At 63.8% G+C, this 115343-nt stretch carries 85 protein-coding genes and 2 pseudogenes (1 of these 87 running past the window's edge); 40 read left to right on the top strand and 47 right to left on the bottom strand.

From position 1 onward, the window contains the following. Positions 1 to 3608: AAA domain-containing protein (locus tag APH34_RS14530; RefSeq protein ID WP_156358084.1), on the top strand; the 3608-nt coding region annotated here is incomplete at its 5' end. Positions 3609 to 3754: 146 nt separating this feature from the next. Here APH34_RS14530 and APH34_RS14535 read toward each other — a convergent pair. The 7 genes from APH34_RS14535 to APH34_RS14565 all read right to left on the bottom strand — a co-directional run bounded on the left by APH34_RS14535 (position 3755) and on the right by APH34_RS14565 (position 12934). Continuing rightward, positions 3755 to 6166, bottom strand: a complete 2412-nt coding sequence (locus tag APH34_RS14535) for a DUF262 domain-containing protein (protein ID WP_054901730.1) — start codon at positions 6164 to 6166, stop codon at positions 3755 to 3757. Next, positions 6163 to 7950, bottom strand: a complete 1788-nt coding sequence (locus tag APH34_RS14540) for a DUF262 domain-containing protein (RefSeq protein ID WP_054901731.1) — start codon at positions 7948 to 7950, stop codon at positions 6163 to 6165. Before APH34_RS14540 ends, APH34_RS14535 begins: the two co-directional genes overlap by 4 nt. Positions 7951 to 8060: 110 nt before the next feature. Beyond that, positions 8061 to 8366: a YkgJ family cysteine cluster protein gene (locus tag APH34_RS14545; protein WP_177337030.1), complete on the bottom strand. Its 306-nt coding sequence runs from the start codon at positions 8364 to 8366 to the stop codon at positions 8061 to 8063. A gap of 2 nt (positions 8367 to 8368) precedes the next feature. Next, entirely contained in the window at positions 8369 to 9991 is a 1623-nt protein-coding gene (locus tag APH34_RS14550; RefSeq protein WP_054901733.1) for a hypothetical protein, read from the bottom strand. 61 nt (positions 9992 to 10052) lie between these two features. Next, positions 10053 to 11153, bottom strand: a complete 1101-nt coding sequence (locus APH34_RS14555) for a hypothetical protein (protein WP_054901734.1) — start codon at positions 11151 to 11153, stop codon at positions 10053 to 10055. 101 nt (positions 11154 to 11254) lie between these two features. After that, positions 11255 to 12274 carry a YafY family protein gene (locus tag APH34_RS14560; protein WP_054901735.1) on the bottom strand — a complete coding sequence of 340 codons (1020 nt, stop codon included), beginning with the start codon at positions 12272 to 12274 and terminating at the stop codon, positions 11255 to 11257. A 414-nt stretch (positions 12275 to 12688) separates the two neighbouring features. After that, positions 12689 to 12934 (bottom strand): hypothetical protein, encoded by a 246-nt coding sequence (locus APH34_RS14565; protein ID WP_054901736.1) that lies wholly within the window; start codon positions 12932 to 12934, stop codon positions 12689 to 12691. Positions 12935 to 13274: 340 nt separating this feature from the next. Here APH34_RS14565 and APH34_RS14570 point away from each other — a divergent pair, with 340 nt between their 5' ends. From APH34_RS14570 to APH34_RS14595, 6 genes are all read left to right on the top strand, one after another. Beyond that, entirely contained in the window at positions 13275 to 14153 is an 879-nt protein-coding gene (locus APH34_RS14570) for a YafY family protein (RefSeq protein WP_054901737.1), read from the top strand. Positions 14154 to 14618: 465 nt separating this feature from the next. After that, on the top strand, positions 14619 to 16175 hold the full coding sequence (locus APH34_RS14575; RefSeq protein WP_054901738.1) for an ABC transporter substrate-binding protein: 1557 nt from the start codon (positions 14619 to 14621) through the stop codon (positions 16173 to 16175). Positions 16176 to 16191: 16 nt separating this feature from the next. Next, entirely contained in the window at positions 16192 to 17133 is a 942-nt protein-coding gene (locus tag APH34_RS14580) for an ABC transporter permease (protein ID WP_054901739.1), read from the top strand. After that, complete coding sequence (locus tag APH34_RS14585; protein WP_054901740.1) at positions 17130 to 18005, top strand: ABC transporter permease; 876 nt, start codon at positions 17130 to 17132, stop codon at positions 18003 to 18005. The genes APH34_RS14580 and APH34_RS14585 overlap by 4 nt, the downstream gene beginning before the upstream one ends. A 2-nt stretch (positions 18006 to 18007) precedes the next feature. Continuing rightward, entirely contained in the window at positions 18008 to 19636 is a 1629-nt protein-coding gene (locus APH34_RS14590) for an ABC transporter ATP-binding protein (RefSeq protein ID WP_054901741.1), read from the top strand. Positions 19637 to 19747: 111 nt separating this feature from the next. After that, on the top strand, positions 19748 to 21016 hold the full coding sequence (locus APH34_RS14595; protein WP_054901742.1) for an OprD family porin: 1269 nt from the start codon (positions 19748 to 19750) through the stop codon (positions 21014 to 21016). Positions 21017 to 21021: 5 nt separating this feature from the next. On the opposite strand, the gene APH34_RS14600 is transcribed toward APH34_RS14595, so the two are convergent. Beyond that, complete coding sequence (locus tag APH34_RS14600; protein ID WP_054901743.1) at positions 21022 to 21897, bottom strand: GntR family transcriptional regulator; 876 nt, start codon at positions 21895 to 21897, stop codon at positions 21022 to 21024. A 185-nt stretch (positions 21898 to 22082) separates the two neighbouring features. Here APH34_RS14600 and APH34_RS14605 point away from each other — a divergent pair, with 185 nt between their 5' ends. The 4 genes from APH34_RS14605 to APH34_RS14620 all read left to right on the top strand — a co-directional run bounded on the left by APH34_RS14605 (position 22083) and on the right by APH34_RS14620 (position 28203). Further along, a complete protein-coding gene (locus APH34_RS14605) occupies positions 22083 to 23582 on the top strand; it encodes a serine hydrolase (RefSeq protein ID WP_054901744.1) in 1500 nt (499 codons plus the stop codon). 24 nt (positions 23583 to 23606) lie between these two features. After that, the gene (locus APH34_RS14610) at positions 23607 to 24911 is read left to right on the top strand and encodes an aminotransferase class III-fold pyridoxal phosphate-dependent enzyme (protein WP_054901745.1); all 1305 of its coding nucleotides are present in this window, start codon (positions 23607 to 23609) and stop codon (positions 24909 to 24911) included. Then, complete coding sequence (locus tag APH34_RS14615; protein WP_054901746.1) at positions 24908 to 26332, top strand: aldehyde dehydrogenase family protein; 1425 nt, start codon at positions 24908 to 24910, stop codon at positions 26330 to 26332. Before APH34_RS14610 ends, APH34_RS14615 begins: the two co-directional genes overlap by 4 nt. Positions 26333 to 26811: 479 nt before the next feature. Further along, positions 26812 to 28203, top strand: coding sequence for an NAD(P)-binding domain-containing protein (locus APH34_RS14620; protein ID WP_054901747.1), 1392 nt, complete (start codon positions 26812 to 26814; stop codon positions 28201 to 28203). Here APH34_RS14620 and APH34_RS14625 read toward each other — a convergent pair. From APH34_RS14625 to APH34_RS14660, 8 genes are all read right to left on the bottom strand, one after another. Next, positions 28194 to 28799, bottom strand: coding sequence for an HAD family phosphatase (locus APH34_RS14625; RefSeq protein ID WP_054901748.1), 606 nt, complete (start codon positions 28797 to 28799; stop codon positions 28194 to 28196). The two genes, APH34_RS14620 and APH34_RS14625, sit on opposite strands and share 10 nt — an antisense overlap. After that, positions 28796 to 29584, bottom strand: coding sequence for a GntR family transcriptional regulator (locus APH34_RS14630; protein ID WP_082422811.1), 789 nt, complete (start codon positions 29582 to 29584; stop codon positions 28796 to 28798). The genes APH34_RS14625 and APH34_RS14630 overlap by 4 nt, the downstream gene beginning before the upstream one ends. After that, on the bottom strand, positions 29581 to 30177 hold the full coding sequence (pnuC, locus tag APH34_RS14635) for a nicotinamide riboside transporter PnuC (protein ID WP_054901749.1): 597 nt from the start codon (positions 30175 to 30177) through the stop codon (positions 29581 to 29583). The genes APH34_RS14630 and pnuC overlap by 4 nt, the downstream gene beginning before the upstream one ends. A 19-nt stretch (positions 30178 to 30196) precedes the next feature. After that, positions 30197 to 31030 carry a 5'-nucleotidase, lipoprotein e(P4) family gene (locus APH34_RS14640; protein WP_054901750.1) on the bottom strand — a complete coding sequence of 278 codons (834 nt, stop codon included), beginning with the start codon at positions 31028 to 31030 and terminating at the stop codon, positions 30197 to 30199. Positions 31031 to 31039: 9 nt separating this feature from the next. After that, positions 31040 to 33205: a TonB-dependent siderophore receptor gene (locus APH34_RS14645; RefSeq protein WP_054901751.1), complete on the bottom strand. Its 2166-nt coding sequence runs from the start codon at positions 33203 to 33205 to the stop codon at positions 31040 to 31042. Positions 33206 to 33325: 120 nt separating this feature from the next. Continuing rightward, the gene (locus APH34_RS14650) at positions 33326 to 34204 is read right to left on the bottom strand and encodes a sulfurtransferase (protein WP_054901752.1); all 879 of its coding nucleotides are present in this window, start codon (positions 34202 to 34204) and stop codon (positions 33326 to 33328) included. An 11-nt stretch (positions 34205 to 34215) separates the two neighbouring features. Continuing rightward, positions 34216 to 35364 carry a phosphotransferase enzyme family protein gene (locus APH34_RS14655; protein WP_082422813.1) on the bottom strand — a complete coding sequence of 383 codons (1149 nt, stop codon included), beginning with the start codon at positions 35362 to 35364 and terminating at the stop codon, positions 34216 to 34218. Continuing rightward, positions 35361 to 36281, bottom strand: a complete 921-nt coding sequence (locus tag APH34_RS14660) for an ABC transporter substrate-binding protein (RefSeq protein ID WP_054901753.1) — start codon at positions 36279 to 36281, stop codon at positions 35361 to 35363. Before APH34_RS14660 ends, APH34_RS14655 begins: the two co-directional genes overlap by 4 nt. A gap of 342 nt (positions 36282 to 36623) precedes the next feature. Here APH34_RS14660 and APH34_RS14665 point away from each other — a divergent pair, with 342 nt between their 5' ends. Further along, on the top strand, positions 36624 to 37697 hold the full coding sequence (locus tag APH34_RS14665) for an aldo/keto reductase (protein ID WP_054901754.1): 1074 nt from the start codon (positions 36624 to 36626) through the stop codon (positions 37695 to 37697). Between the two features lie 46 nt (positions 37698 to 37743). Here the strand turns inward: APH34_RS14665 and APH34_RS14670 are convergent, their stop codons facing one another. The 9 genes from APH34_RS14670 to APH34_RS14710 all read right to left on the bottom strand — a co-directional run bounded on the left by APH34_RS14670 (position 37744) and on the right by APH34_RS14710 (position 48189). Then, the gene (locus APH34_RS14670; RefSeq protein WP_054901755.1) at positions 37744 to 38688 is read right to left on the bottom strand and encodes a carbohydrate kinase; all 945 of its coding nucleotides are present in this window, start codon (positions 38686 to 38688) and stop codon (positions 37744 to 37746) included. Positions 38689 to 38724: 36 nt separating this feature from the next. Beyond that, on the bottom strand, positions 38725 to 40215 hold the full coding sequence (gene xylB / locus APH34_RS14675) for a xylulokinase (protein WP_054901756.1): 1491 nt from the start codon (positions 40213 to 40215) through the stop codon (positions 38725 to 38727). 16 nt (positions 40216 to 40231) lie between these two features. Then, entirely contained in the window at positions 40232 to 41707 is a 1476-nt protein-coding gene (locus APH34_RS14680) for a mannitol dehydrogenase family protein (RefSeq protein ID WP_054901757.1), read from the bottom strand. 24 nt (positions 41708 to 41731) lie between these two features. Further along, positions 41732 to 42844, bottom strand: a complete 1113-nt coding sequence (locus APH34_RS14685; protein WP_054901758.1) for an ABC transporter ATP-binding protein — start codon at positions 42842 to 42844, stop codon at positions 41732 to 41734. 135 nt (positions 42845 to 42979) lie between these two features. Further along, on the bottom strand, positions 42980 to 43813 hold the full coding sequence (locus tag APH34_RS14690; protein ID WP_054901759.1) for a carbohydrate ABC transporter permease: 834 nt from the start codon (positions 43811 to 43813) through the stop codon (positions 42980 to 42982). 10 nt (positions 43814 to 43823) lie between these two features. Next, a complete protein-coding gene (locus APH34_RS14695; protein WP_054901760.1) occupies positions 43824 to 44747 on the bottom strand; it encodes a carbohydrate ABC transporter permease in 924 nt (307 codons plus the stop codon). An 82-nt stretch (positions 44748 to 44829) separates the two neighbouring features. After that, positions 44830 to 46140: a sugar ABC transporter substrate-binding protein gene (locus tag APH34_RS14700; protein WP_054901761.1), complete on the bottom strand. Its 1311-nt coding sequence runs from the start codon at positions 46138 to 46140 to the stop codon at positions 44830 to 44832. A 143-nt stretch (positions 46141 to 46283) separates the two neighbouring features. After that, positions 46284 to 47189, bottom strand: a complete 906-nt coding sequence (locus APH34_RS14705; RefSeq protein WP_054901762.1) for an AraC family transcriptional regulator — start codon at positions 47187 to 47189, stop codon at positions 46284 to 46286. Between the two features lie 7 nt (positions 47190 to 47196). Further along, the gene (locus tag APH34_RS14710; RefSeq protein ID WP_054901763.1) at positions 47197 to 48189 is read right to left on the bottom strand and encodes a 5'-nucleotidase; all 993 of its coding nucleotides are present in this window, start codon (positions 48187 to 48189) and stop codon (positions 47197 to 47199) included. 160 nt (positions 48190 to 48349) lie between these two features. On the opposite strand from APH34_RS14710, the gene APH34_RS14715 reads away from it, so the two are divergent. Next, positions 48350 to 49837: a DASS family sodium-coupled anion symporter gene (locus tag APH34_RS14715; RefSeq protein ID WP_156358085.1), complete on the top strand. Its 1488-nt coding sequence runs from the start codon at positions 48350 to 48352 to the stop codon at positions 49835 to 49837. A 109-nt stretch (positions 49838 to 49946) separates the two neighbouring features. Continuing rightward, the gene (adhP, locus tag APH34_RS14720; RefSeq protein WP_054901764.1) at positions 49947 to 50957 is read left to right on the top strand and encodes an alcohol dehydrogenase AdhP; all 1011 of its coding nucleotides are present in this window, start codon (positions 49947 to 49949) and stop codon (positions 50955 to 50957) included. 71 nt (positions 50958 to 51028) lie between these two features. Here the strand turns inward: adhP and APH34_RS14725 are convergent, their stop codons facing one another. Further along, positions 51029 to 51457, bottom strand: coding sequence for an Rrf2 family transcriptional regulator (locus tag APH34_RS14725; protein ID WP_054901765.1), 429 nt, complete (start codon positions 51455 to 51457; stop codon positions 51029 to 51031). 145 nt (positions 51458 to 51602) lie between these two features. Between APH34_RS14725 and APH34_RS14730 the strand changes: the two genes are divergently transcribed. Next, positions 51603 to 52487: an NAD(P)/FAD-dependent oxidoreductase gene (locus APH34_RS14730; protein WP_054901766.1), complete on the top strand. Its 885-nt coding sequence runs from the start codon at positions 51603 to 51605 to the stop codon at positions 52485 to 52487. Between the two features lie 105 nt (positions 52488 to 52592). Here APH34_RS14730 and APH34_RS14735 read toward each other — a convergent pair whose 3' ends face one another. Further along, complete coding sequence (locus tag APH34_RS14735; protein ID WP_054901767.1) at positions 52593 to 53285, bottom strand: type 1 glutamine amidotransferase domain-containing protein; 693 nt, start codon at positions 53283 to 53285, stop codon at positions 52593 to 52595. 98 nt (positions 53286 to 53383) lie between these two features. Beyond that, complete coding sequence (locus APH34_RS14740) at positions 53384 to 54295, bottom strand: LysR family transcriptional regulator (protein WP_054901768.1); 912 nt, start codon at positions 54293 to 54295, stop codon at positions 53384 to 53386. Between the two features lie 95 nt (positions 54296 to 54390). Between APH34_RS14740 and APH34_RS14745 the strand changes: the two genes are divergently transcribed. Further along, positions 54391 to 55557 carry an MFS transporter gene (locus APH34_RS14745; RefSeq protein ID WP_054901769.1) on the top strand — a complete coding sequence of 389 codons (1167 nt, stop codon included), beginning with the start codon at positions 54391 to 54393 and terminating at the stop codon, positions 55555 to 55557. 135 nt (positions 55558 to 55692) lie between these two features. Here APH34_RS14745 and APH34_RS14750 read toward each other — a convergent pair whose 3' ends face one another. Next, on the bottom strand, positions 55693 to 56316 hold the full coding sequence (locus APH34_RS14750) for a glutathione S-transferase family protein (RefSeq protein ID WP_054901770.1): 624 nt from the start codon (positions 56314 to 56316) through the stop codon (positions 55693 to 55695). A 75-nt stretch (positions 56317 to 56391) separates the two neighbouring features. Then, on the bottom strand, positions 56392 to 58503 hold the full coding sequence (locus tag APH34_RS14755; RefSeq protein WP_054901771.1) for a TonB-dependent receptor domain-containing protein: 2112 nt from the start codon (positions 58501 to 58503) through the stop codon (positions 56392 to 56394). Between the two features lie 432 nt (positions 58504 to 58935). Between APH34_RS14755 and APH34_RS14760 the strand changes: the two genes are divergently transcribed. The 15 genes from APH34_RS14760 (at position 58936) to APH34_RS14830 (ending at position 80022) form a co-directional block, all read left to right on the top strand. Then, positions 58936 to 61035 (top strand): TonB-dependent receptor domain-containing protein, encoded by a 2100-nt coding sequence (locus APH34_RS14760; protein ID WP_054901772.1) that lies wholly within the window; start codon positions 58936 to 58938, stop codon positions 61033 to 61035. Positions 61036 to 61046: 11 nt separating this feature from the next. Further along, positions 61047 to 62759, top strand: a complete 1713-nt coding sequence (locus APH34_RS14765; protein ID WP_054901831.1) for an ABC transporter substrate-binding protein — start codon at positions 61047 to 61049, stop codon at positions 62757 to 62759. Beyond that, complete coding sequence (locus tag APH34_RS14770; RefSeq protein WP_054901773.1) at positions 62756 to 63688, top strand: ABC transporter permease; 933 nt, start codon at positions 62756 to 62758, stop codon at positions 63686 to 63688. Before APH34_RS14765 ends, APH34_RS14770 begins: the two co-directional genes overlap by 4 nt. A 20-nt stretch (positions 63689 to 63708) precedes the next feature. Next, the gene (locus APH34_RS14775) at positions 63709 to 64953 is read left to right on the top strand and encodes an acyl-CoA dehydrogenase family protein (protein WP_054901774.1); all 1245 of its coding nucleotides are present in this window, start codon (positions 63709 to 63711) and stop codon (positions 64951 to 64953) included. 14 nt (positions 64954 to 64967) lie between these two features. Beyond that, positions 64968 to 66362: an LLM class flavin-dependent oxidoreductase gene (locus tag APH34_RS14780; RefSeq protein WP_054901775.1), complete on the top strand. Its 1395-nt coding sequence runs from the start codon at positions 64968 to 64970 to the stop codon at positions 66360 to 66362. Positions 66363 to 66438: 76 nt separating this feature from the next. Then, positions 66439 to 67494 (top strand): NADP(H)-dependent aldo-keto reductase, encoded by a 1056-nt coding sequence (locus APH34_RS14785; protein WP_054901776.1) that lies wholly within the window; start codon positions 66439 to 66441, stop codon positions 67492 to 67494. A gap of 79 nt (positions 67495 to 67573) precedes the next feature. Beyond that, positions 67574 to 68428, top strand: coding sequence for an ABC transporter permease (locus APH34_RS14790; RefSeq protein WP_054901777.1), 855 nt, complete (start codon positions 67574 to 67576; stop codon positions 68426 to 68428). Next, a complete protein-coding gene (locus APH34_RS14795; RefSeq protein WP_054901778.1) occupies positions 68425 to 70071 on the top strand; it encodes an ABC transporter ATP-binding protein in 1647 nt (548 codons plus the stop codon). Before APH34_RS14790 ends, APH34_RS14795 begins: the two co-directional genes overlap by 4 nt. A 130-nt stretch (positions 70072 to 70201) precedes the next feature. Next, positions 70202 to 71929 carry an ABC transporter ATP-binding protein gene (locus APH34_RS14800; protein ID WP_156358087.1) on the top strand — a complete coding sequence of 576 codons (1728 nt, stop codon included), beginning with the start codon at positions 70202 to 70204 and terminating at the stop codon, positions 71927 to 71929. A 262-nt stretch (positions 71930 to 72191) separates the two neighbouring features. Further along, positions 72192 to 73784 carry an ABC transporter substrate-binding protein gene (locus tag APH34_RS14805; RefSeq protein WP_371263307.1) on the top strand — a complete coding sequence of 531 codons (1593 nt, stop codon included), beginning with the start codon at positions 72192 to 72194 and terminating at the stop codon, positions 73782 to 73784. Then, positions 73781 to 74767 carry an ABC transporter permease gene (locus APH34_RS14810; RefSeq protein ID WP_177337031.1) on the top strand — a complete coding sequence of 329 codons (987 nt, stop codon included), beginning with the start codon at positions 73781 to 73783 and terminating at the stop codon, positions 74765 to 74767. Before APH34_RS14805 ends, APH34_RS14810 begins: the two co-directional genes overlap by 4 nt. Continuing rightward, complete coding sequence (locus APH34_RS14815; protein ID WP_054901781.1) at positions 74764 to 75627, top strand: ABC transporter permease; 864 nt, start codon at positions 74764 to 74766, stop codon at positions 75625 to 75627. Before APH34_RS14810 ends, APH34_RS14815 begins: the two co-directional genes overlap by 4 nt. Further along, positions 75624 to 77336, top strand: coding sequence for an ABC transporter ATP-binding protein (locus tag APH34_RS14820; protein WP_054901782.1), 1713 nt, complete (start codon positions 75624 to 75626; stop codon positions 77334 to 77336). The genes APH34_RS14815 and APH34_RS14820 overlap by 4 nt, the downstream gene beginning before the upstream one ends. Before the next feature lie 95 nt (positions 77337 to 77431). Continuing rightward, on the top strand, positions 77432 to 78643 hold the full coding sequence (locus tag APH34_RS14825) for an acyl-CoA dehydrogenase family protein (protein ID WP_054901783.1): 1212 nt from the start codon (positions 77432 to 77434) through the stop codon (positions 78641 to 78643). Continuing rightward, a complete protein-coding gene (locus APH34_RS14830) occupies positions 78640 to 80022 on the top strand; it encodes an MFS transporter (RefSeq protein WP_054901784.1) in 1383 nt (460 codons plus the stop codon). The genes APH34_RS14825 and APH34_RS14830 overlap by 4 nt, the downstream gene beginning before the upstream one ends. 85 nt (positions 80023 to 80107) lie before the next feature. Here the strand turns inward: APH34_RS14830 and sfnR are convergent, their stop codons facing one another. From sfnR to APH34_RS14870, 8 genes and pseudogenes are all read right to left on the bottom strand, one after another. After that, entirely contained in the window at positions 80108 to 81208 is a 1101-nt protein-coding gene (gene sfnR, locus APH34_RS14835; protein WP_054901785.1) for a sigma54-dependent transcriptional activator SfnR, read from the bottom strand. A 9-nt stretch (positions 81209 to 81217) separates the two neighbouring features. Next, the gene (locus APH34_RS14840; RefSeq protein WP_054901786.1) at positions 81218 to 82405 is read right to left on the bottom strand and encodes an acyl-CoA dehydrogenase family protein; all 1188 of its coding nucleotides are present in this window, start codon (positions 82403 to 82405) and stop codon (positions 81218 to 81220) included. A gap of 9 nt (positions 82406 to 82414) precedes the next feature. Then, complete coding sequence (msuE, locus tag APH34_RS14845) at positions 82415 to 82975, bottom strand: FMN reductase (RefSeq protein ID WP_054901787.1); 561 nt, start codon at positions 82973 to 82975, stop codon at positions 82415 to 82417. Between the two features lie 346 nt (positions 82976 to 83321). Then, the gene (locus APH34_RS29750) at positions 83322 to 83840 is read right to left on the bottom strand and encodes a cytochrome c (protein WP_054901788.1); all 519 of its coding nucleotides are present in this window, start codon (positions 83838 to 83840) and stop codon (positions 83322 to 83324) included. A gap of 4 nt (positions 83841 to 83844) precedes the next feature. Further along, positions 83845 to 84365 (bottom strand): annotated as a pseudogene (locus tag APH34_RS29755) (methylamine dehydrogenase light chain). A 14-nt stretch (positions 84366 to 84379) separates the two neighbouring features. Next, the gene (gene mauD / locus APH34_RS14860; protein WP_054901789.1) at positions 84380 to 85003 is read right to left on the bottom strand and encodes a methylamine dehydrogenase accessory protein MauD; all 624 of its coding nucleotides are present in this window, start codon (positions 85001 to 85003) and stop codon (positions 84380 to 84382) included. Positions 85004 to 85006: 3 nt separating this feature from the next. Next, positions 85007 to 85543, bottom strand: a complete 537-nt coding sequence (locus APH34_RS14865) for a MauE/DoxX family redox-associated membrane protein (RefSeq protein ID WP_054901790.1) — start codon at positions 85541 to 85543, stop codon at positions 85007 to 85009. A gap of 15 nt (positions 85544 to 85558) precedes the next feature. Then, complete coding sequence (locus tag APH34_RS14870; RefSeq protein WP_054901791.1) at positions 85559 to 86707, bottom strand: amine dehydrogenase large subunit; 1149 nt, start codon at positions 86705 to 86707, stop codon at positions 85559 to 85561. Positions 86708 to 86898: 191 nt separating this feature from the next. Between APH34_RS14870 and APH34_RS14875 the strand changes: the two genes are divergently transcribed. Beyond that, positions 86899 to 88386, top strand: a complete 1488-nt coding sequence (locus APH34_RS14875) for an aldehyde dehydrogenase family protein (protein ID WP_054901792.1) — start codon at positions 86899 to 86901, stop codon at positions 88384 to 88386. Positions 88387 to 88445: 59 nt separating this feature from the next. Here APH34_RS14875 and APH34_RS14880 read toward each other — a convergent pair whose 3' ends face one another. The 3 genes and pseudogenes from APH34_RS14880 to APH34_RS30360 all read right to left on the bottom strand — a co-directional run. Further along, positions 88446 to 89462, bottom strand: a complete 1017-nt coding sequence (locus tag APH34_RS14880; RefSeq protein ID WP_054901793.1) for an ABC transporter substrate-binding protein — start codon at positions 89460 to 89462, stop codon at positions 88446 to 88448. Positions 89463 to 89539: 77 nt separating this feature from the next. Then, positions 89540 to 90295, bottom strand: coding sequence for a methyl-accepting chemotaxis protein (locus tag APH34_RS30355; protein WP_371263308.1), 756 nt, complete (start codon positions 90293 to 90295; stop codon positions 89540 to 89542). Positions 90296 to 90397: 102 nt separating this feature from the next. Further along, a pseudogene (locus tag APH34_RS30360) lies at positions 90398 to 91684 on the bottom strand (HAMP domain-containing protein); the annotation flags it as partial. A 216-nt stretch (positions 91685 to 91900) separates the two neighbouring features. On the opposite strand from APH34_RS30360, the gene APH34_RS14890 reads away from it, so the two are divergent. Continuing rightward, positions 91901 to 93220, top strand: coding sequence for a Na+/H+ antiporter family protein (locus APH34_RS14890; RefSeq protein ID WP_054901795.1), 1320 nt, complete (start codon positions 91901 to 91903; stop codon positions 93218 to 93220). Between the two features lie 4 nt (positions 93221 to 93224). Here APH34_RS14890 and APH34_RS14895 read toward each other — a convergent pair whose 3' ends face one another. Beyond that, a complete protein-coding gene (locus APH34_RS14895; protein WP_054901796.1) occupies positions 93225 to 94229 on the bottom strand; it encodes a FecR family protein in 1005 nt (334 codons plus the stop codon). Positions 94230 to 94510: 281 nt separating this feature from the next. Here APH34_RS14895 and APH34_RS14900 point away from each other — a divergent pair, with 281 nt between their 5' ends. Further along, the gene (locus APH34_RS14900; protein WP_054901797.1) at positions 94511 to 99013 is read left to right on the top strand and encodes an NEL-type E3 ubiquitin ligase domain-containing protein; all 4503 of its coding nucleotides are present in this window, start codon (positions 94511 to 94513) and stop codon (positions 99011 to 99013) included. A 68-nt stretch (positions 99014 to 99081) separates the two neighbouring features. On the opposite strand, the gene APH34_RS14905 is transcribed toward APH34_RS14900, so the two are convergent. The 3 genes from APH34_RS14905 to APH34_RS14915 form a co-directional block, all read right to left on the bottom strand. Then, positions 99082 to 102861 (bottom strand): dermonecrotic toxin domain-containing protein, encoded by a 3780-nt coding sequence (locus APH34_RS14905; RefSeq protein ID WP_054901798.1) that lies wholly within the window; start codon positions 102859 to 102861, stop codon positions 99082 to 99084. Between the two features lie 72 nt (positions 102862 to 102933). Next, positions 102934 to 104703 (bottom strand): acyl-CoA dehydrogenase C-terminal domain-containing protein, encoded by a 1770-nt coding sequence (locus tag APH34_RS14910; RefSeq protein WP_054901799.1) that lies wholly within the window; start codon positions 104701 to 104703, stop codon positions 102934 to 102936. A gap of 57 nt (positions 104704 to 104760) precedes the next feature. Continuing rightward, on the bottom strand, positions 104761 to 106383 hold the full coding sequence (locus APH34_RS14915; RefSeq protein WP_054901800.1) for an acyl-CoA synthetase: 1623 nt from the start codon (positions 106381 to 106383) through the stop codon (positions 104761 to 104763). A 192-nt stretch (positions 106384 to 106575) separates the two neighbouring features. Between APH34_RS14915 and APH34_RS14920 the strand changes: the two genes are divergently transcribed. The 6 genes from APH34_RS14920 to APH34_RS14945 all read left to right on the top strand — a co-directional run bounded on the left by APH34_RS14920 (position 106576) and on the right by APH34_RS14945 (position 112846). After that, positions 106576 to 107982: a sensor histidine kinase gene (locus tag APH34_RS14920; protein WP_054901801.1), complete on the top strand. Its 1407-nt coding sequence runs from the start codon at positions 106576 to 106578 to the stop codon at positions 107980 to 107982. Between the two features lie 12 nt (positions 107983 to 107994). After that, positions 107995 to 108633: a response regulator transcription factor gene (locus APH34_RS14925; protein WP_082422815.1), complete on the top strand. Its 639-nt coding sequence runs from the start codon at positions 107995 to 107997 to the stop codon at positions 108631 to 108633. Between the two features lie 136 nt (positions 108634 to 108769). Next, on the top strand, positions 108770 to 109243 hold the full coding sequence (locus APH34_RS14930) for a MarR family winged helix-turn-helix transcriptional regulator (protein WP_054901802.1): 474 nt from the start codon (positions 108770 to 108772) through the stop codon (positions 109241 to 109243). A gap of 31 nt (positions 109244 to 109274) precedes the next feature. Beyond that, positions 109275 to 110468 (top strand): HlyD family efflux transporter periplasmic adaptor subunit, encoded by a 1194-nt coding sequence (locus APH34_RS14935; protein ID WP_054901803.1) that lies wholly within the window; start codon positions 109275 to 109277, stop codon positions 110466 to 110468. Beyond that, the gene (locus tag APH34_RS14940) at positions 110465 to 112000 is read left to right on the top strand and encodes a DHA2 family efflux MFS transporter permease subunit (protein ID WP_054901804.1); all 1536 of its coding nucleotides are present in this window, start codon (positions 110465 to 110467) and stop codon (positions 111998 to 112000) included. Before APH34_RS14935 ends, APH34_RS14940 begins: the two co-directional genes overlap by 4 nt. 99 nt (positions 112001 to 112099) lie before the next feature. Continuing rightward, entirely contained in the window at positions 112100 to 112846 is a 747-nt protein-coding gene (locus APH34_RS14945; protein ID WP_054901805.1) for an SDR family oxidoreductase, read from the top strand. 10 nt (positions 112847 to 112856) lie between these two features. On the opposite strand, the gene APH34_RS14950 is transcribed toward APH34_RS14945, so the two are convergent. Both APH34_RS14950 and mapR read right to left on the bottom strand, forming a co-directional pair. After that, positions 112857 to 114929 (bottom strand): PAS domain-containing protein, encoded by a 2073-nt coding sequence (locus APH34_RS14950; protein WP_054901806.1) that lies wholly within the window; start codon positions 114927 to 114929, stop codon positions 112857 to 112859. A 63-nt stretch (positions 114930 to 114992) separates the two neighbouring features. Further along, a protein-coding gene (gene mapR, locus APH34_RS14955) for a GntR family transcriptional regulator MpaR (RefSeq protein ID WP_054901807.1) crosses the window boundary here: on the bottom strand, positions 114993 to 115343 show its 3' portion. 1059 nt of this gene lie beyond the right edge of the window; only the last 351 of its 1410 coding nucleotides appear in the window; its start codon lies off the right edge, out of view; it ends in the stop codon at positions 114993 to 114995.

Raw genomic sequence — 115343 nt, forward strand, 5'->3', positions numbered from 1 at the left:
CTTACGACCATCCTGACCAAGGCGCTCTCCGTCAACGCACAGCGCCATCCCATCCGTTTCCGAGCGCAACAATGAGTGCCGGTCATTATCAGATCAGGACGATGAACGAATACGCCCTAAAACTCGCCAATTACTGGCGCAACTCCCTGGCCGACGCTGAGAATGGCAATGGCGCGCTCAACACCAAACAAGCCGAAGCGCTCACCCCCGTCGGGATGGAGCATGTGCAGAAAGGGTGTTTGCCAGCAGAGCTTGCCGCCAAGCTGTTTGCCGATGATCCAGCAGACGCCGCGACCGTAAAAGTCACGCTGCGCCCATGGGTTTACCTGTCGCAGCGTGAGCACGGCAAGGTTCGTGCGGGCATGCCTGCAGCTGTCACACCGCTGATCTGTACCGTTTTGGTGTCCCGCGATGGGCGTCTTTACCCGACCACACAAGCTTTAGTCCCGCGTGACATTCTTGAGCCGTTGGACAAGGACACCTTCTTTATTGGTGCACAATCTGCGCTGGATGACTTCTTGTCTACCGAAGAGGTGCCCACTTTCTTACCTCCGGGTGAAGGGGAGATGCTCGACGCTCAGCAGCATCTGGAACAGTGGCGCAAGTTCTATGAGTTCTGCCTGCGGATGGCCCGTGAGGTCGGAAAGGGGTGGGATGCTGCCGAAGACGGCATGAAACCGGCCAAGTACAGCTTGCTGTTCAAGGAAGACAAACCTGACGGCTTCAGCAAGAACATCATCGACCTCTACGACTATCTGCGTCAGTACAAGCCTGATGCTCCGCTGTTCGAGCGCTTCGCCCAACGTGACCCAAGCCCGGACGAGCCTTGCTTGCCCCCTGGCAGCTTGTTCGCCGCACGATTGGGCCACGCTGGCGACGAATATGCACTGGCTTGTGGCCAGCGTGATGCCTTGGCCCATTTGATGGCGGGCAAGGTGGGCGATGTACTGGCAGTCAACGGCCCACCTGGCACGGGCAAGACCACGTTGGTGCTGTCGGTGGTCGCTTCGCTGTGGGCGAAAGCTGCTGTGGCAGGTGGCGAGCCCCCGGTAATTGTCGCCAGCTCTACCAACAATCAGGCGGTCACCAATATCATCGCGGCTTTCGGCAAAGACTTTGCCGAGGGGACCGGGCCGTTGGCGGGGCGTTGGTTGCCAGATATCAGAAGCTTTGGCGCCTACTTCCCAAGGGCCTCCGCCGAAGCGGAGCTTTCACGGGTCTACCAGACCAAGAGCTTTTTTCAGGAACTGGAGTCTAGCGCCTATCTGGACAAGGCCGAGCATACCTTTCTGTCAAAGGCGGCAGCAGCTTTCTCGGGTGTTCAGGGCCTTGATGTTGAGCGCACGGTCGAGCTGTTGCAACAGCAGATCAAGGTGCGTCAGCATCAGCTTGCCGAGATCGAGCAGGCGTGGGCGTCGCTCGTCCAAGCTCGTGATGCGCGTCGAGTTGTATTAGGCGATGACCCACAGGCTGCCCTGCAGGCCCGGCAAGCTGCCCAGGTCAATCAGCTGCAGCAACTGGACATTGCGCAGAAGCGACTCAACGACTTCAAGTATTACCTGGCTCATGAGTCGCTGTTCTACAGCCTGTTCAGCTGGATCCGACCCGTTGCCGCCAAACGGCTTCGGCTGGCCAAATTGCAGCTCGATGGCACCGATGCCGAGCTGGAGAATGCCGGGACCTTGGGCGAAATAGAAACGCGACTGGGCGCGGTGCAGGCTCATGCACGCGATGAATATCAGCGCCTCACCCAACGACTTCAAACCGCTCAGCAACTGCTCGAAGCCGAAGATCACCGGCTGCACGATTGGCATAGTGCGATTAGTTCGCTGGCCGATGCGGCCGGAAAGCCTGCTGCCCAGGCCACTCTTGAAGACTGCGACGGCTGGGCTGATACGTCGCTGCGTTTCGAAATATTCTTGCTGACCACCCACTATTGGGAAGGGCGTTGGCTGCTGGACGTGCGCGAGGAGCTGCAAGAGATACTCGACAGCCGCAACAAGACCGGCGCCAAAACGCTGATCAAGAACTGGCGGCGTTGGATGAAGCTCACCCCTTGTGTGGTCTCGACCTTTTTCAGGCTGCCGAAAGAGCTGTCGTGCAAGCGCTATGAGGACGGCGATTACATCGACGACTACCTGGTCGATTTCATCGATCTGTTGATCGTCGACGAAGCCGGGCAGGTATTGCCGGAGGTGGCCGCGCCTTCGTTTGCCCTTGCCCGGCAGGCGCTGGTTATCGGTGACACCCAGCAGATCGAGCCCATCTGGTCGATCCCGGCTAAGGTGGATATCGGCAATCTTACGAGTGCTGGGCTGGTGTCGTACAACCAGTCGCAGGAGGACTACGAGGTCTTCTGCAAGGGCGGGCGCAGTGCCGCAAGTGGTAGCGTGATGGCTATCGCCCAATCCACCAGCCGGTATCACTATGACCCCGACCTTGCCCGGGGTATGTATCTGTACGAGCACCGCCGCTGCTATGACTCGATCATCGCCTTCTGCAACGTCCTTTGCTACAAGGGCAAACTACTGCCCCGCCGGGGCCATGCAGCAAGCGAGGGCTTGCCGGGCCTTGGCTACCTGCACATTGATGGCTTATGTGACCAGAACAGCCATGGCAGCCGCCGGAACCTGCTCGAGGCACGGACCATTGCTGCATGGCTTCACGCTCATTGCGATGAGTTGAAGCAGCGCTACAAGAACAAGGCGCTTCACGAGATTGTGGGCGTGATAACACCTTTCGGTGCGCAAAGCCGCGCCATTACCGAGGCATGCCAGGTATTGGGTCTCAACGCTGGCAAAGGTGCAGACCAGATCACCGTTGGCACGGTGCATTCGTTCCAGGGCGCGGAGCGGCCCGTGGTGATTTTCTCGGCGGTTTATTCCAAGCATGCCGATGGCGGCTTCATCGACCGTCGTGACAGCATGCTCAATGTGGCGGTATCCCGGGCCAAGGATAGTTTTCTGGTGTTTGGCGACATGGACCTGATGGGCCAGGTGCCTTTCAGCAAGCCGCGCGGGCTATTGGCGAAGTACCTGCTGGCGGACCCGGCCAGCGAGTTGCGGTTCGAGTATCAGCCCAGGCAAGACCTGCACACCGCGAGCACGGGTTTGAGTCATTTGCATGATTGGTGGCAGCATGACCAGTTCTTGAAAGCAACACTGCAATCGGCCAGCCACCAGGTGCAGATCATCACGCCGTGGGTCAAGTGGGAATGCCTGTTCACTACAGGGGCGCTTGAGCAAATGCGCGCGGCTGTGGATCGCGGCGTCAAGGTCGAAGTGTTTACCGATCTGCAGTTCAATACCGAAATTTCACCGCGAAAGCCCCAGGGTGAGCCACAAAAGGTTGCGGCATTCAATGCCACCTTGGCTGAGTTGAAAACGCAGGGTATCCCCGTTCGAATAGTCAACAAAGTACACAGCAAGATCGTCATGGCAGATCAGGAGCTTTTGTGTGTCGGTTCCTTCAACTGGCTGAGTGCTCAGCGCGAGGGAGATTACGTCCGTCACGAAACTTCAATGGTTTATCGAGGCGTGGACGTGAATGATGAGATCGAACTGAACCGCAAGAGTCTGGCGGCTAGAGCGGCGTCGTATTCCGGTTGAATGGTACGTGTGTCGTTAAGGGCGCACGGGAAACGCTGAAGATTGGGTTGGCATGGTGGGCTCCGGCCATGCCAACCGCCGCTTTGAAACGTGCGGAGTGCTTGCAAAACTGACGTCAGTATCGCCCTCCCATTGCCCATTGGAGGTCAGGACGTTTCAGCCCTCTTCGCATCCAGCGCCTTGGTTGCTCGAGCCAGCGCACGCAGCGTTTTGTGAATGCCATCGCGTGCAACACGTATCTGTAAGAACTCCTTGTATGCTTCAAACTTGAGCACGTTGACAAACATATTCTCTAGTTCAGGACGTGATTTTAAGGGCTTTTTCAGTGTGTAAACAATGAAAAAGCCGTGCTCAGAGAATACCGAAACATTAAAAGTGTGGCGCTGGTATGAGAGCGTCATGACCGCTTTGGGCTCGTACTCGGAGCCGCTCACTGATTGGTATTCAACATACTCCAATGGCAAGAGAGTTTGCTTCATCTGCTCCGATTCTAACTGAAGGGACAAGTGGTAACTGAATAGTTCAGCATGCATCCCGCTCATGCGGCTTCTTTTGAGAAGGTACACCTCATGCTCATCGAACCGAAGCGCATGCTCTGTGCAATATTGGAACACTTCAGGGGTGTGCACCATTATCTGTTGCCAGGCTTCATGACCTTCAGCCCTATCAATAACCTCGTCCAATTGAGTTTCAACTGGCGCACTGAGGTCGAGATTTTCCAACAGTCGGTGGAGAAGCGTTCGAGCATCCTTTTCATTATAGCCAGCACCGCCTCTCAACAGCCGCTTCCAACTGGCTTGCTCGGAGGTAGAATTCACCAGGAACGAATAATTTGAGCTGCTGTATAACAGATAATCGCCCAGCGAAAGCAGCGCTCGCTCCCAACGGAAGTCAGGAAGACTGTTCAAACCTCGGGCATTGAACATGAACTCCGCCTTTTTCAAGTATTCAGCGAAGCGCCGTTGAAGCAGGCCGTGATCGTTGGCTTTCCACTGATCCAGACTGAGCGTTTGTCGCTTGGCCAAAGCTCCACTGAACTCCAGCAGAAATTCGATCTGGCCCTTGAAGTAGCCGTGTATCTCTGCCTGTTCAATCAGTTCACGCCAACCCTCATGCGCGAGCAACAATTCGGCCTTGAACTGTTCCTCATTGACCTGCTGCTGGTAAAAGCCCGCCGTCGGCTTCTCATGACTGGCAAAGTGGTGAAGGATTTCGTCCGCGTGGGGTATTAGGCTCTGCACCGCCAAAAGGCTGCGTTGCATATCAGCCGGACGTTCATAGCTGCTATTGATCGACAGGTTGTAGATAACCCGCATCCAGTCCAGGAGTGCCTGCGGCTCAGGCGTGGTATCTGATGCACGCAGAAATGCAACGTACGCGTACAGTTGCACCAGGTCTGTATAGGCCAAGGTAGCAGGGTCGCTGACCAAACGTTGGAAGGTTGCGTCTTCGTCGAAGTACGGGTTCTCGCCTAGCAGCGCTGTGAACCGGTTGCCCTCATTGCTCCAAGTTTCTAGCAACAACATGAGGGTGTCGGAGAACTCCCGCTCCAGCCATTTCCCGTCGTGGTAGAGTGCGTAATGAGATTTCAGCGGTTTGCCTCGGAAGGTGGCGACGTCCTCCAGATAACCGGGGGCCCCGGGATCGCGGCAGATGAACGCGATGGCATGGAAGAAGTTCATGATCGCATCGTCAAACAGGTGGGTTTCCTTGTCGCGATACGCCCAGAAAAAGTCAGCCCAACGGGTGTCCATGCGGCGCGCAAAGTAGTCGGCGACAGGAAACGCCTGGTCACTGATATCGCGCGTTTCGTCGTCATATTGACCCTTCAACTCATGCTCGTAGCGGGCCTTGAATGTTTCGAAAGCTGTCAGCGGTTTACCGCGGGCGTTCATCTTGATGTACAGGTCATCGGACAGCCCGAAATGCTCAAGGTCAAGCAACTGGAACGTGATTACCGGCTGGTTTTCATCTGTCAGCCGTTCATAACCCCCTTGTACGTCGCTGAAGCGCTCGTGAATCGCTTTCAGCATCGCCAGGCAGGATTGAATGGTCGGGTCCAGGCGCCAGTAACGGAAGTACCAGGCCTGGTTCTTGATCAGTTGGTCCAGCGAAACGCAGTCGGCAGCTTCACGTGGCGGCCAGAAGTTCACTAGCTTATCGAAGAACTCGCTGCTGCTGGGGCGAACACTGTAGGTAAAGCGTGAGCGATTGCCCTCGCAGAATAACTGGCGGAACTGTGCTTCACTGTCATCGCGCCAGGCGAGGTACCAGTGCAGAAGAAACAGCGTAGTCAGGCGCTGCTGCCCATCCAGCGGCAAGAACTTGGTACGGCCGTCGGCGTCCACGCTGCCGTAGATGAAGTCCAGGTTCAGGGGCAGGGCTGGGTCGTTTGGTATCAGGCTAAATGCCTGCTTCAGGGTGCCGAGAAATTCCTTGCGCACCTCTACGGCAGCCTGCCGGCCCTGGGCGTAGTCGCGTTGGATCATCGGTATCTGAATACGCTGGTGGCGGTTCAGCAATTGCTGGAGAGTGATCTGGATGCCGTTCTCGCTCATTGGGTAGTTTCCTGGGCTGCGCTGAAGAAGCCCACCAGGGCTCGGTTGATTTCGCCCAGATAGGCCTCACGGTCGTCTTGGCTCCAGAACATGACGTTATTGGCTTGCGGGCTGTAGCATTTGAGGAAGACATTGCGGGTGCACAGTGGGACGAAGATGCCCGACTGGTCCAGCGCCAGCAGTGCCTTGCGCTTTACTGCGAATACGGCGTTCTTGTAGCTGCGGTTGGTGCTCTTATCCAGCAACGTCAGGTTAGCGATGCCATGCTCTGTAGGCGCATCGTCTTTCTCTTTGAAGAAGGCCAGCAGCTTGAGGTAGAGCGTTTCGAAAGCATCGTCCGACTGATTCTTTTTCGGTTTTTTGATAAACGCTTGAATGCCATTCAAGAGCTGGCGTTCTTGGTCGCCGGTGTTCTGGGCTTCGAGATAGCCCGCGCACAAATTCAGCCAGTTGAGTTGGTCATGTAAGCGCAGCGGGCGGCTGGAGGCGATTGAGCGCACATGCTCGATGTCCCACTCGCCATTCTTGAAACTGTCGAACTGGAAGCGCATGTTGGAGCTAGGGTTGCCCAGCAAGGTGGCCAGATTGAACAGCAACAGCAGGGAACGGATGTCTGCCGAATGGCGCCCGTACTCCAATTCTTCAAGACGTTCGCTGACGCACAACTGCAATTCTTCGGGTATCAGTTCATCAACGTCCTCGTCGCCGATTGCGAGCGCAAAAACCTCTTTACGCAGTTCGCGCTCGAATTCGCTCTTCGTAGCTTCTTGCGACAGCTCGCAAAGGCGGGCCACATCCATGCCCTGATGAATCAGGAAGCCGACAATGTGGTAGAGGGTGCGATCTTCGAACCACTCTTCTAGCATCATGTAGGTCTGCTTGATACGCAGCCACTCTTCCGAGGCAGTGTTAGGCCTTTTGAGTTTTCTGCTGTAGGCATGGAAGATACTGTGCTCGTCCTGCTGTGTTCCGGCGCCAAGGCCGTCGACTTTGGTCACCAGCTCGAACAGGAAACCAATGCGGTTCTGCGGCCTGCTCTGTTGGTTGCTCAAGAAGTACCAGAAATCGTCAGCCTGCAAGGCCTTCTCCAACTGGTCCCACTCATGCGCGATCTTGAGTTGCTGGGCGGCTTCATCGGTGTCGTTTGCATCACCCCGTTTGAGGAACAGCGCGCGGATCAGCTCGTCGTCGGTCAGGGGAATCTTGCCTACGTTCAAGCGTGTGAACGCATCGACTGCGTTGTCCTGTGCTGCCAGTTCGAACCAGATGACCCGTGTCTTGTTCAGCAATGCAGACTTGATGTCGTCCACTTCGTGGGCACGGCTGCTGAACCAGTCCTCGATGGTGTTGATTGCATTGAACAGGTAGAAGTAATCAACGTTGCTGTCGGCATCCGCTTCACTTGGGTTGTCCAGAAACGCCAACAGCTGCGGCCGGGTTTCGTAGGCGAGGGTATAGAGCTTCTGCCGGTATTTCTCTGCCAGTCGTTCGTTGAAATGGCGCAGAATCAACAAGAGCGTGGTCAGCCGTTGCTGCCCATCGACCACCTCGAGCGTGCCATGTTCGTTGGCCTTGATGACCAGCGGTTGCAAGCAGTAGAAGTCATCCGGCTGAGGGTTGCGGCGCTGGCTGAACTCCCGAATGTCTTCCAGTAACTGGGTAACTTGGAGCGGCTTCCAGCGATACCCGCGCTGATAGGCCGGGATCCAGAACTGCGTCGGGTTGCCCGCATCGTCGGTGAGGAGTTCATATATCGGTTTGAGGCAGAGATCGGAATGCTTCATTCGAGTCCTTTCTGGGCGTTACCTTTGGGTCGCTGCCAGTTTGATTGAGCGTGGATATAACTGACCTGGAGCGATGCGGCGCCCTGTCAGTGTACAAATGGATAGCGCGATCAAGACGCAGCGGCGATGTGCAGAACATTAATCGTGCTGGCTGTGCGGGCCTGCTCTTGTAGCGCCTCACACACCTGTACATTGAGTTTCACAAACTCGTCCCAGCCATAGGTGCTGGCGTAGTTCAGTTCATACTGCCGATCCACGCGGCAGATCGCTGGCCTGTCGGCGTAAACCGTACAGCGCCTGCTGCCCACGTCATGATGCCGACACGTGCCGTCGCCCCGGTCGAGGAAGCGCGTTTCCTCGGCCAGGTGAACGTTGCGGCAGCACAGGCCGCAATGGTTACATGGGAAGGGCTGCATCCTCACACCAACGAGGCCAGCCATTTACGGGTGCTCGCACTGTTGCCCATTTCGAAGGGCAACGAGATGTTGCGCTTGGCCACTTCCGCCCTCAGCACCATACTGCGCTGCAGTTCGTCGTTGCACGCCATCAGGGTCAGGGAGAATTCCTCAAGCTCATCGGCATCGAGGTTGAACTCGAGCTGGCTGAGTTCGGTGAGGTAACGGTCCAGCTCTGCGTTAACCGACTCGAAGTGCTTGACCACTCCCGCGTGCGGCATGATCGACTCGATGAAGCTCCAGAGCTTGTGCGCCACGGGGCTGTGCAGCAGGAAGAAGTTAAGGCCCAAGGTAACTACACCGGTCACCAGTGCGCTGACGAAAGCCACAAGTTCACCACCGAACGGGAAGTTGCACAGTGGCAGAAGCTGGGCGTGCACCATGGTGCCTACTACAGTCGCGGCGCCAACGGACATCACACTGGTGACTGCCTTGCAGAGTTCGACGAAACTCAGGCTTTCTGGGTTGAAGATCATCAGTTTGATGGCCTTTACCAACTGGCCCCACACCTCACGGATGATCTTGATCGCCAGAATCTTGGTTGTCGCGAACACATTGAAGAGGGTAGTGGTGGCAGTGGCCATGACCCCTGCGAAAACACCATCCTTGAATGCGATGAGAAAATCCGAGAAGCGTTTTTGCACGCGTTCCCAGATGCCTTTCAATGTGGCGTTGACACTGTCGATGAATGCTTCGAAGTCAAACTTGTGCTTGATCTTTTCGAGCAGTACCGGCACTTGGGTACGCATTTCGAACCACACTTCGGCCAACACCAGGCCAAGCATTTGCCGGGTGCCCATCTTCAGGCCGGCGTCCAGCGAAGCGGACGCGCTCTGCTTCCAGAACTTGCTGTTGGTGTAGTAAGCGCGATTGATCTGCTCGTTGTACGGCGCGCGGGCAGCTTCGTCCCTTTTGCGCATTTCATCGGGGTCTATGGCCTTCAACGTTTCAATCTTGTTTTCATCTTTGCGAATCTGGTCTTCCAGTACGCGTGCGTTATGCTGCTGTTCAGGCGTATCGCGCGGCAGGGTTGCCAGGCGCGCCCGATCTTTCGCCAGTTTGGTTTCGCTTCTGCCGATCAGGTTGGGCAGCTCGCGCAGGTAATCGTTGATAGGCGTCTGGCCTTTCGACTTGTTGATGCTCTCGTGGGTGGTCTGCAGGTTACTGCTTTGGTTGGCCAGTTCGACGCCATCCAGGCCGGCCAGAACACGACCTGCATCGCCATCGATTTCCTTGGCACTGATGATGTGATCAAGATTCCGCTTTTGCGCTGGGCTCAGCGTGGCGTTGCGGTATGGGTCATGAAGGTTGCCTGCCTGGTGTGTGGCTTTGTCCCTGCGCCCTGTCTCGATGTAGTTGTCATGCTGATGGTACGGATCCGGATTGTACTTGCCACGCGTTTCAAAGCGCTGCTGCTCTTGTTTCGTTGCCCACACCCCGTTGCGGACATTGTGGATCGTGTCCACCTTGCCGCCGTCTTTATCTTGAAACAATAGGAAGTCCAAGCCAAAGCTGGTGACCAGGCTGTTGACTACGGTTTTCTCGAGCTCTTCGGCCCATGGATAGTCTCGCGCTGCGGCGTGCATGTTCGGATCCATCAAAATCAGGTAAGTGGTAAAGGGGGAGGCGCGCCTTCCCCTTGAGGCATCAGGCTGCTTCGACCTTGCTGGCCTCGGCGCCAGCATTGACCATCACTTTGTCGAGTTCGGTCTCGTTGAGAATCATCGAACCATCGTTATCCAGTTCCATGGTCGGGACGCCTTCTTTGTTCTTGGCGACCTCACCGTTGATCTTCTTGAGCTTGAAAATCGGCGTGGTAATCACGTTGACAAGGATGCCGGCCAGGGCGTACCCGTTTTCGATTGTGCGCATAATCGAGTCGTTGAACTTCGACAGCTCGGCTTCTTTGTCGACATTGCGTCCATTGAGGTCCTGCAGGAAGTTGTCGATGTCCTTGAGGTTATCGAAGTACTGGTTGAACTGTGCGTAGATCGCCATCAGCGAGCGACGGATCTTGCGCACGTAGTGTTCGGTCTCACCGAGCATTTCGGTAGCGCGGGTGAGCTTGCCGATGGCTGCTGTTACTTCTTGGTCGGCCTTGTGGGCATTTCTCAGTGCTTCTTCGCCGTGGCTGTTGTATGCCCAGCCAGCGATTGCCAGGACCGGTGCGGCAACGGCAGCGCCGAGGATGGCGGTGCCGCCGGCCATGCCCAGGCCACCGGTGGCCAGCGAGCCGCCGCCGATGGCAGCCAGGGTTGCGTTGGTGGCGGCCACGCCTGCCAGCGACGAGATTGCCGTGCCGGTGGAGGCTGCACCCAACGCCATTACACCGCCATAGACGGCGAAGCCAGCGGCAGCGCCCGCAGTCCCTGCACTGGCAACGGTGCCCAGCACACCTACCGCCGTAAAGCTGTAGCTATCGACCTTTTGCAGATTGTGCTTGGGAATGTTGACTTCCAGCTTGTGCTGGCGGCCCTTGTTCATTTGCTCCATCAATTTGTCGGCCAACACCTTGAACTCGGCGAAGCTTTGGCCGATCTCAAGTTCCTTTTTTCCCAGGTTGTCGAGCGCGGAAGTGGTCTTGGTTTCCTGCTCGTCAAACACATCCTTCGTCGTTTCATAACGATTCTGGGCGTCTTTGACGATTTCATCGGCTTCCGAGTGGCGCTGGTAACCGTCGTAGCCTTTCTTGGCGCCATAAGCGGCTGTAACCAGGGCGGCGGCGCCGAGAATAAGGGGAAGCGGCATGTCAATATCCTTTAGGTGGTGGTCGTTATGTATCGATGTGTGCGCCCCCCCCCGGCACTCCGTGAGCGAGGGCAGCGAATAAGCGCGATTCTCTCAAGGGTTCAGGCTGAGCAGGCTTCCTGGTAGAACGCTTGCATCGAGCGCAAACGCTCGCGGATTTCGTCCACCCAGGCTTGTGGGGCATACACGCGGATGTTGTCGTTGAGTCCGAAGATCCACCACAGCGTTTCTCCGTCCAGCGGTACCTTGGCGCGCAGTCGCTTCCAATCCTGGGAGGGAAGGTCGGTCAATGCCTGGTCGAGACTCAAGGGCGTTTCGCGCAGCAGGGTGGCAATTTGTGGATGCACATCAGCGACCAGCTCTACCTGAGTATCGGCCTGGCGCAGATTGAATGCGCCGCTGGCGATGTAGTCGTCGACATCGAAGACGCAGTGCATCTTCGCGGGCTCATCGAGCGCCACGATCTGCTGGATTCGATGCAGTGCGAACTGACGCAAGTCGCGGTAGTCGCCCACCGTGGCAATCAAGTAGCTCATTGCATGCCGGGAAACCAGGCCTACCGGGTGCAGATGAAACTGCTTCATGGCATTTTTACTGCGGCTTTGATAGCTCACCTGCAGTTGCCGACGTTCCAGCAGCGCGCTGGAGACGATTGCCCAGACTTCAGGTGTTACGGCAGCAGGGATCAGCGTTTTGCCATTAGGAATGGCGCGTACACGGCGGGCCCAATCGGCGAGTCCGTTTGTACTTGCCCCTTGAAGATAATTACGCGCACGGCGGAACTGTGGGCCTAGTTGGTCCATAACAGTTTGTGGCAACAAGGCGTTCAGGTGGTTTTCCGACAAGTAGAGCGCCAGTGCTGTAGGGGCGTCCATGTCTTGCAACTGCAACGGTGCGTTACGGGTGAAGCTCCAGCGAAATGGCATCTCGCTGTCGTCGCACATAAGGGAAAAGGGGATGGACAGACGGTTCAAGTCACGTTGAATGGAGCGCAGTGTTACCGAAAAGCCGCGGTCACGCAGTTTGTCCAGCAATGTGGGTGTGGCAATACCCTGGGGGGCTGTCGGAATAAGACGCAGCAAAGCAAAAAGTCTCAGCAGCGTGTCCTTCGCTTGTGACATGAAAAACGACCTTGTTCTTTATCACCGGTGGTCCGGTACGTCCTCTGGCTGAGTGGATCGTACCGATGATGATGGCTATATGCTAGTGATTGATAGCGTTTTGATGGCTATTGTGGCGTCAATTTCTAGGCAGTTGTGTTTCACAGGCGGCATGAGCTCACTGACGCTTTTCTTTTTCGCGCTTGAGCTCGCTGTATTCGCGATACCACTCGTAGCTCTTCTTCAGCACCACGGCAAAGCCGATGATTGCGAACAGGTTTTTCATTGCGTGCTCCTTTTGGCGTGGTGTGCTTAGCATTGGTCAATAGGACGACAAACCGTGTCGCCTCAGTCGAAAGTCCCGCGGATGGGTTAGCGCATAGGTAGCCTCCCTGACGCCCTGGCAAATGCGATAACGACTGGCCCGGCCCCGCCTCAGGCTTCAGGAATAAGCCCCATCAGCAGGTGCACCTGGCGCTGCAGCTGACTCACATGTTCACGTTCGGCGCGAAGCGCGGAGCGCAGCTCGGTGTTCTCCTGCTCATGGATGCGCGCGGTGCGCTCCAGGTCGCGATCACGTTTCAGCAAGTTCCAGATATCGCCCATACGTGCATGCTGCAGGCCCTGCACCAGCAGCATGGTGCCGGTTACGCCCAGCAGAGTGATTTCGAGAGCTTCCATCGTAAGGCTTCCTTGAATAGTGGCTTTGTGCCGGTAAGCAGGAAGATATGTCTATTGAAATTACATGTCGATAATGGTGACTTGTACAGGTAAATGAATGGTACAGGTTCGGTGCGGATCTTACCGGTGGCGGGCGAGGCATTCTGATAGTGCGATAGGTGGTGCAGCCGCCGAATGCCGTGGCGTGTACACGTTCAAGGTGCTGGCGCTCATGTACGTCAATGCGGCGGTACATGTGTCTGTTTAGTTTACATATGCGCCATTCCTTGCTCCGCCTGTTGCCTGACACGTAAGATTGAACGACACGCCAAACAGCTTGGCAGTCCTTGCAGGATCCTGGATGAAACGCACACAACGAATGGAACAGACGCGCTGGGACCTGGCCTTGCGTTACCGCCTGATTGAAACGGTGGTCTGGTGGGAGGGGCGACTGACGACCAACCACTTGATGCAGAGTTTTGGTATCAGCCGCCAGCAGGCATCCAAAGACATCAACACCTACATCACCGATTACGCGTCGAAGAACCTGGTCTATGACAAGCAGATAAAAGGCTACGTGCCCACCCGGCAGTTCAAGCCGCTGTTCATCGATGACAGCGCCAGTGCCTACCTGGACCTGCTCAACCAGAACAACGAGCGTGCGCCGCATATCGAGGGCCTGGCATTGGCCTATGGTCACACTGAAGTGCTCAGGGTCCCGGACCGTTCGGTCAAGCCAGAAGTGCTGCGGCCGCTGCTCAAGGCCTGCAGGGAGAAGCGGCGTCTGGACATCGACTACGTGTCCTTCAACAGTCCGGCACTGGAAGGCCGCACCATCGCGCCACATACCCTGGTCTACACCGGCATGCGCTGGCATGTGCGGGCGTATTGCGAGAAGAACGGCAAGTATCGCGACTTTGTCCTCAGCCGTTTCCGTGGTGTGCCCGAGTTGCGTGATGATGAAACCGAGAACGGCATAGACGGCGATGTGGAGTGGAACACGCCGATCGAAGTTATCTTCAAGCCGGATGAGCGGCTGACCGACGCGCAGCAGGCCATCATCGAAGTGGACTACGGCATGGTCGAGGGGCGCTTGGTGGTGCCGAGCTCCTTGGCGCTGGCCAAGTATGTGGTGCGGCGCTTCCATGTAAACCCGAGTGTTCATGACGCAAGGCCCGAGGCCCAGCAACTGGTACTGGCCAACCGGGCAGAACTCAAGCCCTGGCTGAGCCTGGACTGAGAGGTCGCTGTTTCACCGGAAGCGACCGCTTCGCCTCTAGCCATGGTGGCGCACTAAAAAGGCCGTGAAATGGCCTACCTTGGAGTTCCCTGCCACCTGGGTTGCCTCCGGGTACCCCAGGCATATGCGCCTGCGCGGCTATTTACGCATCTCACGCACCGTTCGACGCAGTTCCCATTCCCGCACCGACATTTCCTCTGAGCCCAACCCGTGTATTCCAACGCCTGCCACGGCGAGCCCGCTTGATTAGCATGGTGTGTATTTTTATCAATAAAAAAACATTTACATTCCAATCGAACGCTGTGAATATGTCCCTGCAAGCCAAAAAAAACAAGATCGCTTCCGGCGCTGATCCCCGTCAGGCCATAACAAGAACGATACGATCAGAACCTTGAGACCGGGCCTGCCTCGCCGGTCCTTCAGCGAAGGAGAACCTCTCCCGTGCATCGCTTCCGTAATCCCGCAATGGGTCGTACCTTGCAGGCGCTGGGCCTCGCGACCCTGACCACCCTGGCACCTCACGCGCTGGCTGAAACCACGCTGCGTGTCGGCCTGGGTGCCGACATCCGCAGCACCGAGCCGGGCGTCAACCGCGACGAAAACACCGACACCGTCATCCTCCATGTGGTCGAAGGGCTGGTAGCCCACCGTGAGGATGCCTCGGTCGGGCCGTTGCTGGCGCAAGCGGTGCAGGTCTCCGACGACGGGCTCACGTACACCTTCACCTTGCGTGACGGGGTGCATTTCCATAACGGCGCAACGCTGAGTTCGGCCGATGTGAAATGGACCTGGCAACGCTACCTCGACCCGAAGACCCAGTGGCGCTGCCTACCTGAGTTCGATGGCCGGGGCGGCGCGAAGATCGTCGATATCGCGACGCCTGATGCGCAAACCGTGGTGTTCACCCTCGACCAGCCCAATGGGTTGTTCCTTGCCTCGATGGCGCGCCCTGACTGCGGTGGCGCGGGCATCTTCCACCCGGACTCGCTGGCCGCCGATGGCCGCTGGAAGGCACCCGTGGGCACCGGGCCGTTCACGTTCAGTGAATGGAAGCCCGGCCAATACGTGCTGCTCGAGCGCTTCCAGCACTACAGCGCGCGCAATGAAGCCGGCCCCGATGGCTTCACCGGCAACAAGCAGGCGCTGGTCGATAGCGTGCGCTTCATGATCATCCCCGACCCCTCGTCGGCCAAGGCTGCGCTGCTGTCGCGCAATGTCGACCTGCTGCCGGACGTCACCGCCAGCGATGCCCAGGAGCTCAAGGCGCTGCCGGGCATACAGGTGTCGGCAAGCCCGATCATGGCCATCTGCGGCCTGCTGTTCCAGACCAACGACCCGTTGCTCAAGGACCTGCGCATTCGCCAGGCCATCGCCCACTCCCTGGACTACGCACAGATCGTCAATGCCCTGTCCAACGGCCTCTCGCAGCCCAACAACTCGGCGATCCCGAGCACCAGTGCGTTCCACGACGAGGTGGCCAAGCAGGGTTACAACTACGACCCTGCGCAGGCCCAGCGCCTGCTCAAGGACGCCGGCTACAAGGGCCAGCCGATCAAGATGCTGGTCAACAAGCGCTACCAGCAGATGTTCGACATGGGCGTGTTGGCCCAGGCGATGGCGCAGGCCAGCGGGTTGAACATCCAGATGGAAACCCTCGAGTGGGGCACCCAGCTGGAGCGCTACCAGAGTGGCAACTACCAGATGATGTCGTTCTCCTACTCCTCGCGGCTGGATCCTGCCCTGGGCTTCGACTCGCTGATGGGCGACAAGAGCAAGGAGCCGCGCAAGGTCTGGGACAACCCGCAAGCTCAGGCACTGCTGCGCCAGGCGACGCGTGAAAGCGACACGGCCAAACGCCAGGCGCTGTTCGATCAGTTGCACGGGATGATGATCCACGACACGCCGATGGTGATCATCTACAACGGCACGGTGACCGGTGCGCTGCGCGACAGCGTGCAGGGCTATCACTCCTGGCCGGTGGCCAAACCACGGTTGTGGGGCGTCAGCCTCGCGGCGAAGTAGGGTAGGGGCCTGAACGATGTTGCGCTTTATCCTGCAAAAGCTGGGCATGGCCGTGCCGACCTTGCTGCTGATCTCGGTGATGGTGTTCGCCCTGATCCGCTTGATACCCGGCGACCCGGCACTGTTGATGCTCGGTGACATGGCCGACCCGCAAAGCCTGGCCGACATGCGCCAGACCCTGGGCCTGGATCACTCAGTGGTGACCCAGTTCCTGATCTGGTTCAAGGCGGTGCTCAGCGGTGACCTGGGCTGGTCCATCAGCACCCGTGAGGCGGTGTTGCCGCTGATTTTCGAGCGCTTCGCGGTCAGCGCCAGCATTGTCCTGATTGCCGTGTTGCTGGCGACCCTGATCGCCGTGCCATTGGGCGTGCTGGCGGCCTGGAAGCAGAACAGCGCGCTGGACCTGGGGCTGGTGATGAGCGCCACGCTGTTGCTGTCGATCCCCAGCTTCTGGCTCGGCCTGCTGCTGCTCTATGCCTTCGGCATCAAGCTCGGCTGGCTGCCGGTGGTGGGCTATGTCAGCTTCGGCGAAGCGCCGTGGCAGGCGCTCAGCTACCTGGTGCTGCCGATCGTCACCCTGACCCTGGTCGAAGTCGGTGCCATCGCCCGTATGCCCCGGGCCAGCACCATCGAGGTATTACGCCTGGAGTACATCGCCCACGCCCGCGCCAAGGGCCTGTCGGAGCGTGCCGTGCTGTGGCGCCACGCCTTGCGCAATGCCTTTGCGCCGACCTGGACGCTGGTCGGGCTGATCCTCGGCAACCTGCTCGGCGGCATCGCCGTGCTCGAAACCGTGTTCACCCTGCCGGGCATCGGGCGGCTGATGGTCGATGCGATCTTCGCCCGCGACTACCCCGTGCTGCAGGGCTGTTTGCTGCTGATCACCTTCGTCTATGTGCTGGTCAACTTGTTCGTCGATCTGCTCTACCCACTGTTCGATCCAAGGGTGAAGTTATGAGTTCGAAACCCTCCTGCGTGCCCTTGGCGACGCTGGACGTGCCCGTGCGCAAGGCACCGCGGGCCTGGCCGCCGGCCAACGCGCTGATGGGTGCTGCGCTGCTGCTGGTGCTGGTGCTGTTGGCCCTGCTGGGCGTGTTCTGGACCCCGTACGACCCGCTGCGCATTGACCTGCTGGCGCGTTTCCAGGCGCCTTGCGCCACGCATTGGCTGGGCACCGACGAGTTTGGCCGTGACGTGTTCAGCCGGTTGTTGATTGGCGCGCGTACCAGCCTGTGGATCAGCCTGCTGTCGGTCAGTTTCGCGGTTCTTGCCGGAACCTTGATCGGCATGCTGGCGGGCTACCTGCGTGGCTGGACCGACCGCGTGCTGATGATGTTCAACGACGCACTGCTGGCGTTCCCGGGCATTCTCATGGCCCTAGGCATCATGGCGGTCATCGGTGCCAGCCAGTACGGCATCGTCCTGGCCCTGGGCATCGCCTACACCCCTTCGGTGGTCCGTGTGGTGCGGGGCAGCGTGATGTCGTTGCGCGAGCTGGAGTTCATCGAGGCGTCGCGGGTCATCGGCAATTCCGAGCTGTACACCATGCTGCGCCATATCGCGCCCAACTGCCTGGCTCCCCTGTGTGTGCTGGCCACCAGCATGTTCGGTTGGGCATTGCTGTCGGAGAGCGCCCTGAGCTTCCTTGGCCTGGGCGTCCCGCCGCCGGCGGCCACCTGGGGCAACATGCTCGCCAGCAGCCGCCCGTACATTGCCTCGGCAAGTTGGCTCGGCATTTTCCCTGGCGTGTTCATTTGCCTGGCGCTGCTGGCCATCAACCTGTTCGGCGATGCCCTGCGCGATCGTCTCGACCCCCGGATGAGGAAGTGATCATGTCCCAGTCAACCCCCCTGCTGCGGGTCCGTGACCTGCAGGTTCGCGTGGGCGAGCACGGCGTGCTGGCGGTCGATGGCCTGAGCTTCGACATGGCACCTGGCGAGATCGTCGCCCTGGTGGGCGAGTCGGGCAGCGGTAAAACCATGGCTGCGCGTGCTGTCATCGGCCTGCTGCCCCTGCCGATGCAGGTGTGCGGCGGCAGCCTGGACTTTCGCGGCAGTGACCTCACGCGCCTCGACAGCCAGGCCCTGCGCGCCATCCGTGGCGCGCAGATCGGCATGGTGTTCCAGGAGCCCATGGTCTCGCTCAACCCGGCCCTGACCATCGGCCGGCAGATGGACGAGGCGTTGCAGCTTCACACCCGTCTGGGCCCGCAACAGATCCATGAGCGCTGCGTGCAGATGCTCCAGCGCATAGGCATCCGCGATGCCGAGCGTTGCCTGAAGGCCTTCCCCCACCAGTTCTCCGGTGGCATGCGCCAACGCATCATGCTGGCCTCAGTGATGCTGCTGCGGCCCAAGCTGTTGATCGCCGACGAACCGACCACGGCGCTGGACTGCCTGGCGCAACTGGATGTGATCGAGCTGATGCTCGAACTTACCCGCGAGCAAGGCACCGCCGTGCTGTTCATCAGCCACGACCTGTCGCTGGTGGCGCGCTATGCCCACAAGGTCGTGGTGATGCGTCACGGCAAAGCGGTGGAGCAGGGCGCGATTGCCGACATCCTTCTGGCGCCCAAGGCCGAATACACCCGTCAGTTGCTGGAGGCTTTGCCGCGTCGCGGCGAGTTGCCACCGCTGCCTGCCAGCGACGGGCCCTTGGTGCAGGTCGATCAGGTGTGCATCGAGCATCCGGGCCCCGCCAATTTCTGGGGCAAGCGTCAGTACAAGCGCGTGGTGCACTCCGCCAGCTTGAGCATCGCACCCGGCGAGACCTTGGCCCTGGTCGGCGGCAGCGGCTCGGGCAAGACCACCCTCGGGCGCTCGCTGGTCGGGCTGGTCAAACCGTGCGCGGGGTCCATCCGCTTCAGGGGCGTGGATATCCTCAAGGCCGCCAACCGGACTCACCGGCTGCAGTGCCAGATGATCTTTCAGGACCCGTTCTCCTCACTCAACCCGCGCATGCGTATCGGCGAAATCCTGATCGAGCCGCTACGCCACGAACCGGGCCTGAATGCCAGCGAGCGGCGTGAACGGGTTTTGCAGACCATGCGTGACATCGGCCTGCCGGAGGCATTCGCCGAGCGCTTCCCGCATCAGCTGTCCGGTGGTCAGCGCCAGCGCGTGGCGATTGGTCGGGCGCTGGTCCGGCACCCGCAGTTGGTCATCGCCGACGAACCGATCTCGGCCTTGGACATGACCATCCAGAAGCAGATTCTCGAGCTGTTCGAGCGTCTCCAGGCCCAATACGGCTTTGCCTGCCTGTTCATCTCCCACGACCTGGCGGCGGTAGAGCGCATCGCCCACCGGGTCGCGGTGATGCACCAGGGTGAGGTCGTGGAGGTGGGCGACCGCGAGCAGGTCTTCGACCACCCGCAACACCCGTACACAAGGCGACTGCTGGCGGCCGCCAGCCCGCTGGAACAACTTGACGACGGTAGTTACCGAATACGTCGCACCGGTTGAGCTGACCCCTGACTGACGCCCACACGCCGGCTGCAAAACCGGCGTGAGGGGGGAGTCATGTCCAAAAAAACAATAACAACACTCTCACAATGACTGCCGGGAGCCAGAAACATGAGACACATCCACCTGAACGTACTGTTGACCGGTGTAGGCCTGATCAGCGCTCAAGCCCACGCCGAATTCATCAAGGACAGCAAGGGCTCGCTGGAACTGAAGAACTACTACTTCAACCGCGACTACCGGGAAGACGCCGGGCAATCCAAGCGCGAGGAGTGGGCCCAGGGCTTCACCCTGAACTTGCAATCGGGTTTTACCGAAGGCGTGGTCGGCTTTGGCGTCGATGCCGTTGGCATGCTCGGCCTCAAGCTCGACTCCAGCCCAGACCGCTCGGGCTCCGGCCTGCTGGCACGGGACAACGAGGCTGAACCGGGCAAACCGAGCTATGCCAAGCGAGCCCAGGACGAATACTCCAAGCTCGGTGTCACCGGCAAGGTGCGCGTTGCCAAGAGCGAACTGCGCAGCGGTTACCTGCTGCCGGACCTGCCGACACTGCAGCCGAACACCAGCCGAATTTTCCCGCAGACCTTCCGTGGCACGCAGGTCAGCTCCGGCGACATCCCGGGCCTGGCGCTGATCGGTGGGCAGATCGACCGAGTGCGCCAGCGCGAGTCGACCGACTATGAGGAAATGGGCCTGACCAGCCAGAGCGGTGCTTATCGCAGCACTGCGAAGAGTGATCGTTTCCGCTTCGCCGGGGGGGACTACAAGCTGACGCCGAGTCTGCTGCTGACCTACCACTACGCCCAACTGGAAGACATCTACCAACAGCACTACGTTGGCCTGAAGCACAGCTTTGCGCTGGGCGGCGGCGCGCTGAAGACCGACGTCCGCTACTTCGACGCCGACAAATCCGGCGCCGGGCTGGCGGGCAAGGTCGACAACCGCGCACTGAGTACCCGCTTGGCTTACAGCTATGGCGGCCACACTTTCGGCGGTGGCTATCAGGAGCAGTTCGGCAGTACCCCGTTCACCTACGTGGACGGCACCAACACCTTCCTCTTTTCCGAGTACCAGTTGAGCAATTTCTCCCAGACCAAAGAGCGTACCTGGCATGCGCGTTACGATTACAACTTCGCGGCGCTGGGCGTTCCGGGTCTGAGCTTCTCGACGCGCTGGGCCAAGGGCGACCAAGCCGTGGTGAAGGGGTTCGATGGCCAAGCCCGGGAGTGGGAGCGCGATATTGACCTGGGCTACGTGATTCAGGGCGGGCCGCTGAAGGGCGTGTCGCTGCGTTGGCGCAATGCCCTGACCAAGGCCAACTACCTGCGCGACATGAACGAAAACCGAGTGATCATCGGTTACACCGTGGCGCTCTGGTAATGGACCTACGCCTTGCTCCGCGCCACGCCCATTTTGCTCGCGACCTCCAGGTGGCGGTGGAGCAGGGTGGAGGCCCATTCGTTATCGCCTTGCTCCAGCGCATCGAGAATTGCCAGATGCTCCCGGCACGAGACCTTGACCCGCTCGACGTTGTTCACCGAATGGAACTCGGTCAAGCGGCGCAGGCGGTTCTGTTGCTGCACCGCCTGAAGGATGTAGGCATTGCCCGACGCTGCAGCCAGCAACTCGTGGAACTGGGCGTTGCTTTCGAAGAAGTTCTTGCTGTCGGCGATGCCGTCGAGCAGGTCCAGCTGCTGCTTGCGGCAGCGTTGCAACTGCTCCTGATTGAGGCGAAAGGTTGGCTCCAGCAAGCCGGCGGGCTCGAGCAGCATGCGAAAGCGGTAGCTCTCGAAGCGCGTTTGCCTGTCGCTCAAGGTCGGCGCGAACTGCCAGCCATGGCCGTGTTTGCGCTGCATCACGCCTTCGTCGGACAGCCGCAACAGGCAGCGGCGCAACACGCTTTTGCCTACGTTGTAGCGGCGCAGCAGGTCGCTTTCGGAAATCTGGTCCGGCAGCGACTGGCTGAGGCGGTCGTCAATCAGGCGCGCATACAGCGCGTCCTCTTCGTTTTGCAGCTCGCCAGCGTTCATTCCCACCACTGCCGGCTCCAGCGGCACACGAAAGCCGTGGTTGGCCATCGGTTCGATCAGTCGCTGGTCGGCCAGGTATGCCAGCGCACCGCGCACCGGCGAGCGCGAGACACCAAAGCGTTCGGCCAGCTCCACTTCCTTCAGATGGTTGCCGGGCGCCAGCTCGCCGCTCTGGATGGCCGAAAGGATCTGGCCAGCAACCTTGGTCTGCAGCGAAGTGAGTTGAACCATGGACGATGTCGTTCCTGTGACAGGGGAGAGAAGCCTGCCTGGCATGCCCCCGGCCTAAGGCCCGGGGCGCATGGAACACAGGCAGCGCGAGGTACAGCGTTGCAAAAACCTATTTACTCATCTTTGTTTTATTTTGCATATAAAAACATAGATGGTCGCCAGCGTTATTTTAAGGAACACCCGTGATGAGTTACATCCCACTTCCCCGCGCCTTGCCCCAGGACAAGGGTGTCGATCCGCAGGCCATCGTCGATTTCATCGAGGCCGTACAGGCCGATGGCCTCGAGCTGCACAGCTTCATGCTGTACCGCGACGGCGCCGTGGTCAGCGAGGCGTTCTGGCGGCCCTATGCCGCGCGGCGTCCGCATGTGCAGCACTCGGCGACCAAGAGCTGGACGGCCACCGCAATCGGTTTGCTGATCGACGACGGGCGTCTGGCACTGGATGACAAGGTGGTGGAGTTCTTTGCGCAGTTGTGCCCGCCGCAGGTCAGCGACAACCTGGCGGCGATGACTGTCGAAGACCTGCTGACCATGCGCACGGGGCATCGCCGTGGTATCTCCGGCGGCGATTGGCGCAACGTCACCAGCAGCTGGGTGGAGGCGTTTCTCAACGAACCCGTCGATGAGGCTCCAGGCAAGGCGTTCATCTACAGCAGTGCCAGCAGTTTCATGCTCTCTGCCATCGTCACTCAGGTCACTGGCAAAACCCTGCACCAGGTGCTCGACGAGCGGGTGCTGCGCCCTATGGGCATGGACGCGCTGCACTGGGATTTGGCGCCAGGGGGCTACAACAGTGGCGGCAACGGCTTGAGTTGCACCAGCGAGGACTCGCTGAAGTTCGGCGTGCTGCACCTGCAGCGTGGGCAGTGGCAAGGGCAGCAGTTGTTGTCCAGCGAGTGGGTCGATGCCGCCACCCGCAACCAGGTCGATGACGTGTGGATGGGCGAGTTCGACGGCAAGCAATACCTGCCGCGTGACGCTGGCAACGCCGCGAGCAACCGCCGCGAAGGCTACGGTTACCAGTGGTGGATGATGCGCAACGGCGGTTACTACGCCTCTGGCGTGTTCGGCCAGCAGTGCATCGTGCTGCCGGCGCAAGACACCGTGATCGTCTTCACCAGCGGCCTGCGACTGGGCGAGAAGCGCCTGCACGCGGCGCTGTGGACGCACCTGTTCCCAGGCCTTGGGCGCACGGCACAAGCGCCGGATGCCGCGCAGGCCAAGCTCGATGCGCTGATCGATGGCCTGCGGTTGCCCGAACTCGAGGGCGCCAGCGAGTCTGCCGCTGGCGCCGAGCTGGCAGGGCGTTACCGGATTGAACCGAACGAGGACCAGGTACGTGAAATCGCCCTGGCCTTCGATGCCGAGGGCTGCGACTTCACCCTGGTCGATCACCGCGGTACCCATCACGTTCGAGTCGGCTTGCGCCAACCGATCGAATCGCTGACCGGCATCACCGGCAACTACCTGCACCATCAGTACCAGCCTGAGCAGACCCCGGTGGTGGCCCAGGGACGCTGGGATACCGCAGGCGGCCTGCGCATGCGCTGGCGTTTTGTCGAGACCGCCTTCACCGACCACGTCGACTGCCGCCTGGAGCAGGGCGTGCTGGTGTTCGACCGCGGCGTGAACACCAACGCCGGCGCCCTGCAGCGCCCGACCCTGCGCGGGCACCGTATCTGAATGCTTTTTGAAAGGAACGACGTCATGACTCAGCCTTTGCACACCGGCCTGTGGGCCCCCTTCACCCCGATGCGCGACTTCGCACGCCAGCCGATGCTGTTCGAGCGCGCCGAGGGCATGCATTACTTCACCCCTGAGGGGCGTCCGGTGCTGGACGCCATGGCCGGGCTCTGGTGCGTCAACGCCGGCCATGGCCATCCGCGTATCGTCGAGGCGATCCGGGAAGCGGCGGGGCGTCTGGACTTTGTCTCCTCGTTCAAGATGAGCCACCCGGATGCCCTGCGCATGGCCGATGCGCTGGTCGGCATTGCCCCGCAGGGGCTGGACAAGGTGTTCTTCACCAACTCTGGCTCCGAGGCCGTGGATACCGCGCTGAAGATTGCCCGTGCCTATCACCAGGCCCGGGGCGACTGCCGGCGGACCAAGCTGATCGGCCGCGCCAAGGGCTACCACGGCATGGGCTTCGGCGGGTTGTCGGTGTCAGGTATCGGGCGACAGAAGCGCGATTTCGGCCCGCTGCTGGGCGACGTCGCGCATCTGCCGTTGCCCTACGACGCCAGCATGCGCTTCAGTGCTGGCCAACCCCAGCAGGGTGCCGATTACGCCGAGGCACTGCTGCAATTGCTGGAGGTGCACGACCCGGCCACGGTCGCGGCGGTGATCGTCGAGCCGGTGACGGGCTCGGGTGGCGTGTATGCGCCGCCGCTGGGGTATTTGCAAAAGCTGCGTGAGGTCTGCGATCGCCACGGTGTGCTGCTGATCTTCGACGAAGTGATTACCGGCTTCGGCCGCTTGGGCGAATCGTTTGCCGCGCAGGCGTTCGGCGTGGTGCCCGACCTGATGACCACCGCCAAGGGGCTGACCAATGGAGCCGTACCCATGGGTGGCGTGCTGGTCAGTGGCGCGGTCTATGAGGCGTTCATGCACGGCCCGGCATCGGCCATCGAGCTCATGCACGGGTATACCTATTCGGCTCACCCCCTGGCCTGCGCTGCGGGCCTTGCCACCTTGGCGGTTCACCAGGCGCTGGGGATCAATGCCCATGTCCAGGCGGTAGCGCCGGTCTGGCAGGCCCAAGCGCTGGCCTTGCGCGATCACCCGGTTGTACAGGATGTCCGGGCGATCGGCCTGTTGTGTGCGGTGCAACTGCGCGGGCGCGAGGGCGCACCTGCTCCGGCAGCAGACGTGGCGCGCCTGTGCTTCGAGGACGGCGTGTTGGTGCGCGCGTCCGGTGACAACATCGTGCTGTCGCCGCCCCTCATCGTCTCGACTGAGCAGATTGGTCAGATCTTCGACACCTTGCGCCGTGCGCTGGAGAGGGTGGCATGAACCCGCTCGACTTCTACATCGATGGTCGTTGGGAAACGCCGCTCGGGCGGCCGACCCAGGCGTTGATAAATCCCCACGACGAGCAGCCTTTCAGTTGCATCAGCCTGGGCAACAGCGACGATGTCGACCGTGCCGTAACGGCTGCCCAGCGGGCCTTTGTCCAGTATTCACAGTGGCCCCGTGAGCAACGCCTGGAGCTATTGGCCGCCATCATCGAGGGCTATCGCCAACGTAGCGAGGAGCTGGCCCAGGCCGTTCACCAGGAGATGGGCGCACCGCTTTCGCTGGCCCGCAGCGCGCATGTCCCTGCCGGGCTTGGGCATCTGCAGCGTGCCTATGAGGTGCTGCGCGACTACAGCTTCGACCGTATGCACGGTACCACCTTGATCACCCGGGAGCCCATCGGGGTGTGCGGGTTGATCACCCCTTGGAATTGGCCGCTCAACCAGCTCACCTGTAAGGTCGCCCCGGCGTTGGCCGCTGGCTGCACCATGGTGCTCAAGCCCAGCGAACGGGCGCCGCTGTGCGCCATGCTGCTGGCCGATGTGTTGCATCAGGCAGGCGTGCCAGCCGGGGTGTTCAACCTGGTCAATGGCGATGGGATCACGGTGGGCGACCAGATTGCCCGGCATCCTGGGGTCGACATGGTGTCGTTCACCGGCTCCAACGTGGCGGGTGTCGCGGTGTCCAAGGCGGCGGCCGATACGGTGAAGCGGGTGTCGCTGGAGCTGGGCGGCAAGTCAGCCAATCTCATCCTCGAGGATGCTGATTTCGACGCGGCGGTGCGCCATGGCGTCAGCGCGTGCATGCGTAACAGCGGCCAGTCGTGCAATGCGCCAACGCGGTTGCTGGTGCCTCGCCATCGTCAGGAACGGGCCATCGAGATCGCGCGGGAGGTTACTGCCCGGGTGTGCTTCGACGACAGCGACCCTGCCACGAGCATGGGGCCGCTGGCCAATGCTGCGCAGTACCTGCGGGTCCAGGGCATGATCGGGGCAGCCATGGCGCAGGGCGCTCGGCTGGTCTGTGGCGGTGTTGGTCGCCCGGGAAATGCTACGGCGGGGTATTTCGTCCAACCCACCGTGTTTGCGGATGTCACTTCGGACCTGGCGATTGCCCGCGAGGAAGTGTTCGGCCCGGTCCTTGCGATCATGCCGTATGACACCGAGGAACAGGCCATTGCCCTGGCCAATGACAGCGCTTATGGGCTGTCTGGCTATGTGACGGCGGGTGATGTGCAACGTGCCCGAAGCATGGCCCGCCGCTTGCGAACCGGCATGGTTCACCTCAATGGCTGCAAGGCTGACAACGGTGCGCCGTTTGGCGGGTACAAGCAGTCCGGGAATGGGCGGGAGTGGGGGATCCACGGATTTGAAGAGTATCTAGAAACGAAATCGATCTTCGGTTACGCGGCGGATTGAACAGGCGCGTACTGAAAAGCCGCCTCTGGTTTATCTGGGCATCCATTGCGTAGGCATGCCCGGATCTTGCCCATGCGTTGCCTGGTGTCCGGCATCAGGCCGGCGACCTGGGAAGAGCCCGCGCGGCACCGATCCTTGATATCTGCACCCCCATCCGTTATAGATAAAAAGGAAACCATAAAGAAAAGAGGCCTTTGCAGCCCCCATGCACGAGATCACACGTATCGTCCGCCCTTCAGGCCCCCATTTTGCGCACCGCGCGGGTGGATACGGGCCGAACCCCATGATGCCTTCCCCGCTTTCGACCCTCTTCCACGTATTGTCGATTCCGCCAAGCAAGTTCTTGCTGGCCCAGATGCGCAAACGCCCCGTCCCTCCACCTGCACCGTAGCGCCTGAATTTCACCACCCCGGCCTTTTTGCCGTTCGGGGGTGGCGAGCCTTTGCTTTTTTTCAGCGTTCAACTGTTCAGGAATCACTATGACTCTTCGTGTCGCTATCATCGGTGCCGGCCCGTCCGGCCTTGCGCAACTGCGTGCCTTCCAATCCGCCCATGCACAGGGCGCCCCTATGCCCGAAATCGTCTGCTTCGAAAAGCAGGCTGACTGGGGAGGGATGTGGAACTACACCTGGCGCACTGGCCTGGACCAGCATGGCGAACCCGTGCATGGCAGTATGTACCGCTACCTGTGGTCCAACGGCCCCAAGGAGTGCCTCGAATTCGCCGACTACAGCTTTGATGAACACTTTGGGCGGCCGATCTCCTCGTACCCGCCGCGTGAGGTGCTGTGGGACTACATTCAAGGCCGTGTGAAAAAGGCCGGAGTGCGGGACTACATTCGCTTCAATACTGCGGTCAAGAACGTCAGCTTCGATGAAAACACCCGCGAGTTCACCGTTAGCGCCCACGACTACGGCCTCGGCCAAGGTGTTGAGCAGGTGTTCGATTATGTCGTAGTCGCCAGCGGGCACTTCTCCACCCCGCACGTGCCTGACTTCGAAGGCTTCGAGCGTTTCGCCGGGCGAATCCTGCACGCCCACGACTTCCGCGAAGCAATGGAATTCAAGGGAAAGGACTTGCTGATCGTCGGCAGCAGCTACTCGGCCGAAGACATCGGCTCGCAGTGCTACAAGTACGGCGCGCGCTCGATCACCACGGCCTACCGCACCCAGCCAATGGGCTACAAATGGCCCAAGGGCTGGGAAGAGCGCCCGCAACTGGTGCGCGTCGAAGGCGACCTGGCGTTCTTCGCCGACGGCTCGCACAAGCGCGTGGATGCAATCATTCTGTGCACCGGCTACCAGCACCACTTCCCGTTCCTGCCCGATGAGCTGACCCTCAAGACCAACAACCGCCTGTGGCCTGCCGGCCTGTACCAGGGCGTGGTGTGGGAGCAGAACCCTCAGCTGATCTACCTGGGCATGCAGGACCTCTGGTACAGCTTCAACCTGTTCGATGCCCAGGCCTGGTTTGCACGCGACTATATGCTGGGGCGGATCCAGCTGCCGTCGAAGACGGACATGCTCGCCGACAGTGAGCGCTGGCGCGAAGACGAGGAGCGTCTGGAAACCACTGCCTCGATGTATGAGTTCCAAGGCCGATACATCAGACATCTGATCGAGCAGACGGATTATCCGAGCTTGGACATCGATGCGGTGAACCGCATCTTCCTGCAATGGAAGAATGACAAGAAGCACGACATCATGGGTTACCGGGATAAATCGTACCGTTCGGTTATCACGGGCACCCAAGCGGTGCCACACCATACCCGTTGGATGCAGGCGATGGACGACTCGCTGCAGGAGTACTTGCGCGAGACGGACGGCAGTAAGGGGGAAATAAAGGCCTTGGCGCGTTCAAGTCAGGGCTGAGCCAGCCGCGTTACATCCACCACCGGCAGTCGGCCGCGCCGCGCAGCCTCCAGACCTTGCGCGCTGTCCTCGAACACCAGGCAGCGCTCTGGAGGCAGCCCCAGTTGCTGGGCAGCCTGCAGATGGATGGCGGGGTCAGGCTTGGCCTTGCCGACGTCGTCGAACGTCACGATGGCGTCGAACAGCTCGACCAACCCCAGCGCGGCCAGTGAGTGCAAGACGATCTCGCGAGAGCCGCTGGACGCTACGGCCATGGGTTTGACACCCGCGAACCGTCTGGCGATGGCCGACACCTGGGTGAGTTCGCGCAAGTGCCGCGACAGGTTGGCCAGGTAGTGCTGGCGCATCGTCGCCACCACCCTGGGGCGATCCAGCGTGACCTGGTTGCTGTGCTCGAACTGCTCCATCAACTGTGTCTCGCACAACCCGCAGCGGTCAGCGTGCCATGCCGTGTCCATGACCTTGCCAGACGCTGCAAAGGCCGCGCGCCAGGCGTCGGCATAGGCGGGCAGGCTGTCTACCAACGTCCCGTCGCAGTCGAAGATCAGGCCGTCGGCGGCCTGCAGCAGCGTTTCCAGTTGAGGCTGCGACATCATGGCGCTTCCGCCTCCCCCGGGTAACGGGTTTGCAGCACCACCGCCAGGGCATCCGGGCGCCAGAACTCCTGGTCGAATTCCACCGGTTGGCCGCGTTCGCCGAAGCTCAGGCGCTCCAGGTAGAAACTGCTCGACCCTGGAGAAACCTGCAGCAGGTCGGCTTGAAAATCGTTCATCGTCTCCGGGTGCATGCACAGCTCGCTGCGCGATTGCACGCGGCCAAAGCGCTCGCGCAGCAGGGCGGTCAGCGAGGTATTGAGGTCGGCGTCGAGCAAGCGGGGGCACCAGTCGGCCACCAGCACGTTGCATTCCAGCAGCACCGGGCGTTGATCGACCCAACGGCGGCGCTGCAGGTAGAACACCGGCTCCTCCGGATGCTCCAGGCCCATGCGCTTGGCCAGCCAGGCCCCGGCCGGGCGGCGCTCGGCGTGCAGGCATTCGGTGCGTGGCGTACGGCCCTGGGTGGCGACGTACTCCATGAAGCCGGTGATGCCGGTCGGGTCGTAGCGGATGCGCGGCGGGCTCACATACCAGCCGCGACGGTCTTGACGGTAGATGACGCCGTCGGTTTCCAGCAGTTGCAATGCCTGGCGCAGGGTCACACGGGTGCAGCCGAAACGCTCGGCCAGTTCCCGTTCTGCGGGCAGCTTGCTGTCGGCGGGCAGGCATCCTTTGGCCAGGTCGCTGGCCAGTTGATCGCGGATGCGCAGGTAATGGGGCTGGGTGGCGCGCCAGCTGGTCTGGGGTTGCGATTCGCTGACGAACGAGGTGCGCAACGGGTTCATGGCAACACCTCAGCGCCCGTGGGCAGCGTGCGCTGCTGAGCCTGCAGCTCGCTGCGCCAGGCCAGCAGGCCATAGGTGGCCAGTATCACGAATCCGGCGTACAGCGCTGCGGTGAGTTGCAGGTCCTTGAACAGAAACAACCCAACGTAGGCGCTGTCGAGCACGATCCACAACGCCCAGCTGGCGACATACTTGCGCGCCGCCCAGAAGCTGGCCACCAGGCTGAGCGCGCTCAGCAGTGCGTCGATCCATGGCGCCGAGGCATCGGTGTAGCGCTGCATGAGGGCACCCAGCAGGACCGCGCCGGCAAGCCCCACCGCGAGGCTGACGAGCGCCTCGCGACGTGGCAGACGGTGGACCCCGACCTTACCGGCGGCGCTGTAACCTTGGCTCCAGCGCCACCAGCCGTAACCCTGCAGCACGGCAAAGATCAGTTGCAGCAGCATGTCGCAATACAACTTCACCTCGAAGAAAATCCAGGCGTAAAGCAGCACGGCGACCACGCTCACCGGCCAGCACCAGCGAATGCGTTGGGTGGTCAGCCACACGCCGAGGATGTTGAACAGCACGGCAATGATTTCTAAGGTTGACATGGGCGCCTCCTCGGCAGCGTCAATACTGGGGCTTCAAGGCTTTGTGCTTGAAGGCGCGTTTCTGTTGCTCCGACAACCCGTCGCGCCCTTGGTAGGGCGCGCTGTACCAGCTGCCATAGGTGGGGTTGGGGAGCAGAAACCAGCGCTCCCCCAACCAGGCGAAGTAGGGGCGGGCGGCGTCGAGCTTGGCCTGTTGGCTGCCGGGGGTGGCCATGAAGTCGCCGAAGCTGTCGCCCAGTTGCATCAGCACGCGGGCCTGCGTGCCCACCCAATGCCGGCGGCAGGTCTTGTCTGAACCGCTGGCCTGGCACCCGCCGATGGCGGTGCCCGCCGTGAGGATCTGGGCGCTGCTGTCGATCGGGAAACCGACGCGGCGCAGATTTTCCAGGGTCGCCTGCTCCTGGCCAGGTTCACGGTTGGTCAGGTAGTACGGCGTGATCCCACGCCGCGCCGCAGCCTGCAGGAAGTCAACGGCGCCGGGCAGGGCCGGGGCCTTGGCGCTATCCACCCACTGGTACCAGGCGCTGTAGTCATACGGGCGGTCGGCGAGAATCGCCCGGGCGTTGAGCCCAATGTTGTCCAGCAGGGTTTCGTCGATGTCGATGATCACTGCCGGTGGCAAGCCCTGCAGCGCGCGCGGTGCTTGTGCCAATGCATCCCAGGTCGGGTCGGCCAAGGCCTGGTCCAGGTGCCGGGTGGCACTGGCGTAGGCCTGGCGGAACAGCAAGTCGTGCTCCACTGACGTCTGGGTCCAGAGCACCGCGTCGAGTTGGTCGTTGGCAGGTGCGTTCTGTTGGCAACCAGTGAGTAGCATCGCCAACAGGGCGGCAAGCAGCGGGACGGGCCGGTTCATGGCGATTCCTCAGAAGCTCACGGTGGCGGACAGGCGGGCGGTGCGCGGGGCACCCTGGAACAGGTAGCCGTCGCCCAGGTATTCGCCCACATCGCGCCAATAGCGCTTGTCGAAGAGGTTGTCCACGGTCAGGCGCAGGACGGTTTCGTACCCCTCGACGTCCAGGGTGTAGCGTGCGCCGGCATCGAATACCGTGTAGCCATCGACCTTCACGTTGCCTGCCTGGCTTGCATACTTGCTGGCGCTGTAGCGCAGGCCACCGAGCAGGGCCAGGCCTTTGATGCTGGCGATACTGTAGTCGGCGTGCAGGCTGGCGCGCACTTTCGGGACGTTGATCGCCTGGTGCCCTTCGTAGCTGTCGGTGCCGCTGTCCTCGACCCGGGCGCGGATCGCCGCGGCACTGGCCGCTACCTGCAGTTGCTCGGTCAGGTGCCCGCTGGCGGAAAGCTCGAGGCCAATGTTTTCCTGTTCGCCTTGTTGCACGAACGTGAAGCTGCCATCGCCATTGGGCCGCGAATACTGGTAGGCCTTGCTGATGCGAAACAGCGCGGCGCCCAAGCTCAGGCCCTGCCAGTCACGCTTGGCGCCCACTTCCAGTTGGCGCGAAACGGTGGGAGGCAGGATCTCGTCGGCGTTGGTGGTGAACCACGCCGCTTCGCCGCCCAGGGACAAGCCCTTGCTGTAGCTGGTGTACAGCGAGATGTCTGGGCGAGGCTTGTAGATCAGCGCGACATTGGGCAGGAACTCGGCACGCTGGGTATGGCGGGTGGTATTGCCGTCGATGTCGAAGGTCTTTTCGTCCAGGCGCACCTGGCGGCCCCCCACAATGGCCTGCCAGTGGTCGCCATAGCTCAGCCGGTCGGTGAAGAACAGCCCGTACTGGCGGCTGTCCAGGCGCCGATAGGTGTGGCCAAGCGGCTCGGTGGTGGGCGCAAAGTCGGGCACGGGCTGGTAGATGTTGGCGGTGCCCACCCATTCGTTGACCGAGTCGCGGCGGTCGACGATGCGGCGCAAGGCGCTGCTGCCGACGGTCAGTTCATGCTGCAGCGGGCCGCTGTCGAAGCGCCCGTTCAGGGCAGCCTGAAGCTCGTCGTTGCGGCGGGTATCGTCGGGGTTGCGGAAGTCATAGACATCGTAGTCGCCTTCGGGGCTGAAGTAGTTCGGCACGGCGGAACCGGCGCAGCTTGCGGCGCCATAGCAGCCCCAGGCGAAGGCGCTGTAATCGTCGATCACCACGCGGCTGCGCGAAGCGCTGACGTTGGCGCTCCAGTTGTCGTCGAAGCGGTACTCGAAGCGGCTGCCCAGGTTGAGCGAGTCGATGCCCACCGGTTTGGACCAGCGCTGATCGGCCAAGCGGTCCTTGGGGTCGATGCCGTGGGGCACCACGCTGCCGCCGAGCAACTGGTAGCCCGGTACCGAGCGCTGCTCGCGGGTCTGGTACTCGGCATCCAGTTGCAACAGGGCGGCGTCGGTGATGTTCCAGTCAACGGCCAGGGAGGCGAAATCGCGTTTGCCGTCGGAGTTGTCGACATAGGAGCGGATGTCTTCGTGGGCGAAGTTGGCACGTACCCCCAGGCGTTGCTCGCTGTCGATCCAGCCACCAAGGTCGGTGGCAATGTAGCGCTCGCCCGATTCGTTGCTTGCCACGGTGACCGAGCGGACGTTCTGCGGGCGTTTGGTGACGTAGTTGACCAGCCCACCGGGCTCGGAAACACCACTTTGCAAGCCGGCAAGGCCTTTGAGCAGTTCGACCTGCTGCTTGTTTTCCAGTGCGACGTTCTGCTCGCCGGTGATGGTGCTGCCGTTGATCTTGTAGCTGTTGGCGGCACTGAGGGAAAAGCCGCGGACCACGAAGTTTTCATAGTAGCCGATCGGTGCATAGCTTTCGCCGGTCGACGCGTCGTTGCTGAGCACTTCGCTGAGCAACCTGGCCTGGCGATCCTTGAGCAACTGCTCGGTGAACACCGCGACCGAGGCTGGCGTATCAAGCAGCGGCGCTTCGCCGAAGCCACCCACCGACGCTGATGTGGCATGGTAGCTGTCGATTTGCTCGCCGGTTACGGTGACGGTCTCCAGCAGGGTGCTGTCCGCCCAGGCCAGGGCTGGGCTCAGTGACAGACTCAGCAGCCCCAGCGCGAGGCCGTGGCGGTGTTGCAGGGACAAGGATGAAGCCATGAACAAACTCCTGGGTGACCAGCGGCGTGGCACCGAAAAACGGGTAAACGTGTGCCCGCGAAGGTGCGCGCACGTGGCGGCGACGGCATCGTCGAGCTGGCTTTTGAAGGGGGTGAAACCTCAGGTCGGAGTTGCTCCGGTGGTCATTGGCAACGCAGGGTCGGCAGCCCATTCCTGCAGCGAGCCGTCGTAGATCGAAACGATCTGGCGCCCCAGGCGTGTAAGGGCCAGGGCCGTGGCGGCGGCGGAGATGCCGCCGCCACAATAGAGAATCAGCGGTTGGTCGCCTTCGAGCAGCGCTGGCCCGAGCGCTGCGGCCAACGCTTCGGGGGGTAGGTAGCGCCCCTGGTCGTCAAACAGCCCCCGCGCTGGCCGGTTGAGGCTGCCGGGGATGTGGCCGCGTCGAGCATAACGGGTCACGGCGCTGCCCTCGAACAGCCCTTGGGAAAGCGCGCAGATCAGCGTACCTGGGGCCTGCCCATTGGTCACTGCCAGCACGTCCTCGCGGCTGGCCCAATACCCTGCCTGCACAGTCAACGCCGCTGGCGAACCCGGCGCCTTGCCTGGTGCTTTCGTACCTTGGGCGAGGGGCAGGTTGGCTTGGCGCCAGGCCTTCAGCCCGCCGTCGAGCACTGCGGCGCGCACGCCCAGGCTGCGCAGCATCCACCACAGGCGCGCTGCCCAGAAACCGTCATGTCGGTCATAGACCACGATCTGCCGCGCCTCGGCGATGCCCAGGCGCCCCAATGCCTCACGAGCAGCCGCCAGCGCAGGGACGGCGAAGCTGTAGCCCGCCGAGGTATCGGCCAGGTCGCCGGTCAGGTCAGCATGCCGAGAGGTCGGGATATGCTCGGCAAGCCATGCGCGATAGCCACTGGCGACACGGTAGTCACCGTCGAACTGGGCGGCGGCCAGCTCCACGCTGGCGTCCAGCACCACCAGCCCGGGTTGTTCCAGAGCCTGTTGCAGTGCGTTGGGTGAAATGAGGATGTCGGGCATAGGGAGTCCTGTCAGCGCGTGCGTGCGATCCGGTCCAGATGACCCAGCAGGCGCACGCCTTCGCTGTCGCCAAACCACTGGCCATGGCCGATCAGGAACTGGTGATAGGCGATGTCGGCATTGCTGCGCGATTCGACGATGCCCTGGAAGTAATCGATTTCCGCAAGGGCGAAATCTACATGCACCAGGGGTAACAGCGCTTTGAGCGTGAGTAGATCGGCGTGTGTCAGCGGCCGTTGACTGTGGTAACCGGCCAGCAGTGCATCGACAGCGTCGAGGTCGGCTGCGGCGCGCCCCCCTGTGTCGAGTTCAAGCCAGGGAATGCAGTTGCGTTCCACCGCAGTGGCCAGGTCGAACAGGGCGAAGGTCAGGTCGCTCAGGCCGAAGTCAAGGATGCTCTGCACCTGCTCTTTGCTGCCCGGTTCGGTCCAGAGCAGGTTGGAGGCATGCCAGTCGTTGTGGGTCCACAGGGCAGGCTGGTGCTTGAGCAGCGGCAGCAGGGCGCGATGATGGGGCAGGTACAGTTCGCCCAGCGCCTGCTGCCAGTCTTTACCCGCAAGGTAGTGGCCCAGCGCAGGGCGCTGTGCCAAGGCGTTTTCGATCGAGGCCAACGGTGCGCTGTCACCCAACAGGCGCAGGTTGGCAACCAGCACCGGCGTGCGCCGGGCTGGCGCGGCAAAGCCTTCAGCGGCCTGGTGCAGGCGAGCGAGGGCGGCGCCCGCTGCGTGGGCGTGCTGCAGGGTAAGGAACGGTGTCCACGACAGTGCGTCACGGTACAGGTCCCGGCCCTGTGCGAGCGGCAGTACCTCGTAGGTCCATTCACCCAGGGCCACCACGCTGCTGTCGTTGCGGTCGAGCAAGGGGGTGACCACGGGGGCGCCACGCTGCTTCAGGTACTGAACGAAGCGGTGTTCCTCCAGCAGCCAGGCAGGCTGGCGAACGCTGCGGTGGTGGCGCTTGACGAACAGCTCGCCCTGCTGCGTGCGCACCTGCGCGGCCGCCGAGAAGGGGCGAGGGCTGTGCCAGTGCAGTGGCTCCACGGCGCCGATCCGGGGGAAGTGCTGCAGCACGTCTTCCACATCCGCTTGGGACAGCGCAGGCCAATCGGCTTGCACAGGTTGCAACCCCATGCCATGGGCGATACGCGATGGCTCGGTCATGCCTGCGGCTCCCTGAGGTAACGGTTGCTGGTGGCCCCGCGCCAAGCATCAGCGTCGGCCAGTACGCCATGGTCGTGCAACCACTGGGCGTAGGGCGCGATCAGCTCCTCGCGCTGCTGGCCCCAACGCTGCTCGTGCAGCCAGGTTGGTGCGATGTGTTGTAGCGATTGGCTGAGCAGCGCCCGCGGGAAGTAAGGTGTGGCCGCCTCATAGGCGTCCAGGGCGCTCTGCGGGTCCTCGGCCGCTGCGCGAAAGCCACGCTCGGTGGCGGCGAGGAAGGCGCGGGCAGTCTCGGGGTTGTCCTCGAACCAGCTTTGCAGGCCGCCCAGCAGATAGCTGTGGTAGCGCGGTGCGCCGATGGTGTCGACCGGCCATACCACGCGGCGCTCAGGCGAGACAGGGCTGTCCATCAACGCTTCCCAGGCCCAGTAGCCACCGAAACTGGCGTGGGCAATGCCCGCAGCCAGGTCTTCGGGGCGTAGCTCGCGCACTTTGCTGTCAACGATGATGACGGCATCCGGGTCGCCACCATCGGCGGCCACCAGATGGCGGACCATCGCCAGGCCCCGCGGCGTGGGGTTGAGTGCCAGGCGCTTGCCTGCGAGGTCCCTCGGGCGGCGAATGCCGAAGTCGGTCAGTGTCTGGATCGACTCCAGGCCGCTATGGTTGATCGCCGCGACGCCCAGCAGCGGCTGCCCGAGGCTGCGCCGGACCAACAAACGGTTGCTGGGAAACACACCAACATCGGCGTGGCCGTTGAGCAGGTGCTCCAAGGTGTCGCCATGGAAGGGGTCCGGCACAACCAACTGCACCGACAAACCGGCGTCCTGATACCAGCCACGCTCTCGTGCGAGGTAAAACCCGGCCGAGTTGGGCCAGGGATGAAAATATTCCAGCATTACCCGTACAGCGATCATCCTGTCTTGCTCCTTGGTGCCCTCAGGGCTCATGGAGCAGATTTAACGGTTAGGTATCTGGTATATACCAATATTGATCCGTGCTATTTATATTCCTTAACTGAATAATATGCACGGGTTTATATCTTTTTGGCTGGATGCCTTGGGGCGCGTACTGGTGCTGGTGCGGTGAGCTGATAGCCTCAGCGGTTTCAGCGTTGCGGGAATGCACCCCACATGACCAGGGAAGCATTCTTTCGCGTGGTCCTGGCCTGTATTTCGGCCAGGCCGCAATCCGATTGAACGATTCAGCACCCTGCACCGTCGGTACTTCCAGGTCTTTCGCATTTGGAGGCATTACCGATGAAGTATCGCACCCTAGGCAACACCGGCCTGCTTGTATCTGAACTGGTGATCGGCACGGTCCCGTTCGGTGGCCGTGGCGCATTCGAGAAAACCGGCAGCGTCGACGTGCCCCTGGCCAGGCGCATGTTCGACATGGCCTTCGACGCCGGTGTAAACATGGTCGACACGGCGGACCTGTACTCCCACGGGTTGGCGGAAGAAATCGTCGGCAAAGCGCTGGCTGAGCGTCGCCCGTCCATCATCCTGGCCACCAAGGCACGCAGCCCGATGGGCGACAACCCCAACGACAGCGGCGCTTCGCGCTACCACCTGATCCGCGCCTGCGAGGCCAGCCTCAAGCGCCTGGGCACCGACCATATCGACCTGTACCAGGTTCACAACTGGGATGGCATCACGCCTGTGGAAGAGACCTTGTCGGCGCTGGAGCACCTGGTGCAAAGCGGCAAGGTGCGTTACTTCGGCACGTCCAACTACACCGCCTGGCAGATGATGAAAACCCTCGGCAGCGCCCGGCTCAATGGCTGGCAGCAGCCGGTTTCCCAGCAGATCTACTACACCCCCGAGGCCCGTGAGGCAGAGTACGAGCTGTTGCCGATGGCGCTGGACCAAGGCATCGCCACGCTGGTGTGGGGGCCGTTGGGGGAGGGGTTGCTGACCGGCAAGGTTCGCCGTGGGCAACAGACACCGCCCGGCACGCGCCAGGGCAATGACTGGCCAGAACCTTATGTGCATGACAGGGAGCGTGCGTACGACATCATCGAGGCGCTGATCGAGGTGGGGCAGCGGCATGGCTGTTCGCCGGCGCGGGTATGCCTGGCCTGGCTCAAGGACCGCCCGGGCATTACCAGCGTGATCACGGCGGGGCGTACGGCCGAGCAGTTGCACGATAACCTGCAGGCGGCGGAGCTGGTGCTGACGCCCAAGGATCAAGCGCAGCTCGAACAGGTGACACGGATCGCGCCGCAGTATCCGTATTGGCACCGGATTGCGGCGCAGATGGACCGGATCGATCCGGCCGAGGCAGCGTTTATCGAGCTGCATCGGGAGACGATGAAGCAGCACAAACAGTAATGGCTGCAGGGGGGGCGTCGGCATCGTTGACGTGCCAAGACGCCCCTCACGGCGTCGGTGACAGCTCATGCTCAAAGGGCAGGTCGGGCCCCACCCGCGAACAGGTGACCGCCGCCGCGCGTATGGCATAGCCGAGTATCATGTCGACCGTGTCGCGGTCCAGCCGGCCCACGCCCTCTGGCGTGTCGGCACCCAGCCGTGCCAGGCAGGCCAGTACCGCCGCCTGGAAGGTATCTCCCGCCCCCACCGTATCGCGCACCGGCAGCGAGGCATCCGCCGCTCGCTGCCATGAGCCGTGCGCGCAATGCACGCTGGCGCCGTCGGCGCCATGGGTGATGAACACCAGCCGACACCGGGTGTTCAGCCATTCACGCGCCACCGCTGCCGCGTCGCGCTCTGGGTAGAGCAGCGCCAGGTCTTCCTCACTGGCTTTGATCAGATGCGCATGCCCGGCAAACGCTTCGACTTGCCTGCGCCACAGCGTCACATCCGGCTGCGGGTTGAGGCGTACGTTCGGGTCCAGGCTGATCAAACGCTGGTCGCGTTCGCGTTCAACCAGCGCCATCAGCGTGTCGGCCACCGGCGTCACCACCAAGGTATACGAGCCTACATGCAACCCCCGCACGCGCTCATCCAACACCGGCAGATGCTCCAAGCGCACCTGCCGGTCAGCGCAGCCTTCGCCGCGAAACTGGTAGTGCGCCGAGCCGTTTGCATCCAGGCCGACCATGGCCAGGGTCGTTGGGGCATCGCTTGTTACCAGGAACCCGCTGTCCACGCGTTCCTCGTCCAGCACCCGACGCAGCCGGGCGCCAAGGTAGTCGCTGGATAGCCCGCCGAAGAACGCCGCGTCCACGCCCAGGCGGCGCAGGCCGACGGCGACGTTGAACGGCGAGCCACCGGCAATGGCGGTAAAGCCTAGCTCGCCGCTGCGGCGGCTGCTTTGCAAGCTAAAGACATCGAACAGGGCCTCGCCACACACCAGGTACATGAAGTTCTCCAAAAAAATGAGGGCAGTTGCCGGCGATCACCGCACTGGCAGCTGTTCCCGGTAGCGTTGATAGACGGCCTCGTACGCGGCCTGTTGCGCCGGGCGGGGCTGCGTGCGGGTAGTGGGGTCGAGGTCCACGCAGCGCTGACACAGCGCCTGAAGACTGTCGCCCTGGCCGAGCTGGCGGCCCAGGCTCCAGGCCGCCTGGATAGCCGCCCCCAGCGCCGCGGCTTCGGTCTGCCGGGGGCAGACCACCGGTAGACCGAGCAGGTCGGCGAGCACCTGGCGCCACAGTGGGCTTTTCGCCGCGCCACCGACCAGGCGAATTTCGCTGCCCTGCAGGCCGCTGGCACGCAGCAGGTCCAGGCCATAGCGCAGGTTGAAGCAAGTGCCTTCGAGCACGGCGCGGCAGAGGTTGGCACGGGTCAGGTTGGTACTGGTCATGCCGTGCAGGCTGGCACTGGCGTTGGGCAGTGCCGGTACGCGCTCGCCCTCGAAGAACGGCAGCATCAGCAGGCCATCGGCGCCGATCGGGGCTTGGTCGGCGAGGGCGGTGAATTGCGCCAGGTCCAGCGCCAGCAGGTCGCGTACCAGGGCGCAGGCGCTGGTCAAATTCATGGTGCAGATCAGCGGCAACCAGCCGCCACTGGAGGCGCAGAAGGTCGCCACTTCGCCTTGGGGGCTGACCTGGGCATGATCGGCATAGGCCGCCAGTGTGCCGGAGGTGCCCAGGCTCAGGGTGATCATGCCCGGGGCGATGTTACCCGTGCCAATGGCACCGAGCATGTTGTCGCCGCCGCCGCTGGCCACCCAGGCCTGTGGGCTCAGACCGAGGGCCGCCGCCGCGTGTTCGCGTAACGTACCGACGCACTCACCGGGGGCGAGCAGTTCGGGCAGCGCCGCCACCAGGTGCTCGCCCGGCTCGATGTGTTGCAGCACGTCGGGCGCCCAGGTTCTGCGGCGCACGTCGAAATAGCCGGTGCCGGAGGCATCGCCAAGCTCACTGCAGGCGCGGCCGGTCAGCCAGTAATTGAGGTAGTCGTGCGGCAGCAGGATGTGGGCCAGGCGCGCGAACAGCGCGGGGAAATGGCGCTTGCTCCACAGCAGCTTGGACACGGTGTAACCCGGTGCGATCACCAGCCCCAGCCGTTCGAGCGAGCCTTGTGCACCACCGAGTGCGTCGAGCAGTTCCTGGCTCTCAGGCGCGGTCTCGGTGTCGCACCAGAGCTTGGCCGGGCGCAGCACCTGGCCTTGGGCGTCGAGCATCACCAAACCATGTTGCTGGCCGGACACCGCCAGTGCACGGATCGCATGGCCATCGACGCCGGCCTGGTGAAGGGCACCGGCCACCGCTGTGCGCAGGGCGGCCAGCCAGTCGGCCGGGACCTGCTCGCGGCGGCCATCGCGGCCGTGCGGGGGCGCATGGGCGGCGCTGCCCAGGCCCAGCACCTGGCCGCTGCCGGCGTTCAGCAACAGGGCCTTGGTGCCTTGGGTGCCGCAGTCGATGCCGAGGAACAGTCCGTCCATGTTGTCGCGCTCCAGGTCAGCCGCCGAGGACTCGGCGCAGGGTTTCACTCACGCCTACTTCGCGCAAGCTGTCGTACTGGCGCTCGAAGGCGCTGACGAAGGCCTTGGACGTGGGAATGGCGGTGCCGAAGATCGCCTCGTCGCCCAGCACCCGGGCGGCCAGGCCGTCGCGTTGCACCACCCGCGCCTGGCAGTCTGCGGCGCGTGGATCGGGGACGGCGTAGGCCGTACCGTTTTCGTCCACCCCGCGCAGGTAAACGGCCCAGGCCGCCACCACCAGGGCTACGCGGTCCAGCGCTTGGCCGTCCGCGATCAGGCGGTTGGCGGTGGGCACGATGAACTTGGGGAACTTCGAAGAGCCGTCCGAGCACACCCGCTCCAGTTGGTCGGCGATGGCACGGTTGGCGAAGCGTTCGGTAAGGCTGTCCTTGTAACGCGCCAGATCGATCCCCGGCACCGGGGCGAGCTGCGGGGTCACGTCCAGGTCCATGAAGGTGCGCATGTAGCGGCGCAGCAGCGGGTCCTCGAGGGTTTCGTGGACAAAGCGGTAACCCTGCAAGAAGCCCAGGTAAGTCAGCGCCAGGTGGCTGCCGTTGAGCAGTTTGATCTTCATCGCTTCATAGGGTGTGACGTCGTCGGTGAACTGCACGCCAACCTTCTCCCAGGCTGGGCGCCCGGCAACGAACTTGTCTTCCACCACCCACTGCAGGAACGGCTCGCACACCACTGGCCAGGCATCCTCCACGCCATGGCGATCAAGCAGTTGCTGACGGTGGGCTGGGCTGGTCATCGGGGTGATACGGTCGACCATGGCGTTGGGGAAGCTGACGTGGCCGTCTATCCACTGCGCCAGGTCGTGGTCGAGCAGGTGGGCGAAGGCCAGCAGGGCCTTGCGCGCTACCGCGCCATTGTGTGGAAGGTTGTCGCAGGACATCACGGTAAAGGGCCCTGTACCCGCCTCGCGGCGACGGCGCAGCGCTTCGCAGAGGTAGCCGAAAACGCTGCGTGGAGCCTGTGGGTTGGCCAGATCGTGCTCGATCAGCGGCAGGTCGGCGCGGAACTCGCCGGTGCTGTCGTCGATGCAGTAGCCGCCTTCGGTGATGGTCAGCGAGACGATGCGGATACCGGGCTCGGCCAGTTTGGCCAGCAGCGCTTGGGCGCCGTCCTCGGCCAGCAGCATGCCGTTGAGGGCGGCAATCACCCGCACCTCGGTACCGGGGGCATCGCCCAACTCGAACAGGGTGTACAGGTAATCCTGTTCGGCCAGGGCGTCGCGCATGGCACGGTCCTCGCTGCGCAGGCCGGCGCCGCAGATCGCCCAGTCGAGGCCTTCGCCGCGGTTCATCAGGGCGTCGGTGTAGGCCGCCTGATGAGCCCGATGGAAGCCGCCGACGCCGATGTGCACGATGCCCTGGCGCAAGTGCGACGGGTCATAGGTAGGGCGGGCGACCGTGGCCGCCAGCAGCCCGAGGTTGTGCGTGTTGAGTTTCATCCTGGGTATCCTTGGACGGCGGCTTCAGGCCGCCTGTTGCAGTCGTTTGTCGAGGGCCTGGCCGTTGCTGTCGAACAGGTGGCAGTGGCTTGGGTCGAAAGCCAGTTCCAGCGGCTGGCCAAAGCCCGGCGCGAAATCGCCGCGCACACGCACGGTGAGCATTTCCCCGGAGGCTGCGCGCACATGGCAATAGCTGTCGCTGCCCAGGCGTTCGCTGACGTCGGCAATCACCTGCAGCGTGCCGGGCTGCCCTTGGTCGGCGCTGTTGATGCTCAGGTGCTCGGGGCGGATGCCCAGGGTTACCGGGCTGCCGGTGGCCAGGGTGCCTGCGCACAGGGGCAGGCCGATACGTGCGCCGCACTCCAGGGCGACCTCGCACTGGTTGCCCTGGTTGCGGCTCAGGTGGCCGCGCAAGAAGCCCATCTTCGGCGTGCCCAGAAAGCCTGCGACGAACAGGTTGGCCGGGTGGTGATACAGCTCCAGCGGCGAGCCGACTTGCTCGATACGCCCACCGTTGAGCACCACCACCTTGTCGGCCAGGGTCATCGCCTCGACCTGGTCGTGGGTCACGTAGATCATGGTGGCGGCCAGCTCCTGATGCAGGCGCGCCAGTTCCAGGCGCATCTGCACCCGCAGGGCGGCGTCGAGGTTGGACAGCGGCTCGTCGAACAGGAAGATCTTCGGGTTGCGCACGATCGCCCGGCCAATTGCCACCCGCTGGCGCTGGCCACCGGAGAGCTGGCGCGGCTTGCGCTCGAGCAGCGGCTGCAGCTCGAGGATGCGGGCGGCGTTGTCGACCTTGGCCGCCACCTCGCGCTTGCTCACCCCCGCCAGGTCCAGGGCGAACGACAGGTTCTTGCGCACGGTCATGTGCGGGTACAGCGCATAGGTCTGGAACACCATGGCCAGGTCGCGTTTGGCCGGGGCGGTGTCGGTGATGTCGAGGCCGTCCAGGGTGATGGTGCCACTGCTGACCTCTTCGAGGCCGGCGATCAGCCGCAGCAGGGTCGACTTGCCGCAGCCGGACGGGCCGACGAACACCACGAACTCGCGGTCGCGCACGTCCAGGTCGATGCCTTTGATGATGGCGTGGCCATCGAAGCCTTTGTGCAGGTTACGGATCTTCAGGTCAGCCATGTGGAATGTCCTCCGCGGTGGCCGGGGATAAGGATGATTGAGCAGCAACTATGGAGGTGCGGCACTTGCCCCAGCGCCGCCCAAGCGGTTGGGGAGAGCGGTCACAGAGGGTCAGGCGTGCCTGCACAGGCGCCATCATTTGACGGCCCCGAACGAGAGGCCGCGCACCAGTTGCTTCTGGCTGATCCAGCCAAAAATCAGGATCGGCGCGCAGGCCAGGGTCGAGACGGCCGAGAGCTTGGCCCAGAACAGCCCTTCGGGGCTTGAGTAGGAGGCCACCAATGCCGTCAACGGCGCGGCGGCTGCGGAGGTCAGGTTCAGCGACCAGAACGCCTCGTTCCAGCACAGGATCAGTGACAACAGTACCGTCGAGGCCAACCCGCCCCGGGCGATCGGCAGCAGGACCCGGACAATTTCCTGCCAGGTGCCGGCACCGTCCAGGCGCGCGGCTTCTAGGATGTCCACGGGGATGTCCTTGAAGTACGTGTACACCATCCACACCACGATCGGCAGGTTGATCAGGGTGTAGACGATGATCAGTGCCAGGCGCGAGTCGAGCAGGCCGAACTGCTTGGCCAGCAGGTAGACCGGCATCAGCACGCCCACCGGCGGCAGCATCTTGGTCGACAGCATCCACAGCAGCGTGGGCTTGGTGTGGCGGGTCTCGAAGAAGGCCATGGAGTAGGCCGCCGGCACGGCGATGAGCATGCACAGCAACGTCGCCGAGAAGGCGATCAGCACCGAATTCCAGGCATAGGCGAAGTAGTCGCTGCGCGCGTTGATGTGCAGGTAGTTCTCCAGCGTCGGCGTGAAGAACACCTGCGGGGGCGTGGCGAAGGCGTCCAGTTCGGTCTTGAAGCTGGTCAGCAGCATCCAGAAAATCGGGAAGAAGATCACCAGGGCGATGCCCCAGCACAGCAGGCCGAGCAGCGCATCGCGCAGGCGGCGGGTTTGCTTGAGTGTCAGCATGGCGGGCTCCTTAGCTGCGCTCGGTCAGGTTCTTGCCGATCATCCGTACCAGCACGATGGCGGCGATGTTGGCGATCAGCACGGCGATCAGCCCACCGGCCGAGGCCATGCCCACGTCGAATTGCAGCAGCGCCTGGTTGTAGATCAGGTAGGCGAGGTTGGTGGACTCGTAGCCGGGGCCGCCGCTGGTGGTGGTGAAGATTTCGGCGAACACCGACAGCAGGAAGATCGTCTCGATCATCACCACCACGGCAATGGGGCGGGCCAGGTGGGGCAGGGTCAGGTGCCAGAAGATCGCCAGCGGCCCGGCGCCGTCCAGGCGAGCGGCCTCCTTCTGCTCCTGGTCCAGCGACTGCATGGCGGTCATCAGAATCAGGATGGCGAAGGGTAGCCATTGCCAGGAGACGATCAGGATGATCGACAGCAGCGGATAGTGCGCCAGCCAGTCCACCGGTTGCGCGCCGAACAGGCGCCAGACGGCAGCGAGGATGCCCGACACCGGGTGGAAGATCAGGTTCTTCCACAACAGCGCGCTGACCGTCGGCATGATGAAGAACGGCGAAATCAGCAGCACCCTTACCACGCCGCGCCCCCAGAACTCGCCGGCCTCCAGCAGCGCAGCGATGAGCACGCCAAGGATTACGCTGATCGCCAGCACGCTGCCGACCAGGGTCAAGGTGTTCAACGCGCCGGGCAGGAAGCCCGCGTCGGTGACGAAAAAGGCAAAGTTCTCCAGGCCCACAAAGGGGTTATCGCCGGGGTACAGCAGGTTGTAGCGGATCAACGAAAAATACAGGGTCATACCCAGGGGCACGATCATCCACAACAGCAGCAGCGCCACCGAAGGGCTGACCAGGAACCAGCCGGGGCCGACGCGGCGTTTGCCGGTGCGTGGGGCGGCGAGGGTTGGGGTGTCGAGGGCCGAAGTGTTCATGGCGACTCCGTTTGCAGCGAAAAAGGGCGAGCGGCAAGCCGCCACCGCACCGGGGTACGGCGCGGTTACGGCCAGGGGCGGGCTACTTGGGGTAACCGGCGCGCTTCATCTCGCGTTCGGTGGACTGCTGTGCGGCGGCCAGCACCTGGTCGACCTTCATCTGTCCGGTCAGCGCGGCGGAGAACAGCTTGCCGACCTGGGTGCCGATGGCCTGGAACTCGGGGATCGTCACCAGCTGGATACCCACATAGGGCACAGGCTTGAGGGTCGGGTGAGTGGGGTCGACGCGCTTGAGCGATTCCAGCGTCACCTTGGCGAATGGCGCGGCGGCAAGGTATGCATCGCTGTAGGTCGAGGCGCGGGTGCCCGGTGGCACGTTGGCCACGCCTTCCTTGTCGGCCACCAGCTTGCCGTAGGCCTCGGAGGTGGCCCAGGCGCTGAAGGCCTTCGCCGCGTCCTTGGACCTGGAGCTGGTGGGGATCGCCAACGCCCAGGAATACAGCCACGACGCGCCCTTGTCGGTGACCTGCTTGGGGGCGAAGGCGAAGCCGACCTGGTCGGCGACCTTGCTCTGGGACTTGTCGGTGACAAACGAGCCGGCCACGCTGGCATCAACCCACATCGCGCACTTGCCGCTGTTGAACAGCGCAAGGTTTTCGTTGAACCCGTTGCTCGACGCCCCAGGGGGGCCGTACTGCCTGAGGGTATCGACGTAGAAGTTCAGCGCGTTCTTCCATTCGCTGCCGTTGAATTCCGGTTGCCACTGCTCATTGAACCAACGCGCGCCGAAGGCATTGGCCACGGTGCCGATCAGCGCCATGTTCTCGCCCCAGCCGGCCTTGCCGCGCAGGCAGATGCCGTACTGGCCCTGGTCGGGGTGGTTGAGTTTTGCGGCAAATTCGCCAAGCTGGGTCCAACTCGGCTGCTCGGGCATCTCCAGGCCGGCGTTGTGGAACAGGTCCTTGCGGTAGTAGGTGATCGAAGCTTCGGCGTAGAAGGGTAGGGCGTACAGCGTGCCGTTCGCCGACAGGCCATTGCGTACCGAGGGGAACACGTCGTCGAGGTTGTAGTCGGCCGGCAGGTCCTTCATGGGTTCCAGCCAGCCCTTGGCGCCCCACAGCGCGGCTTCGTACATGCCGATGGTCAGCACGTCGAACTGCCCGCCCTGGGTGGCGATGTCGGTGGTCAGGCGCTGACGCAGTACGTTTTCTTCGAGCACGACCCACTTGAGCGCAATCTCCGGGTGCTGCGCTTCGAACACCTTGGCCAGGCGCTGCATGCGGATCATGTCGTTGTTGTTGACCGTGGCGATGGTCAGGGTTTCAGCGGCCTGCGCGTACAGCGGCAGGCTGAGGCAGGCGGCGGCCAGGCAGGCCTTGATCGAGTCGTTCATCTGTGAACTCCCCTTCCGGGCCGGGTGGCGGCGCGGAAGACATTATTGTTTTTGTGTCGCTCGCCGCCGATTACACCGCCCCACGGCGATGCCGACAAAGCCTCGCCTGCACTTTGACTGATACTTTTTTGCGCGGGTGGGTGTCAGTGGTGGTTCTGTTCGGTCAGCCGCTGGGTCACCAGGCTGCGATAGCCGGAGGGGGTCATGCCCTTGAGCTGTTGGAAGCGCCGGTTGAAGTTCGACAGGTTGCTGAAACCGGATTCGAAACAGACTTCCGTCACCGGCAGGTCGCTTTTGGCCAGTAATTCGCAGGATTTGCTGACCCGCAGGCGGTTGACGAACTCGACAAAGCCGCGCCCCGCGGCCTGCTTGAAGAAGCGCGAGAAGTAGGTGGGGGTCATGCCAAGGTGTTCGGCGACTTCGTTCTGGGTCAGGTCCTGGGCGTAGTGCTGGAAGATGTAGTCCACCGCCCGGTTGATGCGCTCGACGTTATGCTCGTCGGCCAACTGCGAGGAGGTGACGGTGGACAACAGCTGGTAATCCTCGCAGGCAGCGAGCTGCTCCATGAGGATAAAAAAGTATCCCAGGCGGGTCATGCCGCGGCTGTCGGCAATACGCTGCAGCAACTGGCGGCTTTCGGCGATCAGCGCCGGGGCACGGAACTCGATGCCATAGCGCGCCCGGGCCAGCAGCGGGGCAAGTTGAGTGAGCTCGGAAAACACCTGGCTGCCGTCCTCGAGCACTTCGTCGGTGAAGTTGACCAGCATGTCGCGCTTGCCCACTACCTCGTCGGGGCCAACCTGGCTGATCCAGTTGTGCGGCAGGTTCGGGCCGGTGAGGAACAGCGTGTCAGGCGCGAAGTTACCAATGTAATCGCCGATGAACACCTTGCCGGAACTGGCGACGATCAGGTGAAGCTCGTATTCCTTGTGAAAATGCCAGCGCACCAAGGGGCTGGGGAAACCGTGCTGGCGGTAGATCAGCGAGTGACCCTCGTGATCGTCCATCAACTCGTAAGACGGGTCGGTGACTTTGCTCGCTCTGGGCATGGCGTCGCTAGGCCTCATCAACGGGTGGGCAATCCGCTGCCACAGGTTCGCGCGCGCTCTGGCGCGGTTCAGGCAGCTTGTTCGCCACGCCGAACGGCACATGCACCATGGGCAGATCCCCCGCCGCCGACATCAGGTGGCTGCGCTGGTCATCGAAGAACATATGCGGCTTGAGAATCGATAGCACCCGGTCTTTCTCCATGCCGCCCAGAAAGAACGACTCGTCCGGCGAAACCCCCCAATTCTTCAAGGTAGTCACCACCCGCTCATGTGAAGGCGCATTGCGCGCGGTGACAATGGCGATGCGCAGGATGCGCTTGTACGCCGGGTCCTGCGCCAGCTTCTGGTCTTCCAGCGTGCGGATCAGCGAAAGCTTGCGGTACAGGTCGGCCAACGGCCCCGGCTGGTGAGGGACGGCTTTGTGCGCGTGTTCGTGGGCCTGGAATTCGTTCAGGTCCTGGCGCTGCTTGTACACGCTTTCCGCTTCGTCATCGGCGATCACGCCATCGAAGTCGAAAGCGACCCGCAGTTCGGTATCGATTTCGTCATCGTAGATCTTGCTCGGCAGTACCAGCCCGGCGGGGTAGTTGGCGTCGATGGCGCGCTGCACGTCCCCTTCGTGGGCGCTGAGGAACAGCGACGCGTTGAAAGCGGGGATGTACTCGTAGGGCGAGCGGCCGGACATGAAGGCTGCGCGGGTGATGTCCAGGCCGTAGTGGGCGATCGAGCGGAATACCCGCAGGCCGGTTTCGGGCGAGTTGCGCGACAGCAGCACCACCTCCACCGGCAACTGGGCGGGGAAGGCCTGGTTGATGCTCAGGAAACGGCGGATGAACGGGAAGGCGACGCCCTTGGGGAACGGCACGTCCAGGTTGGCTTCCTGGTGCAGGCGGTAGGCTTCGACCCCCTCGGCCTGGTAAATGTCGTCGGAGACGGCCAGGTCAAACAGGGCACTGGATGCGACGCCAACGACGAGTTTCTGTTCGATGGGGTAGGGCATGGCGGGTTTCCTTCGTCTGAGCCAGATCCTAACACGACGACAGGGGCGTTATCGCTGGCGACAGCCTGAGCGCTAATTTCTCATCGCCTGACCTGAAGCAATTTTCGTCGCTGGCTTCATCGCTATGCTGAGCCCTTCAAGCCCGCCGGTGAACGCGCCCATGACGGATCATGCCCTGCAATCGCCCCCTTCTGCGCCCGTACGCTTCCCGCCGGGCCTGATCTTCGCCTGCCTGGCCTTGCTTGGCGTGCTGTTCCTGCCCCTGCCCGAAACCCTGCCGGTCGCTGGCCAGCGAATGCTGGCGATTCTGGCGTTTGCAGTGGTGGTCTGGGTCACCGAGGCGGTGTCCTACGAGGCCAGCGCCATCATGATCACGGCGCTGATGGCTGTGCTCATGGGCACGGCGCCGACCCTGGCGGACCCTGCGCAAACCTACGGGTCTTCGGCCGGGGTGTCGATGGCACTCGCCGGCTTCGCCAGCCCCGCATTGGCGTTGGTGGTCGGTGCGTTGTTCATTGCTGCGGCGATGACCCACACCGGCCTGGACAAGCGCATTGCACTGGTGACCCTGACCAAGGTCGGCGCCAGCACCCGGCGAGTGTTGCTGGGGGCCATGCTGGTGATTGTGCTGCTGAGCCTGGTGGTACCCAGCGCGACTGCGCGCAGTGCCTGTGTGGTGCCGATCATGATGGGGGTGATCGCTGCCTTCGGTGTGCCGCTGCGCTCCAATATCGCCGCGGGCCTGATGATCATCGTGGCCCAGGGCACCAGCGTGTGGAATGTCGGGATCCAAACTGCTGCGGCGCAGAACCTGCTGACCGTTGGTTTCATGGACAAGATGCTCGGGGAACGGGTGTCGTGGATCGACTGGTTGATCGCCGGCGCGCCGTGGGCGGTGATCATGTCACTGGTGCTGGTGGCGCTGGTGTTGAAGCTGTTGCCACCCGAAAGCGACAACGTGCCCGGGGGGATGGACGGAGTCACTCGCAGCCTGGCGGCGCTTGGCCCGATGACGGCAGCGCAGAAGCGCCTGGGCGGGGTCTCGCTGGTACTGTTGTTGGCTTGGGCAACGGAAGGCCGGTTGCACCCGTTCGACACCACGACCACCACCTATGCCGGGCTGGTGACCCTGCTGCTGCCACGCTTTGGCGTCATGACCTGGAAGGATGTGCAGGCGCGCATCCCCTGGGGGACCGTGATCGTGTTCGGCGTAGGCATCAGCCTGGGCAGCGCGCTGCTCAGTACTCACGCCGGGCAGTGGCTGGGCGCACAGGTGGTAGAGCATACCGGCCTGGACACGCTCGGCACGTTGGGGGTCTTTGCCATCCTCAGCGCGTTCCTGATCGTCATTCACCTGGGCTTTGCCAGTGCCACCGCACTCACCTCGGCGCTGTTACCGATTCTGATCGCAGTCCTGCAGACGCTGCCAGGCGACTTCAGCCGGGTTGGCATGAGCATGATGCTGGGTTTCGCCGTCAGTTTCGGCTTCATCCTGCCGATCAACGCGCCGCAAAACATGGTTTGCCTCGGCACCGAAACCTTTACGCCTCGGCAGTTTGCCCGGGTGGGGCTGTGGGTCAGTGCGATCGGTTACGTATTACTGCTGGTCTTTGCCAGTACCTATTGGTCCTGGCTTGGCTGGATGTAGGTAGAGCGTTCATCCGCCCAGGTTGCAGCTGTATGGGTTGGCGTACCCTGTACGTCGGCTAAGCTGACCGGGCATTCACTCAAGCACTCAGGTTCACAAGGAGGTATTCATGAAAGCTGCAGTTGTTGCCAAAGGGCGTCGTGTGGAAGTGGTGGAAAAAACACTCCGGCCGCTCGCGCACGGTGAGGCCTTGCTGAAGATGCAGTGCTGTGGCGTCTGCCACACCGACCTGCATGTCAAGAACGGTGATTTCGGCGACAAGACCGGCGTGATCCTCGGTCACGAGGGCATTGGCGTGGTCGAGCAGGTAGGGCCGGGGGTCACGTCGCTCAAGGTAGGGGATCGCGCCAGCGTGGCCTGGTTCTACCAGGGGTGCGGGCACTGCGAGTACTGCAACAGCGGCAACGAGACGCTGTGCCGCGAGGTCAGAAACTCTGGCTACACCGTCGATGGCGGCATGGCCGAGGCCTGCATCGTAGTGGCCGACTATGCGGTGAAAGTGCCGGATGGCCTCGATTCGGCTGCGGCCAGCAGCATTACCTGTGCCGGGGTGACCACCTACAAAGCCGTAAAATCGTCCAACATTCGCCCAGGCCAGTGGATTGCCATTTATGGCCTGGGTGGCCTAGGCAACCTTGCCTTGCAGTACGCGAAGAATGTCTTCAATGCCCGGGTCATCGCGATTGACGTGAATGATGAACAGTTGGCGTTCGCCCGTGAGATGGGCGCCGACCTGGTGCTCAACCCTCGCAGCGAGGAGGTGGCGAAAATCATTCAGGAAAAGACCGGCGGCGCGCATGCCGCCGTGGTCACGGCGGTATCGAAAAGTGCCTTCAACTCGGCGGTGGATGCGCTGCGCGCCGGTGGGCGGTTGGTGGCCGTGGGGCTGCCGTCTGAAGCCATGAGCCTGGACATTCCACGGCTGGTGCTCGATGGCATCGAAGTCGTGGGGTCACTGGTCGGTACGCGTCAGGACTTGCTCGAAGCCTTCGAATTCGCGGCACAAGGCAAGGTGGTGCCGAAAGTGACGCTGCGCCCGATCGAAGACATCAACGACATTTTCGATGAGATGCTCGAGGGCAAGATCAAGGGCCGCATGGTGATCAATTTTGCAGGTTGAGGTTGATCGCACCCAGTGACCCAGCACCCCACCGTTGAGAGCGGGGAAACCCGCTCCCGACAAGGCCGCCACTAAAGCGCCTGGAATCGGCCCTCGAAATCTGCCGCCAATTGCTCCAGTGTCACGCTCCCCAAGCGCTCCAGCAACAGCGCCTGCGCCGCCTCGAACGCGTCGGTCAATGCTGCATTCACGGCCTGTTCCACCAGGCACTGCGGATGGTCGGTGGATAACCCGATCGCAAAGATCGAGGCCCCACCCAACGCCTCGTGGATGTTCAGCAAGGTGATATCCGCCAGCGGTTTGGCCAGCGTCCACCCCCCGCGATGCCCTTTTTCCGAACGTACATAGCCGTGCTCCTTGAGCAGGGCCATGGTCCTGCGTACCACCACCGGGTTGGTGCCGAGCATCTGCGCGATGGTCTCCGAGGTCGACGGTCTGTCGTGGCGGGCCATGTGGATCAGCACGTGCAGCATGCGGGACAAGCGGGTGTCGTTTCTCATGGGGGGAGGGAAGCCAGGTCGAGAGAACCGTCAGCCTCACACGAAACAACAAAGGTTACAAGAGTATTGACCTGCGCACATCATGTAACTTACGTTGTGTCGTGAATTCATCGGATGGGCCCGAGGCCCTGGGAGACATGAGCACATGTTCGACGTCATCATTGTGGGGGGCAGCTATGCCGGTATTTCTGCGGGCCTGCAGCTGGCGCGTGCGCGCCGCAAGGTGCTGGTGATCGATGCCGGTGTGCGGCGTAATCGTTTTGCCCATAGCTCCCATGGCTTTCTCGGCCAGGATGGGCGTAACCCCGGCGTCATCGCCGGCGAAGCCCGTGCGCAATTGCTGGCTTATCCAACGGTGGAGTGGTGTGCGCAATCGGCGGTTTGCGCGTCGGGCGCGGCGGATGCATTCGTGGTCACCACTGCGAACGGTGAGCAGTATGGCGGGCGGCGCCTGGTGCTGGCCGCCGGTGTGGTGGATGAGCTGCCGGCAGTGCCCGGCCTGATGCAGCGTTGGGGGCAGAGCGTGTTCCATTGCCCGTATTGCCACGGCTATGAACTGGATGGTGGCCCGATAGGCGTACTGGCGGCTTCACCGGTGGCGATCTACCACGCGATGATGTTGCCCGACTGGGGGCCGACGACCTTCTTCCTCAACGGGGTGTTCGAGCCGGATGGCGAGCAATTGGCCCAGCTGCACAAGCGCAATGTGCACGTGGAGCGCGAGGGGGTGGTGTCAGTGGGGGGGGAGGGTGCCGATGTGAGGCTGACCAGTGGCCGTGTGGTCGAGCTTGCCGGGCTGTTCACCCAGCCCCGCACACGCATGGCCAGCCCGGTGCCTGAGCGATTGGGGTGTGCCTTCGAGGATGGGCCGATGGGGCCGTTCATCAAGGTGGATGCCATGCGCGAGACCAGCGTGCCTGGGGTATTTGCCTGCGGGGATGCGGCCGTGGCGGCAGGTAATGTGGCCATCGCGGTGGGGGACGGTGCGCGCACGGGTGGGGCAGTGCACCACTCGTTGATCTTTCGCTAGATTCGCCGACGGTGTGTGAGCACCGTACCGGTGGCAGCGGGTTTGCCCGCGAAGGCTGCGGCCGACATTGCCACCGCAGGCAAACCCGTTGCCGCAGGGGCTGGCCTATGCAGGCTCCTGTGCCAGCCGGTCAAGCAGTGCCTTGGCCACCGCCTCGGACGATGCCGGGTTTTGCCCGGTGATCAGGTGCCCATCCTCCACGACATAGCTTGCCCAGTCCGCCGCTTTGGAATAGTCACCCCCGTTCTGCTTGAGCATGTCCTCGACCAGAAATGGCACCACCTGGGTCAGCCCGACCGCTTCTTCTTCGCTGTTGGCGAACCCGGTCACTTTCTTGCCCTGGACCACCGGATGGCCATCGGGTGCCTTGACGTGCTTCAGTACCCCCGGCGCATGGCACACCGCGGCAATCGGTTTGTTGGAGGCATAGAAGGCTTCGAGCAGCGTTTTTGAATCCTTGTCTTCGGCCAGGTCCCACAGCGGCCCATGGCCACCGGGGTAGAACACGGCGTCGAAGTCGTACGGGTCGACCTCACCCAACGGTACCGTGTCGGCCAGCGTAATCTGTGCTTCGTTATCGCTGCGAAAGCGCCGGGTCGCGTCGGTCTGGGCGTCTGGCTCATCGCTTTTCGGGTCCAGCGGTGGCTGGCCGCCCTTGGGCGAGGCCAGGGTGACGTCAGCGTCGGCGTCGAGGAACACGTAGTAGGGGGCGGCAAACTCTTCCAGCCAGAAGCCGGTTTTTTTGCCGGTGTCGCCCAATTGGTCGTGGGATGTCAGCACCATCAGGATCTTTTTCATCTGAGCCTGTCCTCCAAGCGTGAATGGGCAGTGCGCCGTTCGCTCTGCATTACTGTGGGAGGCTGTGCAGAGGCAGACGTTCCTTATGAATGCGCGACCTAGGCCTGCACCGCCGGCCAGCCCTGATGGTGCTGCACCATGAAGTCCACGAACACCCGTACCCGCGCCGGCATCGCCGGGCCACCCACGAACACGGCGTGGATCGGCTCGCGGTCGCCGGGGTTGAATGCTTCGAGCACCGGCACCAGTTGGCCGCTTTTCAGCTCCTCGGCCACGGTGAAGATGCCGATCCGCGCGATGCCTGCCCCCAGTCTGGTCAGTTGGGCCAGTGCCTCGCCGCTGCTGCATTCGATGTTGCCGTTGACCTTCAGCGAAAAATCCTGCCCGTCGCGGCGGAACGGCCAGTCGGGTGCCGCACGGCGGAAGTTGAAGCGCAGGCAGTTGTGCCGGGCGAGGTCTTCAGGCTCCTGCGGTGTGCCGCAACGCGCCAGGTACTCGGGCGAGGCGACGATCACCCCACCGGTGTCGCCAATGTAGCGGGCGCTCAACGAGCTGTCTGGCAGGTGGCCAAAGCGCAGGGCCACATCGGCCTGACCGCCGAGAACGTCGGCAATCTCGTCACTCAACGTCAGGTCGACCAGCACCTGCGGGTAAAGGGCGCTGAATGCGGCCACCAGCGGCACCACTGTCTGCCTGCCATGGCCAAGCGCTGCGCTGACCCTTAATCGGCCTCTGGGCACGCCCTGGTCGGTGATGGCCTCTTCGACCTCGACCATGTCGGCAAGGATGCGCCGCGCGCCACGCAGGTAGGCCTCGCCCTCTGCTGTGAGGTTGATTGCCCGTGTGGTGCGCAACAGCAGGCGCGTGCCCAGGCGCTGTTCGGTCCGCGCAATGATACGGCTGACCGCCGAAGGCGTCAGGCCTAACGCCCGCGCCGCAGCAGACAGGCTGCCTTCATCCACCACCTTGGCAAAAACTTCCATCTCGCCGGATCGGCCGTTGTAATCCATTTGTGCCCCTTGCGCAAAGGTGGTTGCCAGAAAAGCGGTCTAGTGCTTTCAAAGCGCGAATCGTAGCATTCCACGCACAGATAAGGAGCACTTCCATGCGCATCAATCCACCTCTCGTCGCACTCGCCGTCGGTGCCTTCGGCATCGGTGTCACCGAGTTCGCCCCCATGGGCATGTTGCCCAGTATCGCCAACGACCTTGGCGTATCGATCCCTGCAGCGGGCCTGCTGGTCAGTGCCTATGCGATCGGCGTGCTGATCGGCGCCCCGCTGATGACCTTGACCACCGGCAAGGTCCCTCGGCGTTACCTGCTGATCGGGCTGATGGCCATCTTCACCTTGGGCAACCTGATGTCGGCACTGGCCACTGACTACCAGAGCCTGCTGATCGCCCGTGTCGTGACCTCGCTCAACCACGGCGCGTTTTTTGGTGTCGGCTCTATCGTCGCGGCCAGTGTAGTGCCCCCCGAGAAACGTGCCGGAGCGGTCGCTGCCATGTTCATGGGGCTGACACTGGCCACCATCGGCGGTGTGCCGCTGGCCACCTGGTTTGGTGAGCTGCTGGGTTGGCGCACCGCGTTCTGGGGCATTGCCGGCCTGGGGTTGGTGACGATGACAGCGCTGTGGTTTGCCTTGCCCAACCTGCCGTTGCCAGAAAGCGGTGGTGCCATGGCCGAAATCCGCGTGCTGGGGCGTGGGCCGGTGCTGTCGGCGTTGGCGCTGACGGTGGTTGGTTCCAGTGCGATGTTCACCGTGTTCACCTATATCGCGCCAATCCTGCACAGCGAGGCCCAGGCTTCTACCACCTTTATCACGGCCATGCTGGTGCTGTTCGGTGTGGGCCTGACCTTCGGCAACGTGTGGGGCGGCAAGGCGGCGGACCGCTCGGTGGACAGAACGTTGATTGTCTCGCTGGCCGTGCTGATCGCCGTGTTGCTGGTGTTCCCGCTGCTGCTGGGCTGGCCGCTGCCGACGGCCGTGGCGATTCTGGTCTGGGGTGCTGCCAGCTTTGCTCTGGTACCGCCGCTGCAGATGCGTGTGATGGAGGCTGCCAAAGAGGCGCCAAACCTGGCTTCGGCGGTGAACATCGGTGCCTTCAACCTGGGCAATGCCATCGGTGCTGCGCTGGGGGGAGCGGTGATCAATGCCGGGCTGGGGTATCCGGCGATTTCATGGGCCGGGGCGTTGATGGCAGGGCTGGGTCTGGTGTTGACCGTTGCCTGGCGCGCTCGGCCCCAGGCACTGGCAAGCCAACTGTCATAGACCACCGCAACACGTTCATTTGCAGCGCCCACGCCACAGCGATTTGCGACAACGTCTGAACGTTGACGCAAATCGCTGTGGGCGCGGGAGGTAGGCTGTCAATTCATTCGCGAGCGCGGCATTGCCCCCGCCGGCTTAAGCCATGCCGTTGCGTCCATGGGCCAGAAAACCCGGGCGCTCGCTCAGCCGCTCGTAATAGTCGCGCACAGCCGGCAGAGGCGGGTGCTCCAAAGGTGTCTCGAACCAGCGGTTCACCGACAGGCCGATGGGGATGTCGGCCAGGGTGAACCGCCTTCCGGCCACATAGGCTCCGGTCAGGGCCAATTGCCGGTCAAGTATGTGCATGTAATGCGACCACTGCGCGCACCCCTCGGCGAGGGCCTGAGGGTCCTGGTGGGCCGGTGAATGGCGCACCAGCGACATGAACGCGTAGCTCCACGAGCGGTTCAGGTCCGAGGCCTGCCAGTCGATCCACTGATCCACGCCTGCCCTGGCGCGTGCTTCGGTCGGGTAGAAGGCCGCCTCGCCGTAGCGTGTGGCAAGGTAGCGGATGATGGTGTTGGACTCCCACAGGGTGAAGTCGCCATCCTGGACCACTGGCACCATGGCATTGGGGTTCAGTGCCAGGAACTGAGGCGTATCAGTGGGCTGGTAGCCTGTGCCCCAGTCTTCGCGTTCGAACGGGACATCGAACTCGGTGCACGCCCACAAGACCTTGCGCACATTGATGGAAGACGCTCTGCCTAATATCCGTAACATGCTGTTGGTCCTTTGCCGGGAAGAGCCGATCGTCAACCACGGCCCTTCCTCGGTCAAGCGCGAATTGCGCAGCGGTCAGTAGCGGACCTCCACGCCGACGTACGCCCCGATCCCGTCACCCGGCCAGAACGACGCCGTGTCCTGCCCCTGTGCGTTGTACACGGGCGAGACCGCCGTCACGTAGGCCTTGTTGGCCAGGTTCTTCAGGTCCAGCGAAACCTTCCAGTTGCCCTTGGGCGCTTCGTAGCCCACGTTCGCCCCCCAGATGGTGTACGACGGCGCATACAGGCTGTTGGCGTAATCCACCGCCGTGCGCGATGCCGACTGCACATTCACCCCGGTGTACCAGCCGCTGTGGTCCTGGTATTGCAGTTCGCCCTGGTAGATGTGCTTGGGCACCCCCGGCAGTTGGTTGTCGCCGAAGGTGTCGTCATGCCGGTAATAGAAGTCGTTGTAGGTATACACCTGGCGCCAACGTACCAGATCGCCCTGGGGGTTTTCCCACAGACGGGTGTTAAGGCCGGCCTCGATACCCTGGTGGATGGTCGGCGAGGCATTGAACGCTCCGGTGACCGCCGCCGCGTTGGACGTGGCGGGGATGATCTGCACGTTCAGCAACTCGTCGTGGATCCACGAGCGGTACAGCGCCAGGCTGCCATCGAAAATGCCATGCGAGCCCTTGATGCCGACCTCGAAGGTGTTGCCCTTCTGTTCCACCAGCGGGCGGATGTACGGCAGGGTTGGACCAGAGCCGGAATACTCCCATGAAGCGGGCGGGTCGATGCTGCGGCTGAAGTTGGTGAACACCTGCAGGTTCGGGCTGAACTCATAGCGCAGGCCAATGCGCGGCGCGACGCTCCAGTTGTCATAGTCCACATGCTGCGGGAAGGCGGTGGTGTTGCGGTTCACCGCGTAGTCGATGTCGACGTCGCGCCGCACGTTGACGAACGACACACCGCTGGTCAGCCACAGGTTGTCGACCAGGTTGAGGTCGTTGCCCAGTGCGATCACGCGGTCGAAAGAGCCCTTGTAGTTGACCTTCTTCAGCGACACCTTGTCGTCGTTGGCCGAGTTCACCCCGCCGCGCAGGTGCTGTGTGGAGGTGAAGGCAATGTTGCTGCGGCTTTCATGGCCGAACAAGGTGTCGACGCGGTCATAGCCCAACAGCAGGCCGAGGTCGTGCCAGTCCCAGTAGCTGGGGTTGCTCGGGCTGCGCGGGCTATTGGTGTGGCGGTAGTCGTGGTAAGACAGGCCCACGGTCAGGCGCGCGTCGTCGTCGAAGGTGTACGTGGTCTTGCTGCCCAGCCAGATGCTACCGGGGCGACGGGCCCCGGCACCGCTGCTTTCGGCAGTGGCACTGGCGCGGCGGTTGTGGTGCAGGGCCGCGTCCAGGGTCGTGGCGCTGGGGTCGTTGTGGGTTTCATCGCGGTAGCGCAGCAGCAGACGGGTTTCAAGTTTCGGGCTGAAGCGGTAGCCGGCATTGGCAACGATGCCGGAGCTTTTCGACAGGCTGTAGTCGCGATAGCCTTCGTTGCGGTAGTTGTCGGCCTGCAGGTAGTAGTCCAGGTCACCTTCCACACCGCCATAGCTGATGCTCTGCTTCTGGTAGTGGTAACTGCCAGCCTCAGCGCGCACGCGCAGGCCGGGGGCAGTGTAGCCGCTGTGGTTGACGAAGTTCACCGCGCCACCCAGGGACAACGCTCCGTATTGGAAGGCGTTGCCCCCGCGCAGGATCTCGGTGTAGTTGACGCCACTGGCATTGAGGAATTCGTAGGGGGTGCCGCCCGGTCCCGTCAGCGGCAGGCCGTCGAAGAGAAACTTGATGCCCTCGCGGAAATAGCCTGGCGAGGTGTTGGCACCCGAGCCGCGGATCGAGATCTTTGCCGCATCGTTGCCGCCGGTGCTCTGCACGAATACACCGGGCTGGTAACCCAAGGTGTCCTGCAGGGTGGCGGTGCGGCCCTTGGCCACTTCTTCGCTGTCGACCACGCTGGTGCCACCGGGGACTTCGGCCAGGGCACTGGCGGCCTGTTGCACTTCGGTCTGCTTGGCGCCTTGCACGGTGACCGTGCCCAGGGTCTGGTCAGCGGCCAGCACCGTGACCGGGGCCAGCAGGGCCGTGGCCACGCTGGCCAGGGCGGCGTGGCGGATAGCCAGGCGCAAGGGATGAGGATGAATCGCACGCATCTTTGTATTCCTTGAAAGTCATCGTAGGTCCTCGGCGCTCTATGGGAATAGTCAGGCCTGTCAGGGCAGGGTAGAGCAGTTTCTGTGCCAGCTGGCATACGGCCGTAAGTTGCGAGTTTTGTCGCGTGTTTTAAGTAAGGAAGTGAACAGGGCAACAACTTTTGTTGTGCGGCTGTTGGTTTGCAAACAGTCGTTGTTATATGCAAATTACCAAATGAAAGCCCCTTGCTACGGGGGTTTCGGCGTCGCTGATGTTGTGCTTGCAACACTGGCTAAACAGTTTGTTTGGCAGACGAAAGTGAACCGTGGGGAAACACCCGTAAAGAGGCGAAAAAAGGCTGGCACGACAACTGCAATATCCCTGGCAGAGCATTACGGCGGTCTTCGCAGGTAGCGCGAATATCAGCCTTATATATAAAGGGAGTACTTGCAGTGCGTGCGAAAGTTCGACCATACAGTCATCATCTGGCCACAGCCGCCAGCTTGCCGGTGTTACTGACACTGCTCTGGCCAACCGTGGCGAGCGCAGCAGAATCCACCCTGGACACTGTGACCGTTACCGGCGCGGCAGCCACCGGCGCGCAGCAGGACCAGAAGCGCCTGCAGAAAGTGGCGGGCAACACCGCGGTAGTCGACAACCGCCAAGTCGAGCAGGGCCGTGCGGCCAACGCCGAAGATGTGCTGGCCTTGCAACCAGGGGTTTTCGCCCAAGGCACCAGCGGCACCGCCGCCAACAAGATCTCGATCCGCGGCTCGGGCCTCAACACCTTCTACCAAGGCTACGTGCTGGGCACCAAGTTCCTCTTCGACGGCCTGCCGATAACCGGCCCTGGCGGCACCCAGGAAGACTTCCTCGACATGCAGGCGGTGGACCACACCGAAGTGCTCTACGGCGCCAACGCCTACCAGTACGCCGCACTGTCATTGGGTGGGGCGATCAACATGGTCAGCAAGACCGGGCGCACCGACCCAGGCAACTACGCCCGTTTCGAAGTGGGCAGCTACGGGTACCGCAAGCAGCAGCTGAGCACCGGCGGTGTGGTGGGCGACAGCGACTACTACATCAACGTGCTGCACAACGAACGTGACGGTTATCAGGACCACGCCAGCAACGAGGGCCGTGGCATCGCCGCCAACTTCGGCCATGTGTTCAGCCCCAAACTCCAGACGCGGCTGTTCCTCAAGTACCGCGAAGAGCAGTTGATCAATGGCAACACGCTGACCCGCCAGCAGCTCAAGCATGACCCGCGCAGCAACCTGGTACCGACTGGGCGGCGCAAGGACGGCACCACCTTCATCGGTAACAAGACCACCTACACCTTCGATGACGGCAACACGCTCGAGGTGGGCGCCGCGTACAACAACTACCCGTTGCTCAATGGTTGGCGCTACGCCGTGGCGCCGCAGGACTGGCGCTCCAAGGACATCAGCCTGAGCCTGCGCTACCTGCGCACCGGCGACCGCTTCCTCGGCCTCCCCAGCGAGAGCAGCATCATCTTCAGCAACACCCGTGCTTACCTGGCCGATGTGAAGTCCCATAGCCGCGCCACTGACGCGAAAATTCAGGAAACCAACTACACCGGCTCGCGCGACACCGTGCTGACCTTCGCCAATGAGTTGCAACTGGCCGATGACCTGTGGCTGTCCTCGGGCCTGTCGTTCATCAATATCCGTCGCAAGGCCGAGATCGAAGGCACCACGCTGACCACTCCCAACCCCAGTCATTTCCCCACCAGCGTCGAGTACGTGGAGAACGATCTGGCCCCGCGCCTGGGCCTGCGTTACCAGATCAACCCCGAATTCACTGTGTTCAGCAACGTCAGCCGTAGCATCGACCCACCGGTGACCTGGCAGTTGGGCAGCACCAGCAATCCGTTCCTGTATGACGTGCGGCCACAGAAGGCCACCACCTTCGAGGTCGGTGTACGCGGCAGCCATGGCATCTTCGACGGCAGCCTGACCCTGTACCGCTCGTGGGTGCAAAAAGAGCTGCTGACCGTGGTAGTGCGCCAGGCCAGCGCCACGCAAGACCAACTCACCGCCACCTCCAACGCCAGCCCGACTATCCACCAGGGCATCGAAGCCGGGCTCAGTGCACTGCTCTGGGCCGGTGCCAACGGCGATACCCTCGACCTGCGCCAGGCATACACGCTCAACGACTTCCACTACCGCCACGACGACACGTTCGGCGGCAACGAGTTGCCTAGCCTGCCGCGCCAGGTGTACCAGGCCGAACTGGCCTATCGCCAGGCCAGCGGCTTCTATGCCTCGCTCAACCTGCGCGCCGCGTCGAGCTACTACATCGACTACGCCAACACCTGGCAGGCACCGTCGTATGTGCTGTGGGGCGCCAAGGTCGGCTACCAGGCGCCGAGCAAGAAGTGGGAGGTGTTCGCCGACCTGCGCAACATCACCGACGAGCGCTACGCCAGCGCGGCCAACACCGCCTACAACGCCAACGGCCGAGATTCGGCGAACTTCTATCCGGGGGACGCCTTCTCGGTGACCACCGGCGTGGCGTTCCGTTTCTGATGGCCGGGCCGATGCGGCACCTCATCCGTCACGGCGCACTGGCCGGCGCGCTGCTGCTCGCCGCCTGCTCACCGGCCAACCCGCCGGACACCGCCAGTACCCTGAAAGGCGAGGCAACGTATGTCGCCAACGGGGTGATGCGCTACCCCGCCAGCGACTTCGTCGAGCAGGGCGTCGGCCGGCGCGGCGGTACCTTGCGGGTGTCGGCCGCGAGCGATGCTGGCAGTTTCGATATCCATGCACTGTCCCACGGCAACATCCAGTGGCTGGGGCGCATCCTCTTCGATTGCCTGGTGTACCAGGCCGAAGACGGCACCCTCACACCGTGGCTGGCAAAAAGCTGGGACATCAGTGCCGACGGCCTGACCTACACCTTTCACCTGCGCGATGACGTGACCTTCAGTGATGGGGAGCGTTTCAATGCCGAGGCGGTACGGGTCAACCTGGAACACATGCGCGACCCGAAAACCAAGTCGCCGCTGGCTGCCGCCTACATCGCGCCCTATCTGCAGGGCAGGGTGGTGGATGAATACACGTTCGAGGCGACCCTGCGCACACCGTATGCACCGTTCCTAGACGTCCTGTCGCAAGCCTGGCTGGGGATGATCTCGCCACGGCAGATCCTCGAGGCGCCCCGGACCATCGCCAGCAAGCCCATCGGTACTGGGCCGTTCGTGTTGACCGACTGGGTGCGCGACCAGAGTGCCAGCTTCGAGCGACGGGCCGGCTACCACTGGGCGCCGCCGGCGATCAATCATGCGGGCGAGGCCTACCTGCAGCGCATCGAACTGAGCTACGTGCCTGAGGCGATGATCCGCTATACCTCGCTGGAGGCCGCCGACAGCGACATGGCCCTGGACGCACCGGCGCAGAACGCTGCGGCCATTCGCGCCAACTCCGCCCTGACCCTGCGCAACCGTATCCGCAAGGGCAACCCGGCGCGTAGCCTCACGTTCAATGTCGAGCGCGTGCCATTCGATGACGTGCGCGTGCGCCAGGCCGTGGCCAAGGCCATCGACCGCGACGGCCTGGCCTGGATTTCCGGCTTTGGCGAATACCTGGCCAAGGGTGACTTCCTTGCCGTCAACACCCCTGGCTACGACCCGTCGGCCCGCGATGCGCTGGCCTTCGACCCGGCCGAAGCTGGCCGCCTGCTCGATGCAGCCGGCTGGACCGGCCGCGACGCCGAAGGCTTTCGCACCCGCAATGGCCAGCGGCTTGGCGCAACCTTGCTGACTTATGACAACCCCGCGTTCCCGGCCAATGTCTCCGTGGCGGCACAGGCTGACCTGCGCAAGGTCGGCTTTGACCTGGCCATCGAACTGCTGCCCATCACGCGGGTGATGGAGCTGCGCTACGCCGGAGACTTCGACGCCCTGGGCGGCGGGTATTGGCACACCAACACTGCCGATGGCCTGTACATCCTCTACCACAGCCAGTCGATCCCCAGCGCACGGATGCTCGGGCAGAACGCCGGCCATTTCCGCGACGCACGCCTGGACCAGCTGCTTGGCGACGCCCGGCGCAGCAACGACCCGGCACAGCGCCGGACGCTGTATCGCCAGGCACAGCAACGCCTGGGCGAAACCGTGCCGGCCGTGCCGTCGGTGGAGAGCCAGATGCTGCTGGCCTACCGCAAGGCGGCCGTCGGCGGGGTGGTGTTCGACGGCTCGCACAACGTCCCTCTGTTCACCAGCGTATGGCTGGCCAAGGAGCAACCATGAAACTGCTGACAACGTTGCTGCGCCGCCTGCGCGACGGCGTGATCGTGTTGTGGGCGGCGGCCAGCTTGACGTTCCTCGGCGTGCAGCACAGCGGTGGGGATACCGCGCTGGCGATCCTGGGAGGGCCGGATGCCATGCCAACGCCCGAGATGCTCGCCCAGGTGCGCGCCGAATATGGCCTTGACCAGCCGCTGTGGCTGCAATACGGCCACTACCTGGCGCGCCTGGCCAAAGGCGATCTGGGCGAGTCGTACCGGTTGCACATTCCGGTGGGCCAGGCCATCGGCGAGCAGGTCGGCGCAACGCTGGCCCTGGCCAGCAGCGCGGCGGTGCTGGCCGTACTGATCGCACTGGTCTCGGCATTGTTGACCGCCAATCGCGGCCGGCGCCTGCGGGCATGGGTCTCGGGCATCGAGCTGGTGCTCTCGTCCACGCCCAACTTCGTGATCGGCACTGTGCTGCTGTTGGCCTTCGCCTTCTACTTCCACCTGCTGCCACCCTCTGGTTCGCGTGGCTGGCGCTCGCTGGTGTTGCCGACCCTGGCCCTGGCGCTGCCGGTTGCTGCGGTGCTGGCCCAGGTGCTGCGCCAGTCCTTGGAGCAGGTGCTGGAGCAACCTTTCATCACCCAGGCCCGGGCCCGCGGTATGTCCGACACCGCGGTACGCCTGCGCCATGCCTTGCGCCATGCGCTGGTGCCATTGGTGACCCTGGCCGGCTACGTGTTCGCCAGCCTTTTGGGCGGCGCAGTGGTGCTGGAACTGCTGTTCGGCCGCCAGGGCATCGGCCGGCTGATGCTCGACGCCACCGCCAACAAGGACATCCCTTTGGTATTGGGTGTGACCGTACTGGCGGCCGCGATCTATGTGTTGGTGAACCTGCTGGTGGACCTGCTCACCCAGGCCATCGACCCGCGCACTGCGCGCCGCTGAATTCAAGAGAAGGAACCGTGATGAGTCAAACCCCTGTGTCCGACGCCGAACTGGATGCCCGCTTCGCGCCGATCTACCGCCGCATCGCCGAAGGCGCGGTGGCCCGTGAACAGCAACGCACGTTGGCCTTTGAGCCGGTCGCCTGGTTGCGCGAGGCTGGTTTGGGCGCCTTGCGCGTGCCGCAAAGCCACGGCGGCCTTGGTGCCAGCCTGGCGCAACTGTTGCGCCAACTGGTGCGTCTTGGGCAAGCCGATTCCAACCTGCCGCAGATTTTCCGCGCCCACTTCGGCTTCGTCGAAGGGCGGCTTGCTTCCAACGATGCCGCGTCCCAGGACTACTGGTTCGCCCGTGTGGTGGCCGGCGAGCTGTGGGGCGCGGCAATGGCCGAGCGCAGCGACAGCACCGGCAACACCGTGCAGCTGAGCGACACGCAGGACGGCTACCGCCTGGACGGCGAGAAGTACTACTGCACCGGCACGTTGTACGCCGATTGGGTGGCAGCGGTGGCCAACCATGGCGATGACTTCGTCAGCCTGGCGGTGCCCACCGGTGCGCCGGGGGTAGAGCGGCTCGACGACTGGGATGGTTTCGGCCAGCGCCTGACCGGCAGCGGCACCACCCGTTTTACCCAGGTGAGCGTGCAGCCCGACCACGTGCTGCGCCGCTTCGCCAAGGGCGAGCTGCGTGCCGAGTCTTATCTCACGGCGTTCTACCAGGCCGTGCACCTGGCCACCCTGGCCGGCATTGCCCGCGCCGTACTGGCCGATGCCGTGGCCTTCGTTCAGGGTCGCACCCGTGCCTTTGGTGTACCGGGGCAGTCGCAGCCGGCCGAAGACCCGCTGGTGCAAGCAGTGATCGGCCGCCTGGCCAGCCTGGCCTTCGCCGCCGAGGCGCAGGTCACGGCGGTGGGCCAGAGCCTGCAGGCCGTATTCGAAGCCGGGCAGGCCGGGGACGTGCCCGAACAGCTCTACACCGACGCTGAAATCCACACCTTCCAGGCCCAGCAGATCGTGCTGCCCCAGGTGCTTGAAGCCAGCACCCTGCTCTTCGAGGTGGGCGGTGCGTCGGCCACCAGCACAGCCCGGCGGCTCGACCGCCATTGGCGCAATGCCCGCACCTTGGCCTCGCACAACCCGGCGATCTACCGCGAGCAGGCACTGGGCAACTACTACCTCAACGGCATCAGCCCGGCTCAGGCCTGGCGTGCCCGCCAGGCTGCCGCCAGCGCAGGGCAGGGCGGCGGCGACGAAGCCAGTGCGGTCTGAACAGGAGAATCACCATGAGTAACAAACCCGCGCAGATGAGCCTGGGCATGAACATCCTCGGCTTCGGCTCGCACGCCGGTGCTTGGCGCCAGGGCGAGGCGGCCATCGATGCCTATATCGACGTCAACTACTACCGCGACATCGCCCGGCTGTCCGAGCGAGGCTGCCTGGATGCGATCTTCCTCGCCGATGGCCCAGCGTTGCCACCCGATGTATCCAGCCAGCCCGGTGGGCGTCTGGAGCCCACCGTGCTGCTGACGGCGGTGGCTGCGGCCACGGAGCGCATCGGGGTGATCGCCACCTGCTCCAGCACCTACAACGAGCCGTTCAACCTGGCCCGGCGCATCGCGTCGCTGGACCACATCAGTGGCGGCCGCGCTGCCTGGAACGTGGTCACCAACGCCGGCGATGCGGCGGCGCAGAACTTCGGCCTGCCAGGCGCGCCCTTGCATGTGGACCGCTACGGTCGCGCCGAGGAATTCGTCGATGTGACCCTCAAACTGTGGGACAGCTGGGAGGACGACGCGATCATCGGTGACCGCGCTGCTGGCCGCTTTGCCGACCCGGGCAAAGTCCACACTATCGACTTCCAGGGCAAGCACTTTCAGGTCAAGGGGCCGCTGAACCTGCCGCGCTCGCCCCAGGGCCGACCGGTGCTGGTGCAGGCCGGTTCTTCCGAAGGCGGCAAGGCACTGGGGTCGCGCTATGCCGATGCGATCTTCACCACCCAGACCACGCTGGCAGACGGGCAGGCGTTCTACCAGGAAATGAAGGCACGGGCCAAGGCCTGGGGGCGCAACCCTGCGCACCTGAAGATCATGCCCGGCCTGTCGACGGTGATCGGCAGCACCGAAGCCGAGGCGCATGCCCGCTTCGATGAGCTCAACGCCTGGCACGGCGAGCACGGCCTGCTGCAGCAAGTGGCCGGGCGCATCGGCATCGATGCCCGGGAGCTGGACCCGGATGCACCGTTGCCGTGGGCAAAGATTGGAGCGGTGGCGGATTTCGAACGGGGTTCCCACGGTTTCCTGGAAGCCCAACTGAACCTGGCGCGCAGTGAAAACCTGACCATCCGCCAACTCTCACGGCGGATCCTGGTGGGCCACCGGTTGGCGGTGGGCACCCCCGAGCAGGTCGCCGACACCCTCGCCGAATGGTTCCTGGCAGGGGCAGGGGATGGCTTCAACATCATGCCCGACATGTTCCCGTCAGGGGCGCGGGTCTTCGTCGAGGAGGTGGTGCCGTTGCTGCAGAAGCGCGGGTTGTTCCGCACCGAGTACAGCGGGACCACGTTGCGCGAGCACCTCGGGTTGCCCAAGGCGGTGAACCAGTTTGCCAAAAAGGGGCCGCAGCACCCCGCAACCGCCACCGCTTCTGTGCTGGCCCAAGGCACGGTGCGCGCTCTGTAGCCGCCGGCTTGCCGGCGATGGGCTGCGAAACCGCCGCACGGTCCCGAATACACTCAATTACCCAAGGATTTACACCATGCTCTACCGCCACCTAGGCCACACCGACCTCAAGGTCAGCCTGCTCAGCCTCGGCACCATGACCTGGGGCCACCAGAACACCGAGCACGACGCCCACCAGCAACTGGACGCTGCCATCGCCGCCGGCGTGAACCTGATCGACACCGCCGAGATGTACCCCACCCCCACCCGCGCCGAAACCTGGACCACCACCGAGCGTTACATCGGTACCTGGCTGGCTGCCCGCGGCCAGCGCGACAAGCTCGTGCTGGCCAGCAAGATCGCCGGCCCCGCCCGCGAACCTGGGGGCCAGGCGCACATCCGCGATGGCCTGTCGCACCACGACCGCAAGAACATCGTCGCGGCCCTTGAAGGCAGCCTGCGCCGCCTGCAGACCGACTACCTGGACCTCTACCAGTTGCACTGGCCCGACCGCACCAGCAACTTCTTCGGTATCCGCGAATACCCCTACGTGGACGACCACCCCGACACCGCGGCCATCGAAGAGACCCTTGCCGTGCTCGATGAGCAGGTCAAGGCGGGCAAGGTGCGCCACATTGGTGTCTCCAACGAAACACCGTGGGGCGTGGCGCGCTTCCTGCGCCACAGCGAGGAGCAGGGGCTGTCGCGTATCGCCAGCATCCAGAACCCCTACAGCCTGCTCAACCGCCTGTACGAAAATGGCCTGTCGGAGTTCAGCCACCGCGAGGGCATCAGCCTGCTGGCCTATTCGCCGTTGGCGTTCGGTGCACTGACCGGCAAGTACCTGGACGGCGCGCTGCCGGAGGGTTCCCGGTTGTCATCGGTGTACCGCACCTTCAACCGCTACGGCAGCGCCGAGGCCAACAGCGCCATCGCCCGTTACGTGCAGCTTGCCCGCGAGCACGGGCTGACCCCGGCGCAACTGGCCCTGGCCTTCGTTATCCGCCAACCGTTCGTGGCCAGCGCGATTACCGGGCAGACCACCTTGGCGCAATTGCAGGAAAACCTCAGCGCACTTGAAGTACAGCTCACGGATGACGTGCTGGCCGAGATCCAGGCCGTGCACCGGCGTATTCCCAACCCGTCGCCGTGAGTTGAATGGCAAGGGCTTCGCCCGTGTTCGCGGGGGTACCCGCGAAGAGGCCAGCACCGCTGACACAACAAGGACTGACATGACTGCGATCGCACTAACTCCCTGGACGTCATCAAACCGCTACCGCTGGCTGTCCCGCCCCGGGCTCTGGCTAGCGTGGGCCACGCTTGGTTTGTTGCTGCTGGCGGTGCTCGTCCCTGGCTGGCTGTCCCCAGCCGACCCCCTGGCTGCGGACGCGCGCCTGGCCTACCAACCTCCCAGCAGTACCTTCTGGCTGGGCACCGACGAAAACGGCCGTGACGTGCTCAGCCGCTTGATCCACGGTGCCCGGCCGTCACTGTTCATCGGTTTGGCTGCCACCCTGGTCGGCCTGGGCCTGGGCACACTGCTCGGCTTGCTGGCTGGCCTGGCTCCGGCCTGGCTGGACAACCTGCTGATGCGCGCCGTGGACGTGTTGCTGGCATTCCCCGACCTGCTGTTGGCACTGGTGATCATCACCCTGTTCGGCCAGGGCGCCAGCAACCTCATCATCGCCGTGGGGATCGCTTCGGTGCCGCGCTACGCTCGCCTGGTACGGGCTCAAACCCTGACCATCCGCCAAGCTGGGTTTGTCGAGGCAGCGGTGACGTTAGGCCGCAAACCGCTGGCGGTGGTGCTCGGGCATGTGCTGCCCAATGCCGTGCAGCCAGTGCTGATCCTCGCCTGCATCGGCCTGGGCGGGGCCATCACGGCAGCGGCAGCCTTGAGCTTTCTCGGCTTCGGCGCGCCTCCCCCTGCGCCCGAATGGGGCGCGATGATGGCCGTGGCCCGCAACTTCATGGCCAACGCCCCCTGGCTGATGGCCTGGCCGGCACTGGCAATCACCTTGACCGTCATTTCCATAACCGTCATCGGCCGTGACTGGCTGAGGCGCAGCGAGGGTAGAAGCGTATGAGCCTTTTCCAGACACAGCCACCGCTGGTGGACATCCGTGACCTGCAGGTGAGTTTCAATGGCGTGCCGGTGGTGCGTGGGGTCAACCTGCAACTGCACGCCGGCCAGTGCCTGGCGTTGGTGGGCGAGTCCGGCTCAGGCAAGAGCGTGACCGCGCGCACCTTGGTGGGCCTGACCGGCCCCGGTGCGGCAATACGGGCGCAACGGCTGGCCTTTGCCGGGCAGGACCTGCTCGCGTTCGATGAAGCAGCCTGGCAGCGCCTGCGTGGTGGGCGCATCGGTTTTGTCATGCAGGACGCCCTGGGCTCGCTTGACCCGCTGCGCCGGGTGGGGGCCGAGATCGAGGAACCGTTGCTGCTGCACACTGGGCTGGGCGCCGAGCAGCGCCGCCTGCAGGTGTTGGAGCTGTTGCGCCAGGTCGGTGTGCCGGAGCCCCAGGTGCGTGCCCGGCAGTACCCGTGGCAGCTCTCCGGTGGCTTGCGCCAGCGTGCGCTGATTGCCTCGGCCATCGCTTGCCAGCCGCGCCTGCTGATCGCCGACGAACCGACCACTGCGCTGGATGCCACCGTGCAGGCGCAGATCCTCGACCTGCTGGAGCACTTGCGCGGGCGCGACAACAGCCTGCTGATGGTCAGCCACGACCTGGCGGTGGTCGCGCGCCTGGCGGACTGGGTTGCGGTAATGCGCCACGGCGAGGTGGTGGAGCAGGGCAGTGCCGAACAAATCCTGCAAGACCCGCAGGACCCCTACACCCAACGCCTGCTCAGCGCAGCGCGGGCGGTGCATTTCCAGCGCCGGTCGGCACCTGCCCTGGCCCTGGTGGAGGATGCCGTGGACGAGCAGCCGGTACTGCTGCAAGCACGTGGTTTGAGCAAATCGTTCGTGGGCCCGGATGGCCGGCCCCGTCAGGTGCTGGACGGCGTCTCCCTGCAATTGCGCGCGGGGCAGACCTTGGGTGTGGTGGGCGAGTCCGGTTCCGGCAAGAGCACCCTGGGCCGCATTCTGCTAGGTCTGGAGCGGCCGGAGCAGGGCAGCGTGGCATTCGCCGGGCAGGACTGGCTGGCGCTTTCTGCCGCGCAGCAACGCCAAGTGCGCCAGGGCATCCAGGTGGTGTTTCAGGACCCGCTGGCCTCGTTCGACCCGCGCTACACCGTGCTGCGGGTGCTCGCCGAGGCACTGGCCCAGGCCGGCGTGCCCCGTGGACTGCGGCGCGCCGAGGCGGCCACGTTGCTGGAACGGGTACAACTGCCCTTGAGTGTGCTTGACCGGCGCCCGCTGGAGCTGTCCGGCGGGCAGCGCCAGCGCATCGCCATTGCCCGCGCGCTGGCGATGAAGCCGCGCGTGCTGGTGCTGGATGAGCCGGTGTCAGCGCTGGATGTGTCGGTGCAGGCGCGCATCCTGGCGTTGCTGGCCGAGCTCAAGGCCGAACTCAACCTCGCCTGCCTGTTCATTTCCCATGACCTGGGCGTGGTCGAGCAGGTCAGCGACCAGGTGCTGGTGATGCAGGGGGGCCGGGTGGTGGAGCAGGGTGCGGCGGCCCAAGTGCTCGGGCAACCGCGCCATCCCTATACCCGTGCCTTGCTCGATGCCGTGCCCAGCTTGCCGGCGGCGCAGCCACGCTGGGTCAGCCGGATTGCTGTTTAAGCCACTGGCGGCATCGCCGGCTTGCTGATGATGAGGCCAGTAGCAGCACTTTGATACCGAGGAAAATACTGTGACACCGACCCACCGCCTCCCCGATGGCTGGGACATTCGCCACTTGCCCGACACCCCCATGGCATTCGTGCGCGCCTTCATTCTGCGCCACCCGCTGGCCTACGTCGGTATGCTTGCGCTGCAGACCGTGGCCGTACTTTGCGCGGTCCTGGTGCCTTGGCAACTGGGCCAGATCACCCGCCTGGTCAGCCAGGGCCTGGACACTCCCCACGCCGTCAACCTGCTCGGTTGGCCGCTGGCTGGCTTCGCGGCCTTGCTGGTGGTGGAAATGGTCAGCATGCGCGCGGCCAGCGGCTTGCACATCCATACCGTGCCACGCCAGCGACGGGCGGTGACCCAGGCGTTGTTCGCCTACCTGCAGCGCCACTCGCACCGCTACATCACCAGCGAGTTCGCCGGTGCGTTGGCGCACCGTATCAGCGAGGTTTCGTTGGGTACCACACAGACCCTGGCGATTCTGATCTTCGACCTGATCCCGCTACTGGCCACCCTGGCCCTGGCGGTGGTCCTGCTGGCCACGGCCAATGGCTGGCTGGCGGCGTTCATGGGCCTGTGGGCGCTGGGCTTTCTTACGTTGTGCTGGTTTCTGGCCAGGCGAAGCCACCCCCTGGCCCGCGATTTTGCCGCGGCGCGCAGCGTCAGCACCGGCAAGGTGGTGGATGCGGTGACCAACCTCACCAATATTCGCCTGTTCGCCCGCCACCCATACGAGCACAGCTACCTGGGCCGCTTTCTGGACCGCGAGGTCGCTGCCGCTGACCGCTCGCTAGGCTACATGGAAAAGATCCGCTGGCTGCAGAACGCCTGCGGCGTGCTGCTCAAGCTCGGCATTTTGCTGCTGGCGCTGTGGCTGTGGCAGCGCGGCAGCATCGACATTGCCACTTTCGTCACGGCCACCAGCCTGTCGCTGATGATCATCACCGACGTGGCCGGCCTGTCGCGGCGGCTGCTGGAGTTCTTCGAGGCAATGGGCAACATCGCCAACGGCGTACGCACCTTGGTGCGCCCCCATGATGTACGCGATGCCAATGAGGCACCGGCATTGCAGGTCGAGCGTGGCGAGGTCCACTTCGCCGACGTGAGCTTTGGCTACCACCCTGGGCGGCCGATTTTCCAGGGGTTGAACCTGCATATTCCGGCAGGGCAGCGCGTTGGCCTGGTGGGGGCATCGGGCTCGGGCAAGTCGACATTATTGGGGCTGCTGCTGCGCTTGTACGACGTGAACGCAGGCCAGGTTTTGATCGATGGCCAGGACGTGCGCACGGTTACTCAACACTCGCTGCACCAGCAGGTCGGCCTGATACCCCAGGAGCCAGGCCTGTTCCACCGCAGTATCCGCGAGAACATCCACTATGGTTGCCTGGAGGCAGGTGACGAAGCGTTGCAGGCGGCCATCGACCGCGCCGGTGCACGGGATTTTATCGAGGCCATGGAGCAGGGCGTCGAGTCGTTGGTAGGGGAGCGCGGGGTGAAGCTTTCCGGTGGCCAGCGGCAACGCATCGCCATTGCCCGGGTGCTGCTGAAGAACGCGCCGATTCTGGTGATGGACGAAGCCACCTCAAGCCTGGACTCGATCACCGAGCGCTACATTCAGGACAAACTCGACGAGATCATGGAGGACAAGACGGTGATCGTGGTGGCCCATCGGTTGTCGACGGTGGCGCACCTGGACCGGATCGTGGTGTTCGATAACGGGCGCATCGTCGAGGATGGCAGCCATGCGCAGTTGCTGGCACGGCGGGGCTATTACCACCGATTGTGGAGCCGTCAGGGGGAAGCGGCCTGACGTATACCAGGCTGCGGTCCCTAGGTGTTCGGTCTGGAGAGCGGGGATACGGTCCATGCCGTTATCTGCAGAACCAACTGTCCGCAGCCCAACACCCCTCACACACTTTGCCCTCCCACCAGCACCAACCACCTGGCAAACCCCAGCAAAATCAACCTGTTGAACCCGGCACAACTCCTGCAACAGGGCTGTTAACGCCCAGTCAACCGCAGGAGCGACCTTGAACCGACCCATCCTCCCCCTGATCCCGCTCTGCGCTGCGCTGGCCTTGATCGGCTGCGAGCGTGCCGAGCAGCACACGGTGCAGAGCACCCAGCCCATCAAAGGTGGCACCTTGGTTTATGCCACCGATCGCGAGCCCACCTGCCTCGACCCCCACGTAGCCGGTGACATGCCCCAAGTGTTCGTGGCCCAGCAGTACCTCGACTCGCTGGTGTCGATGGACAGCGACGGCCAGATCGGCCCGTGGCTGGCGACGCGTTGGGAGGTGTCTGAGGACGGCCTGCGCTACACCTTCCACCTGCGCCGCGACGTGCACTTCACCGATGGCACGCCGTTCAACGCCGAGGCGGTCAAGGCCAACCTCGACCACATGGTCGACCCAAAGACCCAATCCAGTACTGCCGGTGGTTACATCCGCCAGTACCGCGGCACCCAGGTGCTCGACGACTACACGGCGCAGGTCACGCTGGCCACGCCTTATGCCGCGTTCCTTGAAGTGCTGGCCCAGGGCTTTCTGGGTATCCAGTCGCCCACTGCGCTCAAGCGCAGTCGTGACCAGAACTGTGAAGCGCCGGTGGGCAGCGGCCCATTCAAGGTGGCGCGCTGGGACCGGCAGAACCAGGTAGAACTGGTGCGCAATCCCGATTACAACTGGGCGCCGCCGACTGCGCAGCACCAAGGCCCGGCGTACCTGGACCGCATCGTCTGGAAGTTCATCCAGGAGCCTTCGGTGCGCTTCGCCTCCTTGCAGGCCGGCGAGGTGGACGTGATCGAGACGCTGCCGCCGGAGTCCCATGAGGCGGCGCGGCGCAATCCGGATGTCGACCTGATCATCGCCCAACGCCCTGGCAACCCCACCAACGGCACCTTCAACCTGCGCCGCGCACCGTTCGACGATATCCGCGTACGCGAGGCGTTCGTGCGCAGCGCCGATGTCGAGGGTGCGCTCAAGAGCGTGTACTTCGGCGAGTTCCCCCGCTCCGGCGGGCCGCTGAGCGTGGCCACGCCGTTCTACAGTGGCGACTTCGAGCACAGCCAGGACTACGACCCGGCGCGTGCGGCCAAGCTACTGGACGAGGCCGGTTGGACCGGACGCGACAGCGACGGCTATCGCACCAAAGATGGCCAGCGGCTGCGCGCGGTTGTGCTGATCGGTGCTCGCACGCCGCCGTCGGAACTGACCCTGTGGGAGCAGGTGCAAGCCACCACCCGCCAGGTCGGCCTGGAGCTGGTGCTCGACCAGATGAGCGACGCCCAGGTCACTACCCGCCAGGCCGCCTGGGACTATGACATCCGCACCGGCTACTGGAACACCAATACCCCCGACGTGCTGCGCATCATCTTCACCACCGCCTTCGTGCAGCCTGCCGGGGTGGGCGGCTATCACCAGAACTCCTCCGGCTATGCCGACCCGGGCTATGACGCGCTGCTCGACAGCGCCCTGGCCACCCAGGACCCCGAGCTGCGCCGCCAGCGCTATTACCTGGCGCAGCAGCAGGCGGCAGCGCAGTACCTGCAGCTCACCACCTACCCGCAAAGCACACGCCTGGGCATCTACAAGACGGCCCATGGCGTACGCCTGGAGCCTTCGCTGGCAGTGACCTACCTCTATGACGCATGGGTGAACAAATGACGCTGACAACCCTCGCCGTGAGCGATCCGCGCCGTGAGCGCCTGGCCGCCCTGGGGCGGCGTGCCGCCATCCGCCTGGCCGGGGGCGTGCTGGTGCTGTGGGCAGTGGCCACGCTGACCTTCTTCGCCCTGCGCCTGATGCCGGGCGACCCGGTGCTGGCGATTCTCGGTGGCACCACGGGCAATCCGTCCCCTGAGGCCATCGAAGCGGCCCGCCAGGAGTTCGGTCTCGACAAGCCCTTGCCTGTGCAGTACGTGCTCTACCTCGGGCGCCTGTTGCACGGCGACCTGGGCATGTCGTATTCGCAGCACCTGCCGGTGACGCGGGTCTTGGCAGAGCAGGGCGGCGCCACCCTCGAGCTGACCGTGGCGGCGCTGGTGCTGGCCTGGTTGCTGGTGCTGTTGTTGACCGTCATCACGGCCGGCCGTGGGCGGTTGATCGGCGGTGCGGCCTCGCTGCTGGAAACCCTGAGCGCGGCCTTGCCCCACTTCTGGCTGGGCGTGGTGCTGCTGGCCGTGTTCGCCTTTGGCCTGCGCTGGTTCCCGCCGGCCGGCAGCGACAGCCTGGCCAGCCTGGTGCTGCCAGCGTTTTCCCTGGCCATTCCGCTGGCAGGCTTCATTGCCCAGGTAACCCGTGAATCGTTGGAGCTGACGCTGGACCAGCCTTTCGTCCTAACCGCCCGTACCCGCGGGTTGAGCGACCTGGCCGTGCGCTTTCGGCACGCCCTGCGCCATGCCTTGCTGCCTGGCGTGGCGCTGTCGGGCTGGGCCATCGGTGCGCTGATCAGTGGCGCTGTGGTGTGCGAAGTGATCTTTTCGCGCAAAGGTATCGGCCGTCAGCTGTACCAGGCCGTGCAGTTGCAGGACTTGCCGCTGGTGATCGGTATCAGCCTGGTAGTAGCGGCCGGTTATGTACTGGCCAATATTCTGGTCGACCTGTTGTACCAGTGGATCGACCCTCGGCAACAGGAGGCTGCAGCATGAATGACCTGACCTTGGACAGGGCCGTGGCGCCCCGGCGAACCCAAAGGCGCCTGGCCCTGCCACCGGTGGGGGCGAGCCTGGCGCTGCTGTTCCTGGCAGCACTGCTGTTGGCGGCGCTGGCCCCCGGGCTGTTCACCGGCATCGACCCCTTGGCGATCGTCCCGCGCGAAGCCTTCCAGCCGCCCAGCTGGGTGCATTGGCTGGGCACCGACCAGTCGGGCCGCGACATCTTTGCGCGGATCATTCACGGCACCCGCCAGAGCCTGCTGATTGGTGTGGCAGCCACGGCGATCTCGATGGCCATCGCCATCCCCCTGGGGTTGCTCGGCGGCCTGGGTGGAGCCCGGCTGGATCGGACAGTGGGCTGGTTGTTGGAAGTGTTGTTCGCCTTCCCCAGCCTGGTGCTGGCGCTGCTGTTCGTCGCAGTGTTCGGCAGCGGCGTCGGCACGCTGATTGTTGCCACGGGTCTGGGCGGCGCGCCTGGGTATGCGCGCATGGTCCGCGGCCAGGTGCTGGCAGTGCGCAACGCCGGCTACATCGAGGCGGCGCGGGCGCTGGGTCACCCGACGTCGCGCATTGTCCTGCGCCAGTTGCTGCCCAATGCCATGCGCCCGTTGGTGGTGACGCTGACCATGGGCGTCGGCCAGGCCATCGTCTGGGCCTCGGCGCTGAGCTTCCTGGGCCTGGGCGCACGGCCGCCGGCCCCGGAGTGGGGGACCATGCTGTCGATGGGCCGCGACTTCATTGCAAACGCCTGGTGGCTGACCTTCTTCCCCGGTCTGTTCATCGTGTTGACCACACTGGCCACCACGGTGACCGGCCGCTATATCCAACAACGCCTGGAGGGCCGCCTGCCATGAGTGAAAAAACCTTGATCGTCGAGGGGTTGAACGTCGCGTTCGACGGCAGCAGTGTGGTCCGCGACCTGTCGTTCACCTTGCAGCCGGGGCGTTGCGTGGCGCTGGTGGGGGAGTCGGGTTCGGGCAAAAGCGTCAGCGCCCGCAGCCTGGTCGGCCTGGCCGGAGCACGGGCGCAGGTGAGCGCACGCCAATTGAGCTTTGCCGGCCACCACCTGCTCGGTCTGAGCGAGCGCCAGTGGCGTGGGGTGCGGGGCAAGGACATCGGCTTCGTGCTGCAGGACGCGCTGGTATCGCTCGACCCGCTGCGGCCAGTGGGCAAGGAAATTCTTGAGGTGCTGCAGACCCATCGATACGGCGACCGGCAATCGCGTATTGAGCGGGTACATCAGTTGCTGGACCGGGTCGGCGTGCCGGACGCCCCTCTGCGTGCCCGGCAGCGCCCGGGGCAGCTGTCCGGCGGCTTGCGCCAGCGTGCATTGATTGCCAGCGCCCTGGCGCTTGACCCTGCGCTGGTGATCGCCGATGAGCCGACCACGGCACTGGACGCGACGGTGCAGGCGCAGATTCTCGACGTGTTCCGGCAGATCAAGGCGCGCGGCGCTTCTTTGCTGATCATCAGCCATGACCTGGCGGTGGTCGCGCAGCTGGCTGACGACGTGCTGGTGCTGCGTCACGGCGAGGTGGTTGAGCAGGGGCCGATGGAGCAAGTGCTGCGCCAGCCGCGCCACCCGTACACCCAGGCGCTGCTGGCCGCTGTGCCGGCCGAGCACCCGCGTGGTAGCCGCCTCTCGCCGGAGCGTGCAGGCGTGCAGCGCGAGCCGAAGCCTCGGCTGAACAGCGATGTGCTGCTGCAAGGGCGCGGCCTGGGCAAGCGCTACCTAGGCCCGGACGGCTTGCTGCGGCAGGTCGTGCAAGGCGTCGATTTCACCTTGCGCGCCGGGCGTACGCTGGGCATCGTCGGCGAGTCGGGCTCGGGCAAGACCACCGTAGCGCGCATCGCCCTCGGTCTGCTGCAGCCCGATGAAGGCGAAGTGCTGTACCGCGGCCAGCCCTGGAACCGCCCCGACAACGCCGTGACCGAAGCCCGACGCCGGCCGCTGCGCCGTGAGATCAGTGTGATCTACCAAGACCCGCTGGGTTCGTTCGACCCCCGCTGGACGGTGGCGCAGATTCTCGACGATGCCTTGCAGGTGGCCGGTGTAGAGACGGCGGCTCGCCCGGCGCGTATCGCCGTGCTGCTCAATCAGGTGCGCCTGCCGGCCGAACTTGCCCAGCGCCGACCCTTGCAACTGTCCGGGGGCCAACGCCAGCGGGTAGCAATCGCCCGGGCGATCGCCAGCGAACCCAGGCTGATCATCTGTGACGAGCCAGTGTCGGCCCTGGACGTATCGGTGCAGGCCCAGGTGCTTGACCTGCTGGCTGACCTGCAGGACGAGCTGGGCCTGGCTTACCTGTTCATTTCCCATGACCTGGGTGTAATCCGCCATGTCAGCGATGACGTGCTGGTGATGCGCCATGGGCAGGTGGTGGAGCAGGCGCCGGTCGAGCAGTTGTTCGACAACCCAACCCACGAATACACCCGACGGTTGCTGGGCGCAGTGCCCCGGCTGCCCGGCAGCGGCAGTGAACTGGTGGTGCCGCCGCTGGACCTGGAGCATGAAGCCTTCGACCTGTTCGACGAATCACGCCTGTGGAAGATCGCGGTGTGATCTGAAGCTCAAGGCGTGCGCATTTTCCGGGGCCTCAGCAGGGCTCCCACAGCCCGTGTGCCGACTTTACGAATGCTGTCATTAAGGACTGAACCATGACCACTTTCCAACGCTTTCCCGCCCAAGCGCCGGCCGCCAATGTCGCCGCCCTGAAGGCGCGCATCCTGGCGCTGCTGCCAAACATCGCCGCCGGTGCTGCCCAGCGCGAACGTGACCGGCAGTTGCCCTACGAGGCCATCGCTCAACTGGCCGCCGCCGGGCTGTATACCCTGCGCATTCCTGCCCAGTACGGCGGCCCCGGCGGCACGGTCAGTGATGTGATCGAGCTGCTGCTGCATGTCGCCGCCGCCGACTCCAACGTCGCCCAGGCCCTGCGCCCTGGTTTTGCCTTTGTCGAAGGCCTGTTGGTGTCACGCGCCGAAGGCGCCGAGCAGGAGCGCGAGCGGTGGTTCGCCCGCTACCTGGACGGGGCGGTGATCGGCAATGCCGGCTGGGAACTGGGCGGTGCCAACGGGGCCATTGCGGCGCGCCTGGTGCGCGAAGGCGAACACTTTCGCGCCAACGGCAGCAAGTTCTACAGCACCGGGGCGCTGTTTGCCGACTACGTCAGCGCGGTCGCCCTGGACGAAGACGAGCAGCCAGTGTCGTTCATTCTGCCGCGTGATCGCGAGGGCCTGGAGCTGGTCGACGACTTCGACGCCATGGGCCAGCGCCTGACCGCCAGCGGCACCACGCACCTGCGCGATGTGAAGGTCGAAGCCAGTGACATTCGCACCCGCACCGTGGAGGAGGGCAAACGCACCCTGGTTACGCCGTTCCTGCAGCTGTTTCTCGGGACGGTGCTGGCTGGTATCGCCCGCAATGCGCTGAACGACGCCAGCCAGTTTGCCCGCGAACACGCCCGCCCGATCAAGCACAGCAGCGCCAGCCGTTCGGTGGATGACCCCTATGTGGAGCTGTCGGTCGGCGATATCGCAGCCCGAGCCTACGGCGCCGAGGCGCTGGTGCTCAAGGCGGCTGCGACCATCGACAAGGCTTGGGCCGCGCAGCTGGACGAAGCGGCGGTGGAGCAGGCAGCCCTGGAAGTTGCTCAGGCCCAGTACCTGGTAGCAGAGCTTGCGCTCAAGGCCGCCGAGACAGTGTTCGATGTCGGTGGTGCCTCCACCACGGGTCGTCAGCATAACCTTGACCGGCACTGGCGCAACGCCCGCACGGTGGCCAACCACAACCCGCGTCAGTGGAAGGCGGCGGTGGTGGGTGCCTGGCAGCTCAAAGGCACCCGGCCGCCTGTCTCGGGGCTGTTTTGACCGCCCAGCCGGCCCCGCTCGCCGACCTGGCACAAAGCCCGAAGGTGCCGGTGATCATCGGGGCCGCGCTGTTCATGGAGCTGCTCGACAGCACGGCAGTAATGACCGCCTTGCCACAGATGGCCGCCGACTTTGGTGAGCCGGGCCTGCGCATGAACCTGGTGGTGTCGCTATACATGCTGGCCCTGGCGCTGTGCGTGCCGGTCAGCGGCTGGGCGGCCGAGCGCTTTCGACCGCGTCAGGTGATGCTGCTGGCAATGGGGCTGTTCACCTGCGCCTCGCTGGCCTGCGCCCTGGCCGAGTCGCTCTGGCAACTGTGCCTGGGGCGCATGCTGCAAGGTGCAGCCGGTGCGTTGATGACGCCGGTGGGGCAGGTGATCATCCTGCGTTGGTCGAGCCGGGAACAGTTGCTCCAGGCCATGTCGTGGCTGGCGTTGCCGGCACTGGTGGGGCCGCTGATCGGACCGTTGCTGGGCGGGCTGCTGGTGACGGTGCTGTCGTGGCACTGGATCTTTTTGATCAACTTGCCAATCTGCCTGGTGGGTTGCTGGTTGATCCTGCGCCATGTACCGGACTATCCGGCACGCCCAGTACCGCCGCTGGATGTGCGTGGCTTGCTGCTCAGTGGCGGGGCGTTGGCCATGCTGGTGTTCGGGCTTGAGTCGCTGGGGCTGGGGCAGTTGCCGTGGACGTGGGCGCTGGGCCTGATCATCGGCGGTGTGGCTTGCGCGCTAGGTTACCTGGCCCATGCGCGGCGCCATCCCAACCCGTTGGTCGACCTGTCGTTGTTGCGCCTGCGCAGCTTCGGCGTGATCCAGGCCGGTGGTGGTCTGTTTCGTCTGGGCTCGGCGGCGCAGCCGTTCCTGATCGTGTTGCTGCTGCAGAACAGCCTGGGCATGAGCCCGCTGGCGGCTGGGTGGCTGGTGGTCAGTGGTGGCCTTGGCGCGCTGTTAATGAAATTGCTGGCCGTGCCGCTGGTGCGGCGATTTGGCTATCGGCGCGTGCTCAGTTGCAATGCCGTGCTCAGCGGCGCTGGCATTGCCTTGTGTGCCAGCTTTGACCGGGACACGGCCGTGTGGCTGATGGCCGTGGTGTTGTTCGCCGCGGGCCTGGTGCGCTCGTTGCAATTTTCCACGATGGGCGCTGCCAGTTACCAGGATGTGCCCGGTGAGCGCTCTGCGGCGGCCAGTTCGCTGTCGTCGATGTCGGTGCAGTTGACCATGGCCATGTCGGTAAGCCTGGCGGGTGTGTTGCTGGGGTTATTGGCCGGGCTCGAAGGCCGCAACGAAACCTCGGTCGCGGACATTGCCACGGTGATATTGCTATGCGCAGCGATGTGCGGGATATCGGGGTGGGTGTTCCGGCGTTTAGCGGGCTGACCGTCTTGCGCAACTTCCAGACGTTGACGCAATGCCTGGGGGAGCAGCGTGCCGGCGATAAGGCCGGCACAGCTCCAGCAAAACCTCAGATCGACAACCGCACCATCCGGCTGTCCACCACCTGAGGCTCCGGCCCCCGCCGCTTGTTCACCACCAGCTCACCAATCGCAATCAGCCGCGTGCGTGTCACATTGCGCGACAAGCCCAGCAACTGAGCGGTGTGTACTTGGTTGTAATGGCAGAAGTGGTACGCCGAGCGCAGCAACGCATTCTCGACTTTCTCGTACAGATCGCCAGGTTGTTCTTCGTACAGCCGGCTGAATGCCTGCTGCAGCAAATCTTCCACGGCATTGCTGGTCGGCTCCTCCTCCTGGCGCTCCAGGCGCAAGTTGGACAGGCGCAGGTCCTGGGCCTGGACCAGCCCGTCGCCACAGGTGAGCAAGCTGTGATGAATCACGTTTTCCAGCTCGCGGATATTGCCCGGCCAACTGTACTCCACCAGCTTGGCCTGGGCCTTGGGGCTCAGCTCTACCGGGCCGTAGCCTAGCCGTTCGCTGTAGCTGCGGATGAAATGGCGGGCCAACGGCAGAATGTCGCCTGGCCGGTCGCGCAGCGGATGCAGCTGCAGGGTGACGACGTTCAGGCGGTAATACAGGTCTTCGCGAAAATGCCCGGCATTGATCGCTTTCTCCAGCTGCACGTTGGTGGCCGCCAGCACCCGCACATTGATCGGGATGCTCTTGCGCGAGCCCAGGCGCACCACTTCGCGCTCTTGCAGCACGCGCAGCAGTTTGACCTGGATCGGCAGCGGCAGGTCGCCGATTTCGTCGAGGAACAGCGTGCCGCCGTTGGCCTCCTCGAACCAACCGGCCTTGGCCGCCAAGGCGCCGGTGAAGGCGCCTTTTTCATGGCCGAACAGTTCGGCTTCTACCAGCGACTCGGAGAAAGCGCCGCAGTTGACCGCGACGAATGGGCCGTTGCGCCGGCCGCTGAGGTTGTGAATGTGGCGCGCGACCAGCTCCTTGCCCGTGCCGGTTTCGCCGATGATCAGGACGCTGGCCTCACTGGGGGCGACCTGTTGCAGGTGGGCGAGCAGCGCCTGCGATCTGGGGTCTTCGAAGACCTGTGCGGTCGCCCTGATCGAGGTAGCCAGTGTCGGTGACGGGGGAAGGGTCAGCAGTTGCATGGGCGATCCTTAGGAATAGAAGGATGGGGCAGGGCGCTTGCCGCTGAGGGCCCACTCGCCGAGCTCGTGGATGCGGTAATCCACCGGGTCGTGCAGGGTTTGCGTCCTCAGGTTGCGCCAGTGGCGATCGAAGCGCAGCGAGGCATGGGTGGCGCGAGCGCCAGTCACCTCGAACAGACGGTTGCAGATGTCCAGGCCGTGCCGGGTGGCTGCCACCTTGGCGGTGCCGATGGCCAAGGCCAGGTCGCCACGCTCCTCGGCAGTCAGCGCGTGCTCCTTGGCCCAGGCAGCGTCAAGCTGGTGGGCGGCGCGCTCGATCAGCACCCTCACGCTTTCCAGGCCCACCCAGAACTCACCGTAATGGCGCAGCACATAAGGGTCCTCGGCACTGGTGGCGGCACTGGAGCGGAACCATGGCCGGCTTTCCTTGAGGGTGTACTGGCGTGCTTCGTCAAAAGCGCCTTCGGCGATGCCCAGGAACAGGTTGGCAAAGTGCAATTGAGCGATCAGTGGGCGCAGGGCGGCAAACGGAGTGCTCAGCGGGCCTGGGTCGAGCAGCAGTTCGTTGTCCTCCACCCGCACCCGCTCGAACGTAGCGCTGCCGCTGTCGGTCTGACGCTGGCCAATGTTGTTCCAATCGTTGTGCAGGGTGATGCCGGTGCGGCCACTGGGTATCGCGGCGATCAGCAGCTTGCCGCCGGCACGCTCATCCACGGCCGAGGCAATCAGCATTTCCGAGTCGCTGGCGCCGGAGCAGAAGCTCTTCTTGCCGGAGAACTCGCACCAGCCATCGAAGTGCTTGACCACCGTGCGGGTGTCCAGCGGGTTGAGGGCGTTGCCCCAGAACCAGTGTTTGCGCGCGGTCTGTTCGAACCACGGCTGCCATTGATCGGGGCGCGAGAACAGGCGCACGGTGGCCAGCATCAGGTGGTGGAAGCCGAACACGTGGGCCAGCGAGCTGTCGACCCGGGCGAACTCACGCACCACCTCGAAGGTGTCACGCCAGCTGGCGCCCTGGCCGCCAAAGGCCTGCGGGATCGCCAGCGACAGCAGGCCGCTGTCGCGCAGGGCATCACGTTCGGCCTTGGGCGTGCCGCCGTGTTCATCACGCTCGACGGCGCTGTGGGCGAACTGCCCGGCCAGTTCGCGAGCGATGGCCAGGGCAGGGCGCTCAGTGGCAGTTACAGGTGCATTCATGGCCGCTCCTCAGGCGCTCTTGCGCAGCGCATGGTGGGCGCCGAACAGCGGTACGGCGCGCTCGGCAGCCAGACGGATGCGGGCATGCAGGGCATCGCTGGACACCCGGTAGTTGGCCAGCTCGGCTTGGCTTGCGTACACGCCGATCGGCAGGGTCAAGGCTTGCAGGAAGCTGAACAGCGGGCGCAGCTGGTGGTCCAGCACCAGTGCGTGGCGTTCGCTGCCGCCGGTGGCAGCGAGCAGTACGGGCGTGTCGACCAGTGCGTCCTGGCCGATCAGGTCGAACAGGTGCTTGAAGTGGCCGGGAAAGCTCCCACGGTAGACGGGTGTGGTCACTACCAGCAGATCGGCCGTTTCCACCAGACGTAATTGCTGTTCGACTGCTTCGGGCAGCTCGCTGCGCCATAGCGCGGCGCCCAGTGGCCGGGCGATGTCGCCCAGTTCGATCAGGTGAGGTCTGATGTTCAGGTGTTGGCCAAGTTCGGCGAGGATCGCCTCGGTCAGGCTCAAGGTGCGCGACGGGCGGGAAGTGCCGCCGGACAAGGCTACGACGTTCAGGGGGGCGCTCATGGCAGGTCTCCGGTTGAGTAAGCGGGACTTTGCTTGAGCAATCGTCGTGCCGGGTTTCAAATCTCTTGTTAATCAACAGGTTGCGTGCTTTTAACGTCGCTACCCTGTTGCCTTGTGGGCGTTTGGTGTTGATCAGGTGTTGCGCTGCAGACAGTTGGCCGGGTGTTGGCGGCTGTACAGTTGGAAGCGTTATAGAGGATTTATGACGATTAAAAAAAGAATAAGAATTCATATTCTTATGTCTTTGTTGTTAAGCACCGCGCGCACGCCGGGAAAACGGCCAACGAGAACAAGGCGAAAAAAAGCCCGCTGACCGAGCGGGCTGAAGGCACAACGCTTGCGTGATTCAGTGGTTCAGGCCATCGCTGATCACAATGCCCTTGGCCTGCATCGCTTCGATCAATCCGGCCCGCACCGTGGGTAGGTTGAGCATGCTGCGCTGGCGCACCCGGTGCACTTCTTCTGCGCTGTACGGCTGCCAGTGTTCCGGCGAGCTGTTGCCCGCCATGCCGTCACGTGCCAGCAGCCAGTTGAGCAAGTCGGCAATCTGCTGGTCATTGAGCGCCGATTGCGAGATGCCCGGGACCCGCACCAGGAATTCGCGGCCACCCGCCACGCGCAGGAAGTTGCCGACAAAGCCCTGCATGCGCGGGGTGTCGTTGGCCGCCGAGCCCTGGCCGTGGTCGCGGTGGCAGCCGGCGCACTGCAACTGATAGTTCACCGGGGTCGAGTAGCCGGCCTGGGCAATCGGCACCGGCGGTACTTCATTGCCCTGCGCCGGCCGCTGGTTGGGGTTGGGCAAGGTCCTGGCCTGGCCGAGCGGGGCCAGCAGGCTCAAGAGCAGAAGCGCCGCTACACCTTTCACCGGGCTACACCGCCACGCCACGGATGATGGTGACGGTGCAATTGTAGATCTTCGACTCGGCCCCAGGCACCAGTTGATGTCGTTGTTGTTGAACGGGCGATACAGCGGTTGCTCGTCATCATTGCGCGAGCAGGCGCATTGGCCGCAGGCGTGCTTACCGCAACAGTCGTTGTACGAAATGATGTAGTTCTTGCCATCGGCCGGGTTGCGGCAAGTGCCGATCCAGGTCACCAGCGAGGCATCGGTGCCAGGCGGGCAGGAGGTAATCGAGCCGCCGCAGCATGAGCAGAGGAACCCGTCGATCGAGCAGTTGCGCCAGTAGTCGCAACTGGTCGGGTCACCCGGGTCGCCCATTTTCGGCTGTTCGGCGGCCAGCGCCTTGGCGGTACGGTCGATGGGCAGCAGCAGCGGCAACGCGGCACCGGCGACCATCAGTGAACCCAGGCGGGCCAGTACCTTGCGCCGTGACGTGGTGTCGGCGACATGGCGGCTGGAGCGTTCAAACAGTGTGTCGAGAAACTTCATGGTCGGCTCCGCGATCAGTGTTGCGCGCTGTGGGAGTGGGCAGGTTCATGCGTGTGTTCGCCATGCAGGTATTGCTGCAGGCTGGCGCTGCCCAGGTGGACGGTTTCGAACAGGCTGTCGAGGTGTTCGCGGGAGTTGACCAGGCCCTTGGCCCGCAGGGTGCCGGCCGGGTCGATGAGCACGGCATAGGGCAGCTTGCCGATCTGGTAGGCCATGCCGATCTCGGGGCCGACCACGTAGGTGGCGTGCTGCAGGTCGTTGGCCTCGATCAGCGCCTGTTGCTCGGCGAAGTCGCCATCGCTCACATAGATCACGTCCAGGGCGCCGCGGTTGTCCCGGGCGATCGACTTCACGGCGGGCAGCAGTGACTTGCACACCGGGCAGCCGGGGGCGAGGAAGAACAGCAGTTGCGAGCGTTCGCCCTGGTAACCGATGTTCACCGGGCGGCCGTGGCGGTCGGCGGCGGTGACCTGGGGGGCGGGGTCATTGACGGTGACGCCTTTGTCCACCATCAGGGCGCCGGCTGGGGCGATGCGGCCGTGCAGTACGCCAATCTGGCGCACCAGGGCCATGACCGTGAAGGCGACGGCGATCAGTAGCAGCCAGAGCAGGATGTTCGAGGCGACAAGCAGTTGCATGGGTTATCTCCCGGTCAATTTGGCAAGGCGCGGCTGGTTGGCCAGCAGGCCGTCCACCGCTACATGAATCAGCAGTGCCACGGCAGCCGCCGCGATCACCACGAAAATATCCAGGGCGCCCAGGGCGCGTTCGCCCATCGGCAGTGCGGCAAGGCCGGCGAGCAGGGCGATGATCAGGTTGCGCAGCAGCAGAACCGGGCGCAGCGGTTGCGCAGCGCCGGGGCCGGAGCAGCCGCAGTCGATGTCGCGGCGGCCGCGCCAGAGGTTCAGGCCGATGGCGCTGGCGTACAGCACCATCAGCAACACCACGCCCAGCGCCGCCAGGCTGCGCCACGCAGGTGTCAGCAAGGCCAGTGCCAGGGCCAGCTCGGCCAGTGCCAGGCTGACGGTGCTGGCGGGCGCCAAGGCGCTGGGCAGCACCTGGTAGGCGCGCACGATGGCGCTGAAGGCACGCAGGTCACGCAGCTTATGGCTGGCGGCGCTGGCCAGCAGTGCAGCCAGGGCAGTGCTGCTGGCGATTACCAGAACAGGGTCGAGCATGGTCGGTCCTCCCGTTTACCAAGGTGCCAGGGTGAGCACGGGTGTTGCGGCGATCTGGTCCATGGCCCCGGTGTGCTTGCCGCTGGCCAGGTCGAAGAACTGCACGCCGCCTTCCAGGTCGGTGGCGACCAGGATCGGTGCCTTGTCGTGGCTCGCCTGCAGACTCCACACCGGTTTTGGCGACTCCAGCGCGCCCAGCTTCTTGCCGGTCTTGAGGTCGAAGGCCCAGATGGTCGTGCTGGGGTCTTCCCATTTGCCGTCGGTGTGCTGCTCATGCATCAGGGCGTACAGGCGGTCCAGGCCGGGGGCCAGGGCCAATGCCTGCCAGCCACCTGGGGCCCACCCCTGTTTGCGTTCCTCTGCGTTGACCAGCGACCAGGTAGGCAACGGCTTGGCCTTGTCGCCCGCGAAGCTGACCGGGTACACCTCGCCGTGGGTGGTGGTGAAGTAGTAGGTGTCGCCATTGGCAATGGCGCGCTCGTTGAGGCGCACCTTGTTCGGGTCGAAGAACGGCGTTTGCGCGCGCGACACTTCCTTGCCCTGGTCGTCGAGGGTGACCACCAGCAGCTGGCCATCACCGCACAGCGAGGCGAAGCTGCGCTTGCCGACCGGGTAGTTGAGCACGCAGCCGCTGATGGGCACTTCGCTGGCCACCTTGCGGGCCTGGGTGTCGACTACGGTCACTGAGGTCGAGGGCGTAAGGTTGAAGACATAGGCCAGCTTGCTGTCGGCGCTGACCCCCATGGCGTACTTCTCGGTCAGGGTCGAGGCGCGCTTGGCCGGCAGCACTACCTCCCATTCCGGGCGCAGGGTCTGGGTATCCCAGGCCACCAGCACGTCGGTGCGCTCACCGTAGGTACCGCGCGAGTAGAACAGGTTGGCCGAGTACAGGGTACGGTTGTCCGGGCTCAGCGCCGTGGGCGCGACGAAGGCATTGGTGGTCATGCCAAGCATGCGCCTGGCCTTGGGATCGACCACCACCACCTTGCCGGCAATCGGGTTCTTGAAATCCACATCGAGGATGTAGACACGGTGTGGGTCCGGGGGGAACGGCAGGGTGTTGCTGCCGATTTCTTCGGCGGGCAGCTCGGCCCGCACGCTGGTGCTTGCGGCCAGGGCCAAGGCCAGGGCCGCCGAGATGCTGAGCCTGTCGACGCGACGCATTGGCTATCTCCGGTGTTGTTATGGGTTATGCACACATCGCAGTGTGCCGCGTGGGCCAGGGCGGTGATTTGGCCAGCGTGACATTCTCTTGAGGCTCCCTGACAAAACACCGGGCAGGGCTGGCAGGCGGCGGCCGGGCGTTTGAAGATCGGCCGGCACCTTCTTTTGCGCTGCCATCCAGGAGTCATGTCATGAGCGATATCCAGCTGTTACCTGCCGTGGTCGAGTTCCTCGCCAGGCCCCATGGCCATTTCATCGAGGGCCACTACCAGGTGGGGGAGACGGGGGCGTCGATCGACATTCATGACCCGTCCACGGGCGCGGTGATCAGCCGTGTCGCCGAGGCCTGCGAAACCGAGGTCGAGCGTGCGGTACGCAGCGCCCGGCAAGCGTTCAAGGGCGCCTGGGCGGATGTTTCGCCCTACCAGAAAGGTGTTGTACTCAACCGCCTGGCGGACCTGATCGAGGCCCATACCGAGGAGCTGGCACAGCTTGAAACCCTGTGCTCAGGCAAATCGATCAACCTCTCACGGGGCCTGGAAATTGCCCAGAGCGTGGTGTTTCTGCGCTATTTCGCGGGGTGGGCCAGCAAGATCACCGGGCAGACCATGACGCCCTCGATCCCCTCGTTTGCAGGCGAGTGCTATACCGCGTTCACCTTGCGTGAACCGGTGGGTGTGGTGGCGGGGATCGTGCCGTGGAATTTTTCGGTGATGATCGGTATCTGGAAGATAGCCTCGGCCCTGGTGACCGGCTGTACCATCGTGGTCAAGCCCAGCGAGTTCACCCCGCTGACCCTGCTGCGCATTGCCGAACTGGCAACCGAAGCCGGGGTGCCGGCGGGAGCCTTCAATGTGGTCAATGGCCGGGGTGCCGTAGGGCAGCGTCTGATTGCGCATCCGCAGGTGGCCAAGGTGGCGTTCACCGGCTCGGTGCCGACCGGTATCGACGTGGGCAAGGCGGCGATGGCGGCCAACCTTACCCGCGCGACGCTGGAGCTGGGCGGCAAGAATGCAGCGGCGCTGCTGGCGGATGTCGATGTGGACAGTGCCGTGGCCGGCATCGTGCAAACGGCCTATGTGCATCAGGGCCAGGTGTGCGCGTCGCCAGAGCGGTTGTACGTACACCGCAGCAAGGTGGACGAGGTCAGCGCCAAGCTGGGGGCGGCGCTGAAGCAGTTGAAGATCGGCTCTGCGCTGGACCCGCAGGCCCAGTTCGGGCCCTTGGCCAATGCGGCGCACCTGCAGAAGATCCTGGGCTTCTTCGACCGTGCGCGGGCCAGCAACACGGTGGTGTGCGGCGCCAGGGCGGTCGAGCGGCCGGGTTACTTCGTCGAACCGACGGTGGTGCTGGCCAATGGTGCCAACGACCCGCTGCTGCACGAGGAAACGTTCGGGCCGATTGTTTGCGTGCTGCCATTCGATGACGAAGAGCAACTGCTGGCACTGATGAACGACAGCCCCTATGGCCTGACGGCCAGCCTGTGGACCAATGACCTGTCCAAGGCGCTACGGCTGATTCCACGGATCGAGGCGGGGACGGTGTGGGTCAACATGCACACCTTTCTTGATCCGGCGGTGCCGTTTGGCGGGGTCAAGGCGTCGGGGGTCGGGCGCGAGTTCGGCAGTGCCTTTATCGAAGATTACACCGAGTTGAAGTCGGTGATGATTCGTTACTGAGCCTTTCGTCATTGCAACGCGCCGGGGGCGCTGCGCGCCCCTTTCGCGTCATCAGGGCATCAAAGGCCTTTCTCCACCTTGGCTGCCACTTCAGCCGGCAGCCAGGCCTTCCACACATCCGGATTGTTGCGCATGAAGGCCTGTGCGGCCTTGTCTGGCGCCAGGCGCTTCTCGCTCATCTCGGCCAAGGCCTTGTTCAGGCGATTGATTGGCAGGTCGACCTTTTCGAACACCGCCACCAGCTCGGGGTAATTGTCATGGAAGGCTTTGGACACACCGATCGACAGCTTTGCCGGCAATGACTGGCTCCCCCTCGGGTGCGGGTTGTTAGGGTCGGTGAGGGTGGCCCAGGCGGCAGGGTCGAAGGGCGGTTCCTGCAGCCGTACCAGGTCATGTCGGCCCATCAGGGGGGTGGGGCTCCAGTAGTAGAACAGTACCGGCTTGCCACGGCGGATGGCCGAGTCGGCCTCGGCGTCCAGCGCTGCGCCGGTGCCGCTGCGAAAGTTGTTGTACAGGCCGTCGAGCCCATAGGCCTTGAGCTTCTGGCTGTTGACGGTCTCTGAGGTCCAGCCGCTGGGGCTGTTGAGGAAGCGGCCCTTGCCGGGCGTCTCAGGGTCGCTGAACACCTGCGGGTAACGTTTGAGGTCGTCGACGCTGCGCAAGTCAGGCGCCAGCGGCGCCAGGCCGCGGGCGGGGTCGCCCTTGATCACGTAGGCGGGCACCCACCACCCTTCTTCGGCGTTCTTCACCGTATCGCCCAGGGCGAACACCTGGCCTGCCTGCTCGGCCTTGACCCACGCGGGGCTGCGCCCGGCCCATTCCTCGGCGACCACTTGCAGGTCATTGCGCGCCAGCGCGACTTCCATACTGACGGTGCTGCCGGGGAGGGTGTCGGTGGGGTAGCCATACCCGTGCTCGGCGATCAGCCGCAGGATCTCGGTGGTCAGGGCGCCGCTTTCCCAGTTGATGGCACCGAAATGGATGGGCGTGCGCTGCTCGGCGCAAGCTGCACTGTCCGTGCTGGCCAGCCCCGCGGTGAGGAGCAGGGCGGCCAGCAGCGCTGGAATTTTCTTCATCGGGACCTCGTCAATTGCCGTTGCATGGGGTCGGGGCAAGTGTAGACGACGAGGTTTCCGCTGATCCTTGCGCCAGATCAGACGCGGAACTGATCCATCAAGGCCTGTTGTTGGTTGGCCAGGCTGTTCAGCGACTGGCTGACCCGCGCCGACTCGTTGGCCTGGCCCGATAGCGATTCGGTGACATCACGTATGGTCGCGACATTGCTGTTGATTTCTTCGGCTACCGCGCTCTGCTCTTCGGCGGCCGAGGCGATCTGCAGGTTCATGTCGGTGATCACGGTCACGGCCTGGCCGATACGTTGCAGCGCGGTGACCGCTTGGCCGACCTGCTCGACGCCACCCTGGGCCTGGCGGTGGCTGTTGTCCATGGCGCCGACCACTTCGCGGGTGCCGGTTTGCAGTGCCTCGATGACCTGGCGGGTTTCTTCCACCGATTCCTGGGTGCGCTGCGCCAGGTTACGCACTTCATCGGCTACCACTGCGAAACCACGGCCGGCCTCGCCGGCACGGGCGGCTTCGATGGCGGCGTTGAGCGCTAGCAGGTTGGTCTGTTCGGCGATCGAACGGATCACTTCCAGCACCGAGCCAATTTTCTCGCTGTTCTGCGCCAGGCCTTCGACTTCGCTCATGGCCTCGCTCATGTTGGCGGCCAGGGCATCGATGCTGTGGGTGGTGCGGTCGATGACCGCCAGGCCCTCGCGGGTTGCCTGATCGGCATCGCGCGCCGCCTGGGCAGCCTGGGCGGCGCTGCGGGCGACGTCCTGGGCGGTGGCGCTCATCTCGTGCGAGGCGGTGGCCACCTGGTCGACCTGGCGGTACTGCTGTTCCATCCCGGCGCTGGTTTGCGTGGCAATCGCCGACGACTGATCGGCGGTGCCGCGGGCGGCCTGCACCGAGCGTTTCACCTCGGCGATGGTCGGTTGCAGCTTGTCCAGGAAGCGGTTGAACCAGCCGGCCAGCTCGCCGAGTTCGTCGCGCTTGTCGTAGGTCAGGCGGCGGGTCAGGTCGCCTTCGCCACTGGCGATGTCCTTGAGCATTGCCGCTACGCCCAGAATCGGCCGGGTTACGCCACGGGCCATCAGCCACACCAGCAGCAGGCCAGCAATCGCCGCCGCCAGGCCCAGACCCAGCTCCAGCAAGGTCCCGCTGGTGTTCAGGGTATCGAGCTCTTGCTTGAGGGCTTCGGCCGGGCCGGTCAGGGCGTTTTCCGGCACGTCCAGTAGCACGCCCCAGGGATTGGCACCGGGAATAGGCGCGAAGGCAGCGAGCACCTTCAGGCGTTGCTGGTCGTGGTGGATGGTCAACTTGCCCTCGGCCATTTTGCGCACCAGTTCGGCGCCTTTGGCAGGGTCGACCTGGTCGAAGCGCTGGGCCAGCTTGCTGTCGTCGGCACTGTAACCGGCCAGCAGGCCCACCGGGCTGAGGATGCCGACGGTGGTGCGGCCTTCGTACAAGCTGCGGCTGGCCGCTTGGCTCAGGGCCTGCAGGCTGTTGAGGTTGATGTCGATGGACAGGGTGGCGATCACCTTGCCGTTGACCGCCAGCGGGAAGACGATGCTGGTCATCAGCACGCGCTGGCCGTCGATGTCATAGATATACGGTTCTACCACGCACACCTTGCCGGTGCTGCGCGGGCACACCCACCAGGTATTGGCCGGTTGGCCGCTGGGGCCGATGTCGGTGTTTGCCATGTCGTGCTCAGGCAGGGCCATGGCGGTCAGTTGGCCGGCACGCGGTTGCGACCAGTACAGCGCGAAGCGCCCGGTTTCGTTGCTGCCCAGCTCGGCCTTGCCGGCGAACAGGCTGTCCTTGTTGTCCAGGGCGTTGGGTTCGAACACCAGCGACAGGCCAAGCAGGTCGGGGTTGGCCTGCAGGGCGGCGCGTACCTGGCGCGTCATGTCTTCGCGCAGGTCGAAAGCGTCCAGAAAACGCTTTTCCGACTGCTCGCGCAGGAACAGTACCTGGCGGGCGAAACCAGCGCCGTATTGGTAGGCATCCATGAACTGGCGGCGGATGCTCAACGCCTGGAGTTCGCCTTGCGACTCGATGCGTGACTGCGCCGCCTCGGTGAGCATCTGCATGCTGCTGGCCTTGACCAGGTCCGAGCTGTGGTCCATGCGGTACAGCGAAAGGCCGACGAGCAGGGTGACGATGCTGGCCAGGCAGAGACCGGCGAGCAGGGTGATCTTCCACTGGATGGAAAGTTGTCGCAAAGGCATGGGGAGAATCCCTTTTAATAGGAATGTGGCTAGCGACTATGTCGGCGGTCTCGTTTTTTTCTTTATTCGAACGTTCAATTTAAATTTTTTTTTCATCCACGCAGGCTACACCGTCAGTGCCGATGTAACGGCCAGCAACATGGCGTTTTTGACATCTGCCCCCTACTGCTGCAGAGTGCGCGCTTTTTTGTCTGCAGCTACGAGGAAAGCCAAACCATGAATGCAGTGATTGCCGCGGTGGGCATCATGCTGATTCTCAGCCTGTCGCGCGTGCACGTGGTCATCGCCCTGATCGTCGGTGCCCTGGTCGGTGGCCTGGTTGGCGGGTTGGGGATCGAAGGCACACTGAAGGCGTTCAATGGCGGCCTCGGGGGCGGCGCCACCGTGGCGTTGTCGTACGCCTTGCTCGGGGCCTTCGCCGTGGCCATTGCCAAGTCCGGCCTGGCCCACGCACTGGCTGATCGTGCGCTGGCCATGATCGACCGTCAGGGCCATACCCAGGGCGGCAAGGTCAAATGGCTGTTGATCGGCCTGATGCTGGTGGTGGCGGTATCGTCGCAGAACATCCTGCCTATCCACATTGCGTTCATCCCGCTGCTGGTGCCGCCGTTGCTGTATGTGCTGACACGTCTGCGCATCGACCGTCGGCTGATTGCCTGCGTGATCACCTTTGGCCTGATCACGCCCTACATGTTCCTGCCCGTGGGCTTTGGCAACATCTTCCTCAATGAAATCCTGCTGGCCAACGTCGCTCGCGCCGGGGTCGATGTGAGCGGGGTTAACGTCACCCATGCCATGGCCATCCCGGCAGCGGGCATGCTGGCAGGGCTGCTGCTGGCGGTATTGATCAGTTACCGCAAGAAGCGTGACTACGACCTCAAGCGCATCGAGCAAGTCGAGCAGGTCAGCATCCAGTACAACCCGCTGACCCTGCTGGTGGCGGGGCTGGCGATTGCTGCGGCGTTCATCGTCCAGTTGTGGCTGGACTCGATGATCATCGGTGCCATGGTCGGCTTCCTGATTTTCTCGCTGTCGGGCATCGTGCGCTGGAAAGACACAGACGACCTGTTCACCGAAGGCATGAAAATGATGGCCATGATCGGCTTCATCATGATCGCCGCGTCGGGTTTCGCCGATGTCATGAAGGCCACCGGCGAGGTCAGGAGCCTGGTCGAAACCTCGGCGCAATGGATTGACCACAGCAAGGGAGTGGGTGCCTTGCTGATGCTGCTGGTGGGGTTGCTGGTGACCATGGGGATCGGTTCATCGTTCTCGACGGTGCCGATCCTGGCGGCCATTTTCGTGCCGCTGTGTGTGCAGTTGGGCTTCGATCCGCTGGCCACGGTGTGCATCGTCGGCACGGCCGGTGCCCTGGGTGACGCCGGCTCGCCGGCATCGGACTCGACCCTGGGGCCGACGTCGGGGCTCAATGTGGACGGCCAGCACCACCACATCTGGGACACCGTGGTGCCCACCTTCATCCACTACAACCTGCCACTGCTGGCGTTTGGCTGGCTGGCGGCGATGACCCTGTAAGCCGTCAGCCCTTGTCCGGCGGCGAAATGCTGTTGAGGACGGTGCTGCCGTCCTTGCTGCGGGTCAGGTAGACCGGCAGCACCTTGGGCAGGTTGTCTACCAGGCGCCCGACTTCGCGGGTGTTGTAGATACCGCTGATGCGGATGCGGCCGGTGCTGGCGTCGGCCAGCAGCAGCGGTGCATCGAGGTAGCGGTTGATCACTGGCAGCGCCTGGTCGAGGCTGAGGTTGTCGAGCACCAACTTGCCGCTGCGCCAGGCCAGGCTGTTACCGTAGTCGTCGCTTTGCGCCAGCTGCGGCTCGAAGTCCCCTGTGTGGTAAGTGGCCTGCATGCCTGGGCCAAGGCGGTAGCCGCCCGAGCGGTCGTCGCTGCTGACCAGTACGGATCCTTCCACCAGGGTGACCTTGACCTGGTCCTGATACTTCCACACGTTGAACTGGGTACCAGTGACCCGGGTCTGGCCGTGGCCGGCTCGGACGATGAAGGGGTGCAGGCTGTCGTGCTGCACCTTGAAAAACGCTTCGCCGCGCTTGAGGGTGACCTGACGCTGGTCTTTGTAGTTGAGGTAGGTGAGCTCAGTATTGAGGTTGAGCTCGACCGTGCTGCCGTCGCTTAACTCCACGGTCTGGGTCTGGTCGGTGGCGGTGAAGTGCTGGTAGTGGTTGGGCAGCCATCCTTGTTCCCAGCCAACCCAGCCCGCCAGGGGCAGCGCCAGCAGTGCGATGGCTGCCGCCGATGCCAGTGGGCGCCAGCTGCGGGGCTTTACCACCTGACGGGCGGGCGGGTTGAAGTCGATGACCGTGGCGCTGCGTGGCAGCAGGTCGGCGGTTTGCCAGATGTCCAGCATCGCCTGGTACTCGTCCGCGTGGCGCGGGTCCGCCGCCAGCCAGCGGGCGAAGGCCTCGCGCTCGTCCACTGTGCAATCATCGGCGTGCAAGCGCATGCACCACTGGGCGGCGGCGTCGGTGATGGCATCGTCTGTGCTGGGGTTGAGGCGGTCCTGATTCATTGCGGCTCCGGGTTTTGCGCATTCTAACCCTCCAAGGGGCATCCCGAGAACCGAGGTAATGGCGAATGACTATCAGTTATGTGGTTTTTTCGTCGGATTCACAAGGGTTTTCAGCGTTTGAGAACCTTTCGCGGCGTTGTGGGACATCACCATGGCACGTTGGCCATACCGGGTGTTGCCCCCATGGCGATCGCCCTGCGCTGAGCGGGTAGTAGCTATCTAGCCTCCGGCAGTGGACCGTGCACCCTAGGCTGCAGTTTTCACGTCAAGGGAAGCAAGCCATGGTCGACGACAGGGGAAGCTCCAGCACCGATATCCATACGTTGGAAGAGGCTTTTCAGGATGACTTGCTGGCACAGCGCCTGCCTCACTGGGTGCGCAGGCTCGATCGCGATGAACTGGACGCGTGGCGCACTGCCCTGAAGAGCAGCTTGGTCTGTCGGCAGCAACTGGCAGCCCGGTTGCAAGGTATCCAGGGCATCAGCGATTTTGTCCACGCGCAGTTACAGGAGGCGCTGGCCAAGCACTTCGGACTGCAGCTCGACGTCGCCACGCTGTACTTTCGTCAAGGCTATCTGGTGCCGTCAGGCGAGCAGCTTTTTACAGGTCGGGCCCCTGTCTGGCGGCCGGAATATGCTCAGGTACCGTTGCTTGAAGCTGCGCTCAACAATTTCGTCGGCGATGAGGCCGACCAACAGTTGCCTGGGAACGCCTTGGTCACCGAGGCGGGCGCTCACCTGTCCCGGCCGACGGCGGTTGAATTCGCCAGGCTATGCCGGGACCTGGACTTGGGTGCGTGTTACCAGAGGCACCTCGATACCTGTCTGGACGCGGCGACGGGCCCGGCGTCCGCAGTACCTGATGTGCGCTCGCTGATGCTGCAATTGCAGCGCTCAACCTTGCTCGTCGACGCGTGCCAAGCCAAGGCCGAAGGCGTGCTCAGCGAGGCAGAGCTGCACAGTGTATTGGGGCTGTGTCGGGATGGCCGATTGCCCGAGTTGGCAGGTGCCAGGGTGGTAGCCAAGCAACTGCGTGTGTTGGGCTGCGACCTGGAACAGATCATCATTTTCGATGTGCTCGAAGCGGGTTGGCTGCACGCTACCCGTAAACGGGTACTGGCCTATATACCCGGCGACCCTCATGGCCCCTGGAGCGCCTTCCCTGACCTTGAACAGTTCGCCCGGAAGCTGCTTGGCCACCGTCTGCGCGACGCCGGTTACCGAAACTTCTTCAGCCGTTTCGTGCGGCGTCGCGACAGCCAACGTTTCTTCACGGCTGTGATCGCGCTTTACCATGACGTGGCGATCTGGGCCAGCCGTGATCTGGACGTACACCTGCGTGACTACCCACGCCCCTTGTTCGAGCACCTGGCTGCGGCGCGCGTCCAGCAGATCAAAGATGACGCCGCGATGATTGCGCCGCCGGTCGCACAGATCGACCGTGCTGTGCAGCGTGACCATGAGCGTTGGCTGGCCGCGCAAGGGTGGGCATTGCTCGGTGTGGCAGGTATTTTCATCCCGGCGGTAGGCGCAGGTTTGCTCGCGATCATGGCCTGGCAACTGCTGAATGAAGCCTTTCACGGCATCGAAGATTGGCGTGATGGCGACACAGCGGCTGCATTGGACCATCTGACCCACGTTGCCGTGGACCTTGCCGTGGCTGGCGCTACCGTCGGCGGTATCACCCTCGCACGTCGCGGCTGGGCCCGTTCAGCGTGGGTGGACGGCATGGTATCGGCGCCACTGGAGCAAGGGGGGGCGAAATTGTGGAGCCAGGACCCGACTGCGTTCCGCGGCGCGGCACCGCAGGCTGCGGCGGACGCCCAAGGTGTACGCCACGAAGGGAGCCAGGCGTGGATTGAGATGCAGGGGCATCACTACCCGGTGCGTCAGCGCGTGGCTGACGGCGCGTGGCAGTTGATGCCCCGTGAAGGCTTTGGTCCCCTGGTGCTCGGCAACGGCGGTGGGGCATGGCGGCTGGCGAGCGACCAGCCCTCGCGGTGGACCGATCGCCATGACATGTTCCGCCGCCTGGGTGGAATGTTCGGCACGTTGGAAGATGCAGATATCGATACGGTGCTGAGCATTCACGGCCTCGGCGAAGACAACCTGAGGGCGTTGCACATGGCGCGTCAACAGCCTGATCCGTGGTTAACCGACACGGTCCGGCGTGTTCACCTGCAACGGCGGATTGTTCGCCTGATCCAGCAACTGGGGACCGACGAGCCCATCCGCGACCTTACGCTCCTGCAGCACGCTCAACTGCTGCGCAATGCCGGTGGGTTATCCGGCGCTGAGCTTGCCGGCCAGCTGCAGTTGCAGCAGCGGCAATTGCTGCAGAGGGTCTATGACAGCGTCCAGCCCAGCGACTCTCCGGCGGTCGCCCTCCTGCGCCAGGTTTTTCCCTCGCTGCATCATCCTGCCGCCCAAGCCTTGCTGGACGCCGCTGATGTGAGCGACTTCCAGCGCCTGACGGTCGATCGGCGGGTGCCGATGAGCGTGGGGGCGTCTGCTAGGGCCAGCGTTGCGCGCATCCGCCGCATCAGGGTGATGGAGGCGTTGTGCTTCGACCTGCCGCAGTCTGCCGACCTGGGCCGCGTCGCCATCGGTTTGCTCGACGAGCTTGCGGGGGCTGCGTCGGGCGTGCGCTGGCATCTCCTGGAGGGCGGCCTCGCCGGCCCTGTGTTAGCCGAAAGTGAAGCGGGCATTGATGATTTCTACCTGGTTCACTTCAGTGGGCGCTTCCTGCTGCTCGATCAGCACCACGTCACCCTGGGTGAGCCCGGCGGCCTGTTCGAGGTCATGGCCTCTGCCTACAGCGACAGCCAATGTGCCGCCATGGGGCTGACGCCGCCGAGGGGGGCAAGCCTACGCGCGTTACTCAGGCAGCAGGCGGCTACCCGGCCTGAGCAGATAGAGCGCTTGCTGTCGCCTGCTCGTGTACAAGGCCTCTGTGCAGCTCAGCGCCTGGGCGATGGCCGCTTTGGCTATATGCTCAGTGGCCGCAGGTTCTGGCGAGGCACTCGCCAGGGGAGGCCCCAGGTGTTGAGTGACAGGGTGCACGGGCTGTTTCCCGACCTGGACCAACTGCAGATCGACACCTGGGTGGGAGAGGTGCTGGCCACCGGGCAGCGCATCGAGCCCTTGCTGGAAAGGTTGCGCGCGCAGTTGCAGATGCTGGAGCGTCACCTGCAGGGCTGGGTGGAGGAGGTTGCCCAAGAGCAGCGCGAGCAGCGGCGTTACTTGAGTCGTTCATTGATCGAATGCTGGCAACGCAGCGCGCTGGAAGAAGCCCGCCAGCGGCCCGAGCCCACTGAGCTGTGGTGGAGTCAGATGGGCGCGCGTACGGGCGGGTTGCCGGATCTGCCGGAGCAGGTACGTTTTCGCGCTGTGGCGGTGTTGTCATTGCGCCAAATGGGCATCAGCGCGCTCCCTGACGGTTTCCTGCGGGCCTTTGGCAACCTGCGTGTGCTGGAGCTTCCTGGCAATGAGCTGACCCAACTGCCCATGCACCTGCAAAGCCTGCGTCGGCTGCAATGCCTGGACCTTACCCGCAACCGGATTACGCTGAACCCTGCCCAGTGCGCGATCCTCGCCAGTTGCGAGCAGCTGAACTACCTCAATTTGTCTGAGAATCCGCTTGGGCGGGTTTTCTCGGTCAGTGCCATGACCGATTTGACAGAGTTGCGGCTCCAGGACACCGAGATCGAGGCCTTGCCCTATGGCGTCCTGAATTGCTCGCGGCTCCATACGCTCGACGTGCGCAACAATCGCATCGCAGAGCTGCCCACCGGTTTTTTTCATGCGCGAGTGTGGGGCGAGGGCCGCGTCTGGTTGCACGGCAACCCGTTGAGCGCGGAACAAGCGCAGGCGCTGCAGACGGCATTGAGCTTGCCCCTCCCGTTCGAGGTGCCGCAGGGGCCCGGTACGTTTCCGCGGATGCGCTGGCTGGACGCAATCGCTCCGCCAAGCCGCGACGACTTAGGTTCTGTATGGGCGTTGGTCGAGGCCCACGATGGCTCGGAGCCGTTCTTCGAACTATTGAATGGCCTCACTCAAACGGCTGACTTTCGCAGCCCAGCGGGGGCCCGCGACCTGGGTGACCGTGTGTTGATCATGTTGCAGGCCATGGACGAAGATGCGGGCTTGCGCACGGAACTGTTCGCCAATGCCCAGGCGGTGACCTGTCAGGACAGCGTTGCCCTGCGCTTTTGTGACCTTGAAGTGCGGATGCGGGTGTGGCAGGCAGAGCACGACGACGCTGCTGCGGGCGACACGCAGCAGGCGTTGCTGCGCTTGGGACGGCAATTGTGGCGGTTGGAGTTTGTTGATCGGATTGCCCTGGAGGACGTCCTCGCACGCCGGGACGCTGGCGCGGACCCGGACGAGATCGAGGTGGTGCTGGCCTATCGGCTGGCACTGCGCGTCGATCTGGACTTGCCGGTGCAGATCACTTCCATGCGCTTTCGCTACCTTGCCGAGGTCGACGTTGTACGTGCTGAACGGGCACGTGATCGCGTGCTGGCCGCCGAAACCAGCGAGCAGGTCGCCCACTCGCTGGTTGAACGGGACTTTTGGCAGCAATACCTTCGCCGTACTTATCGGCAGCGCTTCGATGAGCTCGATGAACCGTACCGTGCGCGTATTGAAGCGTTGCTGTCCGATGATCAAGCGCCCGAGGCCACGCGTCTGCAGCAGGTGACACAGCTTCAGGTGCAACGGGCACAGGCCGAGCGCGAGGCGATGCTGGGCCTGACTCGCGACGCGCTGGATGTGACCCACTGAATCGATGCAGGGCTTAGGCGCCCCGCGCTTTAGCCCTGCCGCGCGCAGCCCTTGGGCAGCGTGCGTCGTCAAAGGTCGAGCAGGCTGCTTGCCGGTTCCATCAATGCCATCTCCCTGAAGGTTGCATCACGATCAAGCCGCTCAAGACGGCGCCACAATCTGGCGAAGCCGGGTGCAGGGTCATCGAACGAATCGAGGTCCTCGATGAGTGCCCGCAGATCGCGACGGTACTGCAGCGGCAAACGCAACCAGAGCTGTTGTCGCTGCGCACTGGCCCCGCTTAGCAGCGGCTGATAGTCGGTGTCCGACACCAACAGGTCCACCCCATGGAGCTGGTAGTACTCCTCGATCTGTTCGCGGATGGGCAGGCTCAGGGATTCGCTTTCCAGGCACAGCACCTTGGCGGTCTCACGCGGCAGGGTGAAGTCCCGAGGCAAGCGCTGGAGTGGGTTGTCGGACAGGTCCACCACCGCGGCCGATTCCAAGCGCTCCAGCCCCTGGGGTAAACGTGTGAGGCTGCAATTGACCATGAACAGCGAACGTAGGTTGGACAGCCGGGAGATGTCTGGAGCGCTGAGCAAAGGGTTGTCAGAGAGGTCCAGAACCCGTAGCGAGTCCAGCCGCTGCAGGGCGATCTGCGCCGCCTCATCCCAGGTGATGCGGTTTCGCTCTATGTCCAGCCAGTTCAATTCGCCTGCCTCGGGAAGGTGCGGTAGGCGGGCAAACCGACAGCGGGCCAAGGTCAGCCGCCGTAGGCCAGGCATGCGCTGAAACCATTGGCTTGGCACTTCGCTCAATGACGGGTTGCCGCTGAGGTCCAGATCCTCCACATGGGTGAACCCGTCGGGAAGGCTGAGGGTGGCCAGGTCGTGGTTTTCCAGATGGAGATCTGTGAGGTTGAGGCAAGCGATTCGCTCGCCGGTATTCAGCCAGCGTATCGAATTGCGCCGCCAGGCGTTGACGATGGGTGCGATAGCACGTTGCCGATGTGGCGCGAGCGCCGCCCAGCCGTTCAGGTCGCTGCGCAGTCGTCGAAGGCGGGTTTCGTAATTGAGCAATTCGACTTCGGGGGAGCGCAGGTGGCGTTGCCAGTCGGCCAGCGTCCGGTCAACCTGCTCCTGCGTGAAGGTCGGAAACAGCCGACGCAGCCGTCCGGCCCATGCGTTGTGGGACAAGGAGGGGGGCGGCAGCGGGTTGGTCGGTTTGCCACCGGCCAGCCGCAGGCGCAGTGGCGTGCGCTTGGCCCCGATACCCCACAGCCGTGCCGGCCACGCCTGGCGGTCTGTCTCGGCAAAGTGGCGGATGCGCGCTTGCAGGGTTTCGACATCGCCCAGAGCAGCTTTCAGGGGGGCTGGCGCAGCGGCGAACACGGCCTGGTAGAGATCCCCATGAACGGTGTCGGGGACGGGGCGCTCACCTCGATAGGCTTCGAAGCCTTGCGCTGATTTGAGGAGCAGGCAACGCTGGCTTGCCGACTCGCTGCCAATGGCCATCAGAAGCGGGCCATCTGGGCTGTTGGCGCGAATTTCCAGGCGCAGCGCCGCCGGCCATTGAGGCTGTCGCTCCAGGCAGGCCAGCACCAGCCGATCGCTGTCGGCGTTGGCCAGGCCAGGCACATAGAGGCCTTCCAGCGCGCGGGAGAGCGGCAGGTCGGCGTTGGCCTGTTCAGCTTCTGCGCGTAGCCAGTTGGGGAGAGTACCGGTACCCACCCAGTCGGCCTGTTCGGCGACGCAAAGGCGCGCAAGCAGTCGTGCTGCCAGCGGGGTGCTCAGGTGCGCGAATGCATCGCGCAATTTCTGCTCGGCAAGGTTGGGTGGGTACTCGTACGCTGCCATCAAGGCTGCAGGGGGGAGGTCGGCAAATTGCTTGGCAAGCTTCATCCGCTCCAAGGTATCGGCGAGCAGGACCGGGGTCGGGGCACCTGCTAGATAGATGGCCTGCAGACGGCAGCGATCGACGCCAGTGATCTTCAGCGCATGGCCCAGCTCGCGGTCGTCCAGTGCCTCCAGCGCCAGGCCCAGGCGGCGTACAAGCTGGCTGTCCGACCAGTCTTGAGGTGCTTCATGTTCACACCACCAGGCCCCGTCACCATTGTGCTCCAACACGGGTTGATAGGCCTGCTGGTCACTTGGGTGCACGATTCGCCAGCGGCCCGTGTCGCTGTCCAGACCCTGCGCATACAACTGCCCATCCATGCGGATATACCACGTGCCCTCATGGGCGTATTGGCCCAATGCGTTGGGTTGCAGGGTCGACGGCAGTTCGATTGCGTTGCCGTAGCCTGCAAGGTCCGCGCGCCACAGCCGTTGCGAACCGTCTGCCTTGGCGACCGGGTCAAGGCCTTCCATCAGCGGGCTGTTGAACAGTTTCGGTAGGACCTTGCCAGCGGCATGCAAGCCGCCGATCACTGCCAGGTTCAGCCCCACGGCCTCCAGGTGACGCAGGGCCAGGTGGCGGTCTCCCACACCCCAGGCCTGGTAGCCCTCGTAGACTTCATCGAGCAGCTGGCAGGCCACCACGCCAAGCATGAGCGTGCCAACGCCAGGGATGAAGGCGCCTGCAATCATCAGGGCGTTCAGGCCAGCGCTTTCCCATTGGGCGATACGGCGCTTGCGTGCCTGTTCATCGACCTCGGCCGTAGGGACCGCGACCAGGCGCGCCTGCGCCTTGAGGCGGGCGAGGTGGTCGTGGTAGGCAAAAGCGAACGGGTCCCCGTCGATCGCGCATCGAGCCAGGTACAACGAGGCATCTGCGCGTAGCGGCCAGGCTTGGTCGAGGGGCGTATCGCCTGCCGCATCAAGGTTTTGCCGAAGGCGGTCGATGAACTCGGCGTGGCTTGCCGTGGGGACATAGGCCAGAAATTGCTGGCGGAACAGCGGATCCAGCAAGTCGCTGCACAGGTCATCGTGAAGCGCATCGAAGTGCGAAGCCTGCCGCAACGCCCTCTTGTGACCGGGCAAATGCAGCAGCAGGCCGGCGCTGCCCAAATCAAGCAGCAGGGCCTCATGCAGGGTAATGCCAAACAGGCTCAGTTGAAGGCTAGGCAGGGTGGTGCGGCTTTCCACCAGGGCCGCGACTGCATCCACTGCCGTTGCGGTCACCCGATTGCGCATGAACGCCACGTCGGCGTCCAGGCGCAGGCGTGCTTGGCACATCGCCATGAAGGCATGCCTGACCGGGGCGGGGGTGAACAGGGCGTCGAGGTGTTCCTGATAGCGCTGGCCAAGGTCCAGCTCTCGGCACGCGCGGGCGAAGGCCTGGGGCGCCAGTTGCAGCGGGGTGATGGCGTAGGTCTCGGAATCCAGTTCTATATCCACCAGGGTGTCTTGATCACCAAAGGTGGTCTGCCCCACCACCACGCAGCGCTTGACCTGGATGTCGCGTGCCAGCGCCACTGCACTGTCACGGCTGAACGTCACATCCTCGGTGAAATTGTGCAAGGCCGCGTGCAGCAGGCTCTCGCGCTCGTGGTGACTGACGTAGGTCTGCCAGGTGAAGGTGCGGTAAATCCGCATCAGCTGTGCGTCACGCACTGAGCTATCCAGCCCAAAGGCATCACGCAGATGCTCGCCAAGCAGTGGCTCGGCGAACTCGCTGATCTGTTTCAGGCCCTTGAGTGAGCGGGCCAGGGCGCGCTCGGCTGCGAACAGGCGGGCCTGGCTGGCTACCACCGTCTCGCGCAGGTCGGGGGCGGCATTGGCGAACCACGCGGCTTGAGCGTCAGGCAAACCCTGCGCGGGTGTCAGGGCCTGCTGCAGATGCCGCCAGTGAGCCGGTGACAGCTCCCTGGCCCAGGCCGGTAGCTGCTGCTCGAGAAGGTGTTGGTGGGGGTTGATGGCGTGTGGCATGGGCGCCTCCTGTCGGTTGAGAGCCAACAGGAGGCATCAACTCAGACGCCCACGGGCGGTAGATAAGTGTGCTCAGAACTGCGCCGGTGCCATGGCATAGAGGCTTGCGCTGCCCGCCCGTATACTCGCCTCCAGCGCCAGGCCACGTGGCAGTACGCGCTGGAAGTAGAACGCGGCGCAGGCCAGCTTGGCCCCATGGAACTCAGGGTCTTCGGCCTGCTTGGCGTGGGCCACGGCGGCCATGCGTGCCCACATGTAGGCGTAGGCGGTCAGGCCGAACAGGTGCAGGTACTCCACCGCCACGCTGCTGACCAGGTTGGCGTCCTCGTTCACCCGTGCGCTCAACCACTCACTGGTGCTGACCAGCCGCACCAGGCTGGCCTGCAAGGCGTCACGGTGTAACGGCGCGCTCACGCAGAAGGCGCGGACTTCGGCGGCGAAGCCGGCCAGGGCCTGGCCGCCGTCAGCCAGTACCTTGCGCCCCAGCAGGTCGAGGGCCTGGATGCCGTTGGTGCCTTCGTAGATCTGCGCGATACGCACGTCGCGCACGCGCTGCTCCTGGCCCCATTCGCGGATGTAGCCATGGCCGCCGAAGACCTGCTGCCCAAGCACGCAGCTTTCCAGGCCGTTGTCGGTGAAAAATGCCTTGGCCACTGGGGTGAGCAGGGCCACCTGGCGCTGCGCGTGCTCGCGCTCGGCGGCGTCCTGGGCATAGCGCGCCAGGTCCAGTTGCTGGCCGACGTAGGCGGCGAAAGCGCGGCCGCCTTCGGTGAGGGTGCGCATGGTCAGCAGCATGCGCCGCACGTCACCGTGGTGGATGATCGGGTCGGCGGCCTTGTCGTGGGCTTGCGGGCCTACTGCCGCACGGCTTTGCAGGCGCTCGTTGGCATAGCGGGCGGCGCTCTGGTAAGACGCTTCGGCGCAGCCAATGCCCTGAATGCCAATGGACAGGCGTTCGTAGTTCATCATGGTGAACATGGCGGCCAGGCCCTTGTTCGGTTCACCCACCAGGTAACCGCTGGCGTCATCGAAGTTCATCACGCAGGTGGCGGAAGCCTTGATACCCATCTTGTGTTCGATCGAGCCGCAGTGCGCGGCATTGCGCGGCCCCAGGCTGCCGTCGGCGGCCACCTGGTATTTGGGCACCAGGAACAGCGAGATGCCTTTGGCGCCGGCCGGGGCATCCGGCAGTTTGGCCAGCACCAGGTGGACGATGTTCTCGGTCAGGTCCTGCTCGCCGCCGGTGATGAAGATCTTGCTGCCGCTGATACGGTAGCGCCCGTCGGCTTGGGGTTCGGCGCGGGTGCGGATCAGGCCCAGGTCGGTACCGGCGTGGGGTTCGGTCAGGCACATGGTCCCGGCCCAGCGGCCCTCGTACAGCGGCGGCAGGTAGGTGGCCTTGAGGGCCTCGCTGGCATGGGCGTCGATGGCCAGACAGCTACCGGCGCTCAGCGCCGAATACAGGCTGAAGCTGCAGTCGGCGGCGTAGAGCATTTCCTCGAACAGCACACCAAGCATTTTCGGCATGCCCATGCCGCCGTATTCGGGGTTGCCACCCAGCCCGACCCAGCCGCCTTCGCGGTAGGTGCGCCAGGCATCGCGGAAGCCATCCGGGGTGGTGACGGTGCCGGCGTCGAAGTGCACGCCTTGCTCATCACCGTTGCGGCTGAGCGGGGCGATCAACTGTGCGGTGACCTTGGCGGCTTCTTCGAGGATGGCGTCGGCGGTGTGTGCATCGATGCGCTCGGCCAGCTCTGGCAGGCGCGCCCACAGGGCCGGGCCCTGGAACACGTCATGGAGGATGAAGCGCATGTCGCGCAGTGGGGCGGTGTAGTCAGTCATGGGCGGGGAGCTCGGGCAAATTGATGGGGGCTTGTCGGCGACAGGGCCGTTACGGCGTCAGAGGTCTCTGGCCCGGTCGCGCAGCACGTATTTCTGGATCTTGCCGGTGGAGGTCTTGGGCAGTTCGCCGAACACTACGGTCTTGGGCACCTTGAACCCGGCCAGGTGCTCGCGGCACCAGCTGATGATGTCGCTTTCACGGGTGTGCTCGTGCCCCGGCTTGAGCGCGACGAAGGCGCACGGCGTTTCGCCCCATTTTTCATCGGCGCGCGCGACCACGGCGGCCTCCAGCACCGCGCGGTGCTTGTAGAGGGTATCTTCGACTTCGATGGTGGAGATGTTCTCGCCGCCGGAGATGATGATGTCCTTTAGGCGGTCCTTGATCTCGACATACCCGTCGGCGTGCCAAACGGCCAGGTCGCCGGTATGGAACCAGCCACCACGGAACGCTTCGGCAGTCGCTTCGGGGTTTTTCAGGTAGCCCTTCATCACTGTGTTGCCGCGCATGAAGATCTCGCCCAGGGTGTTGCCATCGCGGGGCACCGGTTCGAGTGTTTGCGGATCGCCCACCATCAGGCCGTCGAGGGTCGGGTAGCGCACGCCCTGGCGCGACTTGATCCGCGCCCGGTCCTCCAGTGGCAGGTCCTGCCATTCATCGTGCCAGGCGCAGACCGTCACCGGGCCGTAGACCTCGGTCAGGCCGTAGGTGTGGGTGACGTGGATGCCCATTTCTTCCACGGCACCGATCACTTTCGCCGGCGGCGCGGCGCCGGCGACCATGGCCTGCACCGGGTGTTCGATGGCGGCCTTGGCGGCCTCGGGCATGTTCACCAGCGCGTTGAGCACAATCGGCGCACCGCACAGATGGGTGACCCGGTGCTCGCGGATCAGGGTGAGGATCTTCTGCGGGTCGACCCGCCGCAGGAACACATGGGTGCCGGCCAGCGCGGTGATGGTCCACGGGTAGCACCAGCCGTTGCAGTGGAACATCGGCAGGGTCCACAGGTACACCGGGCGGTGGCCCATGGCCCAGGTCATTTGGTTGCCAATGGCGTTGAGGTAGGCGCCGCGGTGGTGGTAGACAACCCCCTTGGGGTTGCCGGTGGTGCCGGAGGTGTAGTTCAGCGATATCGCCTGCCACTCGTCATCAGGCCATTCCCAGGCGAAATCCGGGTCGCCTTCGGCCAGCAGGGCTTCGTAGTCCAGGTCGCTGACAGCGCGGCCTTCACCGTACTCAGGGTCGTCGACATCGACCACCAGGGGCGGGTCTTGGAGCAGGCTCAGGGCCGCCTCGATGACGCTGTGAAACTCCCGGTCGGTGATCAGCACCTTGGCCTCGCCGTGTTGCAGCATGAAGGCGATGGCTTCGGCATCCAGGCGCACATTCAGGGTGTTGAGCACCGCGCCGATCATCGGCACCCCGAAGTGGGCTTCGAGCATGGCTGGCGTGTTGGGCAGCATCACCGCCACCGTGTCGCCACGGCCTATGCCGCGGCCAGCCAGGGCGCTGGCCAGGCGGCGGCAGCGTTGATAGGTTTCACCCCAGTTGCGGCGGATGGCGCCGTGGATGACCGCCGGGTAGTTGCCGTAAACGGCAGCGGTGCGCTCGATGAAGCTCAGTGGGGTAAGGGCGACATGGTTGACGGCGGCGGGCATCAGGCCCTGGGAGAATATCGACATGCACGAATCCTGTAAGGGAGACAGACGCAGCCTGTGCGTTCGGCCCCCGGTGGCTGATTGTTAGCTCTGATCAGGGTGTGGGAAGCGCGCCGGTGGCCGCTTTCCCCTGTCGCAGTTTTACGCGAACCGCTATGGTAGATGGAATATCGACTATAGCAATATAGTAAAACTACTATACGAAGAGTGATCGCCGTGGCCCGCTCCCTTTCGCCCTTGCTCGCCAAGGACCCGCAACCGAGCCTGTTGCTGGCGGCCGACGCCCAGGCCGTGGCCGTCAATCCTGCCCTGCAGGCGCTGATCCAGGGCGGCCCTGCGTTGCCTGCCTGGCTCCCGGCCAACTGCCCGGCGCTGGTGCGCGCCTGCCTGCGCCAGTGTCGGGCGATTGCCGACGTGCAAGCCCAGGTCGGGGAGCGGATTCTGCTCTGGACCTTCATCCCCGATGCTGAAGGTCAGCAGGTGCTCGCCCGTTGCCGCGATGCCAGCGAGGAGCGCCAGGGCGCCCGCGAGGCCAGCCGTGCCCGGCGCTTGTACCGCTTGATCATCGAGAACACCACCGACCTGATATCCCGCCACAGCCCCGACGGCCGTTTTCTCGATGCATCGCCTGCCGCCTATCGCCTGTTGGGCCTGTGGCCTGAGCAGTTGCGCGGCCTGGCCGTGCGCGCCTTGCTGCACCCGCGCGAGCGGCGCCAGGCCTTGCGTCAGGCGGCAGCAGCGCTGGATCAGGATGGCTACCACACCATGACCTGCCGCGTGCGCCATGCCGCAGGGGGGTATCGATGGTTCGAAATCGCCTGCCGGGCGATCCGGGAAACCTACACGGGGGCCGTGGTCGAGGTGGTCTGCGTTTCGCGCGACATCACCCTGCGCATCGAAGCCCAGGAAAATCTGGCCCACAGTGCCCGGCTGGCCACCTTGGGCGAGCTGGCGGCGGGCATTGCACACGAAATCAACCAGCCGCTGGCGGCGGTGGTCAATTACGCCAACGCCAGCCAACGTTACCTGCAAGGGCTGGAGCAGGATCCGCAAGCCCGCGAGCGGGTCGCCCAGGGCTTGCAACGGATCGGTGAACAGGCCACCCATGCCGCCGAGGTGATCCGCCGCCTGCGTGCGTTTCTGCGCAAGGGGCCGCGGCGTTTGCAGCCGGTCGACCTGGCCGAAGTGGCCGCCGAAGCCATGCGCTTGTGCGCCTGGGAGGCGGCCCGCGACCAGGTTGCCATCGAGCTGCGGGTCGGCACGCAACTGCCGGCTGTGTTTGCCGACCGGGTGCTGCTGGAGCAGGTGTTGTTGAACCTGTTGCGCAATGCCATCGAGGCCAACCGCGAGCAGCAGGGCGAGCAACCGTCCCAAGTTCTGCTGAGCGCGGTGCGCGACGGTGATGGGGTGCTGGTTGAAGTGTCCGACCAAGGGCCTGGCGTGGCAGTTGAACGCCTGGAGCAGATCTTCATGCCGTTCACCACCAGCAAGGCCGAGGGGCTTGGCTTGGGGCTGAGCATGAGCCGCAGCCTGATCGAAGGGTTTGGTGGCAGCCTGTGGGCGCGTACCGGTGCACCAGAAGGCTTGATAGTGTGCTGCCGCCTGGCGGTGAGCAGGGGATAAGGAGAGGCAAGGGTGCAAGCAAAGGTGTATGTGGTCGACGACGACCAGGGCATGCGTGACTCGACCGTATGGCTTTTGGAGTCGGTGGGGTTGCAGGCGTTGCCGTTTGCCAGTGGCCAGGCGTTTCTCGACGCCTGTGCCGCCGAGGGGCCGGCCTGCGTGCTGCTCGATGTGCGCATGCCGGGCCTGGGCGGCATGGCCGTGCAGCAGGCCTTGCGCGAGCGTGGCCTGGCGATACCGGTGATCTTTGTCAGCGGCCATGCCGACGTACCGATCGTGGTACGGGCGTTCAAGGCGGGTGCCAGCGACTTCATCGAAAAGCCTTACAACGAGCAGCTGTTGCTCGACAGTGTGCAAGCGGCGCTGGAACGTGCCGGGCGCGAGCACAAGGGGGATCAGGCGCTGGCCGAGGTGCAGCGGCGTATCGACGCGCTGACCCCGCGCGAGCGCGATGTGTTCATTCCGTTGGCTCAAGGCCTGAGCAACCGCGAAATTGCCGAGCAGTTGGGCATCAGCGTGAAGACGGTAGACCTGTACCGGGGGCGGGTGATGAAGCGCCTGCACGCCGCGAGCCTGGCGGAGTTGGTGGGCATCGCGATTGCCAGTGGCCAGGTGCAGGCCCTGGGCTTGCGGGTACCTGCTGCGGGATAACCAGGGCCGTGTTTTAGGGGCGAAGCGGTTGGCGCAGGCGCTGAATCATGAATATTTGCATAGCCCCCTAATCAAAGCTTTGACATTCACTGCCTAGGCAGTAATATTTTTAAACAATTGCCCGAGCCACCTGCCAATGTCCTATTTCACCCCGGAAAACTTCCAGACCTGCGCCATTGGCATGTTGCTGGGCCGCGCGGCGCTCCTCAAGGACCGCATCCTCGACTGGCACCTCGAATCCGAGGGCGTCACGGCGGCGCAGTTCAAGGTGCTGATCATCATTACCCAGTATCAGGTCGATACGCCGGCCGAGCTGTGCCGCTACCTGGGCCTGGACAGTGGTTCGATGACCCGCATGCTCGACCGCCTCGAGCAGAAGTGCCTGATTCTGCGCAACCGGTGCGCCGATGACCGCCGCCAGGTGCGTCTGGCCCTGACCGCCGACGGCCAGCGCCTGGCCGACCGCTTGCCGGAAATTGGCGCGGCGGCAATGAATGAACTGGTCGGCGTGCTGCAACCTGACGAGCTCAAGACCCTCGAAGGCCTGTTGGCCAAGGTCCTGCTCGGTGCCGGCGACCCCCTGACGATCCGTCGCTTCGGCGATCGTTGAACCCTGTTACGCAATTTTCCAAGGTATTGTCATGGCCACTTCCGCAGACACCACAACCCCTCCCGACGCGCCGCAATCGTCGCGCAAACGCAAGGCCTGGCTGCTCGGCCTGCTGCTGGTGCTGCTGCTGGCCGGCGTGGGCGCCTGGGCCTGGTACAGCCTGATCGGGCGCTGGCACGAAAGCACCGACGATGCCTACGTCAACGGCAACGTGGTGGAGATCACCCCGTTGGTGACCGGCACTGTCACCAGCATCGGCGCCGATGACGGTGACCTGGTGCATGCCGGCCAGGTGCTGCTGCAGTTCGACCCGGCCGACAGCGAGGTGGCACTGCAGTCTGCCGAGGCCAAACTTGCCCGGACCGTGCGCCAGGTGCGCGGCTTGTACAGCAACGTCGACTCGCTCAAGGCGCAGTTGCAGACGCGCCAGGCCGAGTTGCAGAAGGCCCAGCAGAACTACAACCGGCGTAAAGTGTTGGCCGACAGCGGCGCGATTGCCGCTGAAGAGATTTCCCATGCCCGCGATGACCTCACCGTGGCCCAGGCGGCCGTGAACAGCGCCCGCCAGCAGGTCAATACCAGCTCAGCGCTGGTGGACGACACCGTGGTGTCTTCGCACCCTGATGTCATGGCCGCTGCTGCCGACCTGCGCCAGGCCTACCTCGACCACGCCCGCACCACCTTGGTGGCGCCGGTGACCGGGTATGTCGCCAAGCGGACCGTGCAACTGGGCCAGCGTCTGCAGCCGGGCACGGCGACCATGGCGGTCATCCCGCTGGACGAGGTATGGATCGACGCCAACTTCAAGGAAACCCAGCTGCGCAACATGCGCATCGGTCAGCCGGTAGAGATCAGCGCCGACCTGTACGGCAGCGAAATCAAATACAGCGGCACGGTCGACAGCCTCGGTGCCGGCACCGGCAGCGCGTTCGCCCTGCTGCCCGCGCAGAATGCCACCGGTAACTGGATCAAGATCGTCCAGCGCGTGCCGGTGCGTATCCACCTGAGCGCCGATCAACTCAAGGACCACCCGCTGCGCATTGGCCTGTCCACCGTGGTCGAGGTCGACCTGCACGATCAGAGTGGCCCGGCGCTGGCCCAGCAACCGCCGCAACAGGCCAGTTACACCACCCAGGTGTATGACCGTCAGCTGGTCGAGGCCGATGGCCTGATCGCCCGGTTGATCCACGAGAACAGCGCCAACGGCAAGACGGCGCAACGATGAGCAACGCTGCCCCGGCCCAATTCACGCCGCCAAGCCTGTTGCTGACCACCATCGGCCTGTCGCTGGCGACCTTCATGCAGGTGCTCGACACCACCATCGCCAACGTGGCGCTGCCGACCATTTCCGGCAACCTGGGGGTGAGTTACGAGCAGGGCACCTGGGTGATCACGTCGTTCGCGGTAAGCAATGCCATTGCCTTGCCGCTGACCGGCTGGCTCAGCCGGCGTTTCGGTGAGGTCAAGCTGTTCCTCTGGGCCACGCTGCTGTTCGTGCTGGCGTCGTTCCTGTGCGGTATTGCCCAGTCGATGCCGGAACTGGTGGGCTTTCGTGTGCTTCAGGGGGTGGTGGCCGGGCCGTTGTACCCGATGACCCAGACCCTGCTAATTGCCGTGTACCCCCCGGCCAAGCGGGGCATGGCCTTGGCGCTGCTGGCGATGGTCACGGTGGTGGCGCCGATTGCCGGGCCAATCCTGGGCGGCTGGATCACCGACAGCTACAGCTGGCCATGGATCTTCTTCATCAACGTGCCGATCGGCTTGTTCGCCGCAGCGGTGGTGCGGCAGCAGATGCGCACGCGGCCGGTGGTCACCAGCCGCCAGCCGATGGACTACATCGGGTTGCTGACCCTGATCGTCGGGGTCGGGGCGTTGCAGGTGGTGCTCGACAAAGGCAATGACCTGGACTGGTTCGAGTCGTCGTTCATCATCACCGGCAGCCTGATCTCGGTGGTGTTCCTGGCGATCTTCATCATCTGGGAGCTCACCGACCGCCACCCGGTGGTTAACCTTCGGCTGTTCGTGCACCGCAATTTCCGCATCGGCACGATGGTGCTGGTAGGCGGGTATGCGGGGTTCTTCGGCATCAACCTGATCCTGCCGCAGTGGCTGCAGACGCAGATGGGCTACACGGCTACCTGGGCAGGCCTGGCGGTAGCGCCAATCGGTCTGCTGCCGGTGATCATGTCGCCGTTCGTGGGCAAGTACGCGCACCGTTTCGATCTGCGTCTGCTGGCGGGGCTCGCGTTTCTGGCGATCGGCACGAGCTGCTTCATGCGGGCTGGCTTCACCAATGAAGTGGACTTCCAGCACATTGCCCTGGTGCAGTTGTTCATGGGGATTGGCGTGGCCTTGTTCTTCATGCCGACCTTGAGCATCTTGCTGTCGGACTTGCCACCGCACCAGATCGCCGACGGCTCTGGGCTGGCGACGTTCCTGCGCACGCTGGGGGGGAGCTTTGCGGCGTCGTTGACAACGTGGATCTGGATTCGCCGGGCTGACCAGCACCATGCCTATCTGAGCGAGCACATCAGCCAGTACGAGCCGGCCACACGGCACACGCTGGAGCAACTGGGAGGGGCGAGCCCGCAGAGCTATGCGCAGCTGGAGCAGATACTCAACGGCCAGGCGTACATGATGTCCACCGTGGATTATTTCACGTTGATGACGTGGGTGTTCGCCGGGTTGATCCTGCTGGTGTGGTTTGCCAAGCCGCCGTTCACCGCGAAGGCGGCGCCGGCCTCGGCGGGGCATTGACGGCCCGGGGCGCGCACTTGGCAGCCCCGTGTGATCTATTCCCCTGCGATTCTTTTTCCCCTATTGTCGATCTTTCCTTACCAGGCAATCGGCAGATCCATGGAGAAAGTCATCGTCATCACGGGTGCCAGCCGTGGCATTGGCGCCGCCACTGCGTTGCTGGCTGCACAGCAGGGCTACCGCATCTGTATCAACTACCACGCCGACGATCAGGCCGCGCAAAGCATTCTCGCCCAGGCCCGTGCACTGGGCGCTGAAGCCATCAGCGTGCGCGCCGACGCCAGTGTCGAGGATGAGGTGATTCAGCTGTTCCACCGCGTCGACCAGGAACTCGGCCCGGTCACCGCGCTGGTCAATAATGCCGGCACCATCGGCCAGCAGAGTCGCGTCGAGGACATGTCGGAGTTTCGCCTGCTCAAGGTGATGAAGACTAACGTGGTCGGCCCGATGCTGTGCGCCAAGCACGCGCTGCTGCGCATGGCCCACCGCCATGGCGGCCAAGGCGGGGCCATCGTCAATGTGTCTTCGGTTGCCGCCCGCCTGGGCTCACCCAACGAATACGTCGATTACGCCGCGTCCAAGGGCGCCCTCGATACGTTTACCCTGGGCCTGGCCAAGGAAGTGGCAGCAGAGGGCGTGCGGGTCAATGGGGTGCGTCCCGGTTACATTCATACCGGCTTCCATGCCCTGTCCGGCGACCCGGACCGCGTGAGCAAGCTCGAGCCCGGCCTGCCCATGGGCCGTGGTGGTTACCCTGAAGAGGTCGCCGAAGCGATCCTCTGGTTGTTGTCGGAAAAGGCGTCTTACTCCACCGGCAGTTTCATCGACTTGGGCGGCGGCCGCTGAATGCTGCCCGTCAGGGCAGCTCGTCCAGCAGCTGGCGTACGCGCTCGGCCAATGCTTCGAGTTCGAAGGGTTTGGTCAACACCTGGGTGCCTGGCGGCAGCTCGCCATCGCTCAGCGCCGCCGTTTCATCGTACCCCGTCATGAACAGTACCCGCAGGCCGGGGTACTTCAGCCGGCACTGTTCCGCTACCTGGCGGCCATTGAGGCCACCGGGCAGGCCGATGTCGCTGAGCAGCAGGTCCGGCGGCGCAGCATTGGCCAGGTGGGCCAGGGCCGCAGGGCCGTTGTCGAAGGCCTCGACTTGATAGCCCAGCTCTTCGAGCACTTCACCGACCACCAGGCGCAACGCTGCCTGGTCTTCGACCAGCAAGATGCGTTGCCCGCTCGCGTGGCTGCTCTGCAGCGACGTACGCTCAGGCTCGCAGGCGCTCGCTTCAACCGATTGGTGATGACGCGGCAGGTACAGCTCTACCCGCGTCCCGTGGCCGGGGGACGAAAGCAAGCGCACGTGGCCACCGGACTGGCGCACGAAACCGTAGGTCATCGATAGCCCAAGGCCAGTGCCTTGGCCCATGGGTTTGGTGGAAAAGAACGGGTCGAAGGCGCGCGCCGCTACTTCTGCACTCATGCCGGTGCCGTTGTCGACCACCCGCAGGCACACATAGTCCCCGGCGGGCAGCTCCAGCTGCCGTGCATGGTCACTGTCGAGGACGAGGTTTTCACCTTCGATGTCGATCGCGCCCCCTTCCGGCATCGCGTCGCGGGCGTTGATGCACAGGTTGAGCAGGGTGCTTTCCAGTTGGGGTGGGTCGATGAAGGTCGGCCACAGCGGCGTGGTGAAGTGGCTGCGCAAGGCAATGCCTGGGCCAATGGTGCGGCGAATCAACTCCTCCATGCCCCTCACCAGCGTTGTGACCTGGGTGGCGTGGGGCTGCAAGGTTTGCTGACGCGAGAACGCCAGTAACCGATGCACCAGCAACGAGGCCCGCTTGGCCGAGCTGCTGGAGAGCTCCAGCAGCGGGTCAAGATCGTTGTAGCGTTTTTGGCCCAAGCGCTGACGCATCAATTGCTGGGCGTTGAGGATGCTGGCGAGCAGATTGTTGAAGTCGTGGGCGATGCCGCCGGTGAGCTGGCCGACGGCCTCCATTTTCTGCGCCTGGATCAATGCCTGTTCGGCCTTGGCCAGGCGTTGCTGTTCCTGCACCCGGTCACTGATGTCGTAGGCGAACAGATAGGCACCTTGCAGGTTACCGTCAGGGTCACGCAGGGCATTGAAGCGCAATTCGAAGTGGCGTTTGTCAGGCGCCAGGCCAAATGCCGCCACTTCGGTGAACTGCTCGCCGGCCAGCGCACGTTGCCACAAGGCCAGGATTAGCTCGCTGTCCGAAGCGATGGCACCCATCAACGTTGGTAGGTGCTCGCCGATTTCGGGCATGCGCCCGTACAATGAATGAAACACTTGCCTGGCCTGGCGATTGACCGCCAACCAGCGCATGTGGGTATCGAGGACATGGACGTTGAACACACTGTGATCGACCAGCTCGGCGAACAGCCTGCGTTCGGCCAGGGCCTCGCTGACCCGCTGCTCAAGGTCTTCATTGAGCTGCTGCAGCGCATGCTCGGTCCTGCGGCCTTCGGTGACATCCTTGAACAGCACCGCCACCTGGCGGCGCTCCGGCGGCTCGACGCGAAAACTTGAAATGGCCAGCACACGGCCGGTGGCAATCAGTTCCTGCTCGAACTGCAAGGGCTCACCGGTGCGCAGTACGGCACCGTAGCGGGCTACCCAGTCGTCGGCCTCGTCGGGCACCATCTCGCGCACGCTCTGCCCGACCACATTGGCGATCCCGGCGTGCCTGGCATACGCAGCGTTGGCCAACACATGCACGTAGTCACTGAGCGGGCCGTGCGGGCCGTCGCAGAACTCGATGATGCAGAAGCCTTCGTCCATGGTGTCGAACAGAAAGCGAAATAGGTCGCCCCCCATTGCCTGCTGCTGTGCCAGGGTCGATTCGAGCTCGGCATTGCGCGTTTGCAGCTCTTGGAGCTGCTGACGCAGGTGAAGCAGTTCGCGTTGCGGCATCGGGGCTTCCGGGCTTGCGCTGAAGGGCATTGTGCAACTTTAGCCTGCCCAGCCAGGCGTCGGCTAGAACGATCGCACAATGCGCCCGAGGGTTTCCATGGCCCGTTCGGCATCGTCATGCCAGGGGCTGCCGTAGTTCAGCCGGATACAGTTACCAAAGCGGCGAGTGGGCGAGAAGATCGGCCCTGGGGCGATGCTGATGCCCTGCGCCAGCGCCATGTGGAACAGTTTCAGGGCGTCCATCTGCTCGGGCAGTTCCAGCCACAGGAAGTAGCCCCCGGCCGGTTGGCTGACCCGGGTCTGTGCCGGGAAATGCCGGGCGATGGCAGCGAGCATGTTGGCCTGCTGGCCTTCCAGGGCGTAGCGCAGCTTGCGCAAATTGCGGTCGTAGCCGCCGTGTTGCAGGTAATCGGC

Origin of the sequence: Pseudomonas sp. NBRC 111131, assembly GCF_001320525.1 — a bacterium.
In the GTDB taxonomy this organism is placed as follows: Bacteria; Pseudomonadota; Gammaproteobacteria; order Pseudomonadales; family Pseudomonadaceae; genus Aquipseudomonas; species Aquipseudomonas ceruminis.

What these genes read in the sequence shown, in the direction of transcription:
- APH34_RS14535 (WP_054901730.1), bottom strand. Translation starts at nt 6,166, where the DNA reads ATGAGCGAGAACGGCATCCAGATCACTCTCCAGCAATTGCTGAACCGC.
- APH34_RS14540 (WP_054901731.1), bottom strand. Translation starts at nt 7,950, where the DNA reads ATGAAGCATTCCGATCTCTGCCTCAAACCGATATATGAACTCCTCACC.
- APH34_RS14545 (WP_177337030.1), bottom strand. Translation starts at nt 8,366, where the DNA reads ATGCAGCCCTTCCCATGTAACCATTGCGGCCTGTGCTGCCGCAACGTT.
- APH34_RS14550 (WP_054901733.1), bottom strand. Translation starts at nt 9,991, where the DNA reads ATGCACGCCGCAGCGCGAGACTATCCATGGGCCGAAGAGCTCGAGAAA.
- APH34_RS14555 (WP_054901734.1), bottom strand. Translation starts at nt 11,153, where the DNA reads ATGCCGCTTCCCCTTATTCTCGGCGCCGCCGCCCTGGTTACAGCCGCT.
- APH34_RS14560 (WP_054901735.1), bottom strand. Translation starts at nt 12,274, where the DNA reads ATGTCACAAGCGAAGGACACGCTGCTGAGACTTTTTGCTTTGCTGCGT.
- APH34_RS14565 (WP_054901736.1), bottom strand. Translation starts at nt 12,934, where the DNA reads ATGGAAGCTCTCGAAATCACTCTGCTGGGCGTAACCGGCACCATGCTG.
- APH34_RS14570 (WP_054901737.1), top strand. Translation starts at nt 13,275, where the DNA reads ATGAAACGCACACAACGAATGGAACAGACGCGCTGGGACCTGGCCTTG.
- APH34_RS14575 (WP_054901738.1), top strand. Translation starts at nt 14,619, where the DNA reads ATGGGTCGTACCTTGCAGGCGCTGGGCCTCGCGACCCTGACCACCCTG.
- APH34_RS14580 (WP_054901739.1), top strand. Translation starts at nt 16,192, where the DNA reads ATGTTGCGCTTTATCCTGCAAAAGCTGGGCATGGCCGTGCCGACCTTG.
- APH34_RS14585 (WP_054901740.1), top strand. Translation starts at nt 17,130, where the DNA reads ATGAGTTCGAAACCCTCCTGCGTGCCCTTGGCGACGCTGGACGTGCCC.
- APH34_RS14590 (WP_054901741.1), top strand. Translation starts at nt 18,008, where the DNA reads ATGTCCCAGTCAACCCCCCTGCTGCGGGTCCGTGACCTGCAGGTTCGC.
- APH34_RS14595 (WP_054901742.1), top strand. Translation starts at nt 19,748, where the DNA reads ATGAGACACATCCACCTGAACGTACTGTTGACCGGTGTAGGCCTGATC.
- APH34_RS14600 (WP_054901743.1), bottom strand. Translation starts at nt 21,897, where the DNA reads ATGGTTCAACTCACTTCGCTGCAGACCAAGGTTGCTGGCCAGATCCTT.
- APH34_RS14605 (WP_054901744.1), top strand. Translation starts at nt 22,083, where the DNA reads ATGAGTTACATCCCACTTCCCCGCGCCTTGCCCCAGGACAAGGGTGTC.
- APH34_RS14610 (WP_054901745.1), top strand. Translation starts at nt 23,607, where the DNA reads ATGACTCAGCCTTTGCACACCGGCCTGTGGGCCCCCTTCACCCCGATG.
- APH34_RS14615 (WP_054901746.1), top strand. Translation starts at nt 24,908, where the DNA reads ATGAACCCGCTCGACTTCTACATCGATGGTCGTTGGGAAACGCCGCTC.
- APH34_RS14620 (WP_054901747.1), top strand. Translation starts at nt 26,812, where the DNA reads ATGACTCTTCGTGTCGCTATCATCGGTGCCGGCCCGTCCGGCCTTGCG.
- APH34_RS14625 (WP_054901748.1), bottom strand. Translation starts at nt 28,799, where the DNA reads ATGATGTCGCAGCCTCAACTGGAAACGCTGCTGCAGGCCGCCGACGGC.
- APH34_RS14630 (WP_082422811.1), bottom strand. Translation starts at nt 29,584, where the DNA reads ATGAACCCGTTGCGCACCTCGTTCGTCAGCGAATCGCAACCCCAGACC.
- pnuC (WP_054901749.1), bottom strand. Translation starts at nt 30,177, where the DNA reads ATGTCAACCTTAGAAATCATTGCCGTGCTGTTCAACATCCTCGGCGTG.
- APH34_RS14640 (WP_054901750.1), bottom strand. Translation starts at nt 31,030, where the DNA reads ATGAACCGGCCCGTCCCGCTGCTTGCCGCCCTGTTGGCGATGCTACTC.
- APH34_RS14645 (WP_054901751.1), bottom strand. Translation starts at nt 33,205, where the DNA reads ATGGCTTCATCCTTGTCCCTGCAACACCGCCACGGCCTCGCGCTGGGG.
- APH34_RS14650 (WP_054901752.1), bottom strand. Translation starts at nt 34,204, where the DNA reads ATGCCCGACATCCTCATTTCACCCAACGCACTGCAACAGGCTCTGGAA.
- APH34_RS14655 (WP_082422813.1), bottom strand. Translation starts at nt 35,364, where the DNA reads ATGACCGAGCCATCGCGTATCGCCCATGGCATGGGGTTGCAACCTGTG.
- APH34_RS14660 (WP_054901753.1), bottom strand. Translation starts at nt 36,281, where the DNA reads ATGATCGCTGTACGGGTAATGCTGGAATATTTTCATCCCTGGCCCAAC.
- APH34_RS14665 (WP_054901754.1), top strand. Translation starts at nt 36,624, where the DNA reads ATGAAGTATCGCACCCTAGGCAACACCGGCCTGCTTGTATCTGAACTG.
- APH34_RS14670 (WP_054901755.1), bottom strand. Translation starts at nt 38,688, where the DNA reads ATGTACCTGGTGTGTGGCGAGGCCCTGTTCGATGTCTTTAGCTTGCAA.
- xylB (WP_054901756.1), bottom strand. Translation starts at nt 40,215, where the DNA reads ATGGACGGACTGTTCCTCGGCATCGACTGCGGCACCCAAGGCACCAAG.
- APH34_RS14680 (WP_054901757.1), bottom strand. Translation starts at nt 41,707, where the DNA reads ATGAAACTCAACACGCACAACCTCGGGCTGCTGGCGGCCACGGTCGCC.
- APH34_RS14685 (WP_054901758.1), bottom strand. Translation starts at nt 42,844, where the DNA reads ATGGCTGACCTGAAGATCCGTAACCTGCACAAAGGCTTCGATGGCCAC.
- APH34_RS14690 (WP_054901759.1), bottom strand. Translation starts at nt 43,813, where the DNA reads ATGCTGACACTCAAGCAAACCCGCCGCCTGCGCGATGCGCTGCTCGGC.
- APH34_RS14695 (WP_054901760.1), bottom strand. Translation starts at nt 44,747, where the DNA reads ATGAACACTTCGGCCCTCGACACCCCAACCCTCGCCGCCCCACGCACC.
- APH34_RS14700 (WP_054901761.1), bottom strand. Translation starts at nt 46,140, where the DNA reads ATGAACGACTCGATCAAGGCCTGCCTGGCCGCCGCCTGCCTCAGCCTG.
- APH34_RS14705 (WP_054901762.1), bottom strand. Translation starts at nt 47,189, where the DNA reads ATGCCCAGAGCGAGCAAAGTCACCGACCCGTCTTACGAGTTGATGGAC.
- APH34_RS14710 (WP_054901763.1), bottom strand. Translation starts at nt 48,189, where the DNA reads ATGCCCTACCCCATCGAACAGAAACTCGTCGTTGGCGTCGCATCCAGT.
- APH34_RS14715 (WP_156358085.1), top strand. Translation starts at nt 48,350, where the DNA reads ATGACGGATCATGCCCTGCAATCGCCCCCTTCTGCGCCCGTACGCTTC.
- adhP (WP_054901764.1), top strand. Translation starts at nt 49,947, where the DNA reads ATGAAAGCTGCAGTTGTTGCCAAAGGGCGTCGTGTGGAAGTGGTGGAA.
- APH34_RS14725 (WP_054901765.1), bottom strand. Translation starts at nt 51,457, where the DNA reads ATGAGAAACGACACCCGCTTGTCCCGCATGCTGCACGTGCTGATCCAC.
- APH34_RS14730 (WP_054901766.1), top strand. Translation starts at nt 51,603, where the DNA reads ATGTTCGACGTCATCATTGTGGGGGGCAGCTATGCCGGTATTTCTGCG.
- APH34_RS14735 (WP_054901767.1), bottom strand. Translation starts at nt 53,285, where the DNA reads ATGAAAAAGATCCTGATGGTGCTGACATCCCACGACCAATTGGGCGAC.
- APH34_RS14740 (WP_054901768.1), bottom strand. Translation starts at nt 54,295, where the DNA reads ATGGATTACAACGGCCGATCCGGCGAGATGGAAGTTTTTGCCAAGGTG.
- APH34_RS14745 (WP_054901769.1), top strand. Translation starts at nt 54,391, where the DNA reads ATGCGCATCAATCCACCTCTCGTCGCACTCGCCGTCGGTGCCTTCGGC.
- APH34_RS14750 (WP_054901770.1), bottom strand. Translation starts at nt 56,316, where the DNA reads ATGTTACGGATATTAGGCAGAGCGTCTTCCATCAATGTGCGCAAGGTC.
- APH34_RS14755 (WP_054901771.1), bottom strand. Translation starts at nt 58,503, where the DNA reads ATGCGTGCGATTCATCCTCATCCCTTGCGCCTGGCTATCCGCCACGCC.
- APH34_RS14765 (WP_054901831.1), top strand. Translation starts at nt 61,047, where the DNA reads ATGCGGCACCTCATCCGTCACGGCGCACTGGCCGGCGCGCTGCTGCTC.
- APH34_RS14770 (WP_054901773.1), top strand. Translation starts at nt 62,756, where the DNA reads ATGAAACTGCTGACAACGTTGCTGCGCCGCCTGCGCGACGGCGTGATC.
- APH34_RS14775 (WP_054901774.1), top strand. Translation starts at nt 63,709, where the DNA reads ATGAGTCAAACCCCTGTGTCCGACGCCGAACTGGATGCCCGCTTCGCG.
- APH34_RS14780 (WP_054901775.1), top strand. Translation starts at nt 64,968, where the DNA reads ATGAGTAACAAACCCGCGCAGATGAGCCTGGGCATGAACATCCTCGGC.
- APH34_RS14785 (WP_054901776.1), top strand. Translation starts at nt 66,439, where the DNA reads ATGCTCTACCGCCACCTAGGCCACACCGACCTCAAGGTCAGCCTGCTC.
- APH34_RS14790 (WP_054901777.1), top strand. Translation starts at nt 67,574, where the DNA reads ATGACTGCGATCGCACTAACTCCCTGGACGTCATCAAACCGCTACCGC.
- APH34_RS14795 (WP_054901778.1), top strand. Translation starts at nt 68,425, where the DNA reads ATGAGCCTTTTCCAGACACAGCCACCGCTGGTGGACATCCGTGACCTG.
- APH34_RS14800 (WP_156358087.1), top strand. Translation starts at nt 70,202, where the DNA reads ATGGCATTCGTGCGCGCCTTCATTCTGCGCCACCCGCTGGCCTACGTC.
- APH34_RS14810 (WP_177337031.1), top strand. Translation starts at nt 73,781, where the DNA reads ATGACGCTGACAACCCTCGCCGTGAGCGATCCGCGCCGTGAGCGCCTG.
- APH34_RS14815 (WP_054901781.1), top strand. Translation starts at nt 74,764, where the DNA reads ATGAATGACCTGACCTTGGACAGGGCCGTGGCGCCCCGGCGAACCCAA.
- APH34_RS14820 (WP_054901782.1), top strand. Translation starts at nt 75,624, where the DNA reads ATGAGTGAAAAAACCTTGATCGTCGAGGGGTTGAACGTCGCGTTCGAC.
- APH34_RS14825 (WP_054901783.1), top strand. Translation starts at nt 77,432, where the DNA reads ATGACCACTTTCCAACGCTTTCCCGCCCAAGCGCCGGCCGCCAATGTC.
- sfnR (WP_054901785.1), bottom strand. Translation starts at nt 81,208, where the DNA reads ATGCAACTGCTGACCCTTCCCCCGTCACCGACACTGGCTACCTCGATC.
- APH34_RS14840 (WP_054901786.1), bottom strand. Translation starts at nt 82,405, where the DNA reads ATGAATGCACCTGTAACTGCCACTGAGCGCCCTGCCCTGGCCATCGCT.
- msuE (WP_054901787.1), bottom strand. Translation starts at nt 82,975, where the DNA reads ATGAGCGCCCCCCTGAACGTCGTAGCCTTGTCCGGCGGCACTTCCCGC.
- mauD (WP_054901789.1), bottom strand. Translation starts at nt 85,003, where the DNA reads ATGCAACTGCTTGTCGCCTCGAACATCCTGCTCTGGCTGCTACTGATC.
- APH34_RS14865 (WP_054901790.1), bottom strand. Translation starts at nt 85,543, where the DNA reads ATGCTCGACCCTGTTCTGGTAATCGCCAGCAGCACTGCCCTGGCTGCA.
- APH34_RS14870 (WP_054901791.1), bottom strand. Translation starts at nt 86,707, where the DNA reads ATGCGTCGCGTCGACAGGCTCAGCATCTCGGCGGCCCTGGCCTTGGCC.
- APH34_RS14875 (WP_054901792.1), top strand. Translation starts at nt 86,899, where the DNA reads ATGAGCGATATCCAGCTGTTACCTGCCGTGGTCGAGTTCCTCGCCAGG.
- APH34_RS14880 (WP_054901793.1), bottom strand. Translation starts at nt 89,462, where the DNA reads ATGAAGAAAATTCCAGCGCTGCTGGCCGCCCTGCTCCTCACCGCGGGG.
- APH34_RS30355 (WP_371263308.1), bottom strand. Translation starts at nt 90,295, where the DNA reads ATGGAACAGCAGTACCGCCAGGTCGACCAGGTGGCCACCGCCTCGCAC.
- APH34_RS14890 (WP_054901795.1), top strand. Translation starts at nt 91,901, where the DNA reads ATGAATGCAGTGATTGCCGCGGTGGGCATCATGCTGATTCTCAGCCTG.
- APH34_RS14895 (WP_054901796.1), bottom strand. Translation starts at nt 94,229, where the DNA reads ATGAATCAGGACCGCCTCAACCCCAGCACAGACGATGCCATCACCGAC.
- APH34_RS14900 (WP_054901797.1), top strand. Translation starts at nt 94,511, where the DNA reads ATGGTCGACGACAGGGGAAGCTCCAGCACCGATATCCATACGTTGGAA.
- APH34_RS14905 (WP_054901798.1), bottom strand. Translation starts at nt 102,861, where the DNA reads ATGCCACACGCCATCAACCCCCACCAACACCTTCTCGAGCAGCAGCTA.
- APH34_RS14910 (WP_054901799.1), bottom strand. Translation starts at nt 104,703, where the DNA reads ATGACTGACTACACCGCCCCACTGCGCGACATGCGCTTCATCCTCCAT.
- APH34_RS14915 (WP_054901800.1), bottom strand. Translation starts at nt 106,383, where the DNA reads ATGTCGATATTCTCCCAGGGCCTGATGCCCGCCGCCGTCAACCATGTC.
- APH34_RS14930 (WP_054901802.1), top strand. Translation starts at nt 108,770, where the DNA reads ATGTCCTATTTCACCCCGGAAAACTTCCAGACCTGCGCCATTGGCATG.
- APH34_RS14935 (WP_054901803.1), top strand. Translation starts at nt 109,275, where the DNA reads ATGGCCACTTCCGCAGACACCACAACCCCTCCCGACGCGCCGCAATCG.
- APH34_RS14940 (WP_054901804.1), top strand. Translation starts at nt 110,465, where the DNA reads ATGAGCAACGCTGCCCCGGCCCAATTCACGCCGCCAAGCCTGTTGCTG.
- APH34_RS14945 (WP_054901805.1), top strand. Translation starts at nt 112,100, where the DNA reads ATGGAGAAAGTCATCGTCATCACGGGTGCCAGCCGTGGCATTGGCGCC.
- APH34_RS14950 (WP_054901806.1), bottom strand. Translation starts at nt 114,929, where the DNA reads ATGCCGCAACGCGAACTGCTTCACCTGCGTCAGCAGCTCCAAGAGCTG.